Consider the following 115343-nt stretch of genomic DNA (forward strand, 5'->3'; position numbering starts at 1 on the left):
GACAACACCTACCAACTGCTCAAATCTCGGCTCGAGTTCCATGACTGCATCGCCCGCCAAGAGATTTTCAATCACCAATCCCTTTGGTGTCAGCCGGACAGTCTCCGAGCGCGTTGGAAAATAGAAGTACCAATCGGGAAATCGAGATGTTGCCTGATAGCCGTCTTGCGTTTCATCGATCTGAATTTCGACTGGTAACACGGAGCCATCCTTCAGTATCGCACCAGTCCAGAACCCACTCGGATCAAACTCATCGGCTGTCTCGGCTTGCAAAGCTGAAAGCGGCACCAAGGTCATAATCATGATGAGCAAAACGAAACGGCGCATCCGAAATCTCCTTAGTGGCCTCAACTTGAGATACGATGTTCAGTAGACCAAAGATGAAAAGCTCAAAACGGTCAGTTCTGTCACGACACACTTGAGGTGATTGGGCGCGACTGAAACCGGGTCGTTTGCCGACGGTCCGCGTCCAGCGATGCGCTTCCAATTTCAGACAGGCCGCAAACGGCCCACTCCGAGCCATCGCTCAACGTTTGAAACCGGGGGTGAAAGCGGAAGTCGCCGTAGCCTCAAACACTTACTCGCGGTCCATTCCAAGGACATCTCGCGCGGAACGAATTGAAGCTTCTTCGGCAGTTTCACAGAACTTTCCAGCCATATAGCCTTTGAGAAAACTACGCCTCGCTACGCCCGCGTATACTGCTGCCTCCCAGCGCTTCTCCTCGGCCCGTGCGCCGGAGACTTGGCGGACTAGGCCTCGAAGAGGGATGATGCCGCCCAAAACATTACCGCCAGTGCGAAGGCCTCGGTTGAGGAGGCTGGCCCGTTCTTCCGGTTGATCGGCGTCGGGTCCAAGTACATTGTCCAGCCGCGCCACTTCTCCGCGCAGCGCACCACACTCCTCCAAACCGGCCAGATCGTATGGCTCGGTTTGCGCAGCCATGAGAACCTGCGGAATCTCCTTGCTCCGAAGGTTAAGGTCGGTGAGAGGCTGAGTGACAGCGTCGACTGCATCCTCACCGATGCTGTCCTGCTGCATACCGCTTTGAGCTGTCGCCGGACTGGCAACTGCAAACAGAATGAGTGAAGCGGCAAAAGCGCGGCAATATCCATATCCCAGATCTTGCTTTGCGGACGACGGCGGGGGCGTGGAAGCGGCTCAATCGTGATTTGGGTGAAAGTACACTTGACATGATCATGGTTCACGACCCCGTCTTTCGACGCGGGATCAGCGCAGAGCCAATTTTCAATGACAAGCTTATACTCGTTGGAGCCTGCGAACCTGCCGAATGGCGAGAGCGTTATGTGCGCATAGAATGGGGAGAGGCGCTCGGCGCAGAAATAGGAACACGGCTTTCTTTAGTGCCACAGGAGGGCTTGATCCTCGACCTTGGCCTTCGTTCTGCGTTGTGGCTTGTTCAGAAGAGAATGGCTGGTTTTCTCCCTGAGAAAGCAGTGGCCAAGTTTCTTGCCGAAGGTGCGTTAACAAGGATTGATGACACGCCGACTTTTGATTTTCCCGCCTATGCATGTTGGCGATCGGACATGGACGAAGAGCTGGCAGGACAGGTGATCGGCAGCCTGAAATCGCACTTTGATTCGAAATATCCCAATTGAAAATTCAGTTATTTCGGTTTCACTAAATCTGAACGCGCCATTAATCGCCTTATCACTTTTGAAAAGGGGATTAGTATGAATTTCGAGACAGCAGGAATCGAGGCGGCGCTTGAACGCGTTGGCGCCACACTCATTCTTTGGGGACCACGCATTGCAGCTGCAATTGCCATTTTGGTGATTACGCATTTTGTCGCCAAGTTGATCGAGCGCGGCGTGCAGAAGATCGGATCGAAAGCACCTTGGCAAAAGTCCAATGAGCGCAAAGAGGCAAACACAGAAATCTGGAATCAGGCGGGAAAGCTCACATATTGGGTAGTCTGGCTTTTTGGTTTTTTGATCGCGCTTCGACCGCTCGAACTGGGCGAGGTCGTAGCCCCGCTGAACGCGCTTCTCAATGAAGTCGGTTCATTCTTGCCAAACCTCATCGGCGCGCTCGCAATTTTCATTGTTGGTCTTGCGCTTTCGAAGATTGTCAGGGGCATCGCGGAAAACAGTGTCGGGATGCTCAACGTTGACCGCTTCTTTCACGACGAAGAGACAAGCGAAGTTGAGCAGAAGAAGGCACGCACCTCGGTGGCATCAGCTGCCGGTATTGCCGTGCAATTGCTCGTTTTGCTGCCGATCTCTCTGGCCGCAATCGATGTGCTGGGCATCACCGCAGTAACGGTGCCTTTACGCGAGCTGCTGGCAACCATTCTTGTCGCGGTTCCTCACGTCATTGCCGCTGCTCTGGTGCTGACGCTCGCATTCGTGATCGGACGCTGGGTCGCAGCCGCTGCTCAAGGCTTCCTTGCTGGGCTTGGCGTTGATCGCGCGGGTTCGGCCATCGGGCTATCCGGTGATAAGTTCACAATCTCGAAAGTCAGCTATCACGTCGTTCTTATCGCGATCATGCTTTTCGCGCTGACCGAGGCAGCCCGATTGCTCGACTTTGCTGTGGTCTCTCAGATCGCGGATGAAGCCGTTCGGCTCGGCGGACGCATTCTCTTCGGTGCAGCGGTGATTGCCGCAGGCTTTCTGCTCGCCCGGATTGCGAACACGCTCATCGCTGAAAACGGCGATGCGAAAGTGGCGCGGACCGCGGGCTACGGCATCGTCGCCCTCTCAATTGCTATGGGTCTCAGCTTCATGGGTATCGCGACAGAAATCGTGACGATTGCGTTTGGGGCGATCCTTGGAGCGGTCGCAATCGCCGCTGCCATCGCCTTTGGCATCGGTGGGCGCGATACGGCGCACGAAGTTTTGCAAGACTGGAGGAAAGGGGCAGACGTGAACTAGGGCAACCGAGCCCGTCTAAGCGAGCGCCGACTTCACCAAGGTAAGGTCGGCGTTTTGCGTATCGAAGAACACAAATACTATCAAACCCCAGTCATGGCCCAGTATGTCAACTATTGGGCCGGTTACTGACGGTCCGGTTTGGGCAATCAAAAAATGAAGGGGACGTACTCTTTTTCGGTTTGGGTGCGTTTGCCTCTCCGTCTGTTCCGTCTTCTTCTATGCGCTTTCTCGACCAATCAGGTGAGGAGGCAGAACCAGGCTCTCTGTATCATCCCCACCAAGTCGTCGCAGCAACAGGTCCACGAGTCCCTTCGCACCAGCAGCGATATCTTGCCTCACTGTGGTGAGGGGCGGTACCGTTTGACCCGAAATTGGTAGATCGTCGAAGCCGACTACCTTTATCTGACGCGGCACATCGGTGCCGCGCTCCCGAAGTTTTTTGAGGCATGCGACGGCGATTGTGTCGGTTGCCGCAAAGATGCCGTCTACTTTGCCTTCGATTTCCTGCAAATGCTGAGCGATTTCTTCGCCGGTTCGCTCAGGTGAAAGGTGTGCTGGAAGGGCTCTGATGGGTACACCCAACTTTTCGGCTACCTCTATTGCGCCAGCGAAACGGGCGGCAAATTCTATAGGTTGAGTATCACCTAAGAATGCGAGCTTCTTGGCACCCGATGCAATTAGCCTCTCGGCGGCGAGCTTGCCGCCCAAACGGTTGTCCGTACCGACAACGCAGTGCCTCTGGCCTTCCTGATGGTTCCCCCAAACCACCATCGGGAGATAGCCGTCTGCGACATCCTCGATCCGTTCAAATTGATCGGATTGGCCGATCACAATCACCCCGTCGACCATTCCTGAGCCGATTAGACGGTCGAGCCAATCCTCATCCTGAGCAGGAATGACACGCCTTAACATTAGATCATACCCTTTCTCGGTGAGTTCGTCGGCGAGGTGGCCGAGAAGAGTCATGAAGAATGTATCGGAAATGCGCTGTCTTTCATCGTGGCCCAGCGGAATCGCGACCCCGATTACCCCGGTCTTTTGCCTGCGCAGTTTGCTCGCCATCTGGTTGGGACGGAAGCCGTGCTCGCGCGCAATCGCCTCGATCTTCTCGCGCGTCTTTGTGTTGACGAGACTGTTGCCGGCCAGCGCCCGCGACACAGTACCAGGCGAGACACCCGCAATCTTTGCGAGGTCAGCGAGGGTGCGGACTCGGGTCACGCTTGTTTCATCATCTTGGGCGTCGGTGTCAGTCATTAAGACCTCTTAGCTCGCCAGCGCTTTTTGTTCACGCGGAACCCGATGGCCGGCATCAACAAAGAGCGTTGCGACCGCACCGACAATCATAAGCGCTCCGCCCAGCATCAACACATTGCGTGGGTCGCCGCCCAGCACCGGATTGTAGATCAGCGGCATCGTCAGTGTCTGAAACAGCATCGGGATAACGATGAACATGTTGAAGATGCCCATATAGATCCCGTTGCGTTCCGCTGGGATGGAGTCCGCCAGCATCACATAGGTGTTGCCCATCATCCCAGCCCAGCCGATGCCGATGCCAATCATCAGGATAAACAGGGCCATTGGCGTCTCGACACCCGGGATAAGCAGCATGGCTACACCGGATGCAGTCAGACAGAATGTATGGACCATGCGCGCACCTAGCCGAGCGACGATTGGGATCAGCATTAACGCTCCGATGAAAGCGATGAAATTATACAGCGCGCCCGCCTGTTGAGTGGTCAGCGTCGCTTCGCGAAATGCGGCAGTAGAGGGGTCGGATGTGTTGTAAAGAGAGCGGCCAACCGCAAAGGTAATGTACTGCCAGTAGGCAAACATCGCATACCACTGACACAGCATCGCAAGCGCGAGTTGGCGCATCGGCTTGGGCATGTCGCGGATGGCGTCAACAATCTCTGCAAACGTGTCTTTCACAGTAAGAGGCTTCGTTTCCAAAACTGCCTTCTCGTCCTCGGTCATCGGCAATTCTGGCACGCGCCACACAGACCAGACGATGGTAGAGATCGAGAGGATCGCGCCAATGATAAAAGCAATCCGGACGATCACCGGTATCCCGTTGCCGTCGAGTACGTCTTGCGCGACAAAAGCAGTCAGCAACGTTGGGGCAAGATAGGATAAAGTCTGCGCAAGTCCGGTGAATGCGCTTTGCGTCAGGAACCCGATTGATCGCTGCTCGGGCACGAGGCGATCAGCGACATAGGCGCGGTATGGTTCCATCGTGATATTGTTACCAGCATCAAGGATCCACAAGAGCGATGCCGCCATCCACAACGTGCTGGAATATGGCATAAAGAAAAGGCTGATTGTGCAGATGATTGCGCCGATCAGGAAATAGGGTGTGCGGCGTCCGTAGCGGGTGTTGGTGCGGTCGCTCATCGCGCCAACAATCGGCTGGATGATAAGGCCCGTCATCGGCCCGGCGAGCCATAAAAGCGGCATTGTCGCCTCATCTGCGCCGAGGAAGCCGTAGATCGGTCCCATATTGGCTTGCTGCAGTCCGAAACTGAACTGCAGGCCGAAAAAGCCGATGTTCATTTCAATGATTCGCAGCAGCGAAAGCCGTGGTTTTCCCGCGGTTTGCATGTTTCAACATCCTCTCACGTGCCGTTATCTTGTCGGCGTTATGGCATTTTCGTGACATAAATTGCGTGCGATTGCAAACGATTGCAACTTTACTATTGCAATCGTTTGCAGCCAAATTATCACTTTATGCGAATCGCACAAAAATGGTGCGAGCATAAAGGAGAGTTTTGCCATGAAGTTTCGTCACGCTTTGGCTTTTGGCGTCGCGCTAAGTGCCTTTTCGACCCCTGCTTTCGCGCAGGACCAGGAGGCTCCCTCTGATGAGGGTGCGGAAACAGGCAACGAGATAATCGTTACCGCCGTTGCACGCGGACAGAACCGGCTGGAAAGCTCAGTTTCGGTCAGCTCCGTAAGCGCGCAGCAAATCGCTGATCTTGCGCCGCCGTCTTCGGCCGACCTCATACGCCAGATCCCTGGTATTCGCTCGGAAGCATCGGGTGGTGAAGGCAACGCCAACATCGCTGTGCGCGGCCTGCCTGTCTCGACTGGCGGTGCGCGCTATATCCAACTTCAAGAAGATGGTCTGCCTATTCTCGAATTTGGTGATATCATCTTCGGCAACGCCGATAACTTCCTTCGCGCTGACCGCAATGTTGCGCGCGTTGAGGCGGTTCGCGGTGGCTCTGCTTCCACGTTTGCTTCAAACGCCCCGGGCGGTGTGATCAATTTCATCTCGAAGACTGGTCAGCGCGAAGGCGGCGCGATCCAGGGCACTGTCGGTTTAGACTTTGAAACTTACCGGGTCGATTTTGACTATGGCGCCCCACTCGCTGATGACCTCTATTTCCACGTCGGCGGTTTCTATCGCACCGGCGAAGGTCCGCGCGATATCGGCTATAACGGATTCGATGGCGGCCAAGTAAAAGCCAACATCACCAAGGAATTCGACGGGGGCTATGTGCGTTTCCACGCCAAGTTCCTTGACGACAGCACGCCCACCATCCTGCCCCAGCCGGTGGCTGTTGGCGGCACAGATGGCAATCCGGACTACACTGCTATTGCCGGCTTCGACCCGCGCTCAGACTCGCTTTACAGTCCATTCATTTCAACCATCACAACTCTGGATGGCGGCAACAATCCGACCACCTATAATTTCCGCGATGGTCTTTCGGTCGAATCTCAGGCATTCGGCGTTGAAGCGGAAGTGGATGTTGGCTCTGGCTGGACGCTGACCAACCGCTTCCGTTATGCCAACAATTCAGGCAGTTTCGTTTCCCCTTTCCCGGCAAGCGCGGGCGCTGCTCAGGATATTGCTGATGGGATCGGCGGCGCAGGTTCAACCCTAGTGTTGGCAAGTGGACCAAACACGGGGTCAGTGGCCGACGCCTCAACTATCGGCGGCAATGGCCTTCTGACTAATATCGTAAATTTCAATGTCCGCCTGAATAGTCTCGACAATGTCACCAACGATTTCCGCGTCAGCAAAGACTTCGACTTTGGCAGCGGTTCGGCAACCTTCACTTCGGGCTTCTATCTGTCGCGTCAGGATGTCGATACGGACTGGCTCTGGACCTCGCATGTCCAAACCGTTCAGGGAGATGGGCAATCCGTGCTTGTCGACATCGTTGATGCAGGTGGAGACACGGTAACTCAAAACGGGATCGTCGGTTTCGGTGCAAACTTCTTCGGCAATTGCTGCCGACGCAATTACGACGTCGCCTACAGCACCTATGCGCCGTTTGCCTCGCTAGCGGTGGAACTCGATCGCCTGACACTTGATGCCAGCATCCGCTACGATTACGGCGATGCCAGCGGCACGGTGACCGGCGATGGTCCGATCACGAGCTTTGATTTTGACAATGACGGCAATATTAGCCCCGCAGAAGCGCAAACCAGCGTTCTGCCGCTGGGCAGCCCTGCTCCGGTCAATTACGACTTTGACTATTTCTCATGGTCGATTGGCGCAAATTACCTTGTGACCGACGATCTGGGCATTTTCGCGCGTTACAGCCAAGGTGGCCGTCATACCGCTGACCGCAGCTTGCTCTCGCCAGCTGTCAGCACGGTTGATGGCGGCTTGCCTGGCGGCGATGATGGCGTAATTGCTAACGTCAATCAGCTTGAAATGGGCCTGAAGTACCAGGGCAGCGGACTGTCGATCTATGCCACCGGCTTCTATGCAGAAACCAGCGAGACGAACGTGGAAATTGCTCCACTTCTGCTGACAGACACTGACTACGAAGCCTACGGTATAGAGCTGGAAGGTTCGTATTCAACCGGACCGTTCACTCTGAGCGCGGGCGCCACGTGGACCGATGCCGAAATCAAGGACTCGCTCAACGCAGCAGTCGTCGGCAACACGCCGCGCCGTCAAGCGGACTTCGTCTATCAGGCAACCGCGGCGTACGATGACGGCTTCTTCAAAGCTGGAGCCAACCTGATCGGCACCACAGACAGCTTTACGCAGGACAGTAACCAGCTCAAGCTGCCAGCATATGCGCAGGTTAATGCGTACCTAGCTGTTCGCCCTGTTGACCGGGTGGAAGTGGCACTCAATGCCACCAACCTGTTCAACAGCGAAGGATACACCGAGGCGGAAGAAGGATCGATCCCAGCTAATGGTATTGTACGGGCACGTTCCATCGCGGGCCGCACGGTCGCCGCGTCGGTACGTTTCGAATTCTGATGCAACTGATAAGGGCCGACCAACCGCCTCCTTTCTGGTCGGCCCTTATTTTTTCCAACCTTTTGTTTAGGGTACTGGCATGACGACCGCCTGGACCGCTGACTGCGTGCGTAAGCTCGACGTTGCACGCATTCCGCGTATTCCAATCATCGAGGAGAAGGCACCCACGACCCTTGAGGCTGGACGCGTCTATTGGGATATGTGGCCGATCCAAGACCAAGACGGATTTATCGCATCAATCCAAGAGCGCGAATTGTGGATGGCTTTGACTGCGCCCGATCGCGGCGACCCGGGTCTGCGCCACTTCGAGGCGAAAATCCGCCTCATCGAGCGCAAAGCGGGGAACTGGTTCGATCTTGGCGACGTGCTTCCTGATTTCCGGGTGGACTATGAACGCGAATGGGCAGGGTCTGCGGTCACCGATGGTGAAGGCGTTAGCCTTTACTTCACCGCAGCCGGGACCGATCAGCGTTCCGGAGGCTATCAACAGCGCCTAGTGGAAGCCCATGCTATTATCGGTTCCAACGGACTGCCGGAAGCGTGGACCGCGCCCAGAGCCTCGATCAGCGAATTCACGCCCGAATATATGCTCGCAAATGCACATGAAGGAGAAGCCGGCAAGATAAAAGCTTTCCGCGACCCTGCCTATTTCCGCGATCCTGCTGACGGCCATGAATACCTGATCTTCACAGCGTCTCTTGCCGGTTCAGGAAGCGACTACAACGGCGCAGTTGGTATCGCGAGGCGGACCGACATTGGATGGAAGCTGTTGCCACCTCTGATCCACGCCGACGGTGTCAACAATGAGCTGGAACGTGCGCACGTCGTATATCACAAGGGTTCTTACTACGCTTTCTGGGTGACCCAGCGTTCGACTTTCGCACCCGACCTGAACCACGCGCCGAACGGCCTGTATGGCATGGTTTCCGACGGCTTATTCGGTGAGTATCGTCCACTCAATGGATCGGGCCTGGTAGTCGCCAATCCCGAAGAGGAACCCCTTCAAAGCTACAGCTGGTTTGTGACGCGCGAGTTAGTCGTTTCAAGCTTCGTCGATTTCTGCGGCCTGAAGGGCAAGCCTCTTCCCACAAATCCCGACGAAGCCAACAAACGGTTCGGCGGTGTTCCCGCTCCACTCTTGAATCTGACCATCGATGGTGATCGCTGCGAACTTGCCGAAACGGTTGAGGCATGAGTTCGTCCGATAAGCCGTTGCTGGGTGGTATCGAGGCTGGCGGAACCAAGTTCGTGCTCGCTGTCGGACACTCACCGACCGAGATTATCGCGCGGCATGAAATTCCCACTCGCGACCCTTCGACCACCTTGGCTGAGGCTGGCGAGTGGTTCGAGGGTCAGCAGGCGATCAGCGCGCTTGGAATTGCGAGCTTCGGACCAGTCGAACTCGACAGATCGTCGCCCCACTGGGGACACATTACCAACACTCCCAAACCGGGCTGGGCCAATTGCGACATAGCAGGATACTTTGCAGAGCGATTGGCCGTGCCCATTGGCTTCGACACAGATGTGAACGGGGCTGCGCTCGCTGAATACGAACATGGCGCGGGTAAGGCCGCTGCATCGCTGGCCTACATCACCGTGGGTACCGGTATCGGCGGTGGCCTGGTGCTCGACGGAACGGCTGTTCATGGAGCCGCACATCCGGAGACGGGTCACATTCTCCCGCGCCGCCATGCGGATGATCGGGAGTTTGAAGGGGTATGCCCTCACCACGGCGACTGCTTAGAAGGGTTGGCAAGCGGTCCGGCCATAAAAGCGCGTTGGGGATCGTCGCTTTCCGAGTTGCCGGCAGATCACCTTGCTCACGAAATCATCGCCTATTACCTGGCTCAGCTTGCGCACTCCCTCATCGCTATGACGGCAGCCGAGATCATCGTTCTGGGCGGGGGCGTGATGAGGACGGGTGGCTTGCTCGGGCGTGTGAATGAGAGGGCATCGCAAATCGGTGCAGCATATTTTCCAGGCGGATCTAAGCACAAGATCGTCTCGCCAGGGCTAGGCAACAACGCTGGTCTTGCAGGAGCGCTACTGCTCGCGCCCAGCCATTGATATCCGCTTTTGGGGTTCCTGTGTCTTATATCCATCGGCTGAAACTGGGGCGCAAAGCGGACGCTAGTGCCGAGACAAATGGCAGTGCGACTGCCCCCACCGCCATTCACACATGAACTCTCTGAAAATCAGCCGCGGGTATGCCAGAGCAGCGGTGGTCTGTTAAGGCTGCAAAATAATTCGGTCTTCGATTGGATCGTAACGCAGGTCTATGCCTGTCTCCCTTAATCGCTGGAATGAAACGAGGTCGTTCGACGCGATTTGCGGGGGCGGCTGCACGTTGGATGCGGGGCTTGCAAGAATCCTTGCAAGTTCAGTTCCGCGCACAAACAGGCGCGCGTTGCGATCGACTGTCACAGTAAGCGTCCCGATATCCGTACCGCCGGCAAAAACAGCTTTCGCAACCTCTATACTGCTCCCGCCTGCGGGCCTGATGTCAGACGACGCGGTGGTTTGTTCTCCAAGGTCGAACTCCAGCTGCGCCAGATCAATGCTGCCAGTCGCTGCCGTCTGACCGATTTGTGCTGCCACCTCTTCCGCCGCTTGAAGAAGTTCTTCTGGCGGCTGCGTCGCCGCATCCAATGGCGGCGCGGTGCTCGTGCTCGCCTCGGCCATCTGCTCGCCGGGTGCTGCGCTGACATTGTTATTGCCGGATGAATCGATTGACGGGCTTGATAAGAGGCTGCGATCTAGTTCGGCGGTGTAAACGCCAGCTGCATCCGGGCGAGCGATCCAGTGTGACCACGTTGCTCCAGTCACAAGCAGGCAAACAATGACGGCCAGATACCCGCTACCCAGCGTGTTCATCATCTTCAGTCTGAATGAGGCCGGATCGCCGTTCAAATTTGCCCCCAATATTTGGCCAGCCATCAAACTAGCGGGCCGATTAGTTAGAGGCCAGAGACGCAACCGGTTAACCACGCGGCGATGTGTAATGACGACGCGAGCCAACTGGGTCGCCTACGTAAGAACACGTAATTCCCTCATAATATCAGGGGTTTATGTATCTTCCACAGGCGCTGCATCTCCCAAGATGTTTCGCGGATATTCAAAGAGCGGCGCTGCCGACACTTATCGATATCATTTCAAAATCACTGAAATATGTTTTAAAAACAGTAGTTTGATCGTGGTTTACCGATTTGGTAAACACGCTTGAAAGGAGTTGGAAAAGCTGGTCACATGCTCGGCAACATGCGGGGAGTTGTGCTTTTTCAGCGCCGAACCGCCAATAACACAAGAAATCGGGGCTGCGAGAACAACGGTGCAGAGTGTTTAAAACGCCCACGATTTCCTGCTCGAGCCTCTCATGCCGGACCTATCCGGCACATAAGGACGGCAGAGCGATGAAAATTGAAAACGAAACCAGTCAGGACCGCGCAGACGGCTTTGGAGCAAGTTCGAGCGACGAAGCTGCTGCGGTCAATGATGTCGTTGTGCCTGCCGATGGCGACGTAATCACGCTGCCGCCCGGCGCATCGCTGGAAGACCTCTCCGTCGAGGGGCGCGACCTTGTCATCACGCTCGCCGATGGATCGCGGATTGTCATTCCCGATGGCGCGGTGTTCGTGCCCCAGATTGTGGTCGAGGGCGTGGCTGTTCCGCCGCAGACAATTGCGCAATTGCTGACCGGTAATGAACCAGAGCCCGCCGCTGGCACGCCGCAGAGCTCCGGCGGAAACTTCGCCGGTGACGAAGGCGAGATACAGGCAGCTTTCGATATTGGCGACCTGCTGCCGTTTACGCAGCTTGCTTTTCCAGAGGATCAGGAAGAAGAAATCATCCCGTTCAGCGATGACGAACCTGAAGTGGTCATCGAAACACCCGACAATCCGGCCGGCGTCGAAAACGCGATTGCAACCGTGGCCGAGGACGGCCTGCCAGCGCGCGGGAATGAACCAGAGGGCACGCAGTCCGAAAGCGATAGCGAAACGACCAGCGGAACGATCGTGTTCGAGGCGACCGACGGCCTTTCGGCAATCCTGGTTAATGGCGAGGAATTGACCGGTCCGGGTCAGGTTTTCGTTACTCCGCTGGGTGAATTGACCATCACGGACGTTGATCTTGATGCGGGCGAGGTCGGCTTCACATACACGCTGATCGACAATTCGATCGGCGCAGAAACAGATTCGTTCTCGGTCACGGTGATCGATGCAGACGGCGATGAAGCCGATGCGACGTTGAATATCATCATCACCGATGATGGACCGATTGCCGCAGACGATCTTGGCGTGGTGGCATCCGGCAGTCTCGATCCGATCACTGGCGACGTGCTAGTCAATGATGAGCCGGGCGCCGATGGATATGCAGCCGAAGGAGCGGTGCAAGGCTTTGGTCAGGGCGATCAGACAGCGGCGCCGGGTGAAACAATCCAGGGAGACTATGGCACCCTGACGATCAATGCCGACGGCACATACACCTATGACCGCGATGCGGAAACGCCGGGCGGTGTCGAGGAATCGTTTGAATACACTATAGTGGATCAGGACGGCAGCACGTCGAGCGCGGTGCTCGTCATCCAGATCGAAGACGCACCCGCCATCGTGACCAATGTGCCGCGGATTGGCGAAGGAACCGTCGTCAGCGAAGGCGCGCTTGGGCCTCGACCGTCAGAACCCGTCGGCTCTGGCGAAATTGCCGATGGTGATGCGAACAACAACAGCGATCCGACCGAGGCGACCGGCGCTGTCATTGAATTCAATTCGCCCGATGGGGTCGATACCGTCACCTTGGGCGGCGTCGTTCTGACGCCGGGCAACCTGCCGCAGACTGTGATCGACGTTGCAACAGGCACCCTCGTGGTGACCGGCTTCACGTATGATCCGGTGACCGGGCAGGGCACGATCACATACGAATACACGCTGGCAGACAATACCAGCGGTGACGATACGGCGGTCGAAGTTGCCATCACCGTAACCGATCTTGATGGCGATCAGGCGGATGACACGCTGGTCATCAACATCATCGATGATGCTCCCGAAGCTTTCGATGACAGCGCCCTGCAGGCGGAAGAGGGCGAGCCGGTAACGATCAACGTCCTCGCCAACGATATCGTCGGCGCTGACGATGTGCAGCCGGGCGATATTGCTGTCGTGGACGGCAGCCTTAGCGGGACGGGAACGCTCGTCTACAATGGTGATGGCACTTTCACCTACACCCCTGCACCGGGCGAAGAAGGCGAAGTTACCTTCGACTATTCGATCACTGACGGCGACGGCGATGTATCCTCCGCGACAGTCACGCTTGAATTGCAAGGCGAATCCATCCCAGAAATCTTCGCTGAGGGCGATGATGTCGCAGACGAAGCCGGGCTTGGCGTGCGCAGTAGCGAGCCTGCCGGTTCCGATGAACCTTCGAATTCTGAATTTGCTTCGGGCGATATCTTCATCGACACCGGAAACGACACGATTGGTTCGCTTGTCATCAATGGTATCGATGTGACCAGCGGCGGAACCGTGACCACGGCGAAAGGTGAGCTTACCGTCACGCTCGCCAATGGTTCGTATTCCTACACCTATGAACTGACCGACAACAGCCTGACAGAACCTGATAGCGATACATTCAGCGTGGTCGTGACCGATAGTGACGGCGACACTGCAAGCACCACGATTGCGATTGCAATTCTGGATGATGCTCCCTCGGCAGAAGACGATGCGGCCTCGCTGGCACCGGGCCAGTTTGGTCCGATTGGCGGAAATGTCCTCGGCAACGATACGCAGGGCGCGGATGGTGCCAGTGTCACTTCGTATACAGGCGCAGGCGGAACGGGCAGTGTCGGACAAAGCGTTCAGGGTGAATATGGTGTCCTTACAATAGGTGCAGGCGGCACATACAGCTATGTCCGCGATCCGGGCACCCCTGCCGGAGTGATCGACACATTCAATTACACGATCACCGATGGCGATGGCGACACCGCCAGCGCGAACCTGGTTATCGCGATTGGCGACGGTGTGACCACGCTGGACCTGCCAGTGGCGGGCGAGGACGGCACCCTTGTCGATGAGGCCGGTCTGGCCGGTCCGCCAGCCGGTTCGAACGCGGTTTCGGATGTCGAAACGACAGACGGCACATTCACCTTCTCCGCCGAAGACGGTCCTGCGACCGTGCTGATCGACGGCATGGTGGTCAGCTCCGTCGGGCAGACCTTCAGCGGCGCGTTCGGCGTTCTGGAAATCACTGCAATCAATGCCGGATCGATCGATTACAGCTACACGCTTGGCACGGCGACATCGGGCGACAACACGTCGGACAGCTTCGTCGTCCGCGTCGAAGATCAGGACGATGATTTCAGCCAGAGCACGCTGGAAATCGCAATTCGCGATGATGTGCCGCAAGCGCTCGCCGATTCGGACAGCGTAACCGAAGACGGTCCGGTTGTGGCCAATGGCAACGTCCTTACCGCAATTGGCGGAGTGGATGCGAATGCCAGCGACGGTGTGGCCGATGTGGCCGGTGCAGACGGCGCCAGCGTCACTGGGGTCGCGTTCGGCGCAGCGCCAGGTGATGTCAGCGGGCAGCTCGATACGAATGTCGCAGGCGCATACGGATCTCTCTCGCTATCGGCTGGCGGCAGCTACATTTACATGCTCAACAATGCGAGCGCAGCCGTGCAGGGGCTGGACGAAACCGAAAGCCTGACAGAAGTGTTTACCTACACCATCACCGATGGCGACGGCGACACAGCGACGACAACCATTACCATCACGATTAATGGCGCTGATGATCCGGTTGTGATCAACGGTCTTGACGCTCAAGGTCCTGAGGTGGTCCTTGACGAAGACGATCTTGCGGACGGATCATCCCCTGATGCCGGCGCGCTTACACAAAGCGGATCGTTCACGGTCGATAGCGGAGACGGTCTGTCGCTGCTTATGGTTGGCGGCGTCCCGGTGTTCGATGAAAGCGCGGCGACGACATATCCAGTTACCATCGACGATCCCGTTTACGGCCTGCTGACTATCACCGGCGTTGCGCCTGTGACCGACGCGGCTGGCGACGTCGTCAGCGCGGTAATCAGTTACAGTTATGTGCTCGAAGACAACTCGCTGCTGCATTCCGGCGGCAATGACGGTTCATTCACAGACAGCTTTGCAGTCGTTGCGACTGATAGCGACGGTTCAACCGATGTCGCCAGCCTCGATATCCTGATCATTGATGACGCTCCTGAAGCGTCCGACAACGCGGCTGACGTGGACGAGGGCGGGATTGTCGGCGGAAACGTGCTTTCCGACGATGATGGAGATGGAGCCGACATTGCGGGTGCCGACGGGCTTGCTGCGCAGGCCGTGATCCAGATCTCCAGCGCAAGTGCAGGGAGCAGCCAGGCCGTTGTTGACGGATCAGGCAACCTGGTCCTCACGACCGCTCTTGGAACGCTGACCGTAGACGCGGCAAGCGGTATCTATTCATACGCATCCGCTGCAAACTCGACCAATACCGACACAGCAGATGTGTTCACCTACACAATTGTGGACGCCGATGGAGACACTTCGACCGCAAAGCTGACGATCAATATCGACAACGCTGCGGGACAGGTTTCGGACAATGGCGTGCTGGTCAACGAGGCTGGCCTGCCATTTGGCAGCGATCCGGCCTCGACCAGTGAAACGGATATGACCGGCCAGATCACAGTCGTCGGCGCGAGCGGCACGCTGGTTTACAACCTGCTGTCACCTGCGGACGGCACGTTTGGAACGCTTACGCTGAACGGCGACGGATCTTACAGTTACACGCTCGACACCCCGTTCACCGATACGGTCGCGGAAAACGGCGCGAATGTGATCAACGGGGCGGAAAGCTTCGATTACGAAGTGCGCGACAGCAGTGGCAATCTGATTGGCACCGGGGCAATCCAGGTGAGCATCATCGATGATGTCCCGACCGCCACAGACCAAAGCACCATCTCGATTGCAGAGGATGCAGCCGGATTGATCGGCGGCAATGTCCTTTCCGATGGAACGGCGGACATATTGGGCGCAGACGGCGCGAGTGTGACGGCAATCACCATCGGCGGCACGACCACCGCCGTGGCGCAAACGGGCACGCCAACCAGCGTCTCGACCGCCAATGGCACCTACACGATCCTGCCGACCGGTGTCTGGACATTTGATCCTGCGGCCAATCTTGATCAATCGGCCGGCCCGATTGATGCAGGCTTCACCTACACCCTGATCGATGGTGACGGCGATTTCGATACGGCGGACCAGCCGATCCTGATCACTGACGGCGCCGATCCGCTGGCTGGGCCAGATATCAGCCTGACGCTGGACGATGCCAATCTGGCAGATGGTTCCGCGCCTGCAAATCCTGATTTTGCAAGCGAAACCATCGCTTTCACGCAAGGCGCAGATGACATTGTCTCGATTGTTTTTGGAGCCTCAAGCGGCCTCGGTGGCGGGCTGGATTGGGTGCGCGTCAGCGATACGGAGATTACAGGCTCTGATAGCGGGCGACTTGTCGTCACGCTCGAATTGTCAGTCACTGGCACCACGGCGACCGTCACCGCTACTCTGAATGGCAATTTCGATGATCACCCGCTCGTCAATGCTGATGACCTGGTCGATTTGGGAGATGTCGATGTCATTGCATCCGACAGCGACGGCGATACGGCCGCGGCAAGTGTGAGCGTTGGCGTTTCGGATGATCTTCCGACCATCACGGCAGGCACTCCGGCAACGGGAGCGTTGACGGTCGACGAAACGAATTTCGCAGTTGATGCGGTGGCCGATTTTTCAGGCCTGTTTACGGCAGACGTGAATGCGGATGGACCCGGCTTGGCTGGTTCTTATGCGCTTGGCATCAATGCTGGCGCGACCGGTCTGGCAGATACGCTAACCGGTGAAGCGGTCGTTCTTTCGGTCAATGGCGGGGTGGTCGAAGGGCGCACCTCTGGCACCGGCGAACTGGTGTTTACCGTGTCAGTGGATGCGACCAGCGGAGAGGTCACTCTCGATCAGCTTCGCGCTGTCGAACATGCCGACATGACCGATCCGAATGACGAGACCAGTTTTGCTGCTGCAAACCTGATCACACTCAGCGCGTCGATCACCGACAGTGACGGGGATACAGCATCGGCCACCGCGAACATCGCAGGCGCGATCACCTTCCTCGACGATGGTCCCAGCCTTGGCACCGCGTCGCAGGGCGCGGGCGTATCGGTCGATGAAACTGATGGCTTCCCTGTCTCTGCCACCAGCACAGCCCCCGTTATCGTGGCGGCTTCCGATTTCGGAGCGGATGGTGCGGGTTCCACAAGCTATGGTCTGGTCATCGATGATACAGCGAGCGGTCTTTCGACGGCAAATGGCGATTTCCCGATCACCCTCGTCCAGACAAGCGCGGCGGTGATCACAGGCCAGTTCAATGATGGCAACGGCCCGCAAACCGCGTTCACTGCAACGATCAATTCAAATGGCACGGTCACGCTCACACAAAACGTTGCGCTCGAACACCAGATTGATGGCGACGACAGCGCGGGTGAGCATAACGACACGCTCGACCTTTCGGGCAAGATCAGTGCCACGATCCAGATTACCGATGGTGATGGCGACACGGCCCAAACAAGCGTTTCCATCGGTGATGCGCTGACATTCTTTGACGACGGCCCTTCCGTCTCGCTCACTTCGGCAAGCAATTCGCTGTCTGTTTCGGACAGTGCGCTGAGTTCGGATGCGACCGCAGATTTCTCCGATGCCTTCAGTTTTGATGGCGGCAAAGATGGTCTTGCATCGTCAGCATATGCGCTAGCCGTAACGAACGGATCGGATTCCGGCGTGGTGGATGTCGCGACCGGGAACAGCGTATTCCTCTTCCTTGAAAGCGGCGTGGTTGTTGGACGCGAAGGCGCTGATGCAGCATCAGCTGTTAGCGGAGCAATCGTGTTCACGGCAACCTCGGATCCCGATGGTGTCGTCGAACTGGATCAGGTGCGCGCGGTCGATCATTCGGCCAGTGGCACCGGGACAAGCGTGACGCTTGCCGCCGATGACCTGGTGCAGCTGATTGCAACAGCGACCGACAATGACGGCGATACAGCGTCGCAGGCTCTGAACATCGGAAGCGATCTGGCATTCGGTGACGATGTCCCGGACGCAGGCTCCAACGCCGCTGTTAAGCTGGACGATGACGCGCTGACTGGCGGCAACGCTGGCGGTGCGGGCGATGATGCCGACGCTGTAAATGTAACCGGCACGCTGGATGCAGCTTTTGGCGCAGATGGCGGCTTGATCGCATTCGATCTTGGCAGCTCGGCACCTGCCGGTTTCCAGTTTGTCACCAATGGCAGCAACGGCGTCCTGATCCAGCAGGAACAGGGCGGTTCGTTTGTGACTGTGGTTACCGTTACACTCGACCCGGCGACGGGCGATTATACTGTTACGCAGAACGCCAATGTCCTGCATCCCGCCGCCAATGACGAAAATAATACCGATTTCACAATCGGCTACACCGTTACAGATGGTGACGGCGATACTGCAGCCAGTTCGCTTACGATCAATGTCGATGATGACACGCCGACAGCGGTGGCTGCCAATTCGACCGGAACGGTGGATGAAGACGGTCTTTCCGGCGGCATTTCGGACAATGGCAGCAATGACGTGCCGGGTGCCGATACCAGCATAAACGGATCGGTTGCCGGGCTGTTCAGCGCCGGAGCCGATGCTCCGCTGACATACGCACTGGACCCATCCGCTTCTGGCACTCTGCCTGCGCTGACATCGGGCGGGGTCACCGTAAGTTACGCGGTCACTGCGACCTCTGTCACGGCAACCGCCGGTGGCTCGCCTGTTTTCACATTCACGCTTGATCCCGATACCGGGGCATGGACCTTCGATCTCGAAGGGGCGCTCGACCATGCGCCTGGCGACAGCGAAAATGCGGCGGATATCGTGGTCGATTTCGGCGGACTGCTGAGCGCGACCGATGCCGACGGCGACAGCGTCGCCGCGACCGGGCAGGTCGCGATCACGATCGATGATGATACACCGCGCGCCAACAATGACACCGACGCCGCAATCGAAGGGCAGTCGGTCACCGGCAATGTGCTCGATGGAACGGGTAACACATCGGGCGCGAGCGGCGTCGATGAAGGCGGCGCAGACGGCCTTGCTGCACTGGTTGTCACATCTATTTCCAGCAACAATCTGACGACCAGCGACATGGCGGCTGATGGCAGCGGCAATTTCGTCATCGCAGGCGAATTTGGCCTTCTGACGCTGAACCAGAACGGCAATTACACCTATTCGGTGGGCGCCAATACCATCGCTGCCGACGGCACCGACACCTTTACCTACACCATCATCGATAATGACGGTGATGAGGTTAGCGCGACGATCACCTTCAGCGTCGACAACGTTGATCTGACAGGCAACAATCCCAACGTAACTGTCGCTGAAGAGGGACTGGATACCTCGGTCACAGGTGATGATGTCGCCGCTGGATCGGTAACCGGATCGGCTCCGGCACAAACCACCGAAACGGCTAGCGGCCAGGTGACTGTAAACGGAGCGGTCAGCTATGCGATTGCAGGCGGCACGTCCGCTGGCGGGTTCACCACAGTCACCGGGACATTCGGAACCATCGTTATTGACGAGGCTACGGGCGAATTTACCTATACGCTCACTTCGCCGGTCACGACGACACCGGCCGCGGATGATGGCGCCACGACCGAAGCGGGCGATACGTTCAGCTACACCGCGCTCGATATCAACGGCAACGCCACTGCGGGCACGATCACAGTCAACGTGATCGACGATGTGCCAACCGCGTCGATCAGCGCGGCGGGCCTCAGCGTTTCGCACGACGAAACCTTTGGCATTGATGCCGACGCACAGGATGTGGCCGGACCAATTGCCGCATTGGCTGGCGTGACCAACACCGGCGATGATCCCGATGTTTCCGGAACAGTGATCGGATACGCTCTCGACGCGAGCGGGCTCGTATTGACTGGCACCGTATTCGGAGCAGACGGCGCCGGATCGGCTGTATTCGCCCTTAACGTGGCGGCAAACGGCGTGGATTCTGGCCTCGATACGACCGAAGGCGCTGATATCCTGCTCTATGAAGAGGGCGGAATTGTTGTCGGCCGGGTCGGCAGCCAATCGGGCGAGGCAGCATTTGCCATCGCAGTTGATGCGGCAACCGGCGCGATCAGCATGGTTCAGTACCTTTCAATCGCGCACCCTGTGGGCGGGCTCACCAGCCCGGATGAAGCTGTCTCGATTGCCAGCGGCGCGCTTGTCGCCTCGGTTACCGTCACAGACGGAGACGGGGACAGCGATACTGCGACCGCTACGATAGGGGATTTGATCTCGTTCCAGGATGACGCCGGAACACTCGGCGGCTTCACGCCTATAACGCAAACCATTGCCAATGTTGCCGATGCCACCGCGGGAGGCACATTCAATTACAATACAGGGTCCGACGGACACGCGCAGTTCGACATTAGCGGACCGGCGTTGACAGGCGTTGTGTATCAGCCGCTGTTCCACGGCCTTGTCGATGCGACGGATGACGGGATCGACAATGCCGCCGTTCAGGGCACATTGCTCACCGCAACCAGCACGGACGGCAGTGAAGTCCTGTTCACCATCGCAGCGGACGTGAACGGCAATTACAAATACACGCTTGTGACCCCGGATGCCGGTGAAACGCAGACAGTTTCGCTTCTGGGACTGACGGCTGGCGGCCCGCAGCCCTTTGTCGAAACACCGGACATGCTGATTGAATTCACCGGCAGCGGGAAAGGGGTCAATTCATCGACGCAGGGCTTTGGCATCGACAACCAGTTCGTCGGCAACGGGGAAAGCTTCACGATTGAATTCCACAGCGTCGGCCAGGCGGGCGATCAGGCTCCTTTGACCAATGCGGATTTTGTCAGCTCGTTCTCGCTTGGCAATGACAACATCAACGGCTCGCTGGAAATCACGGTGACGGTCTATAACGACCTGCTCGGCACGTCCGAAGTTATCGGTCCGATCAACGTCACCGGCACCAGCACGTTGATTGATCCTGTTTCGCTGGACACGTTCAACCGCGTCGAAGTCGTCGGAACCGGCGGCAGCGGTCAGGGCGTGCGTTTCACTTCGCTCGATTTTACCAAGAATATCCTGCCCAACGATCTTGATCTGGATTTCGACATCAGCGCGATTGACGGCGATGGCGATGTAACCAGCACGTCGACAATCAACGTGATGGTTGACGCTTCACTGGCGTCTTCGGCATCCAGCGGGGGCACTGTCTCCCCGGCGGCTTTCAGCACGATGCAAGTCCTGCTTGAAGAGCCGATCTCTGTTGAGAGCGCCAGTGCCATCAATCCCGTCGGCACGTTCAGTTTGCAGAACACGCTCAATTCCAATGTGCGCGTCGGTGAACTGACGATGGTCGCCGCTATTTCAGGCGCGGTGATGGTAAATTCCGGGTTTAGCGCCGTCACTCCGTTTGACGGTGCATCGGTGAGCCCGGCCGCGTATGAGGCGCTCGCGATTGATAGCGGGCTGGTGATGCCGGTTGCCGATATCGCGGAAGGCATGATTGGAATTGCCCCGCTCGAACTGATCGAAAGTGGGCAGGATTTCAGCACCGGCTTTGCCGATTATTCCGGTCTTTCGGGACAAAACGCCCTCGCGTCGTCGCCCGTAACGGGCATCGGGTTACAGGCCGAACCTGCATCGCTGGAGGTCTATCAGCCCGAGGGGTTCGATTTTGCCGGCCTCGAACCGTCCGCTTTCTTTGGCAGCGGTTCTGCGGGCAATGTCGATCAGGCAATGGAGGCATTGCTGGCGATTGAGCCGGGCGCGCCAACCGCAGCCGAGGCGGGCGACTTGTCGGCCGAAGCCGGGGCGGTGTTTGCCGATCTGGCTATCGAAACGGCTCTCGAAACGCTGTTTGACGGGTTGGCCGATGGAGCGGATAGCGGCAACTACCTAATGGCTGGGGCCGGCGCCTTCGATATAGGGCTGCTCAATCAGACGGTTGAAAGCTCGATGATTTCTGCCACACCGCTGGCCATGTTGGAATCGCAGGCCGATGAGGTCGCTGCGAATTCCGTGGCGGCTTGATAAGATAAGAATAGTCCGGGGGGGGACAAGCAAATGCGAACGAAAACGACCGTGATGAGCGCGTTAACCATAATTGGCATGGCGGTTCATGCTCCCGCATTGGCACAGGATCTCAGCGCCGATCTGGCGGTTAGCGACACCGATGACCTGCACAGCGCGCTTCAGACACGGTACGACGCGGCGCTGACGGCGACACGGGACAACGGCACGATTGCGGCGAACGATCCGCGCTATATGTGGGCGTCCGAGGCGAAGGTTCAGTGCGCGATCGCGCTCGGTTACCTGAAATCGGATACTCGCGATGAACCAAGCATTTCGAAATGCGATTATGCATATGGCCAGATGACCGTGGTGCCGCAAATGCCGGTGGCGGTCATCCCGCCGCCGCCCCGTACAGTTGCCGCCCCGTACAGTTGCCGCCCCGCCGCCGCCGGAAATTTGCACTGACCAGCAGCCGGACATCGTATTCTTCGACTTCGATTCCGATTTGCCAACGGGCGGCGCGTCGCAGACGATAGATTTTGTGGCTGGAAATGCCGAACGATGCGGCTGGAATTCCTATCGCGTGGTGGGCCATACAGACCGCGCGGGCAGCAACCTTTATAACGGAGGGCTGTCGATGCGTCGGGCTCAGGCAATCGCAGATTTGATGGTCGGCAAAGGTATCGAATGCGGCGCGATGACGATCACCGCCGAGGGTGAAACAAACCCGCGCGTCCCGACCGCAGACGGTATTCGCAGCCCGGAAAATCGCCGGGTCGAAATTACCGTTTCAAAATGAGATTGGGGGAAATCCAATGAAAAAATTCTTAGTTCCAGCCGCCATGGCGACCCTGATCGCCAGCACCGCACCAGTCGCGCACGCCCAGTCTCAAACGGCGCAGGATGTGATTTCATTGCAGGCGGCGATCGATGCTGCCATGCGCGCCAATCCCGAAATCCTGCAAGCGCAGTTTAACAAAGAGGCAATTCAGTTCGAGCGTAAGCAAGCGCAAGGTCTGTTCGGCCCGCGCGTCGATGTCGAAGCGTCGGCAGGCATGCGCCGCCTTGAAAACAACACGCGCCGTAATCTCGGCATTGCCAATAACGAACTTTTCCGCTTGAGGCTTCGATAACAGGCGAATGGACAATGCTCGATTTCGGTCGCCGCCGCGGTGAATTGCTGCGTCAGGCGGCGCGGGTAGATGGCGCATCGCTGCGCGTGCTTGAGCGTTCCGAATTCATCGCTTTGCAGGTTTCACGCCAATATCTCGACATGCTTTTGCAAGAGCGCGTGCAGGCCGCGGCCAGTGACAACCGGCGTTTTCACGAATTGCTCGTCGGTGACCTCACTCAGGGCGTAGATCAAGGTTCCATCAGTATCGCGGACCAGCAGCAGGCAGAGGAGCGTTTGCAGGCTGCGATCGTTCGCGAGGAAGAGGCGAAACGTTCACTGCTAGATGCGCAAATCTCGCTGCGCGCCCTGACAGGTCTGGATCTCTACGCCGCGACCATGCCACCTGATTTTAGCGCGCAATTGCCGCGCGCTCTCGATCAGGCAGTGGGCGAGGCCCGCATTCGCAATCCGTTGGTCCGCGAAGCGCAGGCCGATGTCGATGCCGCCAATGCCCTTGTCGAATCGGCTGAGGGCGATCTTTACCCGACCGTGGGGCTTGAGCTGCGCGGCCGCGTGGGTGAGGATATCGATGGCTTCGCCGGTGAAACAAACGACGTTCAAGGCAGAGTGGTTTTCCGCTGGAATGTCTTTGACAGCGGTATTCGCCGGGCCCGCGTTCAAGAGGAAGTTCGTAAAGCGTCGATCGCCCGCTACGCGCTGCATCAACGCCAACGCGAAGCCGAAGAGGATGTGCGTTCCGCCTGGAACGCGCTGGAAACGCAGGGCCGAGTCCTGACAGCGCTGGAACGCTAATCGACCGTATCGGACGATCTGCTGCTGTCTTATCGCAGCCAGTTCAATATCGGGCGGCGGTCCCTGCTCGACGTGCTGGATGCGCAAAATACGCGGTTCAACATGCAGGTGCGGGTCGAAACAGCGCGGTTTTCCGAAGTGTTCGCGCGCTATCAGATCCTGGCAGCGACCAACATTTTCCTGGAGACACTCGGTGTGTCGTCGGGCACTGGATCGGGCGAAGCCGAGCGTGAACAGTTCGACTACGGCCCGCCGGTAGAGGCCGAATTGCAGCGGCGCGTATACCCCGAATAAAGGGGGTATCCGCTACGCCTTGAACCATGAACACCATCGCAACTCCACCGCAAGGCGTTGAAGCCGACAGCCTGTCGCTTTGTATTTCAGAGATCGCGTCGCGTTATGCGACCGGCCTGTCACCGTCGGCCCTATCGCAGCTGCCCAAAAAAGCAGACGGCCGGTTGCCATGGCATCAGGCCGATGCGGCTTTGGAACTGGCGGGCGTCAATTACGAGGCTGAACGGCCGAAAAAACTGCCGAAAGAGGACGCGCCGTATCCCGCGCTGGTCGAGTGTGATGATGAGCGGTTCGTTGTGGTCTTGGAAGCGCGCGACGGGGACCTGCTGGTATGGTTCGCTGAGACGGGACGGGAAAGCTGGGTGGCGCACAGCGATATCTCCCAAAATTTTGCGGGCCGTATCTATTCGGTTTTTGCCAACCCCGACATCCAGCGCGAAGGCGAAGCGCCATGGCACGCCAAAGCGCGCGGCCACTGGTTCTGGAGCGAGCTTAGGCGCGAGCGCAGGGCTTTCTGGCCGGTAATCCTCGCCTCGCTGGTGATCAACCTGCTCGCGGTTGCGCTGCCGCTGTTCACGATGAACGTCTATGACCGGGTCATCCCCAATCGTGCGACCGAGACGCTGTGGGTTCTGGGTGTTGGGGTCCTGCTGGTCTTCGCGCTCGAATTTGCGCTCAGGCGCGGGCGCACGGCAGTGCTCGATCAGATTTCGCGGCGGCTGGACCTGAAATTGTCGCAGAAGATTTTCGGCCGGCTGCTCGCCACCCCGCTGCAGGAACGGCAGGGGCATACAGGGGCATTGGCGGCGCGCGTTTCAGAATATGCGATCGTGCGCGATTTCTTTGCCTCGACCACGGTCGTGCTTATCATCGACCTGCTGTTCCTGTTTGTGTTTGTTGGTGTGATCGCTATTATTGGCGGCTGGCTGGCGCTTATCCCGCTGGTCATCATTCTCGCCATGATGGTCGCCGGGTTCATACTTCAACGCAAGGTTACCGAAGCGGCGCAGGATGCGCAGGCGGATTACGGTTTGCAGCAAACCTTGCTGGTGGAATCGCTGGCGGGCATAGAGACGCTGAAAAGCAACGGGGGAGAGGGCGGCACGCTTGGCCGGTGGCATCGTCTTGCGGATGCGGGTGCGAATTCTCAGGAAAAGCTGCGCAATATCAACTCCATCGCAGTGGGGCTGGCGCAGACATTTCAGCAGCTTTCCACCGTGTCCCTGATTATCGGCGGATATTACCTGTTTGCCGCAGGGACCATTTCGATGGGCGCGATCATCGCCATCGTCATGCTCGCTTCCCGATCGCTCGCACCGGCAGGGCAAATTGCGTTCCTGCTGACACGGGGCGTCAGGCCACCGAAATGCTCGGCAGCATTGAACGCCTGTTCGATGCCAGCGATGAACGGCAAAAAGGCGGATCGCTGGCCCCGGCGGTAATCACGCGTCCGTTTATTCAGTTTAAGGACGTGCGTTTCTCCTACCCGGAAAGCGGCCAACCTGCACTCGACCGGATCAACCTTGAGATCAAGCCGGGAGAAAGAGTGGCCGTCGTTGGCCGGGTTGCTTCGGGCAAATCGACTTTTGGCAGGGTGCTGTGCGGTCTGTACGAGCCGACTGAGGGCACGATGTTGATCAATGGACTAGATTCCGCCCAGCACCGCCCCGACCAGCTGCGTGAAACGCTGCGTTTTGTCGGGCAGGATGCGGATCTTTTTTCCGGTTCGATCCGTGAGAACATGGCCCTCGGCCGGCGGGAGGCCACAGATGAGCGTATTCTGGAGGCTTTGCGCGAAACCGGCGCGGATCAGTTCCTCGCCCGTGACAGCGGAGGGTTTGACCGTCCGGTGGGCGAGGGCGGCCGCCGCCTGTCTGGCGGGCAGCGTTCTTTCCTGTCACTGGCAAGAGCGCTGGTCACGCCGTGCGAGCTGCTTTTTCTGGACGAACCAACCGGCTCAATGGACAGCCAGACCGAGAAGCAGTTTGTGGAACGTTTGCAGTCTTCGATGTCCGATAATCAGACACTGGTGATCGCAACGCACCGGCCCGCATTGTTTGCCCTGTGCGAGCGTATTATCGTTTTCAGCAATGGCCGCGTGGCGGCAGATGGCCCGATCAGGGATGTCATCAAGTCCACCGGGGCCAATCTGGATGATCTGACACCATGAAAAAACGCACCAAGCTGGCAATCCGATTGACGTGTCTTGGCGCGGTCGCCGCTCTGGCCGCGTCGCCTAGTTTGCCGGTTGAACAGGCGGCCAAACCTACGATCCAGCAGGATATTGCCTCCAGCATCGGCAATCCGCTGAATGAAATGTCGACGGGGGAAGGGCAGGCCGTATTGATGGCGGGCGGCGATGCTCAATCGCGTAATTCCCGCATTCCGATCATGTCGGGGAAGACCCGTTTGCTAGCTGCCTATGCGCCCATTGCAGCACAATCGGCCTCGTATCCGGCTGCGCTCAAATGCTTGACGCAGGCAGTCTATTACGAAGCCGCGAATGAACCGCGCGATGGCAAACGGGCGGTGGCGCAGGTCGTGCTGAACCGGATGCGGCATCCCGCCTATCCGAACTCTGTTTGCGGTGTGGTGTATCAGGGCGTGAATGCACGGGTCTGCCAATTCAGCTTTACCTGCGACGGGGCGCTTACCCGTTCGCCGCTACGCGCTCAGTGGCTGGCATCGGAGGAGGTCGCGCGCGATGCTCTTTCGGGCAAACAGATGAAAAATGTGGGAACGGCGACCCATTATCATGCCGATTACGTGGTGCCGAAATGGGCTTACACCCTATCGAAACTGGACGTGATTGGCCGCCATATCTTCTATCGCTTTCCGGGCCGCGCGGGGGAGCCGCGCGCCTTCGCGGCGAACTGGTCGCAGACCGAGCGTATTCCGCAGATCAACTGGGCGCGCTTTTCAAGTGCGCTTCCGCCCGAAGAAACAGTGATCCCGGTCGAGGAGACATGGGTGCCCGGTCTGACCGTTGCCCCCGATACCGCGGACCGGCACGCGAAAACAGATGTTGGCGGCCGTATCGACACGACCAAGGAATGGCGTCTGTCGATCCCTGATCCGGTAACCACTGAAAGCCGGTATAAAGCGGCACAGAACGCGCAGAAAGCGGCTGAACCCACCACAATCGTCCTTGATGAAGCTGTGCAAACAGATCCTGCCAATGCAGAGACGGTGCAATGAATATTCTTTCATCGTGGTCAAAACTGGACGCGCCGCGCCGACTGATTGTGGTGTCGGCAATCGGGCTGGCCGTTTTGCTGATCTGGGCTTCCTTCGCCCAAGTTGACAGTATTACGCGCGGCACCGGCAGTGTTATCCCGTCGAGCAAGACGCAATTGGTCCAGCCATCGGAACCTGCGGTGATCGAGGAAATTCTCGTTCGCGGCGGTCAGTCGGTGAAAAAAGGACAATTGCTCGTCCGGCTCGACGATGCGCAATCAGCGTCGGAGCTTGGCCAGCTGCAGACCGAAAATCAGCGGCTTACCGTGCGGGCTGCGCGGCTTGCCGGTGAAGCGGCCGGCGGCGATCTTGGCTGCCAGGATGGCACCATCTGCGCCGATGAGCGCAATTTGCAGCAGGCCCGCGTTGCTGCGGCAAATGCCCGGGAAAGATCGCTTGCCGCAGCGGTGGACCAGCGCCGCCGCGATCTTCGCGAAGCGCAGGCAACTGCCGCATCCTTGCGTGAAAGTGTTAGTTTGGCGAGCGAGCAGGTCGGCATGCTCGAACCGCTTGCCGCGCAGGGCATCGTGCCCCGCACAGAATTGCTAACAGCGCAGCGCGAACTCACCGATCTTCGCGGGCGGCTTTCAGCGGCGCAGCAGGCCGCCGGGCGGTCCTCGGCTGCGATCCGGCAGGCCCAGGCCGATCTCAATTCCGCCCGGCTCGATTTCCGCCAGCAGGCTCTTAACGAACGCAGCGAAGTGAACACGCGCATTGCCGTGAATGAGGAAACCATTCGCGGTGCCGAGGCGCGTCAGCAGCGCAACGAACTGCGCGCTCCGGCAGATGGCATCGTTAACGATGTGCAGATCACGACCGAGGGCGGCTTCGTCAATGCGGGCGAGAAAATCATGCAGATCGTGCCGGTAGGCGAAAAACTGCTTGTAGAGGCGCGCGTTGCCCCCAGCGACATCGCGTTTATCAAGGTTGGCGACAGGGCCAATGTCAAAGTCACCGCCTATGACTTTTCGGTCTATGGCGGTCTTCAGGGCGTGGTTCAGCAGGTGTCGGCCGACAGCATTTTCGACGAAGTAGAGCGGGAGGCGTATTATACTGTCTTGGTCGAAACGGACGAAGCTGCGATTGAACGGGCAGGGCAAATGCTTCCCATCGTCCCCGGCATGATCTGCGATGTTGAAATCCTGACCGGTCGCCGGACAATCCTGAGCTATCTGCTGAAGCCTGTATCAAAAGCATTCGACCGCGCATTGACCGAACGCTGATACGCAGCCCTTGCGGCTACGCAGTCAATATCCGTGGAGCCACGCGCTCTTTTCATTGAAGCTGATGACCGGCGCGTAATCGTGCGAATATGCTCCGTCCAGAACCGTGTCGGTGGCATTGTCGAGGACAACAAATCCGTCCCCGATCCTGACCACCAGTAAAGCGTGATCGGCATTGCGGACTGTGTCGCGCACGATGCTGAGATACATGTCATCCCGGCTGAAACCGGCGGCGGCCAGCAATTGCATCTTTGTCAGCGCGATATCTTCGCAGTCGCCTTTTTTAAGCGACATGGTGAGCCGCGCCCCGGCCCAGTAATCTGCGCGTCCGAACAGATCGCGGTCCTCGACATAGCGGACCTCGCGGTTCACCCAGCGATTGACCTGCGCGATCGTGCTCCGCGATCGTTTGAGATTGCCGCCGAAAGCGCGCTGGAAATTGGCGGATAGCCCTTCATTGCCGACCCGGCGCCATTCGCGGTCGAAATTGGTTTTTCCGATGCGCACTCTTTTGGAGGCGAGAAAGTGTTCGGGGTTTTGCGCTTTGCCCAAAATGTTTGAAACCCCGCACGCCGCCAGCATTTGCCTGACGCCAGAGGCGGAGGGCGCGAGCCGGATTGCCCCAGAAAAACCCGCAGCAGTGGCGCTGAGCGCGGCATTTTTCGGCGCACCTTGGGCAGACTGCTGGCTTTTTGTCCGCTCCAGGGCGCTCATCTCTCCGCCAAGGATTGCCGCGCTCTTGCTTTGCGGGGAATAAGCGAGCGCCCGACGTGCAGCGCAATCAGGGCGCAATCCAGTCAGGTTGGAGTTAACAAGCACCGCCAGCGGGTTTGCCATCACATGCATCCCGGCAGAAGGCGCGGGGACTGCTGGTGATCCAGCGCAAAGCGCCAGCGCGGCAAGTGCGCCTTTGAATACAGTGTTCGATGCTTTCGCCTGCGACATAGCGCGAGGACTGCATGATCACCTGTAAAATCTGGTGATCGAGAAAGGTAAACCGCATTTAACCATAGGGACCGAAAACCGGTAATCTGTGACCGCAAAAGCGGACCCGGCTTATGCTCGCGCTTGCAAGCGCCGAGTAATTTGTACACCTTTGGCTGATGCACCTGTTCGAGGTTCTTATCTGGCTTCACGTCGCGTTTGGCGCGGCAGGACTGATCGCATTTTGGGTCCCTATTGCGTCACGCAAAGGGGCATCTAACCACCGCCGCTGGGGCCGCATCGCCTGTTACGGATTTCTTGGGGCTGGCGTGCTGGCGATAGCGATGGCCTTGCTATCGTTATACGGGCCGGAAGAGCGAATCCCCTCCATCACCGACCGGGAATTGTTCGCAGGCCTGTTTGGCTGGATGATGCTGTATCTCGGTATATTGACCATCGGATTTGTCGATTACGGCCTGGCGGTCATCCGGCATTCGCGAAACCGCGCTGCGCTGCGGTCAGCACGGTATCAATCGGTCATCCTCGCAGTGGTGCTTTCGGCGCTTTGGTGCGGGTATTTCGGCATGAAAGTCGGCCACCCCCTGATGCAATTGGTCGCCGGGGTGGGGTTGGTCGCGATGGCTCTGCAGCAAGTGTATATTTGGCGCAGAGAAACACATGGTCAAAGCTATGTCGGTGAACATTTCCGTGCGCTGCTGGGCATGGGCATATCCGCTTATACAGCGTTTCTTTCGGTGGGTTTGATCCGAATTGTCCCGGATCAGGTGTTCAACCCGCTGATCTGGGCCGGTCCCAGCATCATTGGTGTCAGTCTGATCGTGTATTTCACGATCCGAACCAAGCCGAAGGCCGAGCGAAAAATAGCGCCCAGCGCCTAATTACGCAGCTTTCTGCCAATCCACATGACCGGGCGCAGCGGAATGTAAAGCCAGTCCAGAGCGCGGGGCAGGGGCGCTGCCAGCACATCGGGAAGCGCGCGCAGGTGGTGGCGCATTTCTGCCGCCGCCTTCACCTTGTCGTTATAAAGGGCGCCCCGGACACGGGCCTGCCGGATGATACGATCCAGCACCTTGACGGGGGATTTCAGCCGGTAAGGCTCAATCATCCGGTCGATCGGAAAAGACAGGAAATCGGCATATGCGATATCGTCCACCTTGTCTTGCAGGACGGCAGGCATCGCGCGGTCCCAGATGAGCCTGCGAAGGCCCAATGCTTGCAACGTGCTAACGCCCGCGCCCAAGGTTTCGGCATGGTTGTAAAGCGCAATGATTTCGGCCTCTGATCGCCCTGCAAGCATGGCGTTCACATCGCAAAGCCATTTCAAGCGGCTCCAGTCCGACATCGCGCCGTGGGCGCACAGATACGCAAAGCCATCTGCTTCGCCAAGGACGTGAATTTCCCCAAGATTGTCGATTGTCACACGGCGTGCGTTCGCAAACGCATCCAGCTGCGCGAACATGACGTTGCCATCGACCAGCTTCCAGTGAAGATCGACGACGATACCGGCGCGATTGCGCAGCGTGACCTCTTTGTAATGGCGCACCATCACGGCGGCCTGACGCGGGGATAGCGAGCCATCGCCGACGACCGGTTGGAAACCGATGCGAGAGAGAGTTTGAATGGCAGGCCATGCGTCCTTTTCATCGACAAGAAAATCAATATCGCCGCTGCGTTTGATACCCAGTGATCCGTACAGCTCATGCGTCAGGGGAAGCCCTTTCAGGATAAGGTTGTCCGTCCCGTGATCGCGCAGCAAAGCGTGCAGATCTTTCGTCGCCTTACCCTGGCCCAGGTTCAGCATCGCGCGGTTCTTCGCCTCCCGCCTCCATCGTGCCTTCAGACTGTCTGGAACGGTCGGCGCAGTTTCCAGCCGGTCCAATGCAAATCCATCGAGTTGGTGGCGCCGGGCGGCCTCGGCAAAGCTGTCCCAGTCGTCCATCCGATCAGCCAGCATATGAACCTTAGCGGAAGTTGCGGCTGTTACCGGATGGTCACAGCACGCGGCCAGAAGGCGCAGTTCAGTGGGTAGAAGGTCGTCAGTCGAGGCAGTAGAATTGTGCATGTTCAAGAATCGGGCTAGGCGCGCAGCGCGCTTGTCGCAATCAAAACAGGCTGAAGATCGCTTGCTAAATCGAACTGGCAGTGCAGTTTTCGCCTAATCGCAATCAGGAGAGCGGGTCATCCCTTCGGACAGCACTGCTTCTACTAGCCAAATGCCGTTTCCCTTCACCGTTTCTGCCGACCTCGATCTGGGCGCGCGGGTTACCGCCGCCAGCGTCGATCGGGATGCCGACGTGACTGTGCGTGAGGGGGAAGTGCCGGCGACTCTCGGCGCAGAAAGCGGCGAGCTTCGTTATCAGCTGAAACCGGGCGAATTCCTGCTGAACGCGCCGGATGGAAGCAGGCATTATGTCAAAGATGGCCGGACCATTATCTACAGCCGGGGCGAAAACAGCGACGACAGCGATCTGACGCTGTTCCTGCTTGGATCGGCGTGGGGCGCGCTTTGTTATCAGCGCGGGCTGATCCCGATTCACGCCAGCGGCAATGTTGTGGGCGGCAGAGTTTTTGCATTCACCGGGCATTCTGGCGCGGGAAAATCCACGTTGGCGGCGAACCTTGCGAAGCGGGGGCACGACTTTTTCACAGACGACACCCTGATCTTCGATCCTTCGGCGAGCGGGCCGGACGCTTTATGTTATGCTGGGCAGAAACAGCTCAAGCTGTGGGGTGATGCCGTGCGCAAGACCGGAGCCGAAGCCTTGCAGCCCGTCCGCGCAAACGCGGATATGGACAAACATTACGCCGCGCCGCCAAGCCCGAGCGCCGTGACGGTGGCTCCCTTCTCCCGGCTTTATGTGCTGCGCCGGACTCAGCCTGACGCGGCGGCACCCAACACTGCCGAAAAGCTCAGCGGCAGCGAGGCTTTGCAGGCATTTCGCCGCAACCTTTTCCGGCCGCAATATGCGGAAATCCTGATGGGGCGAAAACCTCTATTTATTGGGCTTAAGGCTTTGTTCGAGTCGGTGGAGGTTTATGATTTCACGCGTGAATTCGGACCTGAAAACTACGACCCGGCAGTCGATTTTATCGAAGACCATATCGCTGGGGCGGGAAAAGGAATTGCGTGAGCGGTTCCGGCAACATTGTCTGGCTGGCAAGCTATCCGAAATCCGGCAACACCTGGGTCAGGCTGCTGCTGGGCAATCTGCTCAATCTGAAAGACGACAGTTCACCGCAGGACGAATTTACTCCGGTGTCAGGCATTTCCAGCGCGCGCTGGCAGTTTGAACAGGTCGGCGGGCTTAACACTTACGACCTGACCCCTGCCGAAATCGATAGCCTCCGGCCCAGTGTATACCGCGAAATAGCAAACGCTGACCCCGCACCCACTTTCATCAAGGTGCATGACGCCTACCAGCTGACCGAGACGGGAGAGGCGATGTTCCCAGCCGACTGTTCGCGGGCTGTAATATATATCGTGCGCAACCCGCTGGACGTTGCGGTTTCGTATTCTCATCATCTTGGCGAGCTGGACCTTTATCGGACAGTGGCCATGATGCAGGATAATCAGCGCTCTATCGGCGGGACGAACACCGATCAGTTGCACCAATTGCTTGGCAGTTGGTCTGGACATTATCGCAGCTGGACGAACCAGGATGCCATCCCAGTGCTGGTGATCCGGTACGAGGATCTGCGCGAGGATACAGCGGCGCAGCTCAAACGGATTGCTGGGTTCGCAGGGCTTTCTCCGTCGAGCTTTGCCATGACTTACGCCGATGCCGTCGAAGCTTCGCGGTTTGATAAGCTACAGCAGATCGAGGCGCAGAAAGGTTTTGTCGAAAAGCCCCAGAACGCTGCGCGGTTTTTCCGGTCAGGCCGGTCAGGCGAGGGTAAAGAAAAGCTGGGCGCTGACCTGCAATCAGTATTGATCGCCGAGCACGCCGAGGTCATGGAAAAGCTCGGTTATATTTAAAGGGTGAGCGATGACTAACAGCAGTTCTATCAGTTTGGACGATACCGTTGGCAAGTCAGAGAATTTTGTTGAAAGCTCTGTCGATCAGGAAACAATTTTGATGAACTTGAACGAAGGAAATTTCTCTTCGCTAAAGTCGACCGGTCGCAGAATCTGGGAAATGCTGGATACACCGACTAAGGTTTCGGCGATATGTTCGTCGCTCCAAGATGAATTCGACGTCGAAAAAGACGTCTGTGAGGCTCAGACGGTAAGTTTTCTCAACGGATTGCATTCCGAGGGTTTCATCGAGGTTGAAGCCTGACATTTTCGGCAAGCACGAAAAAGCGGGCGATCCAAAACCGAATCGCCCGCTTTTTGAATTTTACAACCCGGTAACTCCGGATGTTCCAAGGCGGGATTATCTTTCCGCCCGAGCTTTAGCTCATCGACCGTGTTCCGCCCGGGATAAGGCCGTCAGTGCCGGCGGAAAATGTGCTTTTGATGTCTGCCAGGTCCATTTCTGCGGTCACAACAACAGGCGCTTCCCATTTTGCTTTAGGTGCGGTGTTCGAAGTGTTCTTGGTAGTCATAGAAAAAGCCCTCATTAAGTAATGCACACTGTTGGAATACGCGGTAATACCATTGAGTTTGGACTGCAAGCTGAAACTCGTGGTTTCATATGGATAATGCTGCAAATTCAGGACGAGCGCGTGCGTTTGAGCTGAATTCGCACAGGTTAATCGGCTGCATCGGCTGTGACAAAGGAAATTCCTGCGGTGCAGAGCACCTTTGATCGGACAGTCAGCCAGGCGCGTTGACATATTGCCCCAATCTTTAACCGATGGATTTGCGTTCAAAGTCTGCTTATTGGCGCAATCATGAGCGGTATTGGCATTGAATTCTGGCACGATGGACGCGCTGCATCCATCGAAAGCGCCAATCGGATGACGGGCGCTCTTCGCATCTTGGGCAGCGACAAGCAGTCGTCGATTTGCACAGGTCCGTTTGCGATAAGCTGGACCCAAAGTGCCGGTTTCACCCCGCAGGACAAATTTGACCGGCAACCGGCCATCGCATCGGATCGCTGGCATGTGCTGTTCATCGGCAGGCTCAATCATCGCGAAGAACTCGCCGGGAAGCTTGATCTGCCGACAAGCGAACTTGATCGCGCGCCTGACAGCGTGTTGGCATTGAAAGCCTGGATCAAATGGGGCGAGGGCTGCATCGATCACCTTTACGGCAGCGTGTCGATGATCGTTTGCGATACGGAGGTAAACCGGCTCGTCGCGCTGCGCGGACATGAACTGTCGCAGCAGATATATTATCATCGCAGCGGTGAGAGGACCATCGTCAGCTCCAGCACGAAAGGGATATTCAGCGATCCCGAAATCACGCGCGAAATCGACGAGATCAAGGTTGCCGATGCATTAGTGCTTAATCATCAGGATGTTGAGAGGTCTTTCTTCAAAGATGTCTCAATTGTCGGCAGCGGTCAAATCCTCAGCGTTACGGGCAGCAGCGATCCGGTTGTGACAACGCATGATTGTTTTGCCACGGTGGAGCCTGTCCGTTTCGCCCGCGATGACGATTACGTGGACCGTGCCCGCGAATTACTCGACGCGGCTCTCGAAAGCGCGTTTCGTAGTCCTCGTGCGCCGGCTCTCAGCCTGAGTTCCGGGCTGGATTCGACTTGTCTTGCCGTCGCCATGATCGAGCGGATGCGCGGCACGGGGGAAGCCCGTGCTGGCTCACTGCGCGCCTATACCGGCGTGCCTGAAAAAGGGTGGGATGCCCAAGCACGCGACGGCTGGCTGGGAGATGAAAGCGGGCCAGTACGCGCTCTTGCCGAGATGTATCCCGAACTCGATGTACATTTCGAAAGCGGTGAGCATCTCCCCTTTGACCATGGCCATGACATGACCCAGTCCTATGCCGACATGCCGCTGCGCGGTGTGGGCGCAAGTGCGTGGGGCAGCGCAATCGTGCAGCAGGCCCGCATGGACGGACGCAGCGTGATCGTCACCGGCTCTGATGGTAACGGCACGATCAGCTTTGCAGCGGCACATATTCTGTTCGCAGTCTGGGCAAGGTCTGGCCGTTTTGGCCAGCTTGCCAAGGAAATCCGCGCTTTTGCAAAACGCCGTCCCGGCACTCGCCAGACTAGTGTCGCGTTTCAGGCCTTTCTGACCAACGCGCCCGACTGGTTTTACGATTATTATATGCAGGCGCGCGGTCATGCGCACGGCAAGGGTTTCCGGTACTTTTCTCCAATCCACCCCGACTATGCCAATGACATGAAAGTCGGCGAGCGGCTGGAACAGTTTGGCTGGGATGACCGGTTTCGGCGAAAACCGGATCGCCGCGAAATGATGCGGATCATGATGCAGCGCGGCGCTCACAATGATACCAGCGGCTTGCTTGAAGCGGCGAAGGTCAACACCGGTGTAGAGGGCGTGCATCCGCTGCGTGATCTGAAACTGGCGCGTTATTGCTATGCGATCCCCGATGACCAGTTTTACAAAGACGGCGTGGATCGCCGCCTTATCCGCCGCATGATGGCGGGCAAGCTGCCGCAGCAAGTTCTCGCGGCTAAACGCGGAGAGCAATCATCGGACTGGCACGCGCGGCGCAAACGTGATCTTGACCGTATTGCCGCAGAGCTGGACCGCCTTCGCGATATTCCTTCGGTGGCCAATCGGCTGGATATCGAACGGATGCAGCGCGTGATCGCCGAATGGCCTGACGAGACACCGACATCGGCTGATGATTATCCCGAATATGCTATTGCGCGGTATGGCATCGGGCGCGCGCTTTCCGTCGCGCGGTTCATCAACCAAGTCGAAGGCCGCAACTAGCTGCCCATTACCGGCGCGCCGCGCCCTTGTAATCGCCTGTTTCCCGCGCACATAAGGCGGATGGACAGCCGTGTTTCCCACGACAACGCAACACCCGGAGTGACCGTCTGGTATGATGGTGCATGCCCGCTATGCCAGCGCGAGATCGCTTTCATGAAGCGGCTCGACCGCAAAGAAGCCATTCGGTTTATCGATGTGGCCGCAGGCGCCGATCCGTCCTGCCCGATTGACCAGAGCACACTTCTGGAAAGATTTCACGCTCGCGAGAATGGCAAAATCGTAAGCGGGGCCGCCGCCTTTGCCGCCATGTGGCGCGCTATTCCCGCTATGCGCACACTCGGCCTGATAGCGCGCAACAAGACAGTGCTCCGCATTTTGGAGCGGCTTTATGTCTGGCACCTTCGCATCCGGCCGCAATTGCAGGCAATCGCACGGCGGTTTGAATGACGCGCCGATAAACCGCTTGCCCCTTATGCGCATCATGGTTCACTCTTTGTCAAAACAGACAACAGGAGTGGACGCCCGATGCAAAATTACGGCGGGATGCAGAACGAGATTTACAATGCTGGGCTTCAGGGGACGTTGCCCAGCTTTCCCGTCGATTTTGCGACCTTGGAAAAACGCGCTCACGAAGCGCTTGGCCCGATGCTCACCAATTACGTCGCGGGCGGATGCGGGGACGAACACACGCAGGATACCAATGCATCGGCGTTTCATCACTGGGGCATGATCCCGCGCATGATGGTCGATTGTACCGAGCGCGACCTGTCGATCGAATTGTTCGGGCACACGCTGCCTTCGCCCCTGTTCATGGCCCCGATCGGACTGAATGGGGAGGCGACGCAGGACCGGCACGGCGACATGGCGGCGGCAAAGGCGTCTGCGATGACAGGTGTGCCGTTTTGTGCCTCGACACTGTCGAATGATCCACTGGAAGATGTGAAGGAAGCGTGCGGCGATACGCCTGCGTTTTTCCAGCTTTACACCCCGCGCAACCGCGAATTTGCCGAAAGCCTGATCGCGCGCGCGGAAAAGGCGGGGTATTCCGCGCTGGTCGTGACGCTGGATACGTGGGTCACAGGCTGGCGGCCGCGTGATCTCAACGCGTCCAACTTTCCGCAATTGCGCGGCAAGGTTTTGCAAAACTACTTCACCGACCCGGTCTTCCGCTCACTGCTGGAAATGCCGCCGGAAGAAGATCCTGCCGCGGCGATCATGATGTTTGCGCAGGTGTTTGGCCAAGTGCTGACGTGGGAGGATATGAAGTGGTTCAAATCCGTCACGGAAATGCCGATTGTCCTGAAAGGTATTTGTCACGCCGATGATGCCCGGCGCGCGGTCGATTGCGGAGCGGACGCGATCTATTGTTCGAACCATGGCGGGCGGCAGGCAAATGGCGGCATCGCGACCATCGACCTGCTCGAAGACATTGTGAAAGCCGCAGGCGACGTGCCGGTCCTGTTCGACAGCGGCATCCGTTCAGGCTCCGACGCTGTGAAGGCCATCGCGCTCGGGGCGAGGGCGGTTGGCGTGGGCCGGCCTTACACTTATGGACTTGCCATTGGCGGGGCAGAGGGCGCTGCGTGGGTGCTTAAATCCATGCTGGCGGAGGCCGATTTGCTGATGGCAGTCAATGGGTATCCGACGCTGGACGAGGTCCGCACGCAGGGCGCGCAGCGGACCGGCCGGGAACGCGCGATGTCTTAACCGCCAGATTTGGCGACCGTGACCAGCTTGGTCTCGGTATAGCCAAGATACCCCTCGACACCGCTTTCGGAGCCGAACCCGCTGTCACCGACGCCGCCAAATGGCGTTTCCGGCGATCCGACACCGAAATGGTTGATCGCCACCATGCCCGCCCGCAGCGCGCCGCCCAGATAATGGCTTTCATCAAGGTCGGCGGTGAAAGCATAAGCGGCGAGGCCATAGCGGAGCGAGTTGGCGATCCGAACGGCTTCCTCGATATCGTCATAGGGCACAATGCCGGCCACTGGGCCAAATGGTTCCTCGGTCATCAACCGGCTATCGGCTGAAGGTCCAGCAATCACGGTCGGCTGGAAGAAATGGCCTGCGCCGTCGATGGCCGATCCGCCCGCGACGATCTCTCCCTCAGCTCCGCCCATCGCGCCCATTAGGTCCCGCATGGCGGCGACGCGCCCTGCATGGGCCAGCGGCCCCATCTCAACACTGTCATCGGCGCTGGCATCGCCAACTTTGAGCGCCTGCGAACGGCTCGCGAATTCGGCCACGAACTTGTCGTAAATGCCTCGCGCGACAAGGAAGCGGGTGGGGGACACACAGACCTGCCCGGCATTGCGAAACTTCGTACCCGCACATGCGGCGACAGTGCGTTCAAAATCGGCGCTTTCCCCGATCACGACAGGTGCATGGCCGCCCAGCTCTGCGGTGAAGCGTTTGAGCCCCTGGGCCGCTAGCGCGCCCAGCTGTTTCCCAACCGCGGTCGATCCGGTGAAGCTGACTTTGCGCACCGCAGGCGCGGTGATCAGGTGCTCGGAAATCATCGCCGGGTCGCCATAGACTAGGTTGATTACACCGTCCGGCATTCCTGCATCGGTAAAGCATTCCACCAGCAATTGTGCAGAAGCTGGCGTGGTTTCAGCCGGTTTGAGAATGCACGAACAGCCCGCAGCCAATGCGCCGGCCAGCTTTTTGGCAGGCAGATTTACCGGGAAATTCCACGGCGTGAACAATGCAGCGGGACCAATCGGTTCCTGCGTCACGCGCTGCTGCAGCAGGTTGGGACCGCGCACAGGCACGAGCCTTCCGCCTTGCCGCTTTGCTTCCTCACCCAGAAAATCGATGAGGTCCGCAGCGCCTTTCGTTTCGGCCAGCGCCTGTGCGTGCGGCTTTCCAACTTCCAACGTGACGACGCGCGCAATTTCCGGCGCGCGTTCGCGGAGCAGATCGGCTGCACGGCTCAGGATTTTGTGGCGCTCGGCTCCGGGTGTGCCCGCCCATTTGGGAAAAGCAGCGTCTGCGGCGGCGACCGCAGCGTCCAGTTGCTGCGCGGACACTTTCGGGCAATCAGCAATCTTCGCCTCGGTCGCCGGATTGGTGACTGGCATTGTCCCTTCGCCGCCATCCGCGACCCATTCGCCGCCGATCAGCATCTTGATTGTGGGGTACTGTGTCATCTGATGGCTCCGTATTCGTCTCGCACGCCGCTGCTGTTTGTAGGGGAGTCGGCTTTGGCTGGACGTTAGGGGGAAAGGGGACAGCGCAGAACCCCTGCTTTTCCCGATTGAGTAATTATGCGCAGGATTGTAACATAATTGCGCACTCAGATTGGCCCTAGCGCCCGATTCCCCCAGGAGACAACAATGCTCATCGGCGTTCCTAAAGAGATCAAGAACCACGAATACCGTGTGGGCCTTACCCCAGAAGCTGCCCGTGAATACGTGACCAAGGGGCACGAGGTTATCGTTGAGACAGGCGCAGGTTTGGGAATCAGCAAGACCGACGAGGATTACGAGAAAATCGGCGCTTCCATCGTGGGCACCGCTGAGGAAGTCTTCGCTCGCGCTGACATGGTAGTGAAGGTGAAAGAGCCGCAGCCGAGCGAGTGGGTCCAATTGCGCGAGGGGCAAATCCTGTTCACTTACCTGCACCTTGCTCCAGATCCTGATCAGGCACGCGGATTGATGGAATCTGGTGTTTCTGCGGTCGCATATGAGACAGTTACGGGCCCCGGCGGCGGCCTGCCCCTGCTGGCCCCGATGAGCGAAGTGGCCGGGCGGCTCTCCATCGAAGCCGGTGCGCATGCGCTGCGAGCGAGCAATGGCGGGCGCGGCACTTTGATGGGCGGTGTGCCAGGCGTTCTCCCTGCAAAGGTCGTTGTTCTGGGCGGCGGTGTGGTTGGCACCCAGGCGGCGCGAATGGCGGTTGGCCTTGGCGCGAATGTCGAGATTTTCGATCGGTCGCTGCCCCGCCTGCGCGAGCTTGATGAGATGTTTCAGGGCCGCGCAAGCACCCGTTATTCCACTGCCGGCACTATCGAACAGGCACTTGCCGAAGCCGATGTGGTCATCGGCGCGGTTCTGATACCCGGAGCGAGCGCGCCGCATCTTGTCCCGCGTGAAGATCTTAAGCTTATGAAAAGCCGGGCTGTTCTGGTCGATGTCGCGATTGATCAGGGAGGCTGTTTTGAAACGTCGAAGCCGACCACTCATGAAAACCCCACATATGAGGTGGACGGCATCATTCACTACTGCGTAGCTAACATGCCGGGCGCTGTGCCGCTCACGTCAAGCTACGCGCTGAATAACGCGACGCTGCCGTTTGGACTCGCACTGGCAGAGAAAGGTATCGCGGCTTGTAACGATGATCCCTACCTCGCGCCCGGCCTTAACGTGCACCAGGGCAAGATTGTGAATTCTGCAGTCGCGGAGAGCCTTGGCTTCTAATTGTTGCATAAAATCGAACAAATGATGTGACCGTTTCGCGGGAATTTCGCGCCTGCGAACGCTATTTATGGGGCAGCCAACGGAGAGCCTCGTAATGCAACATCTCGATACCCGTCCGCTTGTTCGGCAGGTCAATTTTGATGCCGATGTCGCCGTCCATGTCGCACCGCAATCGGTCAGCGACCGGATCGCCTTTGCTTTCGTAAAACTGCTGCGTTTCTTCGCCGATACCTTCTTTGCGAAGCGTTACGGCCACCGTGCGGTTGTGCTGGAAACGGTCGCTGCCGTGCCGGGTATGGTGGGCGGCCTGTGGCAGCATTTGCGCGCGCTTCGCATGATGCGCGATGACGAGGGCTGGATTCGCACCCTGCTCGACGAGGCCGAGAATGAGCGGATGCACCTGATGACCTTTATCGAGATCGCGCAGCCAAACTGGCTGGAGCGGGCGCTGATCGTCGCGGTGCAGATGGTGTTCTACAACTTCTACTTCTTCCTCTACCTTTTGGCGCCGCGCACCGCACACCGTGTGGTCGGGTATTTCGAGGAAGAGGCTGTGTTCAGCTACACCCAGTATCTGGAAGAGGTGGATGCAGGCCGGCATGAGAACGTCCCCGCGCCGCAGATCGCGATCGATTACTGGCAGATGCCGTCCGACGCGACCTTGCGCGATGTCATCATCGCAGTGCGAGCCGACGAGGCCGAGCACCGCGATGTGAACCACCACTTCGCTGCCGAGATTGATCGCAAACGGGGCAAGCAGCCGGCTGCCGCAGTCGGACCGGACGATTTGGTGCAGACGAAAGTGTCAGGTATCTAGGGGGCCGATCAAACCTCGACCACGGTCTGTTCGATGCTGCCGAAGATCGAGTGATTGTCGCTATCGCGCATTTCGACTTTTACGGTGTCGCCTGCGCGCATGAAGCGGGTTGATGGCTCTCCGTCTCGGATCGTCTCGATCATGCGGATCTCGGCGATGCACGAATACCCTAATCCGCCATCAGCGACAGGCTTGCCCGCGCCGCCATCTGCGCCCTTGTTGGACACGGTGCCCGATCCGATGATCGTTCCTGCGGCGAGAGAGCGCGTCTTGGCCGCGTGGGCAACAAGCTGGGCGAGGTTGAATGTCGCATCGACGCCTGCTTCGGCGCGGCCAAAGGGCTCTCCATTGTAGTCCACCATAAGCGGCAAGTGGACGAGGCTGTCCTTCCACGCGTCGCCCAGTTCCTCCGGCGTGACCGCCACGGGCGTGAACGCGCTGGCAGGTTTCGACTGGAAGAAGCCAAAGCCCTTGGCCAGTTCACCGGGGATCAGGCCGCGTAGCGACACGTCGTTGACCAGCATGATGAGCTTGATGTGGCCCGCAGCGTCATCGGCGCTTACGCCCATCGGCACATCATCTACGACAACCGCGATCTCGCCTTCCATATCGCAGCCCCAAGCCGGATCGCCGAGCGGGATGTCCGCGCGCGGCGGCAGGAAACCGTCGCTGCCGCCCTGATACATCAGCGGATCGTGATAGAAGCTGTCTGGCACCTCGGCATCGCGCGCTTTGCGCACCAGTTCGACATGGTTGATGTAGGCAGAGCCGTCGGCCCATTGGTATGCGCGCGGCAGAGGCGAATGCGCCTGGCGTTCGTGAAACCGCTCGCACGGGACTGTCTCATGCTCCACATCGCGGGCCAGCACTTCCAACTCGGGCGAGACACGGTCCCAGTTGTCGAGTGCAAATTGCATGGTTGGTGCGATGTAGCCTGCGGCGCAGCAGCGCGTGAGGTCCTTTGACACGACGACCAGTTTGCCGTCGCGGGTTCCGTCGTTGAGCGTTGCGAGTTTCATGAGGCTTTTGCCTTTCTGGCGGGTGGTTAGGCGGGGTTATCAGGTTGATTGTTTGGATGCGCGCGCTGGAAAGCGGGCAGGGCAAGGCACGCGGTCTCTATCCGGCAGATATGCGGGCTTTCCGACAGGTCGTAATGGAACCGGCGCGCATTGTAGATTTGCGGGATCAGGACTGTTTCGAACATGCCCGGCTTGTCTAACAGGGAATCTCCCGCACCCAGCTGGGCAAGTCGCTGCTCAACTGGATCAAGCGTGCGTTTCAGCCAGTGACGATACCAGTGGTCCACGACCCGCTGCGAATGGCCCAGCGGCTCTTTCAGGTATTTCAGCACTGGCAGGTTTAGCGGCGCGTGCAGCTCTGTCGCGATGGCGTAGGTCAATTCGCGCGCGGTGTAGCGATCTTCGATATCGGCAGGCAGCAGCGGGTTGTCGGGATAGGCCTCGTCCAGCCATTCCAGCAGCGCCATAGACTGCGCGCGGTCGCGGCCCTTGGCTCGCAGCATCGGCACGGACGCGAACGGGTTGCGGCTGGTATACGCGTCGTCCCGTTGCGCGCTCTCCAGCAGGTTCACCGGGTCCTGATCGTATTCCAGCCCCTTTAGCTCAAGTGCGATACGCAGGCGGTAGGATGTCGATGATCGGTAATATCCGTAAAGCGTCATCTTCATCGTGCAGGCCCCTCAACCCAGAGACATGGACCGCATGTTACACGGTCCTGAAGATGAATTTTCCAGCCAGTGACGGCGAGCGACTTCATGGTGTCCCAATGGGCGGAAAGGGCGAGTGTGCCGGTCATGGTTTTCCCATACCGCACCCGCCCGATGTAGGACAGCGGCCGCAATTATCCGAACGCCGCGATGCCGGTGATCGCCCGGCCCAGGATCAGCGCGTGGACATCATGAGTGCCCTCGTACGTGTTCACCGTTTCAAGGTTCACCGCGTGCCGGATCACCTGATATTCTTCCGAGATACCGTTGCCGCCATGCATGTCGCGCGCCTGCCGGGCGATATCCAAAGCCTTGCCCACATTGTTCCGCTTTACGATGGAGATCATGTCCGGCGCGAACCGGCCTTCATCCATCAATCGGCCCACGCGCAAAGATGCCTGCAGGCTGAGCGCAATGTCGCTCATCATGTCGGCGAGCTTTTTCTGATACAGCTGCGTCGCGGCGAGCGGGCGGCCAAATTGCTTGCGATCCAGACCGTATTGGCGCGCGGCGTGCATACAGAATTCCGCCGCACCCATCGCGCCCCAGCTGATGCCGTACCGCGCACGATTGAGACAGCCAAACGGGCCTTTCAGCCCCTGCACATCCGGCAGCAGCGCGTCGGCTGGCAATTTTACATCTTCCATGACGATGCCGCCCGTGGTGGAGGCGCGCAGCGAAATCTTGCCTTCAATCTTGGGTGCGGACAGCCCCTTCATCCCTTTTTCAAGCACAAAGCCGCGAATGCCGCCGCCATGCTCTTCGGATTTGGCCCAGACCACGAACACATCGGCAAAAGGTGAGTTGGAAATCCACGTTTTCGCGCCGTTGATAACGTAACCATCGCCGTCTTTCTTGGCGATTGTCTTCATTCCGGCAGGATCGCTCCCGGCATCGGGCTCGGTCAGACCGAAACAGCCGATCAGCTCGCCAGAGCTAAGTCCCGGTAGGTATTTGCGCCGCTGTTCTTCTGATCCGTATGCGTGAATCGGATGCATGACGAGGCTGGACTGTACGGACGCCATCGAACGGTATCCGCTGTCTACCCGCTCAATCTCGCGCGCGATCAATCCGTATGCGACATAGCTTGCGCCGACGCCGCCATATTCTTCGGGAATGGTCGCGCCCAGCAATCCGGCCTGGCCCATAAGCGGGAACAGTTCGGGCGCGGAAACCTCGTTCCGGTATGCCTCTATCACGCGCGGCTGCAGTTCGCTTTGCGCAAACGCGTGGGCAGTGTCGCGGATCATCCGCTCGTCTTCGGTAAGCTGGGTTTCCAGATCGAAGGGATCTTCCCAGTTAAACGGCACCATTCCGGCCACAAGTTACTCCTGAAAGTGAATTCCTGCCGCGTTTCGCAGGTGTGAAGCGCGGGTTCAACCCCTCAAACCGAAGGGCGGTTGGCGAGCAGATCATCGACGACGCCCGGATCGGCGAGCGTCGATGTATCGCCCAGATTTCCTGTGTCATTCTCGGCAATTTTGCGCAGGATGCGGCGCATGATCTTGCCGCTGCGTGTTTTGGGTAGGCCCGGCGCGAATTGCACCACATCCGGCGTGGCGATGGGGCCGATTTCCTTGCGCACCCATTGCACCAGTTCGCGGCGTAAATCCTCGCTATCCTCAACCCCTGCATTGGTGGTCACGTAGGCGTAAATGCCCTGTCCTTTCACATCGTGCGGCATCCCCACGACAGCGGCTTCTGCGACCATGTCGTGTTCAACCAACGCGCTTTCGACTTCGGCTGTTCCCATACGGTGACCGGAGACGTTGATGACATCATCGATCCGTCCGGTGATCCAGTAATACCCGTCTTCATCGCGGCGGCAGCCATCTCCGGTGAAATAATATCCGGGATACTGGCTGAAATAGGTTTGGAAAAACCGGTCGTGATCGCCGTAAACGGTCCGCATCTGGCCCGGCCAGCTATCGGTGATAACCAGCGCGCCCGATGCCGCACCATCCAGCAGCGTGCCTTTTTCCGGATCAACCAAAGCAGGCTGCACGCCGAACATCGGGCGCGATGCACTTCCCGGTTTCAGCGGGGTCGCGCCGGGCAGCGGCGTGATCATCGCGCCGCCCGTTTCGGTTTGCCACCACGTGTCGACAATCGGACAGCGCCGCTCGCCAACCACGCGGTGGTACCATTCCCATGCTTCGGGATTGATCGGCTCACCCACGCTGCCCAGCAGGCGGAGAGAGGACCGGTCGGTCTTTGTTACCCAGTCATCGCCTTCGCGCATCAGGGCGCGCAGGGCAGTCGGCGCGGCGTAGAAAATCTCGACCTTGTGTTTGTCGATTATCTGCCAGAACCGGCTGAAATCGGGGTAATTGGGCACGCCTTCGAACATGACCTGCGTCGCGCCGTTGATCAGCGGGCCATAGGTGACATAGCTGTGGCCCGTGACCCAGCCGACATCTGCCGCGCACCAGTAAATCTGGCCCGGCTGGTAATCGAAAACATATTCGTGCGTCATGCTGGCCCAGACGGCATAGCCGCCGGTGGTGTGCAGCACGCCTTTCGGCTTTCCGGTGGAGCCTGAGGTATAGAGAATGAACAGCGGGTCTTCCGCATCCATCACTTCTGGTTCGCAATCGGCAGAGGCATCGGCGACGGCGTCATGCCACCAGATATCGCGCCCATCGTGCATAGCGATATCGCCGCCTGTGTGGCGGTAGACGATGACGGTGCTAGCCTTGGTCTTTGCAAGCGCCGCATCGACATTGGCTTTCAGCGGGACTTTCTTGCCCCCGCGAAGCCCTTCGTCAGCGGTGATAACGATGTCGGACTGGCAATCCTCGATCCGCCCCGCAAGCGCGTCGGGACTGAAGCCTGCAAACACGACCGAATGGACCGCACCGATGCGCGCGCAGGCGAGCATGGCGATGGCGGCCTCTGGCACCATGGGAAGATAAATCGTCACGCGGTCGCCAAGCTTTACACCGCTGGCTTTCAGCGCGTTTGCAAATTTGCAGACCTGTGTGTGAAGGTCGCGGTAGGTTAGGGTGCGGCCCGCATCGGCGGGGTCATCCGGCTCCCAGATGATTGCGGGCGTATCGCCGCGCTCATGCAGATGCCGGTCCAGCGCGTTGGCGCAGATGTTCAGCTTTCCGCCCAGAAACCAGCCAATGCGGAAGTCTGCCTCGGCAAAACTGACGTCTTTCAGGCTTTCATACGGGGCGATCCAGTCGATCCGCGCACTTTCCGCGCGCCAGAACCCTTCAGGATCGGTTAGCGAACGGGCGTAGCGTTCGTGATATTCCGGTTCGGTAATCTTGGCTGACCGCGCCCACTCTTCGGGCACGGGGTAAAGTGCGTCGCTCACGCCGTCTCTCCCACTGTTTTGTGGGCGAGCCTAGGCGTTTGCGCGTGTGAGTGAAAGCATGATCCGCAGCTTATGCAGAGCAGCAGTTTGATCAGGCCGCTTCGAGCACCTGATTGACCGCGGCGAGCATTTGCGTCGGCGGGCATGGTTTGGCGAGGGTCTGTGCCTTTGGGAAGCGCGCCTTGACCTCATCCCTGGTGTAACGGCCCGAATGAAAGATGATCGGGACGTTTTCGTCTGTCAGTTTCTGGGCGAGGGGAAAGACGATGCCATCATCGAGTTCAATGTCGAGGATCGCGAGCGCGGGTTTTTCTTTTTGAAATGCCAGCATCGCATCGGAAATACCGGCATGCGGCCCTTCGACTTGAAAGCCTGCTTCAGCGACAGTGTCGCACAGATCGTATGCGACGATCATTTCATTTTCGGCAACCAGAATCTTTTGAGTCATGGAATTCCCCTGCGCTATTTTTATCTGATCCCCCAATCAATCCCAACACAGGGGAAGTAATTATGTTCCCGCCAAGTCACTTGTTCTGGCCAAATCTGTCCGAGAAACCGGCCTGATCGCCTGCTGCGAGCAGTTTCGCCTGTTCGACCCATTGATCGCGGGTAATGCGGCCCTTGAACCGGCCCAGCTGCGCATCTACCCTTTCGATATCCGCATCCGACCATGCCGCAATCTGGTCAAACCGCGTCACGCCCAGTTCCGCAAGCAGGGTGACGAGTTTCGGTCCGATGCCCTTGATCTGGCGAAGGTCGTCCGCCGCCGCAGTTGCAGCCGGTGCCGGCGTTGAAACTGGCGCCGGGGCGGGAGTCGGTGCGGAAGTTGGTGCTGGTGCTGGGGTTGGTGCTGGGCTTGGCGTCGGCGCGGGAATGGGCTCCGGCACTGGATCGCCCACGGTCGGCGCGACGGAAACGCCCGCTTCTGCATCGGCAGAGGCACCCGCTGCGGCGATCTTGTCTGAATTGGCGTTGGCAGATAGCTGCCCGACATCTTGCTCAACTGAGGCAGGCGCGTCGATAAGCGCCTGATTGCGCGCTGCACGTTCTGCGCCATCGTCGAGGACATCGCCCTTGTCCTCGCCCACGACATTGGTCGTCTTGTTAAGGCGAAACAGCAGCCAGATGGCAAAGATCAGAACGATCACGCCGATCAGTATCAGCGGAAGAGCTTCGGTAAATTGAGGTGACATGCGTTTGCTACCTTCTTGCTGGAATCAGAATGATTGCCTGCCCCCTAGCAGTGCGAGGCGCTGGCGTAAAAACGAAACGCGCAAGAAAAAGCCGGGATGCGGTTTTTGCGCATCCCGGCGTGATCATCATCCGTTACCGCAGGCGATTAGCCGCCGTTTTCCATCGCTCCTGCCAAGGCGTTGAGCTGGAGAAATTCTTGCCGCCAGTAATTGTCCTGTTTGCCCGCCAGTGCGCCGATATCTTCGTGGCCAAAGCCATTCATCAGATCATCACCGCGCAGCAGCTGGCCGAACGCCGCGACCGATGCGGCAAAGGCGAAATCGCCGGTCGGAGCCTTGGCGCGGCGCACATCGGCATAGCTGACGACATAATCGATCAGCCTGGACGTATCGCCATCGGGCAATTTGTAGCGCAGTTTGACATGCGCGGCCTCGGCCATCGATTTGGTCGCGGCGCTCTGGATCGGATTTTCGTATCGGCGCGGCGCGATCCAGCCGCGCACGCCATTTGGCACGATTTCATAAATCGCCGTGACCTGATGGCCCGCCCCGATATCGCCTGCATCCACGGCATCGTTGTCAAAATCCTGTTCGCGCAGGATCCGGTTCTCATACCCGACTAGGCGGTATTGGCTGACCACTGCCGGATTAAACTCGACCTGGATCTTCACATCCTTGGCAATGGTGAACAGCGTACTGCTCATTTCCTCGCCGAGCACCTTTTTCGCCTCCAGCGCGCTGTCGATATAGGCGTAATTGCCGTTACCGTGATTGGCGATCTGCTCCATCAGGGCTTCGTTGTAATTGCCCGTTCCAAAGCCGAGCGTGGTGAGCGTGATGCCGCTCTCACGCTTTTTCTCGATCATTTCCACCAGCGCATCGCGGTCGGACAGGCCGACATTGAAATCGCCGTCAGTCGCCAGGATGACGCGGTTTACGCCGCCTTCGATGAAGTTGTCCTGCGCGATGTTATAGGCAAGTTCGATGCCTGCACCGCCAGCAGTCGATCCGCCTGCCGAAAGTTGATCCAGAGCGCGCCGGATTTTCCCGATATCGCTGGTCGGTTCCAGCACCAGCCCCGCTGCGCCTGCGTAAACCACAATTGAAACGCGGTCGTCGTCGGTGAGCTGTCCTGCCAGCCCTGACAAAGCGGTTTTGACGAGTGGTAATTTGTCGGGGCTGTTCATCGATCCCGATACATCCATCAGGAAGACGAGGTTTGCCGCGGGGCGCTCATCGGCTTGAATGTCATATCCGCGAAGCCCGATGCGCATCAGGTAGGTGTCTTCGTTCCACGGTGTCTTGGCGACATCTGTGCTCACGGTGAAAGGCTGCGAACGGTCTGTTGGCCGGTCGTAGTCATAGCGGAAATAATTGATCATTTCCTCGGTCCGCACCGCATCGCGCGGCGGCGTTGAACCCTGCGTCAGGAAACGACGCGTATTGGCATAGGCGCCGGTGTCCACATCGACAGAAAAGGTCGAAACGGGCTCTGCACTGACAAGTTTGACGGGCGACACTTGCTCGCCATCATACCGCTCGCGTCCCGGATCGCCCGCGACAACGACCGGAGCGATATACGCGCTGTCATTGGAATATCCGGCGACCCGGGAACCAGTGACTACGATTGATTGAGTTTCTGCCACCGGTGCGCCTGGCGATGGAAGCGGCGGCGGGGGAGGGGGAGGAGGGGGCGATGCTTTGGCAAGATCATCCGACGGCGCATTTCCGGTGCTTGCCACGTCGCCTGTTTGCGCCGCGCACCCGGCGATGAGAACACCCAGAACAAATACGCTGGTGAGTTGAAGTTTACGCATTTCGTACCTCCCGATTTACCCTGCGTAAAAAGTCGGTCTCGCGGCGTGAATAGCGACTGAACGCCCCGTAAGGGCGATGAAATGTGAGCGCGAAAATTCGGGAAAACCGCCGGGAAAGGTCCGTTTCAGGCAGGCGTTTCGGCATCCTCAACCGGCACAGGGACCGGGCTTTTCTTGCTGAACAGCAGCCGTTCGTCCCGGCCTAGGCCGCGTTTCCAGATCACTGCGAGATACGTGCCAAGGATCGCCGGAACGCCGAATGCCAGCTCCATCCATTCCGGCAATAGCGTCGCGAGAAACCCGACGACCACCGCCGGTCCTGTGGCCCAGACCAGTGCCCAGCGCCAATTGCTCACCGGCGCTTTCAGCAAGGTTTTGAGCACCAGCGCCTTGATCAGGCTGGACACGAGCAAGGCGATAAACAGCGCCAGCGCCGCGCCTGCGGCCATGAAACCTTCGTCCATCCCCAGATGGTTGGCGAGCAATATGAAGCCGACGGTCAGCACGCCTTGCAGCGTGATGATGCCGACCGAAATCGCCAGATTGCGTTTGCGCGCGATGTACACCAGCACGCTTTCCGAAACGACGGCCATCGACGCGACGACTTCTGCTGCCAGCAGAATCGCAAGCGCGCCCGTCCCGCCGACGATTGCTGGCCCGCCAAGTCCCATCACCGCCTCTCCCGGTATTGCGAGCGCGAGGGCAATGCCCAGTTGCAGGGCGATGATCCAGAAACCCACCTGCTGCACCTGATTGGCGATGGCGGTGAAGTTACCGATTTTCAGGTTCTTCGTGATGACGGGCGACAGAATCGGTTCAAAACTGGTTTTCAGTTTCTGCGGAACGCTCACGACTTCCTTGGCAAAGAAATAGATGCCGACCGCGCCCGCCGATGCGGATTGGCCCAGCAGGAACACATCAAGCAGCCGGGTTCCCCGCTCAATCACGTCAGCCCCGATCAGTGGCAGCGCGCGCGCAGTCATTTTACCGAGATAGCGCGGGCGCGGGCGCCACTCTTTTGGCAGGCCATATGTGCGCAGGAACGTCCACAGGGCGACAGCCAGCGCGGCATAGATCGAAGTGACATAAGCCAGCGCAAGGCCGCCCGCGCTGAATGTCGGAATGAAGAACAAAGCGCCCACCGCGAGTGATTTTGTCCACGGCTCCACAATCGCGCGGGCGCGCACTGTGGTTGCAATGTCATAGCGGTACGCCTGCGCGGCGAGCAGTATCTCCGTCAATGCGAAGGCGGGGATCGCGGCGATCATCCAGGTATCGAATTCGCTGTTCGTCCCGCTTGGGAAGATGATGACTGGAAACACCAGCAGCAATGCACACGCCGTGAAGGAGAACAGCAACGATGTTAGCATCCCGTCAAACACTAGGTTGGCCGGTGAACCCACATTATCCTCCGCGCCCTCTGCCAGGCGCTGCGCCAGCCCGCGCTTTTCTCCGAGCGCGCATACCAGGGCGAGTATTTCGATGATGACAAATGCTGCGGCAAACCGGCCCATCTCATCAACGCCGTAAAGCCGGTATCCGATGAACAGAAACGGGATGCCGCCGAGCGCGCGGATGATGAAGCCCAGCGTGTTCGTTCGCCCGCCTTTGGCAAGCGTGGCCATATCGTCGCCGCCCTTTTGCGGGTCCAGCGGCGGAACCAGCGGATCGGCAGGCGGCTGCGTGGTCAAGCGCGCTTTTCCTGTTCGTCCTTCAGCGGACGGGCTAGCAGTGCTTTTACGACTTCACGCGGATTATCACCGGAAAGGATTGCATCGACAGCGGCAGTGATCGGCATGGCGATGCCGCGCTCCAACGCCAGTTCGGCAAGCACGGGCGCGGTGTGCGCACCCTCTGCTACGGTCCGGCGGTCGGCCATCAGATCGGCCGCAGGCTTTCCTTCCCCCAGCGCCTTGCCCAGCGAGAAATTGCGGCTGGAGGTGGACGAACAGGTCAGAACCAAATCGCCAAGCCCGCACATTCCGGCGAGCGTCTCTGTCCGTGCGCCCAGCGTTTCGCCAAACCGCAGCATCTCGGCATATCCGCGCGCGATCAGGGCGGCGCGCGCGTTCTGGCCCAGCTCAAGCCCGTCAACCAGACCGCACGCAATGGCGAGCACATTCTTGATCGCGCCGCCAATCTCCGCGCCGGTCACGTCATCTGTGAAATAGGGGCGGAATGCAGGGCGCGCGACCGCCGGTGCGATCCGGTCCCACTGGGTGCGGCCACCACTGCATGCAAGCGTGACGGCGGTGGGCAAGCCGGCGGCAACTTCATGTGCGAAGGTCGGGCCGGAAAGCACGGCAACCTCGCTATCAGGCGAAGCAGCGCGGGCGACATCGTTCATCAGCCGCTTCGTCCCGGCTTCGATCCCCTTCGAACACAGGATAAGATCGCGCGGGGCAGCGGGCAGGTCTGTCAGGACCGCGCCCAGCACCTGCGCCGGGGTCACGCACAGAACCGTATCCAGCGCGGAAAGCTGGGACAGGTCGCCGGTCGCGCGGATCGTCTTGGAAAGCTCCGCGCTGGGCAGGTAAAGCGGGTTGCGCTGTGAGGTGTTGATCGCATCCACCACCTCGTTTTCATACGCCCAGATCATCACATCGCGTCCATCGCTTGCGAGCATCTGGGCCAGCGCGGTTCCCCATGCGCCCGCGCCAATCACGCCAATGGTCTGCAAATCGCTCATGCTTTCACTCCCGCCCCGCGCGCGCTTTCGGCATCCGGATCTAGCGGCCAGCGCGGCCGCGCCTTGATATCCAGCGGATCGCTTTCGCCCAAATGCAGCCGTTCACAGCCCGCCCACGCGATCATCGCGGCATTGTCTGTACACAGTTCCAGTGGCGGCGCGGTAAAGCGCATCGCATGTTTTGCCGCCAGCGTCTCCAAAGCGGCGCGCACGGTCCGATTGGCCGCCACACCGCCCGCCACCACCAGCGCAGGCATCGGGCCGGTTTCGCCCAGCGCCTTTTCCAGCCGGTCAATGAGGCAATCGACGGCGGCCTGCTGGAAACTCGCGGCGATATCAGCAGCGCTGTGATCGCCGCTATCGGCAGCGCGCATCACGGCGCTTTTCAAACCTGCGAAGGAGAAATGCGGTTCCGCGCTGCCTTTGAGCGGGCGCGGCAGGGGCACAGCTTTCGGATCGCCACCGAGCGCGAGTTTCTCAACAGCCGGCCCGCCGGGATAGCCAAGGCCGAGAATTTTCGCCGACTTATCGAATGCCTCACCCAGCGCATCATCAATCGTGGTGGCAAGGCGGCGGTATTTGCCGACCGCCTCGACGCTCAAAATCTGGCAGTGCCCGCCCGATACCAGCAGCAGAAGATAGGGAAATTCGAGCGCGTCATCGGCAAGGCGCGGCGACAGCGCGTGCCCTTCCAGATGATTGATTGCCAGCAGCGGCTTGCCCGCCGCCATCGCCAGCGCCTTTCCGCTGACCAGCCCCACCATCACTCCGCCGATAAGGCCGGGTCCGGCTGTCGCGGCAATCGCATCGACATCGTTGAGGGCAATGCCTGCATCATCCAGCACGCTTTCGATCATCGGGGCGAGCCGTTCGGCATGGGCGCGCGCCGCAATTTCGGGCACTACACCGCCATAGGGCGCGTGCTCGGCTTCCTGACTGGCGATGCGCTGCGCGATGATCGTGCGGTCGCCCTTTACCAGCGCAACCGCGGTTTCATCGCAGCTCGATTCGATCCCCAGAACGAGGCTGTCGGCCAAGAGGTTGTGCGCAGCGGGTCCCATCGCGCTTCCACTTAATGCGTGTGTTGGCTAGGGCAAGCACAGCGATGAATAGTAATACACAATCAGATGCCGCCGCGACGCGGCCAAAGATGCGATTGGGGACGCGCAATTCGCCTTTGGCGATGGCGCAGGCAATCGAGACGAAAGCCCGGCTATGTAAAGCGCACGGCTGGGCGCAGGACGAGGTTGAACTGGTCCCTGTCATGGCAAGCGGGGACAAGGTTCTGGACCGCCCGCTGTCCGAAATCGGCGGAAAGGCGCTGTGGACGAAAGAGTTGGACGTGTGGCTGGCCGATGGTTCGATTGATGCTTCAGTCCACTCGGCAAAGGATGTCGAGACGATCCGCCCGGACGTGTTCCACTTCGCCGCGTTTCTGCCCCGTGCCGACCGCCGCGATGCGCTGATCGGCGCGCCGAGCATTGCTGCCATCCCGCATGGCGCAGTTGTGGGGACAAGCGCGCCGCGCCGTGCCTCTCAGCTGCTGAACCTGAGGCCCGATTGCAAGGTGGTGACGTTTCGCGGCAATGTTGCAACGCGCCTTAGCAAGCTGGAGGCGGGCGAGGCGGATGTGACTTTCCTCGCGGCGGCAGGGCTGTTGCGGCTGAACCAGACCGAGGTCGGCAATCCGCTGGAAACAGGCGATTGGATCCCCGCCGCCGCTCAGGGTGTCATCGCGCTGGAATGCCGCGCCGATGACGATGCTGCCACAGCCGCGCTCGCGGCCATTGATCACCAGCGCACGCGCAGCGAACTGACGGCGGAGCGGGCGCTGCTCGCGCATCTTGGCGGCACATGCCACAGCCCGGTCGCCGTGCTGTGCGAGGAAGATGGCGGTTCGCTGACGATGCGCGCAGCAATTTTCAGCCCGGATGGCACGCAAAGGGTCGAAGGAACCGCCAGTTTTGGTGCAGGCGACCATGATCCGGTGCGCGAACTTGCCGCCGACCTGCTGGGCCGCGCGGGACCGGATATTACCGAGCATTTTTCAGGCAGCGCATGACCCGCATCCTCGCCATCCGGCCCGAGCCGGGGCTGTCTTCGACGCTGGAGACAGCGCGGGCGATGGACTTGCCGATATGCGGGACACCGTTGTTTGAAATCCGGCCGCTGCGATGGACGCTGCCTGACACTGCGAGCTTTGACGCGCTGCTGATCGGGAGCGCGAATGCCATGTTGCATGGCGGCAATCAGCTGGAAAAGATCCGAGAAAAGCCGGTCTATGCGGTAGGAAAAGCCACTGCGCGCGCCGCGGAGGCGGCAGGGTTTATCGTCGCATCGCGCGGCTCGGGCGGTTTGCAGAATGTGCTCGATACCATTGATACGCCGAATCGCCTGCTCAGGATTGCGGGCGTACAGCACGTCGCGCTGGTTCCGCCGCCCGGCGTAAGCATTCAGACTGTCATCGCGTATGAAAGCGCCCCGCTGCCGCTGGACCCGGCGATGCTATCCGATAAACCGGAGAGCATGATCGTCCTGCTGCATTCAGCATCTGCGGCGGAGCATTTCGCGGATGAATGCAGCCGCTTGAAATTGGATCGGTCACGCATTGAAATCGCCGCGCTTGGCCCGCGCATCGCTTCAGCAGCGGGCAAGAATTGGCGGGCTATCCACGTTTGTGAACGCCCTGACGATGCCGCTTTGCTGGAAATGGCCAAGGCATTGTGCCAACAGGGATGACGGCTCGCCCGATTGCTGGGGAGCCGGTAGGACACAGGCGCCGCAAACGGCGCGATACGGGTCAAAGACTGGGAAGCAATGGAATCGAAATACGGTAGCCGGCGAAAACCATCCTCTGGGAAAGGTATCTGGCTGGCTGGGATTGCATCCTTTGCCATTGGCGGCCTGCTGGTCGGATACGTGGTCTGGTATAATGAGAACCAGGACGACCCGCCCGCAATCGCAGCGCAAGCGGACCGAGTGGAAATCGCGGCCAGCCCGTCCTCTTCGCCAAGTCCGCTGCTAACCCCGACACCGACCCCGCTTTCCGAGCCGATAGAGCCGGAAAATGCCGAGGAAGCGGTTGAGGCTGTCACCGGTCTTGCCGAACAGCAGGGCGGTCTGGATCAGCGCCTGGCCGCTGCCGAACAGCGTCTTGCACGGCTCGATCTACAAGCGCAGGCCGCTGCGGGCAATGCCGCCCGCGCCGAAGGGCTGCTGATCGCATTTGCCGCCCGCCGCGCGGTCGAACGCGGGGCAGAGCTAGGCTATCTCGCCGACCAATTGCGCCTGAGATTTGGTGATGAGCGCCCCAATGCGGTCAACACGATCATCAATTTTTCGCGCACCGATCCGCCGATCCGGCTCGACACGCTGCTCGCCCGGCTCGAAGGGTTGGGGCCGCAACTGGCGGAAACCGATGAAGGGCCGTCATGGGCAGCATTCAAACGCGAACTGGGCGAATTGTTCGTGATCCGGCGCGAAAGCACGCCGTCTCCTCAGCCAGAACGCCGGCTGGAGCGCGCGCGCTTCGCCTTGGAACAGGGCCGCTACCAAAACGCGATTGATGAAATCAGCGCAATGCCCGGCGCCGAACGAGCCGACGCATGGATCGCAGATGCGGAGAAATTCCGCGATGCGATGGCTGCGCTTGAGAATATCGAGACGGCAGCTGTGCTCGATCAGGGCGGATTGCGCGACGGGGCTGGCAACCTGATCGGACAGTTAAGCCCGATTGGCAGCGAAGAAGAATAACCCGCCGCTTCAGGCTTTAAGCAGTTCGGGCAGATCGCCAGATACGCCGCGCGCTTCGTTCATGAAAAACGTTTTGAGCGCGCCGGTGCGCTGAACGCCCGCCATGCCCAGACGGCGCGCGGCAGAAGCTGCCTTGCCCGGCACACCGAACAGGCGCGTCAGCCCGTCCGTGGCAAGCGCGACCATGAAGCTGTCGAGCCCGCGCCAGTTTTCGTACCGTTTCAGCAATTGCGCATCGCCGGGGTCAAGGCCGATACGCGCGCCATCGGTCAGCACTTCGACCAAAGCAGCAGCATCGCGCAGGCCGAGGTTCAGACCCTGTCCTGCAATCGGGTGAATGCCGTGCGCCGCATCGCCGATCAGCGCGAGGCGCTCTCCGGTGATTTTGGCGGTGTGGTGGAAGCCGAGCGGCCATGAAGACCGCGAACCGACGCTCGTCACATCGCCCAGCACGTCGCCCATGCGTTTTTGCACTTCAGCCAGAAATGCGCGGTCGCCCAGCTTGGTAACAGCTTTCCCGTCCTCTTCCGAAACGGTCCAGACCAGCGATGACCGGTGCGTGCCATCGGCATCGTCGTTCATCGGCAGCAGTGCGAACGGTCCTGCGGGATAAAAGATTTCCCACGCGACGTTGTCATGCGGTTTGGAGTGGGTCAGTCCGGCGATGATCGCGCGGTGTTTGTAATCCCATTTGGCGATGGTGATCCCCGCGCCGTCGCGCGTCGGCGATCCGCGCCCCTCCGCGCCAACCATCAGGCGGCCTTTGACCTTTTGCGGCTCTCCGCCTTCGCGCGAGATTACCGCCGCTGCGCCGAATTCGCTGCGCTGGCGTTCAATCACTTCGGCTTTCGACACCCAGTTGATCAGCGGCTCGGCGGCGGCGGCTTCAAACATAGCGAGGCGAAGGCGGCGATTGGGGAACATGCGGCCCAGCGTGCCTTCGTGAGGTTCGGGCTGGAAATCGAGCCTGCCGGGCAGGTTCTGGTCGGTCACCGCGATGCTGGCGATATCGCAGGCGAATTCCTCAAGTCCGTCGGCAATCCCGATATTTCGGAACAGATGCCAGCTGGCAGTCGAAATAGCGGTGGCGCGGTCATCAAAACCCTCTGCCGTCAGTTCGGCTGGATCGGCGCGGTCGATTACGTGGCTGGACATGCCCTGCCGCGCCGCTGCCAGTGCCAGCGTCATGCCGACAAGTCCGCCGCCGAGGATCAGGAGATCGCGTGTGTCATTCATGGCCGTGTTGCCGCCTTGCTAGTGTTCGTTGCGATTACGATATGGAGTGCCTAGAGGGTCGAGTGTGTCCGAGGCAAGAATGTTCCCATACCCCGCGCGTCAATTGCTTGCATGGCTGATTGCGTGCGCTGCAATAGTGGCAGCGATTGCCCCCGCTGCGGCGCAGGAAATTCCGGCAGAGGCGCGCTACGGCGATGAGAATATGTCGGCGGAATTGCTGGCCGATGGAATGCCGGTCGCGGGTGAGGAATGGATGCTGGCGCTGCGGTTCACGCCCAGCGCACCGGAATGGCACGGATACTGGTCCAATCCCGGTGACGCCGGACAAGGCATGACCGTTACCCTCGATCTGCCCGACGGATGGGAGGCAGGCGAGGCGCTATATCCCGTGCCAGAGCGGCTGGTGATCAGCGGCCTGATGAACCATATCTACGAAGGCACTTACGCGGTCCTGATCCCTATCGATGTGCCAGCCGATGCGGAGATAAACGGTTTTCCGCCTGTGCGCGGCTTCGCTGAATATCTCGCCTGCACGGACCGGATCTGCGTGCCGCAGGATGCAGTGCTGAACGCGCGTTCGGGCGGCGATTTTGCGCGTTGGCGAGCCGAGATTGCCCCGCTGATCGATTCGACCGGGACGTTTGAAATCACGGGCGACCGGCTTCGGCTGGCCATTCCGCTGCCCGAAAGCGTGGGCCTGTCACAGCCGCATGTCTTTGCGGCGAACACCCGCCTTGTCGATTATGCCGCAGTGCAAACTTTCATGCGGCCCGGCGGCGATATGTCTGACACGCTCGTCGCAGAAATCCCGCTCGACGAATACGGCACCGGAGAGGCGGACGCGTTCGCTGGCATTCTCGCTTTCGGAGACGGGGCCGGGGTGCGGTTTGAGGCTGTGCCCGGCGCGGTTCCGGCGGGCGGCGAAATCATTGCTGGGCCGGTGGGCATGGGCACTCCGCCGCTCTGGACGCTGATTTTCGGCGCGCTTGTCGGCGGGTTGATCCTCAACATCATGCCCTGTGTATTCCCGATCCTGTCACTGAAGGCCTTGTCATTGGCGCGCGCTGGCGAAAGCGAGGCGCAGGCGCGGTCGGAGGGGCTGGCTTACACCGCAGGGGTGGTGCTGGCCTGCGTAGGCCTGGGCGCGCTGATGCTGGCATTGCGCGCGGCGGGCGAGCAGGTGGGCTGGGCGTTCCAGCTGCAGGAGCCGGGCGTGGTCATTGCTCTGCTGGTCGTCGCAGTCATCATCACCGTCAATTTCGCCGGCCTGTTCGAACTGCCATCCCTGCCGTTCACTCGGAGCGGGAAACCAGGCGGCGCGTTCGCCACCGGATTGCTCGCCGCATTCGCCGCGACGCCCTGCACCGGACCTTTCATGGCGGCGGCGCTGGGGGCGGCATTGCTGTTGCCGACCACACAAGCATTGCTGCTTTTCGCGATGCTGGGGCTGGGGCTAGCGCTGCCGTTCCTGCTGATCGGATTTGTCCCCGCGCTGCGTAACGCCCTGCCAAAGCCGGGACCGTGGATGGACACTTTCCGCAAGGTTATGGCGATCCCGATGGGCCTGACCGCGCTCGCGCTGATCTGGCTGACGGTTCAGCTGGGCGGGCGGGGATTTGCGATGTTTGCGCTGGTGATGGTGTTTGGCATTGTGCTTGCGCTGGCTGTGGTCGGACGGCTTCAGACGGCGGGCAAGATGGCGTGGCCTGCATTCGGGTTGGTCGCCGCGCCCTTTGTGATATTCGGGGCGTTCGCTCTTCCGTCGAGCTATGAAACTCCGGGCGCGAGGCTTTCGGAATCGATCCATTCTCCGGTCGCATTCAGCCGCGAAGCCTTGTCGGAGGCGCGCGCAAGCGGTCAGCCGGTCTTCCTGTGGTTCACGGCCGATTGGTGCGTCACCTGCAAAGTGAACGAAAGCGTTGCGATTGAACGGGAAAATGTGCGCGACGCTTTCGAAGAAGCGGGCGTGATCGCGATGGTCGGTGACTGGACCGTGCGCGACGAGGAAATCACCGCTTTCCTGACAGAGCAGGGCGCTGCCGGAGTGCCGCTATACCTCTGGTATGATCCTGCCTCTGAGGCGGAGCAATTGCCGCAGGTGCTTACCCCTGATTTGCTGGCGGATCGGGCTCGTCAGAGCGCACAGACGATCGGCAGCGACTGAGGAATTGTTCGGGCAGCGGGCTTGGGTTCAGCTGCACGATACCGGCTCCAGGCACTGTAATTGTCATCTGGCGCGGTCCGGCCAGCGGCTCCCACGCATCGTCGTCTGCGGCCAGATCGCCCTGCCAGATTATCCTGCCGGATACCTCGACTGCCTCAACCTCGATCCGGCCGATCGCGCCGTTACCGATCAGCGCCAGCAATGCGCTCGCCCCCTCATCAGCAGGAGCCAGCCGGGAAATGCGCATCACGCCCGTTTCGCGGCAGGCCAATGCGGCAAGAGCAGGTTCCCCCGGTATGCCGTAAATGATCCGCCCCTCTTCCGCAGAAGGTGTCCACAGCGCGCCTTCTGTGTCGGGTGAGGGCAGCGGCTTTGACGCGGTGCTGACCTCGGCATCCGGCGCATCGCGGGTCAGCGCGTCATCAGTGGGCGGCGGCTTGCACGCGGTTACGTTGGCGAGCGCCAATACCGCGAGGCCGGAGAAAGTGCGCTTCATCGGGCGCGGATAAATTCGCGCAAATCCGCGCTCAGCTTCGCGCGGTCCTCGTCGCGGATATACATCATGTGCCCCGCATCGTAATATTCATAGGTCACGCGGTCCTGCGGGATACCCATGCGGTTGAGCGAATATTCTGCGCCGAAAAACGGGGTGGCAAAATCGTACCAGCCCTGCGCATTGAACACGCGAAGCTGCGAGTTTTGCCGCATCGCCCGCCCGATATACGGCGCGACGTTCAGGTAGGCGTTGCGCCCCTGCGATGGCAGCGTCCAGTCCCAGTTGCGCCCCGGTTCGCGCCCGATGGAATTGTATTCGCGCGTCGTTTCAAAACCCAGTCCGGCGCGCGCCCATTCATTGATCGTGGCGGTGTAGCCGGCATCGATCCCGTAAAAGCTGGGGTCGCTATCCGGCGTTTCGCCCGCATTGTCGTAATCTGTGCCGGTGTATCGCGCATCCAGCCGCCCGATGGTCAGCCCGCGATCACGCAGCAGCTCTTTATAAAATCGCTGGGATGTGACGCGCAGGTTCGCCTGCTCCAGATATGCCGGAGACAGCCCGGTCAGCCGCGCCATTTCATCGCGAACGGCGGCGCGTTCGGCGGCGGGCAGGTCTTGCCCTTTCAGCAGCGCAGCGGCGAAGGGCCCGATGGCGAATTGGCGCGCTTCCTCGGCAATCGCCTCAACCGACGGGGCCTGCACCTTGCCGTGATAAAAGGCCGCAGCGGCCATATTGGGCAGGGTGACGATATAGGCCATCTCATTGCCCGGTGTCGGCTCACGTGCGGCGAAATCGAGGATGGTCGAGACGAGGATCAGGCCGTTCAGCCCGACATCGTTGTAAGTGCCGCCTTCCAGTTCATCCACGACCATCGCAGTTCGGGTCGTCCCATAGCTTTCCCCGCCGAGATATTTGGGACTGTTCCAGCGGCCATTATCATTGATCCAGCGCCGGATGACTTCCGCAACGGCGCGCGCATCCTGCCGCAGGCCGTAATATTTCTTGGGATCGGTGCCCTTGGTCAGATAGCTGAAACCGGTGCCCGGCGGATCGATAAATACAAGGTCCGCCACGTCCAGCAGGCTTTCAGGGTTGTCGACCAGCGGATAGGGCGGCGCACCATCGTCGCGCGCATCGGAGGGGATCGCGACCCGTTTCGGACCCCATGCACCCATCTGGAGCCACACCGAGCCAGAGCCGGGACCGCCATTGTAAATGAAGAACACCGGGCGCGAGGTGTCGCGCGGTGATTTGACGTAGGATGTGGTGACAATGACCGCTTCCTGTTTGCCATCATCGTCCGTCAGGATCGTCTCACCAATCGTCGCTGTATACGGCACGCGAACCCCGCCATACGTGCCCGAAAGCTCGCGGGATTTTACCTGCGGGGTGATTTCGGCGGAGGGTGCGGCGGCTGGCGTCTCATTGTGGTCATCGGCGAGGACCGGAGCAGCGGCAAGACACAGGGCGGCGGCGCTGATCGCGCTGAAGGTTTTCAAATTCATGGCCGCGATGATTGGCAGGGAAGCGCCGCGCCTTCAAGAGGTGAACGCTTACGGTTTACCGCCCATCTTCTTGTACCGCGTCTTGCCATACCGCGTCTTGCGCGTGCCGGGCCTGCCTGCGTCGGATCGTCCGACCTTTGGCGCTTTCTTCTCGCTGTCAGGCAGGCCGAGTTCATCGTTTTCGAGGCGGCGGATTTCGTCGCGCAGCCTACCGGCTTCCTCGAATTCGAGATTGGCGGCGGCATCGCGCATGCGTTTTTCGAGGTCTTCGATATATCCGCGCAGATTGTGCCCGACGAGATTGTTGACCTCATCATCGCCAATATCGACCACCACGCCGTCTTTCGATGCGGTGTCGGCGACGATGTCGGCAATGTCGCGTTTGATCGTCGTCGGCGTAATGCCGTGCTCTTCGTTATACGCCTTTTGTTTTTCGCGGCGGCGGTCGGTTTCGGCCATTGCGCGCTCCATGCTGCCGGTGATCCGGTCGGCATACAGGATGACTTTCCCATCGACGTTTCGCGCGGCGCGGCCAATCGTCTGCACCAATGATGTTTCGGACCGCAGGAAGCCCTCCTTGTCCGCGTCCAGGATCGCAACCAGCCCGCATTCGGGAATGTCGAGCCCTTCGCGCAGCAGGTTGATCCCGATCAGCACGTCGTAAACGCCCATGCGCAGATCGCGGATCAGCTCGATCCGCTCCAGCGTTTCAACATCGGAATGCATGTAGCGAACGCGCACGCCCGCCTCGTGCATGAATTCGGTGAGGTCTTCGGCCATCCGCTTCGTCAAAGTGGTGACGAGCGTGCGATACCCTTTCTTGGCAGTGGCTAGGCATTCCTGGATGCAGTCCTGCACCTGATCTTCGACCGGGCGGATTTCGACAGGCGGATCGATCAGGCCGGTGGGGCGGATAACCTGTTCGGCAAAGACACCGCCGGTCTGCTCCATTTCCCAATTGCCGGGTGTCGCGCTGACGGCGAAGGTTTGCGGGCGCATCGCGTCCCATTCGTTGAAGCGCAGCGGGCGGTTGTCGATGCACGACGGCAGTCGGAAGCCGTATTCCGCCAGCGTTATTTTGCGGCGGTGATCGCCTTTTGACATCGCGCCGATCTGCGGCACGGTCTGGTGGCTTTCATCGACGAACAGCAGCGCGTTTTCGGGCAGGTATTCAAACAGCGTGGGCGGTGGTTCGCCGGGCAGGCGGCCCGTCAGGAAGCGGGAATAGTTCTCGATCCCCGCGCAGCTGCCTGTCGCGGCAATCATCTCAAGGTCGAAATTGGTGCGCTGTTCCAGGCGCTGATGCTCGAGCAGCTTGCCCTCTGCCTCCAGCTCTTTCAGCCGCTCTTCCAACTCAAACTTGATCGCGGCGGTCGCCTGTTTCATCGTCGGGCCGGGGGTGACGTAGTGCGAATTGGCATAGACGCGCACGGTTTCCAACGAGGCGCCTTTCTTGCCGGTAAGCGGGTCGAACTCGCTGATTTCCTCGATCTCGTCGCCGAAGAAACTGATGCGCCACGCCATGTCTTCGTAATGCGACGGGAAAATCTCCAGATTGTCGCCGCGCACCCGGAAATTGCCCCGCGCAAAGGCGGCATCGTTGCGCTTGTATTGCAGCGCGACCAGTTTGCGAATCAGCTCGCGCTGGTCGACTTGCGTATCCTTCTTGATATCGAAGATCATCGCCGAATACGTCTCGACCGATCCGATACCGTAAAGGCACGAAACAGATGCCACGATGATCACATCGTCGCGTTCCAGTAGCGCGCGCGTGGCGGAATGGCGCATCCGGTCGATGGCCTCGTTGACGCTCGATTCCTTCTCGATATAGGTGTCGGAGCGCGGGACGTAGGCTTCGGGCTGGTAATAGTCGTAATAGCTGACGAAATATTCGACCGCGTTGTTCGGGAAAAAGCTTTTGAACTCCCCATAGAGCTGCGCGGCGAGAATTTTATTCGGGGCCAGGATCAGGGCAGGGCGCTGTGTTTCCTCGATCACCTTGGCCATGGTGAAGGTTTTGCCCGAGCCCGTCACGCCCAGCAGCGTCTGCGTCGCTTCGCCATCCTTTGTGCCTGCCACCAGTTCGGCAATCGCGGTCGGCTGGTCGCCTGCCGGCTCGTAATCCGACACCAGCTCGAATTTTTTGCCCGGCATGCTCTTTTCCGGGCGGTCGGGGCGGTGAGGGGTGAAATCGCCGGTGGTGTCGGGCTCTTCCAACCCGCGTCTGATGATCAATTCGGCCATGGCAGGCTATATGGGAACAGATGAAGGCTTGCTCAAGCGTTCAGAACGCTTCAGCATGCTGCGCGAACCTCGGAGGGAAAATTATGCGTATTCAAATGGCTCTGATCGCCGCATCCGCTTTGGCTCTTACCGCCTGCGGCAGCCCTGGCGGCGATGCCGATTCTGATGGAGACGGCGTGGTCACCGCCGAAGAAGCGCAGGCGCTCAACGCGTCGGCCGCGGACGAGATCAAGCCTTTGCCCGGCAAATACAAAGTCGACATGCAATTCGTGAAAGCCGAAGGTCTGCCCGAAGAAATGCAGTCGATGATGGGGTCTTCGATGACCAACAGCACAGAATTCTGCCTGACGCCTGAAATGGCAGACAGCGGTTTTGGCCAGATGGCGCAGCAGGACGACGACAGCTGCACGATTGATCGGTATGTGATCGACGGCAATGATATGGACATGGCCATGTCATGCTCACCAGCAGGCACTCCGACGCCGATGGAAATGACCATGAGCGGGACGGTATCGCCGACAAAATCGGATATGACCATGGTGTCCAAAGGCATGTTCCCCGGCATGGCCGAGGCCAGCGTGGAAATGCGCGTGACGCAGGAACGCATCGGCGATTGCGACGGATAAGGGGCTATGCGCTGGCGCAGCGTGCCTCTCGTGATGCAGCCCGCGCTTACCCGACTGACCCCCGCCAACCGGGCCGCATTAGGCAAGTATTAGGCAGTATTTGTTAAGCGTCTTTCGCAAGGAGGACGTCATGCGCATTCAATTATTCTCACTCACCGCACTTGTCGCGGTCTCTGGATGCAGTGAACTTGACATCACCGCCGGTGAAGCTGCAGGCTATGCTGCGGCGGCACAGATGGTTTCGGGTTGCTACGAAGAGCGCACTGAAATCACCGATTTCTATGCACCGGACGCGCCTGATTATCACTACCACGCAATTAGCGAGCAACTGGAAAAGCAGGGCCGTCAGACGAGCAAAATCTGCTTCAAAAAAGGCGATCAGGTCCGCATGCTGAACCAGATGATCGAGCAGACGAAGCAGGGCAAATGTGCCGGCAGCGAGCTGTCTTTTTCCGGTGCGGGTTTTTCCGGCGATTTTTCCTGCACCGACAGGTCGGGCAAGGATTTCGACATGAAGATGGAAGGCGAGATGACGAAGGATTCGATGAAAATCGATATGGTCCTTGCCGGTGATCTTTACAGCATTGGCCCGGTCGAGCGCACCAGCACCACGACATGGAAATGCATCGAGAAGTGCGGGACGTATTAAATTCTGCTGGTCTGCAAACAGTCTTCACTGGTCATTCAGCGCCATTGGATAGTATTGCAGGCTCATGACTTCTCGTACGCCTCGTCCCGGTCTGCCAAATCTGCCAAAGTTTCAGCTTGGCGATAGCGAGCTTGCGCGCCGGATAGAGCTGGCGAGTGAACCGGAGGATGAACCGGCTGACCGCCCTGCATTACGCCGCGCCATCGGTGAATTCGGGCACCTGTTTGAACTGGTGCGCAGGCCTTTTCGCAAGGTTGCGGTCGAACCTTGCGACAAACCCGAAATTGTCCTGATCCTGCCCGGTTTTGGCGCCAGCCCTACCAAAATGCGCTACATGGCGCGCCAGATCGAGCGCGCCGGGCACAAAACGAAGAATTGGGGACTGGGCCGCAACTGGGGCCCCAACGACAACACGCTGGATGAACTCACTGCGCGGCTGGATGAGGTGTGCGACCGCTATGACCAGAAAGTCGTGCTGCTGGGCTGGAGCCTTGGCGGGCTGTACGCGCGCGAGTTGGCGAAAAAGCGGCCCGGCTGCGTGAAAAAGGTCATCACGATGGGCACGCCGTTCTCAGGCTCTCCGCGCGCAAACAATGTCTGGCGCGCTTATCAGTTCATCACTGGACACCGCGTGGACAAGCCCCCGATCAAGGCGGATGTGGCCGAGAAACCGCCGGTGGAAACGGTCGCATTGTGGAGCCCGAATGACGGCGCCATCGCCCCGCGCAGCGCCGCAGGATACCCCGGCGAACGCGACCGGGCGATTGCCCTGCGCTGCACGCATATGGGTTTTTCGTGCGAGGCTGAGCCGATCCAGGCTGTTTTATCGGAACTTAGCTGCGACTGATCCTTTAGTTCCTTGTGCCTCCATTCGACGCGGAGGTGGCAATTTGCGCAAAGGTGGATAGTCTGCCGGTGATGCATTCAACCAGCCGGGGGATTGATGGCCGCGCCATCCGATAATTTCGACGAGATGTTCGATGCGCAAGGAAACACGCGTCCGGCCTATACCGATTATTGCAATTGGTACGACGAACAGGAAACATCCTGGATGCGTCAGAAAAGCGCAGACGCCGATGACAGTTTCCGCCGGACCGGTATTACCTTCAACGTTTATGGAGAAGATGAGGCGGAAGAACGCCTGATCCCGTTCGACATGGTCCCGCGCATTATAGGTGCGGGCGAATGGCGGCGTCTGACGCGCGGTATCGAACAGCGTGTTCGGGCGCTCAACAGCTTTCTGTATGATCTGTATCACCGCCAGGAGATCATCCGCGCAGGCCGAGTGCCCGAACGGCTGTTCCGCCAGAACGAGGCATGGCTGACCAACATGGTCGGATTTACCCCGCCAGGCGGAATTTACACACATATTGTCGGCATCGATCTGGTTCGCACGGGCCCCGACGAATGGTTTGTGCTCGAAGACAATGCCCGCACACCTTCGGGCGTTTCATACATGCTGGAAAACCGGGAGACGATGATGTCGATGTTCCCGGACCTGTTCAGCAAGGTGCCGGTTGAAAGCGTTTCCAATTACCCTCGCCGCCTCGCCCGCTCGCTGGCCGCTTGCGCGCCGCCGGCTTTCGCCGAAAGCGGCCGGGCCACGCCTACTGTCGCAGTGCTGACGCCGGGCATCTACAATTCCGCCTATTTCGAACACGCCTTTCTTGCCGACCAGATGGGCGCAGAGCTGGTTGAGGGCAGCGATCTTCGCGTGGTCAATGGCAAGGTCCAGATGCGCACCACCAGCGGGTATAAACCGGTGGATGTGATCTATCGCCGCGTGGACGATGAATATCTCGATCCGCTGACGTTCGAACCATCCAGCATGCTCGGTGTGCCGGGCATCATGGACGTTTACAGGGCAGGCGGCGTCACCATTGCAAACGCGCCGGGCACTGGTATTTGCGATGACAAGGCGATCTATTCCTTCATGCCTGAAATCGTCGAATTCTACACCGGCGAGAAACCCTTGCTGCCCAATGTCGAAACGTGGCGCTGCGCCGATGAGGACAGCCTCGCCCATGTGCTCGACAATCTGGAAGAGCTGGTGGTGAAAGAGGTTCACGGTTCAGGCGGCTACGGCATGTTGATCGGCCCGACTGCGACCAAGAAAGACATAAAGGAGTTTCGCGCCAAGCTGGAGGCGAACCCGGAAAATTATATCGCGCAGCCGACCCTGTCGCTTTCGACCTGTCCGATTTTCACGAAAAAAGGGCTGGCCCCGCGCCACGTTGACTTGCGACCCTTTGTCCTCGTGTCGCCCAGCGGCATTGACATCACGCCCGGCGGCCTGACGCGGGTCGCATTGAAAGAGGGATCGCTGGTGGTCAATTCAAGCCAGGGCGGCGGCACCAAGGATACATGGGTGCTGAAAGACTGATGGGCGGACACACATCATGCTAGGTAGAACCGCCAACGGATTGTTCTGGATGTTCCGCTATCTAGAGCGGGCAGAGAATACAGCTCGTCTGCTTGATACCGGGCTGCGGATGGCTTTGACCAAAGGCACATTGACGGCCGAGGAAGAGTGGCGATCTGTCATTGCAACAACCGGGCAGCGTGCCGCTTTTGAAGAAAAGCACGACAATTACGACGGCCATGCCGCCTGGAATTTCATCCTGCGTGACAAGGCAAACCCTGCCAATGTGCGCGAAATGTTCGGCGCGGTTCGCACCAATGCGCGGCTCGCGAGGACCACGATTTCCAGCGATGTCTGGGAAGCGGTCAATGAAAGCTGGATGACGCTCGACAAACAATTGTCGCGGCCCGTCAGTCAGGGTTCGGTCGGCGATGTGGTTCGGACGATCCGCCGCGCTGGGATGCGCGTTCACGGCGCGCTCGATGGATCAATGCTGCGTTCGGAAGGCTTCCACTTTGCCCGCGCTGGGACCTATGTGGAGCGTGCGGACAGCACCTCGCGCATCCTCGACATGAAATATTTCCTGCTGCTACCGTCGCTTTCCTATGTCGGGTCCAGCCTCGACAGTTCGCAATGGGATCAGGTGCTGCGATCGGTCGCGGGGGCGCAGTCTTACAGCTGGCTTAATGCCGGACAGATCGACGCGCGCGGGATCGTGCAATTCCTCGTGCTGGATGACCGTTTTCCTCGCAGTCTCGCTTTTTGCCGGGCTGCGCTGCGCGACAATCTTGCCGCGCTCGCCCGCCTGCACGGCCGTGAGGGCACCAGCAACAAACTAATGCGCGCTGCCGACATGCACATCACCGACATCACCATTGAGGAAATATTCGAACAGGGGCTGCACGAATTCCTCGTCGATTTCATGGCGCGCAATGCATCCATCGGCGCGGCGATTGCAGAGGATTACCGCTTCCAGTCATGAAACTCTCCATCCGCCACACCACCCGCTACAGTTTTAACCAGCCCGTCGTCCACGCGCTTCAGCGACTTCGCCTGACGCCAAAGGCGACGCAGGGTCAGAAAATCCTCGACTGGACGATGACCTATGACAACGCCCAGCTGGAACTGGAATATGACGACGAACACTTTAACAAGGTGACACTTGTCGCGGTCGATCCCGGCGCGAGCGAGGTGACGATCACGTGCAGCGGCATTGTCATGACCGAGGATGAGGGCGGGATTATCGGCCGTCATTCGGGCCATTTGCCGCTGTGGAGTTTCCTCAGTCAGACCAAGCTGACAAAACCTGGCGTAAAATTGCGCGCGCTCGTGCGCGAACTGGGTGAGCCGCAGGACGGGGCGCGGCTGGATTTCCTCCACGCGCTTTCGGCCCGCATCCGCGAAGATGTAGCCTACGAAACCGGCACCACCGAAGTGACAACCACTGCGGAAGAGGCGCTCGCTGAGCAGCACGGCGTGTGCCAAGATCATGCTCACATCTTTATCGGAGCCGCGCGCGCAGCGGGCATACCGGCGCGTTATGTCAGCGGATACCTGATGATGAACGACCGGATCGACCAAGAGGCATCGCACGCATGGGCAGAGGCGCATGTCGACGGGCTAGGCTGGGTTGGCTTCGATATTTCCAACGGAATCAGCCCCGATCCGCGCTATGTGCGGGTGGCGACGGGCCGCGATTACCGCGATTCCGCGCCGGTCACAGGGATCAGTTTCGGATCGACAACCGATGACCGCCTGACGGTCGATATCTCGGTCGAACAGCAGCACGACACCGACACGCAGCAGGAACAATCGCAGCAATGATCGCTTGTCTCTTGTACCGCATCCGCTAGCGGATCAGCACATTTTTCACGCGCACCGCTGGGCAGCGCCGTCACCGGCCACCAGCAGGATAGTGCGCTCAATTTTCGGAGTTATTACATGACATATTGCGTTGGCATGATCGTCGACAAGGGCCTCGTCCTGATGAGCGACACGCGCACCAATTCGGGCGTCGACAACATTTCGGTGTTTCGCAAGATGTTCCACTGGCAAGTGCCGGGCGAACGCATGATCGCCGTCATGACGGCTGGCAACCTCGCGACGACACAGGCGGTCATCAGCCAGCTTGAAGAGCGCACAAAATCCCCCGACGAGCGTGAGACGACGCTGCTGAATGGTCCGACGATGTTCAGTGTCGTCAGCGAAATCGGCAAGTTGCTGCGCACGACGATCGAACAGCGCCAGAAAGCCAATGGCGACCGGGGCAAGGGGCGCTTCACCGCCTCGATCATTGTTGCAGGGCAGATCGCCGGCATGGAGCCGCGCCTGTTCATGATCTATCCCGAAGGCAACTTTATCGAAGCGAGCTGGGATACGCCGTTTTTCCAGATCGGAGAGACAAAGTATGGCCGCCCCATCATCATCCGCGGATATGACCGCGACATGAGTTTCGAAGACGCGGTCAAGCTGGTGATGGTTTCGTTCGACTCTACGCTGAAAGCCAATCTGTCGGTCGGCCTCCCGCTCGACCTGCTGGTGATCGGCAAGGACGAATTCGGACCCACTCATCAGCACCGCGTTACGGCCAGCGATCCCTATTTCGAAACGATATCATCGAACTGGGGCGATGCGTTGAAAACGGCATTCCATTCGCTGCCTGATTACAGCTTTGACACTGAAAAATAGCGAATATTTTCTTTGTAGATGCATATTGGCGCACGTGAAATCGTGTCGGGTAGTCGGAATTAGTTTCAGATCGGAGGCAATTATCGACGGATTTGGGCGCTTAGCCGATTGTGCGGCGCGCAATAGGTCCAGATCGGGGCATGTCCGGCGTGTATGGACGTGGCATACGTGGTTTTACGCTTGCCATGACACGCAAAGCCTCTCTCCACTTCATCGATTCCTCCACCCGGCATCGCGCTGAACTAGCAAGGGTCGGCTTCTCTCTCGGGCATCATTCCGAGGTGTATGGCGACCTTTCGGAATTGTCCGTTCATCCTCCGCGCGAGGGCATTATCATCGCCCGCGACAATGCGGGGGAGGGCGGCGTTGCCATGACGCTTGAACGGCTCAGCAGGCTTGGCATCTGGCTGCCTTTGATCGCGGTCGATGTCGATCCGCGCCCCGGACGCATTGTTGAGGCGATCAAGGCGGGCGCGCTTGATTACCTGTCCATGCCGCTTGAACCCGAACGTGTAGGCCGCTGTCTTGCCCGGATAGAAGCGGAGGCAGAGACCTTCGGTGCTGCGCGCAGACGCATGATCGAGGCGCGCAACCGCATAGCCAACCTGTCGGCGCGCGAACGCGAAGTTCTGGAATGGCTGACACAGGGCAGTAGCAACAAAGTGATAGCGCGCGAGCTGGAAATCAGCCCGCGTACCGTTGAAATCCACCGCGCCAACATGATGAACAAACTCGGCGCAAAACACGCAGCAGAGGCAGTCCGGTTAAAATTGGAGGCCGCGCTGGAACCGCGCATCACCGTTTAGGAAGGCTCAGCCTTTCGGTACCCCCGAAGCCCCCGGCGCTCGTTTGAGTGTCGGGGGCTCTTCGTTTTGCGGGGGGGGGGGGGGGGGGGGAGTTGCGGCACGCATGAACCGTGTAACCACTCTGCTTAGCGGCAAAAACTTCCACGCTCGATCTCCGCATCGCCCCCTTCGAGATGAAAGTGATCTTCGTGCGCGCGGTTGTAATCCGGGCCGAGCACCGTGGCGAAGCGTTTGCAGGCGCTGGATTGGATCACGCGCAGAAATTCCCGCTCTTCATCGCTGCCGCCATCCCAGTCTTGCGCAAGAGTGATGCGGCGCCCGTCTTCCAAGATAAAGCCAGACACATCGATGGCCCCTGCCGTAGCATGGGCAGAGCGCCTGTTCGATCCGGCAATATTGCGGCACGAATAACTTCCCATGGTCTCGATCCGCACGAGCGGACTGCCAAGGATCTGGCGTGCAGCCCGGTCAACGCCGAACCGTGCCCAGGCATTGAACGCGTTCGCTGTGCGGCATTGCACCGGCCCGATATTGCTGACCGAAAGTGCCCGCATATCGCCAGAAAGCGCGGACAGCTGCACCGTGCCAAGCCGGCTGCATCCGGAGCCGTCATAGGCATCAGGCAAAGCGGAAAAGCGCGCGCCCGCCGCGCTAAGGTTGGCGATGCAGCGCGCCTCTTCGGGCCGGGATACGGCGGTCTGCGGGACAGAACTGACGCGCGGCTGCGACGACTGGCCAGATGCAGTGCCGGAGCTCGCGCCGCTGCCCTGCGGCACAAGGCTGCCGCACGCGCCAAGAGCGAGTCCGCTGGCCACAAGTATCGCTGATCGGATGGGGTGCGTGCAAAGCATGGCGGGGAGTATCACGCGGATATGGTTAACCGCGCCCTAATGACCAAGTCTGTGCTGCCAGGTCATGGCAATTCTTCGGCGACCTGTTCCCACAGTTCTATTTTTACGCCGTTGGGGTCGAGGATCCATGCGAATTTGCCGTATCCTTCGTCCGCGCTGTCCAGCACTTTCACGCCTTTTTTCTGCAACGCGGCGCAAAATCCGTCGAGGTCATGAACCCGCAAATTGATCATGAATCCGCCTGATCCCGGCTTGATATAGGTATCATCCTTGAAATGGCTGATCAGCGAATAGGGGTTGGCCTTTGGTTCTTCGGACCACGCCAGTTGCGGGCCATATTCGCCGTCGATGCCCAGTTTTTCGCGATACCATTCGCGCGTCGCATCAGGATCGGCTGCGACATAGAATACGCCGCCAAGTCCGGTTACACGCGGTTCGCCCAATTCGCTCATGGTAATTCTCCTCCTGCCAATATGGCGGAGGATGGCTTAAAACCGCTGTGTTTGAAAGGGCTGGCCAGCCCTGCGAATACCTGCCTGCAAATTACCGCGCGGGAGCGGCCTCGGCAGATCGCTGCGTCGCCTTGCTCACCGCGAATATGGCGATTGTCGCGGCGATGAAGCCGGGGACAATTTCGTAAAGTCCCTGTCCGCCAGCAAAATCAGCGTTGAGCCCGGCGGCGATCCACAATCCGACCACAGCTGCCCCGGTCACGAGGCCAGCCACTGCGCCAGCTCCCGTCATGCCGCGCCATGTCAGCGCCAGCACAATGAGCGGACCGAACGCCGCGCCGAACCCGGCCCATGCGTTTGAGACGAGGCCAAGAACCTGGCTGTCGGGGTTTGCGGCGATCACCATGGCCGCAATCGCGACCAGCGCCACACAAATGCGCCCCACATTGACCGCCTCTTTCTCGCTCGCCTGCTTGCGCAGGAACAACCGATAAAAATCTTCGGTCAGGGAACTGGAACTAACCAGCAATTGCGATGAAATGGTGCTCATGATCGCGGCCAGCAGCGCGGCGAGGAGGAAGCCTGTGATGAGCGGATGGAACAGCAATGTGGCAAGCACAATGAAGATCGTTTCAGGGTCTTCGACGGTGACCCCATTGGCCTGGGCATAGGCGCGCCCGGCCATGCCGACCCCAATCGCCCCGATCAGCGACACCAGCATCCAGCCAAGCCCGATATTACGCGCTTTCGCCACATCGGCGACGCTGCGAATGGCCATGAAGCGCACGATGATATGGGGCTGTCCGAAATAGCCAAGGCCCCATGTCACCGCGCTGAGCCAGCCGATTGCCGTTAAACCGCCGGTGAGGCTGAGCAGCGCGGGGTCAACTTCGTTCAGCACGTCGGTAACGGCGGAAAATTCGCCCAGACCGCCCACATCCTTGCCGCCCCAGATAACCACAGCGGGCATCAGGATGAGCGCAACGACCATGATCACACCCTGGACGAAATCGGTGAGGCTCACGGCCAGAAACCCGCCAACCATCGTGTAAGCCAAAACAATACCGGCAGTGATGATGATGCCGAGCATGTAATCGCTCAACCCAACGCCGGGCAGCAGGCCTGCGAAAGCGGTCTCAAACAGCTTGCCTCCACCGACCAGTCCGGCTGCGGTGTAGACTGTAAAGAACATCACGATCACGATTGCCGAGATCACCCGTAGCGCGATGGCTTTGTCGGGAAAACGGTTGGCTAGGAATTGCGGGATCGTCAGCGCGTTGCCGTATCTCTCCGTCTGTTCGCGCAGGCGCGGGGCCACGATATACCAGTTTGCCACCGCGCCGGCGAACAGCCCGATGCCGATCCACGCCTCTACCAATCCAGCCGCATACAGCGCGCCCGGCAGGCCAAGCAGCAGCCAGCCCGACATGTCGGAGGCTCCTGCAGAAAGCGCCGCGACCGAAGGGGGCAGGTTGCGTCCGGCAAGAAGGTATCCCTCGCTATCCGCAGTGGATTTGCGCCATGCGTACAGGCCGATGCCGATCATCAGGACAAAGTATGCGGCGAGCGAGACGAGGGTTCCGGTATTCATATTGCGCAGGGGCGTAACAAATGAATTTGCCGCTGGCCACCGAAGTGCGCCGCGCAGCGGGACATAAAACCCCTCTGGCGAGTTGGGTCAGGCACAAACTTCGCGAATTTTCAGGAGAACAACAATGACCTCACTAAACCGCTTTGCGGGCAAGACCGTTATCGTGACCGGCTCGTCCGGCGGCATCGGGGAGGGCATTGCGCGCCGATTTGCCAGCGAAGGCGCAAATGTCGTCATCAATTCGCGCAGCCGCGAAGACTGCGAAAAGGTGGCGGGCACTCTTGATGAGGCGCGCACGCTTGTCGTTTCAGGCGATGTCAGCAAGCCGGAATTCGCCGAAGAGATTATCAGCAAAGCGACGGAGAAATTCGGTCAGCTTGATACGCTGGTCAACAATGCGGGCGTCGCCGTTTCAGGGATGCTGCACAAGGCAAGCGATGACGACATCGACAAGGTGATCGACATCAATGTGAAAGGCGTCCTGTATCTTTGCCGCGCTGCCATTCCGGCGCTCAAGAAAACGGGCGGTAGCATTGTAAACATTTCGAGCGTTTCGGGCACAGGCGGGGATTCGACCCTGCCGATTTACAATGCCTCAAAAGGAGCGGTTACGAACCTGACGCGCGGTCTGGCGCAGCAATTGGGTATGCTCGGCATCCGCATAAACGCGATCAATCCGTCGCTCACGCGGTCCGACATGGTCGAAGGGATCACCGGGAATGATGATCTGATGAAGGCTTTCATGCGCCATATCCCAATGGGCCGCATGGGAGAGCCTGAGGATATCGCCGCAGCCGCCGCGTTCCTCGCCAGCGAAGACGCAAGCTTCATCACCGGTGTCAATCTGGCGGTCGATGGCGGCGTGTCGTCGTCCAGCGGCCAGCCAAATTTCATGGCCTATCAATGATATGAAAAGGGCGGCGAGTTTGCGCTCGCCGCCCTTTCAAATGTCTCGGGTATCACCGGCGCCGGATCAATCCTTTTTGCGCTTCGCTTTCTTACGCTCGTGCGGGCACAGCAGCGTCTTGCGCAGACGGATCGATTGAGGGGTCACTTCGACCATTTCATCATCGTCGATATACGCGATGGACTGCTCCAGGCTCATCCGGCGCGGCGGGGTTAGGCGGATGGCATCATCCTTGCCCGATGAACGCACGTTGGAAAGCTGTTTCGCCTTCATCGGGTTTACTTCCAGATCATCCGGCTTGGCATTCTCGCCAATAACCATGCCTTCGTAGACTTTCATCTGCGGGCCGACGAACATTTCGCCGCGATCTTCAAGCATGTTGAGCGCATAAGCATTTGATTCGCCGTCGCCGTTGGAGATCAGCACGCCGTTGTTCCGGCCACCCACAGCGCCTTTATAGGGGCCGTACTTTTCGAACAGTCGGTTCATGATGCCGGTGCCGCGCGTGTCGGACAGGAATTCACCGTGATACCCGATCAGGCCGCGTGACGGCGCCGAGAACGTGATGCGGGTCTTGCCTTGGCCAGACGGACGCATTTCGTTGAGATCGGCTTTACGCTTCTGCATTTTCTCGACGACAGTGCCGGAATGTTCATCGTCCACGTCGATCACGACGGTTTCATATGGCTCCATGCGCTGGCCGTCTTCTTCGCGGAAGAGCACTTTCGGGCGCGAGATGCCCAATTCAAACCCTTCGCGGCGCATCGTTTCGATCAGTACGCCCAGCTGCAATTCGCCGCGTCCTGCGACTTCGAATGCGTCCTTGTCATCGGCCTCGGTCACGCGGATGGCGACGTTGGTTTCTGCTTCGCGCAGCAACCGGTCGCGGATCATGCGGCTGGTAACCTTGTCACCTTCACGGCCCGCAAGCGGGGAATCGTTGACCGAAAAACGCATCGCAAGCGTTGGCGGATCAATTGGCTGGGCAGCAATCGGCTCTTTTACAGATGGGTCGCAGATCGTGTTCGACACGGTCGCTTTTTCAAGGCCTGCCATCGCAATGATGTCACCTGCCTGCGCGCTTTCGACCGGCACGCGGTCCAGCCCGTCAAAGCTCATCAGCTTGGTCGCGCGGCCCACTTCCACGACGTTTCCGTCCATGTCGATGGCGTGGATCGGATCGTTCACGTTGATGGTGCCCGATTGCACGCGGCCCGTCAGCACGCGGCCCATGAAATTGTCCCGGTCAAGCAAGGTGGCGAGAAAGCTGAACTTGCCTTCGGTATCCAGGCCGGGGGATGGCACGTGCTCGGTGATGAGCTTGAAGAGCGGGTCGAGCGTCCCTTCGCGGGCGGTTTCGTCATTGCTGGCATAGCCATCGCGGCCAGACGCCCAAAGCGATGGGAAATCCAGCTGCTCGTCTGTGGCATCGAGGCTCGCGAAAAGGTCGAACACTTCGTCGAGCACTTCCTGCGGGCGGCCATCGGGACGGTCGATTTTGTTGACGACAACAATCGGTTTCAGGCCGAGCGCCAGCGCCTTGCCTGTTACGAATTTGGTCTGCGGCATCGCGCCTTCGGCGCTGTCCACCAGCAGGATGACGCCGTCGACCATCGACAGAATGCGCTCCACCTCGGCGCCGAAATCGGCGTGGCCCGGCGTGTCGACGATGTTGATGCGCGTGGTTTCGCCGTCATGCTCCCATTCGACACTGGTGCATTTGGCGAGGATGGTAATGCCGCGCTCTTTTTCCAGATCCCCCGAATCCATCGCGCGTTCTTCAACGCGCTGGTTTTCGCGAAACGTCCCGGACTGGCGGAAGAGTTGGTCGACCAGCGTGGTTTTTCCGTGGTCAACGTGGGCGATGATCGCGATATTTCTCAGCGAAGAGGACATGAGCGTAATTTTTCCAAATTTGGTGCCGATCGCATGGCTGGATCGGCGCATTCAGGCGCGGTGCGCGGTTAAGACGAATATGTGGCAGCTATGCGACAACCTGAGTGACGCTACGGAATGCTCCGACGACCACATATGCTGTTGCAATGCAGCATTCGCCGCGCGCCTAGCGCAGGTGATATCTTTCGGCAAGCTTTGGCGGGAAAGAAGCGGGATTTGAGGCACAATCGGGTGTGTCAGTGTTGCAACAAAAGCGCGTTTGCCACGCAATTCAGCGGCTTCCGGCTTGTCCGTTCATTAACGCTCACCTAGTAGATTAGTTAATCGTAGCCGGTGGAGTGGGCCGTTTCTGGTCCGCGAGACAATCGGTCTCGATGGGATATTGGAGAGGAGCTTCCATGCGTTCGAATTCAACCGGCACTGCCGGAACTTACCGTATTGCCCTGCTCGCAGGAGCAGCGGCCTTCGCTTTCACCGCACCTTCAGTCGCACTGGCACAGCAGGTCGATTCCGACGATGCTGACGAGCTGGCGCTCGAACTGGAAGACGAAGATAGCAGCAACCAGATCATCGTCACCGCTTCCAAGCGCGAACAGACGCTGCAGGAAGTGCCGATTTCGGTCTCCGTGACCAGTGGTGAGACGCTGGAGCAGGCGCAAATCCGCGACGTGCTCGATCTGCAGACCGTGACCCCGTCGCTGCGCGTCAGCCAGCTTCAGACGTCGTCTGCATCGACTTTCATCATTCGCGGTTTCGGTAACGGCGATAACAATTTCGGCATCGAGCCATCGGTCGGTGTGTTCATCGACGGTGTGTTTCGTTCGCGTTCGGCAGCGGCCCTGTCCGACCTTCCCAATGTACAGCGGATTGAGGTCCTGAACGGCCCGCAATCGACCCTGTTCGGCAAAAACGCATCGGCGGGTGTCATCTCGGTTATCACGCGTGAGCCGCAGTTCGAATTTGGCGGCGCGGTGGAAGCTGTTTATGGCAACTTCAACACCGTCATTCTGAAAGGCGATATTACCGGACCGATTTCGGACAATATCGCATTCTCCATCGACGGCAGCTATCAGACCCGCGACGGATACGCCGAAATCGTCAATCTCGGTGAAGACCAGAACGACCGCAATCGCTGGGCCGCTCGCGGTCAGCTGCTGATCGAGCCAACACCGGACTTCAAAATCCGCGCCATCGCCGATTATTCGAAGATCGACGAAGTCTGCTGCCAGGTCAGCACGCTGGTATCCGGCCCGGTAACAGGTGCCATCAATGCGGTCGGCGGACAGCTATCCACCGACTTCTTCGGTTACGACGCATTTCTGAACATCGTGCCGAACAACGAAGTCGACAATTATGGCGGATCCATCCAGATGGATTATTCCGCCGGACCGCTGTCCTTCACGTCGATCACATCATATCGTGAACTGCAGAACTTCTTCGCTTCGGACATCGATTATTCGAGCGCGGATATTGCCAATCAGACGCAGGATCAGGACGTAGAGACGTTCACTCAGGAGCTTCGGATTACGTCCGACTTCGACGGTCCGTTCAACTTCCTGCTTGGCGCGTTCTATTTCGATGAAAGCATCTCGCAGGATAGCGCCATTCAAAACGGTGCGGACATCCGTGATGTGTTTGAATTGCTCGCAGGCGGCAACCCGGTCGATGTTCTGACCGGCGCACCCAGCGTATTTAACGGCGTAGAGCTGGCTCTTGACCTACCGCAGGAAAGCATTTTCAACACTCCGCTGCTTACGGCCGAACAGTTTGCGATGGACAACACGGCCTATTCGATTTTCGGCACAGTCGATTTCGAACCATTCGATGGCCTCGTGCTGACCGCCGGTTTCAACTACACCGACGACAAGAAGGATTTTGCCCTTTCGCAGCAGAGCTTCGATCCGCTGGGTCAGGTCAACCTTGTTGATGCGTTCATTACTTTGGCGACCGCTGGCGGGGTCACGACCCGCGATCAGTTCCAGGCTCTTCCGCAGGCCAATCAGGATGCGCTGCTGGCCGCGGCCACTGATCCGACCGTGAACGAGCTGCTGGGACTTTCCGCGTTCCAGTTCCAGCCGCCTTTCCTCGACATTCCAAACGCTGTCGAAGATGGCCGGACGAATGATGACAAGTTCACCTATCTGCTGCGCGCCGCGTATCAGGTATCGAATGAGGTCAACCTATACGCCAGTTACGCCACCGGCTTTAAAGCCAGCTCGATCAACCTTTCGCGCGATAGCCGTCCTAACGGTGCCGATTTTGTCGCCGGACCGGGCAATTCCACTTTCGCTGCGCCGTCTTCGCCAATCATCGATGCTGGCCTAGCGACCGCCAACCTTGTTTCGGGCACCCGCTTTGCCGGCCCCGAAGAGGCAGAAGTCTATGAAATCGGCATGAAGGCGCAGTGGGAAGGATTCGGCTTTAACCTTGCCCTGTTTGACCAGACGATTGACGGTTTCCAAAGCTTTGCCTTCACCGGCACCGGCTTTGCCCTGCGCAACGCAGGCCAGCAATCGGTCAAGGGCTTTGAATTCGACAGCACGATCAACCCGGCAGATGGCCTGGTGCTGACGTTTGCCATGACCTATCTCGATCCGCTGTTTGACAGCTTCCCGGGAAGCGTGGTTGGCGATCTGACGGGTGAGACCCCGGCCGGTATCCCTGAGATCACGATTGCGACCTCCGCAACCTACACGCACGAATGGGACAGCGGTACGCGCCTTATCAGCCGCATCGATTACAACCATGAAAGCAACACGCCGATCAACAACGGCCTGCCGACTTTCAATGCCGCTTTGGGTGAAACGCTGATCTTCAACCGCGAAGTCAACCTGGTGAACACCTCGATCACGCTGGCGCTGAACAACGGGTTTGAAATCGGCGCTTATGCCCGCAACCTGCTCGATGATCAGTACATTCTGACAGTGTTCGACGGTGTGGCGCAGGCCGGGACCGTGTCCGGTTACCCAAGCGCGCCGCGCACCTATGGCGGTGTCGTGCGCTTCAAGTTCTGATCTTAACGGATCACTAACTCTAAAAAGGGGGCCTCGCCGGTTTACGGCGGGGCCTTTTTTGTTATGCTTTGCGATGGCACCGCGCGAAACAAGGGGTTCACCGCGCGGGATAACAGGGGACCAGATATGTATTGGATGCTTTTGCCGTTCAGGCGCTACTTCGACTTCGAAGGCGGGTCGCGCCGGATGGAATACTGGATGTTCGCGCTGCTCAATCTGATCGTGAGCGCCGTGCTGGCAGGGCCGTTCGTCGTTTCCATGCTCACGATGGAGACCGCGATGGGCGGTTCTGATGAAGCTGTCGCGGAGGCGCTCATGGGCGGGGTCGGGACGCTCGGCACGATCGGTCTGGGTCTTTATGGTATCTTCGCCCTTGCGATCATCATTCCAAGCATCGCTGTCACCGTGCGGCGGTTCCATGACCGCGATATGTCGGGTTGGTGGTATCTGGGCTTTATCGTCGCGTCTTTCATTCCTCTGCTGGGCTTTGTCGCATCGATTGCGCTGATAGTGATCATGTTCCTGCCGGGCACCCCGGGGCCAAACCGCTTTGGACCAGATCCGAAAGACCCGTCGAACGCGGAAGTTTTTGCCTGATTAAGGCGTTTCGCAATTTGTGATGGAGAAGGGCGGGGCCGCACTGGCCTCGCCCTTTTGCATGGCGGCTACAATTCTCTGAGAGCCTGTGCAGGTTTGGCCCGCAGCAGCGGCAACGATCCGCCCAGCGCGAACGCCAACACAATAAACAGGCCAAGGCCAAGGACGGCTAGCACCTCGCCCCAATTCGGAAGCCAGTCAAATTCGAACAGCTGGGTGATGATCACCCAGGCAAGCCCCGATCCCAAGGCCAGCGCCACTCCGGCTAGTGCGAGAGCAATCAGGCCGTACTCTGCCAGCTGCATCATCAGCACCTGACGGCGGCTCGCGCCCAGAACGCGCAGCACGACGGTATCGTACATCCGGGCGGCCCTGGCAGCGGCAATCGCGCCCATCAGCACGGCAAGACCCGCCAGGACGGCGACAGCCGCTGCGGCAAGCGTGGCGAGGCTGACCTGTTGCAGGATAGTACGCGCCTCGGTCAGCACTTCGCCTACCTCGACCACAGAGCTGGACGGGAATTGCCGGACCAGATCGCGCAGCAACGCGCCCTGCTGCGACGGGTCCGCTCCGTCGGCTATGTCGATAGTCGCGGAAAGATTATGCGGCGCGTCGGAGATAGCATTGCGGGAGAAAACGAGAGTGAAGTTGAAGCCCATGTTCTCCCAGTCAATCTCGCGGATGTTCGCAATCCGCACGTCCCGTTCGGTGCCTAGAATGCCGACTGTCAGGTAATCGCCAATTTCCAGATCGACCGCTTCGGCAAAATCGGTGTCGATCGACACGAGACCTTCGCCGTCATGCGCTGCGTCCCACCATTCGCCCTCTGACACGCTGTTGCCCGGAGGAACGTCATCCGAATAGGTGATGCCCCGTTCGCCGCGCAGCACCCACGCGCCCTCGGGTAGCTCTTCGAGATCGGCCACGCGGACCATGTCGTCTTTCGGTCCGTACGCCAGCACCGATCCGCGCATTGTCGGGACGGTGCGGATCATCGCGTCGGGGAAACGGTCAGTGATAAGCGTGCTGAACTGCTCTTCACCCTCGACCGGCACGTCGAGCACGAAATAGTCTGGCGCCTCGCGCGGAACGCGGCTCTGGATATTGCCGTCGATGGCTGACTGGATCGCGGCCAAAAGCACGAATGCGGCTAGGCCGAAGCCCAGCGCGGTGACCAGCGCACCGGTCGGCGCGCCGGGACGGTGGATGTTCGACAGGGCAGAACGAAGCAGCGGGTTGCCAGGGCGCGGAAGCTTGCGCGCAATATACTGGATCAGCAGGCCAAGCCCCGCGAGCACGATCAAAGCGCCGCCGGCCCCGATCAGGAATCCGCCTGAAAGCAGCGGCTGGTCCGTCGTGATAAGCGCGAGGATGCAGATCGCAGCAATGCCAAGGCCGGTTGCAACCAAGGCGCGCTTGTCCCGCGAGAGGGGCACGATCCGCGACCGCATCAGCGCCATCGCAGGATAAGAACGCGCGCGCAGCAACGGCGCAGCGGCGAATGCGAATGCGACCAGCAGGCCATATGCTCCGGCGAGGAGCAGCGGTGCAGGCTCAATCACAAAGCCTCCTTCGACCGGAAGCAATCCTTCAAGCGCAGACCCGAGGAGCGGTGTGATAAGAACGCCGGTCGCGAGTCCTGCCGCGCTACCGATCAGCGCCGCGACACCAATTTGCAGTGAATATATGCGGACAATATCGCGCGACGAAGCGCCGAGCACTTTCAGCGTGGCGATACTGGTGCGGCGCGCATCGAGGTATGACGATACGCCGCCTGCGATGCCAATGCCGGCAATGACCAGCGCAGCCAGACCCACGAGAGTTAGAAAGTCGCTCATCTGCCGCACAAACCGGTCAGCGCCGGGAGAGGCTCGGTCGCGGGAGCGAAAATCGAAACCCGCATTCGGGAACGCTTCGGTTAGCGCCTCTTCGACCGCTTCGGGGTCTTCGGAAACGTCATTGAAGGCGATCCGATATTTGCTTTGGTAAAGGGAGCCGGGTTGCAGCAATCCGCCATCCAGCGGCACACTTTCGGCGACAAGGACGGTCGGGCCAAGCTGGAACCCTTCGGAAAGGCGGTCAGGCTCATTCTCGATTACTCCGGCGGCTCTGAGGCTTGCGGTGCCGACCGTGAATGTATCGCCCACTTTGATTTCGAGCCGGTCGAGAGCGCCTTGCGCCAGATAGGCTTCGGTGCCGGTGGGGGCGCCCGTTTCGGTGCCATCTGCCAGCGTCAGGCTGCCATAAAGCGGCCAGCGATCATCGACTGCCTTAAGCTCAATCGGCGCGGCGCGGCTATCATCGCCGTCTCCGGCGGTGGCCATCGCTTGCAGCCGGGTGCCGCCTGACATCGTGCCATATTCTGCCAGCGCGTCCTGTTCTTCGGGCGAAAGGTCGCGCTGCCATACCTCTACCTCAAGATCGCCGCCCAGCAGCACCTGCCCACTGGATGCGAGTTCACGTTCGATCGCGGCGGTTAGCGATCCGATTGCCGCGAGCGCCCCTGTGCCAAGGAAGATGCACACCAGCAGCAGCCGCAGCCCGCGAAAACGCGCGTTGAGGTCGCGGCGGGCAATGCGCCATGCCGCGCTCCATGAAAGACCGCCTGCTGCGCTCATGCCGGGACTTTAAGGTCCGTTTTGGTGTCCGAGACGATAACGCCGTCTGCCATCGTCAGCACGCGTTCGCATTTGTCGGCAAGGCTGGCGTCATGGGTGATTACCAGCAACGTGGCGCCTGTTTCCGCGCGGCGATCAAACAGCAGCTTGACGATTTCCTCGCCTGTGCTCACGTCTAGATTGCCAGTCGGCTCATCGGCAAAGATCAGTTCGGGGCGAGGGGCGGTGGCCCGCGCGATGGCGACCCGCTGTTGCTCTCCGCCTGATAGCTGTGTGGGATAATGTTCGATCCGGTGGCCCAGACCGACCGCTTCCAGTTCCGCCTTCGCACGCGGTTGCGCATCGTCAGCGCCCGACAATTCCATCGGCGTTGCGACGTTTTCCGCCGCAGTCATGGTCGGAAGCAGGTGAAACGCCTGAAGCACTATGCCGATGCGCCCGCGCCGTGCCTGCGCGAGGCCATCTTCGTCCATGCCAGAAAAATCGGCTCCGGCAACATGCAGGGTGCCGCCGGTGGCTCGCTCCAGCCCGGACAGCACCGCCATAAGCGAGCTTTTGCCCGAACCCGACGGGCCGAGCAGGGCGACCACTTCACCCTTGGCGATATCAAGGTCGATACCGCGCAGGATTTTGACCGGCGCATCCTTGCTGCCAAGCGTCAGGGTAAGATTGCGGGCGGAGATTGCGTTTGATGATTGTGTCACAGGAACCAGATGGCATTAGGGTGGGTTTCAGACAAGATACCCAACCGAAAGATTGATAGATGCAGGAACGCACTTGGTCGAAAACAAAGATTTTCGCTGCCGCTCTGGCTGCGATGGCAATGCCGGTGGCATTGGCAGGATGCAGCGAGAACGCCGATAGTGCCGCGCCGGTTCCCAGTGATCGCGCTGCGGCACGGGATGATGCCGGGCTGCCTGCTATCCCGGTGATGGGACCGCAGGTGAATATCCTTGCTTTTGGAAACAGCCTGTTTGCCGGATACGGCGTGGACAAGGCCGATAGCTACCCTGCAAAGCTAGAGGCGGCATTGCGTGCAAAAGGCATCAATGCAGCGATGGTCAATGCCGGCGTTTCGGGCGATACGACCTCTGCGGGGCTGCAACGGCTGGAATTCACGCTGGATGCGCAAGAGGAAAAGCCGGACTTTTTCATTCTTGAGCTGGGCGGAAACGATCTGCTGCGCGGGCTTTCCCCGGCGGAGACGAAGGCCAATCTGGCCGCGATGCTGGATGAGCTCTCTGCGCGGGATATTCCGGTGCTGCTGATGGGAATGCGCGCGCCGCCCAATTACGGGCCGGAATATCAGGCTAATTTCGATGCGCTCTATGGCGAACTGGCCGCACAATATGATGCGGAGCTGATCCCGTTCTGGCTTGAGGAAATCTATCAGGACCCCTCGCTATTCCAGTCAGACCGGATACATCCAACAGAAGAGGGTATCGAGCAATTGGTCGCTGCAACAGTGGATGATGTTGCGCAGGCTTTACCCGCAACCGAGGCCGAAACGGCTCCGGCCTAAAGCCGCTGTAAAGAGCCGTCGCTCACCCGCCAGATCGCCGCTTCACTTTCTATGTCTGTGAAAGGCGACATTTCGGTGCCCGTCATCCAGACCTGTGCTTTACCCTGCCTCAGCCTGCGGAAAAGTTCCGTGCGGCGCACCGGATCAAGGTGCGCGGCCACTTCGTCCAGCAATAGTGCGCTGGGCCTGCCGGTCGAAGCCAGCACGCCGTGCGCCAGCGTGATGGCGATCAGCATCGCCTTTTGCTCTCCGGTCGAACATGACGCCGCCGGAACACCGCTCGATGCCATCGACACCTCCAATTCATCGCGGTGCGGGCCGACAAGGGCGCGTCCCGCCGCGCGATCACGCGGTCGGGCGCGGGCCAGTTCGGCGAGCAACTCCGCAGGATCGCTCGGCCCGCCCGGCCTGTAAACCAGGAATGGACGCGCGAAAGGTTCGGGGGGAAGGGCAGACAGCTCGTCCGCCAGTTCGCTGATAAGACGCGCACGGTTCCGTGATACAAGCGCGCCGTGCTGCGCGACCTGCGCCTCTATCGCGTCGAGCCAGCGCGCCTCTCCGCCAACCTCCAGCAGCCGATTGCGTTCGCGCAGCGCGTTGTCGAGTGCAGAGACGTTCTTGGCATGGCCCGGCTCAACAGCCAGCGTCATGCGGTCGATGAACCGCCGCCGAGCGCCTGCGCTGTCGGTGAACAATCCGTCCATTGCGGGCGTCAGCCAAGATATTGCGTGCCATTCCGATAGCGCGCTTGCCGTCGCCTCGGCGCCGTTGATACGCACCAGCCGGCGGGTGGGGCGGTCCGGTTCTGTGAAGGTGCCAATGCGGGCGGAAACCTGCCCCTGCTCAATCAGGCTGGCGCCGATTGCAAAAGCGCCCGTGTGCGCATCGGGAGAGGGTTTCAAGGCGAGATCAGCCAAATTGGCACGCCGCAACCCGCGCCCCGGGCTCAGAAGTGACAGCGCCTCCAATATGTTGGTCTTGCCCGCCCCATTCTCTCCGACCAGCAAATTGAAATGTGCGGTCTCTGCCAGTTCGGTGGCAGCGTGATTGCGAAAATTCTGGAGAGTGATCTTGGTCAGCGCCATCAGGCGAAAAGCGGTAGCATGGCGCGCGGCAAAGGCCAGTGCGCAAGGCGGGGAAAATCGCAATCCCAACAGGTGGGGAAAAATCCCAATAGCTGGGATTTGTTAACCTAGTGTTCATATTGCTGAGCCGCCGAAACGGCAGAAATCTGCGGTTTTTCGAGTTTGGCACACCTCCTGCAATGTATCGGGTGTCCACCGGGACGGTCCCGGAAGACAGCAAAACGATCAAACAGGAGACTTAAACATGTACGCCCAGAACCTCTCAAGCCGCTTCGCAGCCGCCGCTTTCTCTATCGCAATCTCGGCCGCTTTCTTCGCTTACGCAATCATCCCCGCCAGCCCTTCGCTGATGGCCTGATCGCGCCGCATTCTCACAAAAGGAAATCCCCCATGCCTGCCAATGAAACCTCTGTCCGCCTTTTCGCCGCCGCTTTTTCGGTGCTCGTTTCGGCCTCCTTCTTTGCCTACGCAATCATTCCTGCCAGCCCGAACCTGATGGCCTGATTGCAGCTTTAACCCACTACGAAAGGAATATTTGAAATGTACTCGTTCTTCGACCTTGGCAACGCAGCAAGCGCCCGGTTCGCAGCTGGAGCCGGTGCGATGATCGTCACGATAATCTTGATGGCCACAGCAATCATCCCTGCCAGCCCGTCCAGCCCTCTTATTCTTGGAGCCCTCGCATGAGCAATCTGACCAATCGCAATGACGGACCGCCCAGTGCTGGCTTCCGCCTTGATAAATCCAACGCAAAGATCTTCGGCGTGTGCTCAGGTCTTGCCAATGCCACTGATATTGATGCCACGATCTGGCGCATCGGACTGGTCGTAGCGACCCTGCTGGGTGTCGGCCTGACAATTCCGATTTACATCGCAGTCGCCCTAATCGCCGACTGAGCGCAGCTTACGAAAAGCGAGAACCCGGTTTTCGGACCGCTGCGCAACCGATCTGATCAAACCGGGAGGGGCCAAACGGCCCCTCTTTTGTTTTTACATCGCGGAAATGCCGCCATCCAGCTTGATCTCGGCGCCGGTCATGAATCGGCTTTCATCGCTGGCCAGATACACCACAGCATTGGCAATATCGTTCGGCTCCCCAACGAAACGGAGCGGGATCTGCCGCGCGAGCTTGCTAAGCAGCACGTCCTTATCAAGGCTGTGGGCTTTCGCCGTGCCGTCCAGGATCGGGGTGTCGACAAAGGTCGGGTGCACCGAATTGCAGCGGATTTGCATATTGTTCTTCGCGCAGTGCAGGGCGATGGATTTCGACAGCATCCAAACACTCGCCTTCGATGCGTTATAGGCTGGCATGGTATCGCTGGCGATCAGTCCGGCGATGGAGCTGATGTTGATGATCGAACCCGGCGCATGGTCACGCATCAGCGGAAGCGCCTTTTGACAGCCGTGAAAGATCGAATCCACATTTATCGAGAAACACCGCTGCCAGTCTTCGAACTTGCAGGTTTCGATATTGCCCGCGACGCCGATCCCGGCATTGTTCACCAGCACGTTCAGGCCGCCCAGATGCTCGCGCGCGGCATCGACTGCAGCCTCCCAATCGGCGGGGTCGGTCACATCGTGGGCGATGCTGAACGCGGTCCCGGCGCCCATTTCCGCATTGACGATTTCGGCCGTTTCAGCCGCACCTTCGCCGTTGATGTCGGTGGCAAGCACGCGCGCGCCCTCTTGCGCGAGCCGGATGCAATGCGCCCGGCCAAGCCCTTGCGCGCCGCCGGTGACGAGCGCGAGTTTTCCTTCGCAGCGGGCGGTTTTTGTCGTTGTCATCGTAGTTTCTCTCCCAAGTATTCCGGTGTCAGCAGCATCCCGATGCGCACATCGACAGCATGGCCCGCTGCCCGCCAGTCGGCGACGAAATCAGCCAGATCGCGAAGCGCAACGCGGTGCACATTGATCGTTTCGTCTTCCAGCCCGCCGCCTTTGCCAACCTTCGTCAGGCCGGTCGCGCGCAGCAGAGTGAAACATTCGGACACCATGCCGGGTGACGAGTAAAATTCGCCCAGCACTTCCAGTGTATCGGCGCGGTATCCGGTTTCTTCCTCCAGCTCGCGCGCGGCGGCCTCTGCGGCCTGTTCGCCTTCGCCGCCATCATCGTCGCCGACTAATCCGGCGGGTATTTCCAGACTGAAGCGAGATAGCGGCACGCGGTATTGGCTGACCAGGATGACGTGGCGTGTGCCATCTGCATCTTCGTCAATTGCAATGATAGCAGCGGCGCGGATGCCGCGCGCGCGGCCCACATATTCCCAGCGTCCCCGCGTTTTGGCGGTGATAAAGCGGCCTTCCCAGCGGGTTTCCTCTGGTTGGTCTGCGTCTTTATCTTTGGTGAGATTTGAAAAATCGCGAGTCATGGTCGCGCGCAGGCTTAGACTTCGATCAGCCGGTCGGGAAGCTCATTCTCGTCATCTTCGGCGCGGGGAAAGTGCTGCGACAGGATAAAGCCGACATCGCGCACGCCGACCGCCATTCCTTCAGCGATATTGCCCGATTTGATCTCGGCCAGCATGTCGCCCATCGCCTCTCCCCAAACCTCCGCAGAAACCTGCGCAGCGATGGGTTCGTCCGCAACGATTTCAGCGCGGTGTTCGCTCATGGAAAGGTAAATGAGCACGCCTGTGCGCCCATGCGTTCGCCGCTCTGCGCCGACTTTGAAATGCTTGATCGCCTGTTCGTGGACGCGGGCGGTTTTGACAGGATTGGGGATCATCCGAAATTTGAGCGGTTCCCACATCTGGACCAGCGACACGGCGAGGAATGTGATCAGGCCGAGCGCGATAGTCATGCTGACTAGCTCGCCAATCGACCATTCATTGCCCCAGCCGCCGCTCAACATCTCCCAGAAATTGAGGAACGGCTCCGGCAGGAAGGCGAAGATGCTCATCACGGTAAAGCTGGCTGCAACCGACCACCATAACGAGACATCGCTGTACCCGTCGCTGCGATCTGCAAGGACGGTCACGATCTCACCCGAGGTCGTCAATTCCGCTTCGCGCACCGCTTCGGAAACGATCAGGTGCTGCTGTTCGCTAAGATAACCCATTGCTTACCAGCCCCCCGAGGCGCCGCCGCCCCCAAACGATCCGCCGCCGCCGGAAAAACCGCCGCCGAACCCGCCGCCGCCGCCAAATCCGCCTCCGCCGCCCCAGTCATCGCCGCCGGACAACGCGCCGCGCACGATGGCACTGCCCACTTCCCAAAGGATGATGTCGCTGGCGGTGTCGGTCCAGTCGCGGCCCCGACCGTGTTTTCCGCCACGCTCACCCCACGGACCTTTGCCGGTGGAGCGATATTTGCGGCGGCGCTTACGCCCCCGCAGCAGTGGAAGGACAAAGAAGAAGAAAAAGAATGCGAGCGCCATGATCGCGCCGAACGGAAATCCGCCTTCACGAGACGCGCTTTCGCGCTGCTGGCTGGCCGCTTGTGCGATCCGCTGCGCTTCGTCAGGGGGCAATTGCAGCTGGGTGACAATGGCATCGGTCCCTGCGACAATGCCTCCCGGATAATCATTATTACGGAACCGGGGCAGGATTTCGTTCTGGATAATTACCGAAGAAAGCGCGTCGGTCAGATATCCTTCGACGCCGTATCCCGTCGCTATGTGAACGCGCCGCTCATTAGGGGCGACAAGCAGCAGCGCCCCGTCATTGCGCTCCGCATCGCCAAGCCCCCATTCGCGGCCAAGCTGGTATCCGTAATCTGCGATATCATAACCATCGAGAGTGGGCACCGTTGCCACGACAAGCTGCCGCTGTGACTGCGTTTCCAGCGCCTCAAGCTTGGCAACCAGCTGAGCCTCGACATCGGCAGGGATAATGTCGGCATTATCGACCACTCGCCCCGTCAGCTCGGGAAATTCCGGCTGCGCGGCGAGCGGTGCGGCGATAAGCGCCGCGAATGCAGCTAGCAGGGCAATTACGTAACGCATCGGGCGAGGGCGTATCACCCCGATCAGTTCGACGTCAGGTCGAGCTCGGGCGCGGCTTCTGCGCCTTCGGTTACGGCCGAATATGGCACCAGTGGGTCTGCGCCGTGGATGATATTCGCGCCGATCGTGTCGGGGAAGGTGCGGATAGTGGTGTTATATTTGCGCACCGCCTCGTTGTAATCGCGGATTGCGACTGCAATGCGGTTCTCGGTCCCTTCGAGCTGGCTTTGCAGCGTAAGAAAGTTCTGATTCGACTGGATGGTCGGATAGGCTTCAAAACTGGCGAGCAGCCGGCCAAGACCCTGACTTAGCTGGCCTTGCGCTGCGGCGAGCTCTTCCATTTTTGCTGGATCGCCCAGATCATCGCCGGAGATATTGATCGCGGTTGCGCGGGCGCGCGCTTCAGTCACTTCGGTCAGGATGCCGCGTTCGTTCTCCGCAGCGCCTTGGGCAACTTCAGCGAGGTTGGGGATGAGGTTGGCGCGGCGTTGAAACTGTGCCTCAACATCGGCCCATTTCGCTTTGGCTTCCTCTTCGGCAGCAGGGACCGAGTTGATCCCGCACGCGGCGAGTGTCAGCGAAGCGGCGATAACCATCACGCCGCGGGTTACGGTTTTTAGAAACATGCAATCCCTCCAGAAAGGTGCGCGGCAGCAGAACGGGCCGCGCGGTAAACCTGTATTGCAGATATAGCACACCTGTTGCCGCTTTCAAGAAGTCCACAGGGCCGCATCCACGCTTGGCAAATATCACCTTAACTGCAAGTCTCAGGATCCTTCATCTGCGCAAGGGGATCACGATGTTTTCAGAATTCAAAGAGTTTATTGCCAAGGGCAACGTCATGCAATTGGCCGTCGCCGTTATTATCGGCGGCGCATTTGCGACCATCGTAAAATCGCTGACGGATGAGGTCATCATGCCGCTGGTGGGTGCGGTGTTTGGCGATGTCGATTTCTCGGACAAATATATCATCCTGTCTGGCGAAGACGCGATTGAAACCGGCATGTCACTGGAAGCAGCACGAGAGGCTGGGGCTAATGTATTGGCCTGGGGCAGCTTTATCTCCGCAGTGATCAATTTCCTGATCCTGGCGTTCATCATCTTCCTGCTGGTCCGCTACACAATGAAAATTATGGCCCAGTTCGAGAAGAAGGAAGAGGCGGCGCCGGAAGAACCTGCTGCCCCGACCGAAATCGAGCTGCTGACCGACATTCGGGACGCGCTCAAGAAGTAAGGTCTCGCGCGCGCACGATTAAAATCGTGCGCGCGCAGCCACTTCGGTCACTTTCAATTAAGGTGAAACCGCTTATATAGGGGCTGTCGGGCAACCGACTATGGCGATAAATTGCTGCGTGCAATAGGTACAACGGACCCGGGGGCAGTACCCGGCGTCTCCACCATAACCCTCTGTTCCAAGAGGTTTTTGACGGGGACGAACCAGGATCGACGTGGACTGAAAAGCGTAGTTTTTGCCCGGGCTGAGTATCCCGCAAAAATGTTCACAACTCATAAGTGCAAACGATAACGAAGCACTCGCAATCGCTGCGTAATCTGACGGCCTAAGGGCCTGATCTTACAAAGCTAAAGCGCGGTTGGACCGACCGGGCAACAGAACGGATTCCGGGGCTCCGGGGGTAGCTAGCAACAGAAACCCCCACTTAAATCTATGCGGGAAAGGCAGAACGTCTGCAAAGGCGCAGCGGTACTCCCACCGGATAGAAAAGGCGCGGGGTAGCTAGCAACAGAAACCCCCATCGTTTTTGGCTATGTCTGAGGCTCATTTGAAGCACTTGCGTATTCCTCTGGCCGTTATTGCTGCGTCGCTGATGGCCGCGCTTGCGCCCGCTCAGGCATCGAGCGAGACCCGCGAGCAATATCTCGACCGGCTGCGCGCTGTGTGCGAGGCCGATTGCCTCCAGCCCAAACAGTTTCAAAGAGCTGCGCGAAAGCGGGCCAAGAGCGATGACAGCGACATGGCCCTCATTATGGACGTCGCGTATCTGAGGCGAGAAGGCTCCAAGATCGAGCTTTACAATTTGAACCTCGAACGTTCGATCCTTGAAGAGCGTGCAATACTGGAATCGGCCGGGATCAATACATCATCGCGCAGCGGAGTAGGCGGACTGCCGCGTGGCCGCGGACCGGTGGCCGATCCCAATGTGATCGTGATCGAAATGGATCAGCAGTCTGTGTTCGATCTGCTCAACCCGCCCGATACTGCGCGCAATACGGCGTCTGCTTCCGCCCCGCCGATTGGCGAGCAGGGGGAGATTGTGGTTGAGGAACAGCTGGGGCAGGATTTGAACAAGCCGACACTAGCTGCCTTGCGTGCCGCGCTCCTGAACCGGCGCATTGTCGTTCGCGGAAAACCGCGCCTTGAAGTCGGGATCGTCGGCGCGCGCCGCGATTTTCGCCGGAAACAGGTTATTCTGGAACTTGGCAATGCCGATGATCTGGTCATGCTTCCGCGGTATGACGAAGAAGGCAATCCGATCCTCGACGGGCAGCTTGCCGGTTTAAAACAGACCTCGGCCGCGCAGGGCGAATAACGCCTTAATTGCGGCTTTTTTCAGCCGCTGTTTTCAATTCCGCCAGCTCTTTTTCCGCTTTCAGGCCGTCGAGTATCTTCGCGCCGCCCAAAAAGACCGCTCCGCTCGTCGCCGCGAACAGCGCCCAGCCCCAGCCGCCGGGATATTCTTCAAGATAAATCACGCCGCGCGTCATCGCGCCCAGAGCCAGCGCATAAATGATCACGAAGGCTTCGAACCTGTTCTTGATGACAAACAGCCTTGCGATCTTTTTCAGCATGCGCGCTCCTTCGCTAACCGTTTGTTTTCGAAACCTTATGCCGCTTCCCTCTTGGCTGCGGCCGGATCGGTTAACATTTCAGTAACTGTAAACGCACGCGGCACAAGCGCGCAAACGCGTTAACCAAGCTGCGTGATACCAAGTGCGGCGAGCAGTTGTTTCCTTGCGGTGACTACCGTGCGGGCCAGCGTTTCGGAGCCAATGTCCGCCGGATCAATCTGTTCGGGATAATGCGCCGCAATTGTTTGCTCCAGCAGGTCGGCTTTGGCGTCATCCAGCATAAAGCGCGGATCGACGCTGCGCGGATCGCACACGACGCGCAGGCGCAGGCAGGCGGGGCCGCCGCCATTGGCCATCGACTGGCGCACATCAACCGGGATCACGTGCTTGATCGGGCCGTTCCCGGCGAGCATACCTTCGCAATAGGCCCATACGCTCGCGCTTTCGCGGCATTCCTCCGGCACGATCAGCGCCATCGTTCCGTCGGGCTGCGTCACCAGCTGCGCGTTGAACAGATAGGTGCGGATCGCTTCCTCGATCGTGACGATATCCGAGGGAACTTCGACAATTTCCAGGGCGGGAAAAACTGCGCGGATCGCTTCGTAAGCGCTTGCCTGGTCGGCGAAGGCTTCTGCATGGGTGAACAGCACCCGTTCGTTCGCGACCGCGACGACATCATTGTGAAACGCGCCCGCTTCGATGGCGGCGGGGTTTTGCTCGATGAATACACAGCGCGCTGGGTCCAGACCGTGGCGGCGGGCGACGAGGCGGCTGGCCTGTTCGTGCTGGCGCGCGGGGAATCTGCCTCCGGGACGGCCATAGACGAACACCTCGACCCCGGCGCTGCCGTGCCCTTCGCAAAAGCGCATGTGATTGGCCGCGCCCTCGTCTCCGAACGTCATCGGCGCGATGTCGTGCACGGTGAAATGATCACGGTCCCCGAAAGCGACCTCCAGCATACGCTTTGTATCCGGCCATTCCTGCGCGCGGTGCAACATGGTCACGAGGTTGGCGGGCGTGAGGTGGCATTTGCCATCAGCAGTATCGGGAGCGGGCGAAACGGTCGCGGCATTGGCGGTCCACATGCTCGATGCAGACCACGGCGCAGCGCGCAGCCCGGCTGGCTCTGTCCCATCGTAGGCAAGAGCATCGGCCAAAGAATTGTTGGGGCGGGGCAGAGGCAGCAGAAACCCCTGCACGCCAAGCCGGTCAAGGTTGCCGCGCATCTTTGCCACGCCCTGAAGCGCGGCAGCACGCGGGTAAGAGGGATCGCCCTTGTGAGAGGCGCTGGCGATATTTCCGAGGCTGAGGCCGGCATAATTGTGGCTGGGACCGACAATGCCGTCAAAATTGATTTCGGTGAGGGATGCGTTCGTTTCAGACATGCCGTCAGCCTTAACCTCATTGCAAATCCTGTAAACTATGGACCGCGCACATGGATTTGCGCACCCTGGCCTGCACTGCCCTGAGCAAGCGTCTGATGATTGCTCCCGATGCGCGCATGGCGCAGGGCGATGCCTATGCCGATTGGCGCGACGCATCGCTGGTGCGCAGCTGGCGGCATTTCAGCGACGACGAACTGGATGGCAAGGACGTGCTCGATTTCGGTTGCGGGGCAGGGCAGTTGGCATTCTTCCTCGCTTCAAAAGGGCGCGCGAAATCCGTCACTGGCGTTGATATCGACCTTGCAGCGCTGGACCGGGCGCACGACGCTTTGCGTAGACGAGCCGACCTTGCCGATAGCCTACATTTCATTGAGGGCGATACAATCGGGCTTCCGCTGGACGATGCGAGCATTGACCTGATCACCGCATTCGATTGCCTGGAACATGTGATGGAGCCTGGGGCGATCCTGAGAGGCTGGGCGCGCGTCTTGCGACCGGGCGGGCGCGTGCTGATCGAATGGTTCCCGTTCAAGGGGCCGTGGGGGCCGCATATGGAGGCGCTGGTGCCAGTGCCGTGGGCTCATGTCATCTTTGGTGAAAAGGCTATGTTCCGCGCAGCTGCTGCGATCTATGACGATCCCGATTTCACGCCGCGCCATTGGGATATGGGCTCAGAGGGACGTAAGAAACCAAACAAGTGGACGCAGTGGGATAGCTTTGAAGAGCAGGGATACGTCAACCAGCTCGACATTGCGGGATTTCGCGATTGCGTCGCCGAAGCGGGTTTGCGGATCAAGCGGTTGTCGCGTTCCGGCTTCGGGCGCTCGGGCGCCGCGAAGGCGATTGGCGATGCCTTCATGGCGCTGCCGGTGCTGGGCGAATATGCAACAAGTTATACTGTAATCGCGTTGGAAAAGCCGCGCGCTTAATCCGGTCAGTCGATCAGCGCGCGACGCTCCACACCATGTCGCCTTCGCCCACATCCAGCGCGTCCGCCGCCGCCGAATCGATCGCGATACCGCCATCATCGTCAAGCATTCGTGCGCCGTAACAGGCGCGAAACATCTGCAGCCTTCCGGTGGCCAGGATGGCGCGTTCCCCTTCGGCTAGATCGACGTTCACGACCTTTGCCTCTGTGCTGTTTTTGACGCTGGTGACCTGATCGGTCGGGGCGACCATGCTTGGCCCGCCGTCGAAAATGTCGACATACCCCTCATATCGAAAGCCCTCGTTTTCGAGCATCCGCATCGCCGCCCGCCCGGTTGGATGGGGCACGCCGATCACGCTGCGGGCGTCCTCTGACAGCATCGAGACATAGACGGGGTGTTTGGGCATCAGGTCGGCGATGAACTGGTTGCCGTTGATGGCGTTGAAATAGTCCGCATCCTGAAAGCTCATGCCAAAAAATCGGCCTGCCACCCCGTCCCAGAACGGCGATCCGCCGCGTTCATCGATGATCCCGCGCAATTCGGCGAGGATGCGGTCGGCAAAGCGTTTGCGGTGCATCCCGACGAACAGATACCGGCTGCGCGCGAGCAGCAGGCCAAGCCCGCCTGCGCGTTCATTCGGGTGGAGGAACAGGCCGCCCACTTCGCTTGCCCCTTCCAGGTCGGTGGTCAGGCTAAGCAGTTCGGCGCGCACCGTGCGGTCAAGTTCTTGGCTATACTGCGTCAGCGTATTGAGTCTGTAGGAATAGAACGGCCATTGCTGGCCCACCTTCGTCATCAGCTGACAGGTGCCGGTTACTTTGCGCGTCTGGAGGTTTTCGAGAACCAAGACGAATTGTTCATCTACTAACTCGTCCTTGGTGTTGGCGAACGCTTCCGCTGCCCGGTCAAGCTTTGAGCCAAGCGCCTTCCTGTCGGCAGGCAAATTGGTAAATCCGCCGCCGGTTAACTTCGCCATCTCGTAGAGGTGCTCAAGATCGGCGGGTCGCGCGGCGCGTAGGCGAAAAGTCAATTCATGTCTCCGGCAAGAGCGCCTTCGGCAAGGCGCGATATGACGAGAGCGGACAGCGCGGCGCGCTCTTTCAGGCTGGGCACGATCAGGAATTCGTCAGCGGAATGAATCGATCCTCCGCGTACACCCATCGTGTCGACAACCGGCACTCCGCACGCGGCAATGTTGTTGCCATCGCACACGCCGCCGGTTGATTTCCAGCCAATCTCTTGCCCCAGCTGCGCGCCGCATTCTTTGACGAGGTCGAACAACGCCTGCGCCTTGTCATCGACGGGTTTGGGCGGGCGCGTCACACCGCCGTGGCGATGCGCAGTGATTTCATGCGCAGCCTCTATATCGCGCAGCAGGGTGCCAAGAGCGCTGTCGAAACCCTCCATCGCTTCGGTGGATTTCGGGCGAATGTTGAACCGCAGGATGGCGTGATCGGGCACCACGTTGTTAGGGCCGCCGCCCTCCAGCTTTGCCGGGTTGATGGTGATGTCTTCGCGCTCCATCGATTTAAGCCGCAGGATAAGGTCCGCTGCCGCGACCAGCGCATTGCGCCCCTCCTCAGGGTTGCGGCCAGCATGGGCGGATTTCCCCTTTAGCGTGATCGAGTAATTGCCAGTGCCGCCGCGCGCATGGGCCAGCGTGCCGTCAGGCAAGGCGGCTGGTTCATAAGTCAGCGCGGCCATTTTCCCGCGTGCCATCTCTGCGATAAGAGCGGAGCTTGCCAGTGAGCCTGTTTCCTCATCGGCATTGATCAGGATATCGTATCCGAGCGACGATGACTTGCCCGATGCCTCAAACGCCATCAGTGCGTGAAGGATAACGGCAATGCCGCCCTTCATGTCGGCAACGCCGGGGCCGTTCAACACTTCGTCGTCGAGCCATGATAGCAGCTTGAAGGGGTAATCTTTCGGAAAAACAGTGTCCATGTGTCCGGTGAACAGCACGCGGCGGTTCGCTGTTGGACGGACGCGGACAATCAGGTGCTGGCCATTTGCAATCTCGAATTCGCTGCCATCGGCGGCGATTCCCGTGACCGGTGCCGGATCAACCAGCTCCACCTCTCCTGGTAGGACGCTGAATGCATCGGCAAGCGCGCTCGCCTGTTTTTTCAGCCCTTCGATATTGCCGGTTCCGGTGTTGATCGCGCACCAGTTTTTGACGTTGTCCAGCATCGCCCCTGCGTCAATTCGGGCGCCAATTTGAGATTGTATTTCCGGTTTCATTGGAAACCACCTCTAGCTGGCTAATCCCGCTTGTCCAAGCCGTTGCAATACACGCCGGATTTCGCCATATCGCGCTCCGTCCTCCTCCCCAGGACCCTTTTCAAGGAGTCACGAGGACCACTATGACTACGCATATCAATCGCGCCGGGCTTTCCGTCGACGAAAGCATCGCCCAGTTCCTCGAAACCAGGGTGCTTGCCCGCCTTGGCCGTGACCCCAGTGCATTCTGGGAGGGCTTTGCAGCGCTGCTGGCAGATTTCGCTCCTCGCAACGCCGCGCTGCTTACCAAACGCGAGGATTTGCAGGCGCAGATCGATGCATGGCACGAAGCGCGCCGAGGCAAGCCGCATGAGGCTGACGAATACCGCGCGTTTCTTGAGGAGATCGGATATCTGGTCCCCGAACCGGGCGATTTCACCATTGGTACGCAGAATGTCGATCCCGAAATCGCGACAATGGCGGGTCCGCAGCTGGTCGTGCCGATCCTCAACGCCCGCTTCCTGCTAAACGCTGCCAATGCGCGCTGGGGCAGTCTGTACGATGCGTTTTACGGCACCGATGTGCTGGACGCGCCGCCTGCAAAGCCGGGCGGCTATGACGAAGCGCGCGGGGCCGCGGTGATCGCGCGTGGACGCGAATTCCTCGATAGCGCGCTGCCGCTTGTGGACCAGAGCTGGGCCGATCTGGCAGACGAGAATGATGGCAAGCTTCAGGATGAAAGCCAGTATGTCGGCAAGACCGAAAAAGGCCTGCTGTTCGTCAACAACGGCTTGCATATCGAAGTCGTATTCGACCGCGATACGCCCGTAGGAAAGACGGATAAGGCAGGCATTGCCGATATCATCGTCGAATCCGCACTTACCACGATCGCCGATTGCGAGGATTCGGTCGCAGCCGTCGATGCAGAGGACAAGCTGCTGGCCTACACAAATTGGCTCGGCATTATCGGCGGCGAACTGGAGGAAAGCTTTGAAAAGGGCGGGCGCACGCTGACCCGGAAACTCAATGCGGACAAGGATTACACCGCTCGCGATGGCTCCGCGAAGTCGCTGCCGGGGCGCAGCCTGATGTTTGTGCGAAATGTCGGCCATCTGATGACCAATCCGGCGATCCTGCTGGCTGACGGCAGCGAAATTCCCGAAGGCATCATGGACGCGGTTTTCACCAGCGCGATCAGCGCGCTCGACGTGGAAGGCCATGCGAAGTTCGGCAATTCCAGGCATGGCAGCATCTACATCGTGAAACCCAAGATGCACGGGCCGGAAGAATGCGCCTTCAACAACGACCTGTTCGATGCGGTGGAGGACATGCTTGGCCTGCCGCGCTACACGATCAAGGTCGGCGTCATGGACGAAGAACGCCGCACCAGCGCCAATCTGGGCGCGTGCATCCATGCCGTGAAAGACCGCATCGTCTTCATCAACACAGGCTTCCTTGACCGCACAGGTGATGAAATACACACTTCGATGAAGGCGGGGCCGATGATGCGCAAAGGCGCGATGAAAGGCTCTGCGTGGCTCAAGGCGTATGAGGCGCGCAATGTCGCTATCGGCCTGAAACATGGCCTTTCGGGCAAGGCGCAAATCGGCAAAGGTATGTGGGCCGCGCCGGACCTGATGGGCCAGATGATGGAAGAGAAAATCGGCCATCTGCGCGCCGGTGCCAACACCGCATGGGTGCCATCGCCGACCGCCGCAACGCTCCATGCGCTGCATTATCACCGCGAAAACGTGTTCGATATCCAGAAGTCTTTGCCCGAAGCTCCCGGGCTGGACGCGCTGCTCACGATCCCGCTGGCCGAAAACACGAATTGGCCTGAAGAGGAGCTGCGCGATGAACTGGATAACAACGCGCAGGGACTGCTCGGCTACGTCGTGCGCTGGGTCGATGCCGGTGTCGGGTGCTCCAAGGTGCCGGATATCAACGATGTCGGCCTGATGGAGGACCGCGCGACGCTGCGCATATCATCCCAGCATATCGCGAACTGGCTGTATCACGGCATTGTGAACGAAGATCAGGTGATGGACAGTCTGATCCGGATGGCGGCAAAGGTTGACGCGCAGAACGCGGCAGACCCCGATTATACGCCGCTGATCGGCAATGAGGATGGCGCAGCATTTCGCGCTGCCAAAGACTTGATTTTCAAAGGGGTGGAGCAGCCATCAGGCTATACCGAACCGCTTCTGCATCAATGGCGGCAGGTCGCAAAATCGGACTGAGCAGCTCGGCGCTAAAGATATTTCCAACATTTTCGTGCTAAAACACATCGCAATCAGCGCGAGGGCGAAGGAAAATGGGCGAAATTGCCGAGACGATTTACATGTCTTTTGTTGGCGCGATCAGTCTCGGCTTCTTCATGTTTGTCGGGGGCTACATCATCTACGCCTCGAATTCGCGCTGGCGCGAGTTTGAAAGCGTCTATCCAGCCCGCGACACTGCAAAGCCGATGGATCACAAGATAACCGGAATGGTTCGGATCAGCCAACCGGGCTTTCGCTGGGGGCACCTGTCGGGCGATCTCAAATCGCACCGCCACCCGCCCGTTAATGTCAGTGTCGATGAAAAGGGCCTGACCCTATCGATTGTCCAGCCGTTCAAATATGGCAGCGGGGATCTGTTTCTGCCGTTCGATGAAATGACGATCGAGCCTGCCGAATGGGACTTGCTTAAAAAAGCATACGGCGTGCAGATGGAGCGCGTTGAGGGGGTCGAAATCCTGATGTTCGACAACATCCTGGAGTGGGCGGCCGAGCGGTCCGAAGTGCTTACCCTGATGCTGAAGCGGGCCGAATTAATCCGCTCGCTCGAGGCGGAAAAAGCCTAGTCCAGACGATTGAGCGCCTGCTCCATATCCGGCCACAGCGCATCTAGCGGCTCGCACCCGACCGACAGCCTCAGGAACCCCGGAGCGACCGCATCGCCCCAGCGCGCACGGCGTTCCGCGGTGGTGTGCACCCCGCCAAAGCTGGTGGACGGCACGATATAGCGGGCGTTCTCGATAAAGCCGTCGGCTGCCTCGGCATCTGTAAATTCCATGCTGACCACTGATCCGAAACGCCGCATCTGCCGTGCTGCAATTTTGTGTCCGGGATGGCTCGGGAGGCCGGGATAGGAGACATTGCTGATTGCCGGATGCGCGCTCAAACGCTCGGCGAGGGCCAGCGCGCTGTTGCACATCCTTTCAAACCGGACATCGAAGGTCTTGAGCCCGCGATAGGCGAGCCATGCCTCGAAATGTCCGGGTATCGCACCAACCAGTTTTCGCCACGTGCGCACCTGTTCCGCAATAGCCTCATCGCGCGTCGCGACATGGCCCATCAGCACGTCAGAATGCCCGTTCAGCGCCTTTGAATCGGCGGCGACAACCACATCTGCACCCAGATCGAGCGGTCGCTGGACCAGGCATGTCGCGGTGGTGTTATCGACCACAAGCAGCGCCCCTGCCGCCTTTGCCCGGCTGGCGATCGCGGCGATATCGACCACGTGCAATTCTGGATTTGTCGGTGTCTCGACAAAGAGCATCGCGATCCCGTCAAAATTACGGCCTTCAAAATCGCGTTGCGGGCAAAATTCCACATTTACCCCGCGCGGCGCCAGATAAGTGTCGGCCAGCACGCGGGTGGCCATATATCCGTCAGACGGCAGCAACACCGTATCGCCGGTCTTAACCGTGCCCATTACTACAGCGGCAATGGCCGCCATCCCCGAAGGAAATGCGATGCACGGCGCATCCTCCAGCGTTGCCAGCGCATCTTCAAACGCGCTCCATGTCGGGTTGGTCCAGCGGCCATACTGATGCTCCGCCTGCGGTTCGCCGGGCAGGTAGTACAGGCTGGCGGGCGCAATTGGCGGCATTAACGGATCGCCCGGCTCCAGCGTTTCAGCGCGGTGGTGCAGCATGCGGGCGAATGTTTCGTCAATCGGGTCGGTCATTGGAACGGCTCTTTATATGCAATCATGAACCCTTTCCAGCGACATCGCGGGTGCCGGGTGTCGCTGCCTAATCCTCGGCTAGGCACGTGTCCGCAATCCATGCGGGTGGTCCGATTGGTCAGCTAAGTTCGGCAGCTATCGCGACGAATTCGGTGACGCTGACAGTTTCTGCGCGGCGTGTTTCGTCGATCCCGAGTTTGGCCAAGGCATCCAGCGCACCGGGCACACCTTTCAGGCTTTGACGCAGCATCTTACGGCGCTGGCCAAACGCGGCTTCGGTCAGGCGCTCCAGTGTCCGCGCTGACACGCCGGATGGAGCCGATGCGGGCGTAACGTGGACAATCGCGCTCATCACCTTGGGCGGAGGGGTAAATGCGCTGCGGTGGACCTTCATCGCCAGTTTGGCCGATGCGCGCCACTGCGCCAGCACAGCGAGCCGACCGTATGCGCCGCTGCCTTCTTTCGAGACGATGCGCTCGGCAACTTCGCGTTGGAACATCAGGGTGAGCGATTGCCATTGCGGCGGCCAATCCTGACCTGATAACCATTTAACGAACAGCGCGGTGCCCACATTATAAGGCAGGTTAGAGAGGACGTGAAATGGCTCACCCCCCATGATCTCGCCGTGGTTAAGCTTCATTGCGTCGCCGTGCAGAACGGTTAGCTGGCCGGGGAAAGCCTCATCCAGTTCGGCAAGCGCCGGGAGGCATCTTTCGTCCATTTCGATCGCGGTGACTTGGGCGCCTGCGCGCAGCAAAGCGCGCGTCAGACCGCCGGGACCGGGGCCAACTTCGAGGACTTTCGCTCCGCGCAAATCGCCGGGCAGGGCGGCAATGCGGCCCAGCAATTGCTCATCGAGCAGGAAATTCTGGCCAAGCGCCTTTGACGCGGAAAGGCCGTGGCGCGCGATGGTTTCACGGATCGGGGGGAGATCAGCCAACGGACGCAGCTGCCCGCGCGCGCGCCATGTCCCCGGCCATGCGGATCGCCGCGCACATCGCGCCGGCATCCGCCTTACCCTGACCGGCAATGTCGAAGGCCGTGCCATGGTCAGGGGAAGTGCGAATGATCGGCAGGCCCAAGGTGACGTTCACGCCTTCATCGAACTCAAGCGCTTTCAGCGGGATCAGCGCCTGATCATGATACATGCACAGCGCCGCATCGTAGGCGCCGCGCATGATCGGTGTGAACAGCGCGTCTCCTGGAACCGGGCCAATGACATCGAAACCCTCCGCCTTGAGTGCCGCAATCGCAGGTTCGATTATGCGCGCTTCTTCATCGCCGAACTGCCCGCGTTCGCCCGCATGCGGATTAAGCCCGGCAATGGCGAGGCGCGGCTGCTGGAGGCCAAAATCGCGCCGCAGCGCCTTGGCCACGATGCGCGCCTTGTGCGTTATGAGTTCCTCGGAGAGCCGCGCTGGCACCTGCGACAGCGCAAGATGCACCGTAAGCGGCACGGTGCGCAGTGACGGCCCGGCCAGCATCATGACGGCGTCGTCGGGGCCCAGATTGCAGGCTGCGGCAAGGAATTCAGTCTGGCCGGGAAAGTCGAATCCGGTTTCCATCAACCCTGCCTTTGCCACCGGCGCGGTCACCACCGCCGCCGCGTCGCCTTGCAAAGTAAGCAGCGTTGCCCATTCAAGCGATGCGCGTGACAGCTGCGCGCCGGTCAGGTCGGGCTGGCCGGGAGTGTAGGGCGCGTCCAGGCCTGCCAGAACGGGCAATCCTGCCGCGAAAGCCTCGGTTGCCTCATGTGGCTGCGCAATCGGAATTATGGTGCACCGGGCGCCGCAGGCGAGCGACGCAGCCCGCAAAACCTCTAAGCCGCCGGCGACGAAGAATGGCGCACAATCGCCCTCGGCACCGCGCAACCTGTCATAGCTGGCGGCGATGATCTCCGGCCCGATACCCGCCGGATCGCCGAGCGACACGGCCAAGGGGAACCGGGGAGAACTCACGCGCGGATGGCTCAGTTATACTCGATAAATGCGTCGTTGCGCAGGTCGCGCAGGTAACGCTGGGCACGCTTGTTGATCCGCTCTTCCTCGATCTGGCTCATCACCGCGTCGAACGTTGGTGCGCCTGCATCTTCGGGATCGTCGCGCCCGCACAGCATCAGAACGCGCACGCCTTCTTCGGGGCTGCCAAACGGCGGGGTGATCTGGCCGATCTGCAATTGCAGCAGGATATTGCGAAGCTGATCGGGCAGCGAACCTGCAGTGATCTGGTCATTGGCAACCACGGTCGCGCCAAGTTCAGTTCGCGCACGCTCTGCATCGGCGCACCCGCGAAGGGTCTGGACGAAGGCGGCGAATTCGTTAACGCGCGCCTCGGCCGCTTCCTGCGTTACATCGGGCGCAAAGCTGATCGAAATCTGGCGCAGGCTTAATAGCGCATCATTGGGATTGGCCATGAGAACCTGGCGTTTCTCAATAAGATAGAGGATCGAAAACCCGCCGGGAATTTCGATCGGACCATTCAGCTGTCCGGGCTGCATCTGGCTGGCCGCACTGCCAAGGGCAGGGGGAAGCTGGCCGAGACGGATCCAACCAAGATCGCCGCCGACAACCGCCGTAGTCGCTTCGGAAAACTGGCGTGCATAGGCGACAAAGCTGCCACCCTGACGCAGCTGCTCTACGATCTGGTTCGCGTTTTGCAGCACTGCGGCGCGGTTTTCATCTGTAGCGGAAAGGTAAATTTCGCCGAGGCGGTATTCATCGGTTCCGCGCGATTCTTCCATCCGCGCGAGGACATCGTTCACTTCCTCTGCGGATACGTTGACGAACGGTGTGATGTTGCGGCGGAGCAGGTTTTCCCAAGCCAATTCGCCTTCGATCTGGCGTTTGAGCGCGGCGGGCGATGATCCGATCGATTCCAGATATTCCGCCATCCGTTCGGGGTTCTGACCGAAATTCTGCGCCGCCAACTGGTTATAAGTCTGCTCGACCCGGGCGCGCTCTGCGGGGAGGTCCAGCGCCTGCGCGGCCTGAATTTTCAGCGTCTCGTCTATCAGGTTGCGCAGAACCTGCACGCGCAGCCGCTCCAGTTCTTCCGGTGTGACATTCGCCTCCGATGCGGAGGTGACCAGTGCGACGCGCTGCGAAATGTCGGTGCCTGTAATGACGTAGCCATTGACGACAGCAGTGGCGGATCGTTCGCCAGTTTCTTCATTGCCGAAGATCGAGAAATCTTCCGGGATGCCGAACGGATTGTCGGACGTCGGCGTGGCCTGCGATTGGGCGCCGGCAACCATCGGAACAGCAGCCATGCCGATCAGGCCGGCAGCCATGAAAGCGGCGCAGCTCTTGGAGAAAAACTTCTTCGTCACGTAATCAATCCCAATTCATTCTGCCGCGCCATCAGGGCGCAAAACTATGGTGAATATTCAAGTTTGCGCGGCCCCTCTCGCGCTGTTTGGCAGGTCATGTCACCGCTCTGCTTAACGAAGGCTGAGCGCCGGTCTGCACCTGTTGCAGCGCCTTTAACCCGTTTTTTGGCGCATGCCAATTCGTGAGGGTGCGTGTTTGCCGGAAAGGCGCGCGACGCGCCCTAGCGGAAGCCGAGATTTCTGAGGGCGAAGAACAATTGGAACGTGTTGCCGCGTTCGGCATCGCCCGCCGTAATGAAATCGCGCCGCCATGTCAGGCCAAACTCGATGCAGTCATCGCTGTACGCGACGCCCAGACGGGTGCGGATAGGCTCGAACCCGTCGGGTGCGAAAGTCGGGTCTTCGTCTGCGCCGGTCAGGTTGAATACGCCCGAGCCGAATGCCGACCAATGCGGACCGATAGCCACACGCGCCGCAGCGCGAAATTCTTCGCGGTCCTGCAGATCCTCGACTTCCTGTATGTCGCGGTTGAGGCGCAGGTAACCCACTTCGAGATAGGTGCGCTGCGAACCGATGGTCGCGTCGATTTCATTACGGCGCACGGCAATGTTGTCCTTGTCCAGCCGGAACCGGTGGGTAAACTGGACATAATCGCGCCAGCGCACTTCTGTCCGCCCGACAAAATCGGAGAACTTGTCCGACAGGCCGGTGCCGTCGGGAAAAATCGTGCGCTCGTTATCGAGGCGGTATGACTGGCCGATATTCGTTTTGATCCGCCAATCCGGCTTGGTCAGCGACCAATCCAAGCCGTAGGTCATGCGAACGCCGTCCTCTACCCGGTCATATCCGGGGAAACGGTTGAGCGCGAAGAGGTTCGAATCCTCAAGGTCGATGGCGCGCGCATCTTCGTTCGGCACGTCGAGATTTTTGATCGACGGGCTCGCGACGAACTGCACGCGCGGCGTCAGAACCTGAGTCCCGCCGAACGTTTCGCCGACAAATGGCCATTCGATATCCAGCGCAGCCGTCGCAATGCCGCGCGTGGTCCAGCCTTCATTTCCGCGATAGATATCGGTCTGCGTCGCAAGGGTGTTGTCGGTGTGATAGACATCGCCGCGCACCAGGCCAGTCAGCGTGACGACCTGGCCAAGCCCGGTCAGCCGCCGCAAATCCCATTTCGCCCCGGCAAACGCGCGCTGTGTATCCTGACCGTCATTGCGGATCAGGGCGAGCGTGTTCGCCTGAAGCTGTATCTGCCCGCCCAGCAGCGGATCATCGATATTGTGCCGGTAATCGAATGCGGGAAGCGCAACCGGGATCTGTCCTTGCTCGGCATTGATCCTCAGTGTCTGGGTCGCCCATCCGGCCAGCGAAAGGTAGGAATCGTCGTCAATCCGCTCAAGATTGATGGTCGAGCGCAGGCGGTCATCGCGGCTAAGATCATACCGCCTGAGGAAAGTGCGGTCGCTTGCCAGCCGAACCGATCCGGTGAGGCTCCATTCGGGGGTGAACTGGAATGTGCCATTTGCAAACAGATAGCCGCGCGGGTCGGTTTCGCTTGTCGGGACACCGGTGAAATCGGAAACACGGGCCGATGCGGTCGCATAGCCAGTGATCTGGTATGCGCCTTTATCGGTAAGGTGGCGCCACTGCGCGTTCACCATCGGCGCGACCTCGGTGAAGACGGTTGCCCCAAGCGTCAGGTCTTTGTTGTCGGCCAGCCGCCAGTAATATTCGCCTGACAGCTCAAGCCCGTTGACCTCCGATATGCGGACATTGGGCACCAGAAAACCGGAAACTGCACTGCCATCTGTGCGTAGCGACAGGCCGGGCAGGGGCAGGATGCGCGCGCCAAACAATTCGAGCATCGCGCCTTTGAAACGGACCTGATTGGCTTCCGGATCAAATGTCACGCGGTTGGCGGTGATGCGCCAGCTTGGGTCTTTTGCGCAGCCTTCTTCGTCGCTGACCGCGCAGGCCGTATACGCTGCATCCGTAAGCACGATCGTGCCATCATCTCCGCGCGCACCGGACCGCGCCGCCAACCTTCCGCCTGCCCTCAATGCAAGCAGCAGGTCATTCATCGCGCCCGCTTCGAACTCGTCGGTCAGTTCCAGCGTTTCGGTGTAAAGCTGGTTGCCGCCGTCATCGACGAAACGAATGTTGCCGCTCGCCATGATTTGCCCGGTGCCTCGGTCCCACACGACTTCGTCCGCGCGGACGGAATTGTCGGCGCTGCGAAGAATGACATTCCCGCGCGCTGTGACGGTATCGGCTTCGCTGTCATAGCTGAGCTGGTCCGCCTCGAAGTCGATGGCATCGCCGAGCGCCGCTTCGTCCGTTAAAGCCAGCGGCGATTGCAGCTGTTGATCGGCGCCTTCCGCCTGCGGATCGGCATCGCGCGATTCTTGCGCGGCGGCAGTCGCACCCACTGTCAAAGCAGGCACAGCAAGCAGCGCAAGGCCTGCCGGCCTTGTCATACAGCGCACCAATGTGCCGATTGCGACCAACCTGCCGACCTTTCAAGCTCGTGACGTGGCTTGCCTATTGCATCGCTCGCGCTTAATCGCAATCGCCATTCAGGGCCGGATACCTTGGTGCTGTTCGCACGCCTCGCGCGTTCGGTAGAGCGAGGCAGATTAATCCGGCCAAAACGCAGAACTTTCCGCGGGAGCTCCCATGCAAATCCATTTCGTCGACACACCCCCAGCCAATGTCCGGCTGACCGCTCGCATCGTGAACCAGGGCGATAGCCTGACAGACCTTGACGCGGCCATTGCCGACGGGGCGAAGGCCGCCCGTTTCAAAGGTCGCGCCGGACAAGTGTTTGATGGTTTTGCGATGGTCGACGGGACGTTGTCACGCATCGCCCTGTCAGGTGCGGGCGAAAGCGCCGATGACAATCGCCAGCTGAATGTCGAGCGTGCCGGTGCGGCCCTGACGGCGAAATTCCTGACTTCGGGCGAAACCGATATGGTCATTGATCTGGGCCATGCGAATCTTTCGGGCAAAGAAGCCGCTGCGGCGCTGCTAGGCCTGCGTCTTCGCAGTTGGCGGTATGACACCTACCGGACAAAACTTGCCAAGGAAAAACGGCCCTCGCTGACCAAGGTTCACGTAATCGGCGCGCCATCGGGCACCGAAACCGCGTGGGAAGAGGCTTCAGCGATTGCCAAGGGCGTTGAATTCACCCGCACGCTCGTCGCGGAGCCTGCCAACATCCTTTATCCAATCAGCTTCGTCGAACGCTGTGAAAAAGCATTCGCAGGGACTGGCGCCGAAATCACCGTGCTAGGCATCGAAGAGATGGAAAAGCTGGGCATGGGCGCATTGCTGGGCGTGGGCATGGGTTCGGAACAGCCATCCCGGATGCTTGCGATCCGCTGGAATGGCGGCAATCCGGGTGACAAGCCGACTGTGTTTGTAGGCAAGGGCGTTACCTTCGACACGGGCGGCATTTCGCTGAAACCGCCTCCCGGCATGGAAGATATGAAGTGGGATATGGGCGGCGCTGGTGCAGTGGCGGGCGGTATGCTCGCACTGGTATCGCGCAAGGCAAAAGCCAATGTCGTCGCGGTGATGGGCCTGGTTGAAAACATGCCCGATGGTAAAGCGCAGCGCCCCGGCGATGTCGTTACCACGATGAGCGGGCAGACCGTCGAAGTGCTCAACACCGATGCTGAAGGGCGTCTGGTCCTTTGCGACGCGCTGCATTGGGCGCAGGAAGAATACGACCCTGCGCGCATCATCGATCTGGCAACGCTTACAGGCGCGATGATCATTGCGCTGGGCCACGAACATGGCGGGCTTTTCTCTAACAACGATGCGCTTTCGGAGCAGTTGCTCGGCGCTGGCAAAACCGTCGGAGACAAGTTGTGGCGACTGCCGATTGGCCCTGCCTATGACAAGTTGATCGACAGCCCGATCGCTGACATCAAGAACGTCGGCCCGCGTCCCGCTGGATCGATCACCGCGGCCCAGTTTCTGCACCGTTTCATCCGCAAGGATACGCCGTGGGCGCACCTCGATATTGCGGGCATGGTATGGTCGGACAAGCCCGGTCATACATGGGACAAGGGTGCAACCGGATACGGTGCGCGCCTGATCGACCAGCTTGTCAAAGACGTCGCGGAGTAAGTTTTCGTGGGGCGGATGCGCAAGAAATCGGATCTGCCCTCGAAAATCTGCGAGACCTGCGGGCTGCCGTTTACGTGGCGCAAGAAGTGGGAGCGGGACTGGGACAATGTCCGCTACTGCTCAGAACGCTGCAAGCGAAACAAGAATGGTTAGAACCCGGGCATGAAAGTCGATTTCTGGCAGCTGTCCCGCGATCCGGCGGAAAAGGTGTGCGCCCTGATCGCCGAGCGTGTGCTCGGATCGGGAGAGCGCATGCTCGTCGTAAGCGCGGATGCAGAGCAGCGCGAGGCGATCAGCAAATCGCTTTGGAAATCCGGCCCGACCAGCTTTCTTGCCAATGAAGAGGCTGGCACCGCCGATGACACCCGCCAGCCAGTGTTGATTGCTGCTGATCTCCAAAACGCAAATGGTGCAACGCATGTCATCTATGCTGATGGACATTGGCGCGATGCGGATGGTTTTGCGCGCAGTTTCCTGCTCTTCGATGACACCACGGTGGAGCAGGCACGGGCCACCTGGCGCTCGCTAGACGGCAAGGATGGTCTGGAGCGAGCATTCTTCCGACAGGAAGACGGGCGCTGGATAAAAGTCGCATAGTGGAACGTGGGGGCAAAATGATCAGGGCGGCAGTCGCGGTCGGCGGCTGCTTTATCCTGAGCGCGTGCGACGCAGAGCGAGCAGGCGATGAGGCGGATCAGGCCGAGCAAACCTTGCGCTATTCCATCGACCCAGAAACGGGCGAAACCGCAGCCTCGATTGAAACTGAAAGCGGCACTGCCACAGTCCGTTCAGGGGCCGATGTGCCGGTCGAACTGCCAGCCGGATTTGCTCTGTTTCCAGGGGCGGAAATCATGTCGAATACTCGTTTCGACGAAGACGGCGGAAACCGGATTGTGCTCTTGACCTTCGCAAGCGATGCGGCCCCGTTAGAGATCGCAGCATTCTACCGCGAGGCGGCTGAGGCGGCGGGCTTTGCCATCATGATCGACACCGCGCTAAACGACGGCGCGCTGATGACCGGGGAGAACGAACAAGGCGCTGTATTCACGCTCAGCACGTCGCGCCGGGACGACCGGACGATCGGCCAACTGACAACCGGGCTGGGCAGTGCCGCCCGATGACGCGCCATCAAACACTTGAATTGCCGCGTCCACACAGCTAAGCGCGCGCCGGAATTCGATACGCCCTGTGATAGGGCAACCCCCGGCGCAAAGACGCGCACATTTTCAAGGATAGATACCATGGCGGTCACCCGCACCTTTTCGATCATCAAGCCCGACGCAACCCGCCGCAACCTGACCGGCGCCGTCACCAAAATGCTGGAAGAAGCCGGCCTGCGCGTCGTCGCGTCCAAGCGTATTCACATGAGCCAGGAACAGGCCGAAGGCTTCTACGCCGTGCACAAAGAACGCCCGTTTTTCGGCGAGCTGGTCGAGTTCATGATGAGCGAGCCAGTGGTCGTTCAGGTTCTCGAAGGGGAAGACGCGGTCAAGCGCAACCGCGACATCATGGGCGCGACCAACCCGGCTGATGCTGAAGCAGGCACAATCCGCAAGGAACACGCCCTGTCGATCGGTGAAAACACTGTCCACGGTTCGGACAGCGAAGAAAACGCGAAGATCGAAATCGACTACTTCTTCAACGAAGACGAGATCGTCGGCTGAGCGGCACGTTCGACAAGCACACGAAAAGGGCCGTCCGGTGGGGCGGCCCTTTTTGTTTGTGATCAACCAGACAGATTTGCGCTGCGGGCGAAATGCGCCAGCTGCTGTGAGTGCGCGCGGTGGTGGCCATCTTCGCTTCCAGCCATTTCGCGGCTCATCAATGCCAGTGCCTCGCCAGACAATTCCATGCCCAGATCGCTGTAAGTCCTGCGAATTTCGCTTTCCCAATCGGCGTTGAGAGCATCGAAGTTCAGGCGCGCGACCGGACCATTCCAGCCTTTTAGCGCAGCACCCATCCGGGCCTCGCGCAGGGCAAGCTTGCGCCGCCATTCATTCTCGATCCAGCCAAGGTCGCAGCTGTCGCACTGGATTGCCATCTGATTGGCGACGAGGGAAACCGCGCTTCGAAGCACTGCATCGTTTTCGCGCTCTGCCAACACCAGCCGGGCGTCGGGGAAAAGCGCCAGCAGCGCAGCAAGATCTTCGGAGAAAGCGGGCACTTTCATCACGCGGGGACGGTCCGCCAGACCACGGTGCGCCGCATCGGTTTTGAGCATGCGTGCAAATTCGCGGTAAACAGGGGCCGGGTCGCGCGCCTCGCTAAAGGCGGAATAGCTCGGGATGCGCCACTGCGATTCGTAAATCGAATGGTTGAGAGCCGCAGCGATCCAGCCAAGCTCTTCCTCGACCTCGCCGCTCGCCATGGGATGAATGGTGTCGATCCACGGGTTGATCCGGCGCATCATCATAAGGTCGATTGCGCCTTTTAACCGGCGCATATCGGGAAAGCTCGGCACCGGGTGCGAGGCATCGCAGTACCGTGTTGCCGAATGCGCGGGGTCTGCGGCCAGCAATTTGTGAATGCGGGTCGTCCCGCTGCGCATATGGCCGATTACGATGATCGGCGGGGCAAGTTTTGTTGCGAGCAGCTCCGGGCGACCGGACCAAAGCGCACCAAATCGCAGGCGGTTGCGGATGACCCGCACCAGCTGGCCCCAAGCCATCGCGCGGCCAATCGGATTCAGGTCCGCCTCTGCCATGATCGCCCGCGTCAATTCCGAAAGCCGAAGACGAAAATCGGCAACATCGCCCGGATTACGCCCGGCAATCTCTGCTTCACCAGCCTGCGCGCCAAGGCTTTTCGCAGCCGCTGCCCAAAGCTCCTCCGGGTCAAGCGATGGAGGAGGCAACCACCCCCTGCTCCACGCCTGTTTCAGCCAGCCGTTGGATTTATCGACAATTGGCGCGCGCGCCAGCGGGTGGGACCGTTGGGGCAGGGAAGGGGCCGCGCGCGTCGCCATCAGAACATGTCCGCCGCATCGCGCAGCTTTGTCAGGCGGGCAGGCGCGACGCTGCGCCAGCTTCGTTCAAGCCAATCAGCCACGTGATCCCAATCGACGCCGGGGCGATTCAGGATCAGCCCGACCCAACCGCTCGCCCCGTAATAGGCGGGTTTGAAGTAGGTTTCGGGATGCGCCTCGACCAGGTTCAGCAGTTCATCGATTCCGCCGGTTTTGACGAGCACCGCGATATGTTCGCTGCCGTGGTGGTTTTCGCTGAAATGGGCGAAGAATTTTCCCGATTTCTCGGTCCCGACCCGAAAGGCGGGCAAGCCGTGGCTGTCGCGCGAGTGCGACTCGGGCAGCGCCAGTGCCATCTCGCTGACCCGGTCGTAAAGATATCCGGCATCGTAGCTGCGCGAGACGTAATCGGCGACAGCGCGGGGATATAGCTGGTGCTCGGCATATTTTACGCGGTCTGCCAGGGTTTCCGGCGTTTCGCCGCTGCGGACGGCGACGCGCGCCTGCGCCAGCACTTCGCCTGCATCCAGCTCAGGCGTGACGATATGCACGCTGGCCCCGGCATGGCTATCCCCCGCCGCGATGGCGCGAGCAAAGGTGTCCAGCCCCTTATATTTGGGCAAAAGCGAAGGGTGGATATTGAGGATGCGGCCCTCCCAGCGGCGCACGAAATCATCGGACAAGATTCGCATATACCCGGCAAGAACCAAATATTCCGTTTCCGCGCTGACCAGTGCCTTTTCCATCGCCGCATCATGTTCGGCGCGGCTGTGACCTTTATGCGAGTGCACGAAGGTCGGCACGCCTTCTGCAGAGGCAATTTCGAGCCCTGCAGCATCCTCGCGATTGCTGGCGACCAGCACGATTTCGTAAGGGCTGGCGTCAAGCAGGCTGGCATAGAGCAGGGCGGCCATATTGGTGCCCGTGCCCGAGATAAAGATCGCGACTTTAGCTTTTCGGCGGAGCGCCTTGTCAGCCAAGATGCGTGGCCTCCCAATCGCTGGTTGTTGACCACGTGCCCCGCGATCCGCGAACAGTGCAGCCTTTTTCGCCTGCTTCGATTGATCCAACGCGGACCACTGTTTCGCCTGCTTCGCCCAGACGGGCTGCGACCTTGTCTGCCTTGTCCGCGTCAACGGCTAGAACCATGCCCACGCCGCAATTGAAAGTGCGCGCCATTTCGGCAGGCTCGATATTCCCTTGCGCCTGAAGGAACGCCATCAGCCGGGACTGGTCCCACGCATCGGCATCGACCCGCGCGTGTGCACCGTCCGGCAAGATACGGGGGATGTTCTCAAGCAGACCGCCGCCAGTGATATGCGCGAGCGCATTGATCTGCCCGTCACGCACCACCGGCATCAGGCTTGCGACGTAAATACGGGTCGGTTCGATCAGCGTATCGATCAGCAGCCGCTCCTGATCGAACACCGCTGGGCGCTCCAGTTTCCAGCCAAAATCCGCAGCAAGTTTGCGTACCAGCGAATAGCCGTTCGAATGCACACCGGACGATGCAAGGCCCAGCAGGACGTTGCCGGGCGCGACCTTCTCTCCGGTAAGCTGCTCCCCGCGTTCAACCGCGCCGACGCAAAACCCGGCAAGGTCGTAATCGCCGTCGCTGTACATGCCCGGCATTTCAGCAGTCTCTCCGCCGATCAGTGCGCAACCGGCCTGTTTGCACCCCTCTGCAATGCCCGCGACGACCCGTTCTGCGACACCGTTTTCGAGGTGGCCGGTTGCGAAATAATCGAGGAAGAACAATGGCTCTGCCCCCTGAACTATCAGATCGTTCACGCACATTGCCACCAGATCGATGCCGACCGTGTCATGGCGGTCATAATCAATCGCCAGTTTCAGCTTGGTCCCGACACCGTCATTGGCCGCGACCAGCAGCGGATCGGTGTAGCCCGCCGCTTTGGGATCGAAAAATCCGCCGAAACCGCCCAGTTCGCTCGTCGCCCCAGGGCGGGCGGTGGCTTTCGCCAAGGGAGCGATGGCTTTGATAAGCGCGTTTCCGGCATCGATGGAAACGCCTGCACCGGCATAGGTGTAGCCGTTCTTTTCATGCGCTTGGCCCGATTTGTCGCTTGAACCCGTCTCAGAAGTCATACAATCCTCAAAATCATGCCCATGCGTTTAGCCTTTCCCGCTTGGAATTCCACTCGCCTTTGGGCAAAAGGCGCGTGATTTCCCCGATGGTTACGCCAAACACCCTTTCAGGCCCCTCAGCGGAGGCCCTTTTGCCGAGGATCGCGGCTGCGATGCCGCGCCTTTCCGCGCCGGTCACACCCGCCGCCCGGTATGGCTTAGCCGCGCTGATCGCGCTTGTCCTGTTGGGCGGAACATACGCGATCGTGCTGGCTCAGGTCGCAGGCGAGCGCGGGATTGCGGCCACAGCGTCCTCTGCCGATTTCGAGGTGCGCGGGATCGAGGTCGATGAACGGAGCGACAGCGGCGAGGAGGCCCGGCAGGAGGCGTGGAAACGTGCACAGCGGCTTGCATGGCAGCAACTCGACGGTCCTCCCGTATCCGACAGCCAGCTTTCCAGCATGGTGTCATCCATTGTAATTCAGCGCGAGCGGATCGGGCCGAAACGGTACATTGCAACGCTGGGTGTAATTTTCGACCGTCAACGCGCTTCGCGATATCTGGGCGGAGTGACGACAGCGCGTTCGTCGGCGCCGATGCTGCTGGTACCGGTGATGGCGAACGCGGGCACTTACACGGCATTCGAACGCCGCAACGACTGGCAACGCGCCTGGGCGGAATTCAATCCGGGCCGCAGCCGGATCGATTATGTCCGGCCCACAGGCGCTGGCGGCGATTCGCTGCTCCTCAATTACGGACAGGCGGGACGCCGCAGCCGCGCATGGTGGCGCACGACGTTGGACCAATACGGTGCTGCCGATGCTCTGGTGCCTATCGCGCGGCTGGATTACCAATATCCCGGCGGCCCAGTGACAGGAACGTTCACGGCGCGTTACGGACCGGATAGCCGTGTTCTAGAATCGTTCAAGCTGACTGCCGCCGGCCCCGGTGCTGTGCCCGACATGCTGGGCGATGCAGTCGACCGGATAGATGCCATTTACGAATCCGCCTTGGTTGAGGGCAAATTGCAGCCCGATCCGACTTTGCGATTGGGAGCATCGGGCGAGGTTGATCCGGCTCTGCAGCGCCTGATTGAAATTGGCCGCGCCATCCGCGCCCGCGAAGCAGCTGCCGCGAACGCTGCAGAGACTGCCGCCACTGCGGAGGCAAATATCGCCTCGACCGGCACGGAAACGCCCGCACCAATCGCTGCCAGCAATTATGTGGTGCAATTCGCCTCTCCCGATGCGGCTGCGTTTGGGGAGGCGCTGTCCGCTGTGCGCGGCTCTACCGGGGTGCGCGGCGTTGCAGTTACCAGCACCGCGATGGGCGGCACCTCGGTCATGCGCGTTACCTATGCCGGCAGTCTTGATGAACTGGCTGCGTCGCTGCGATCGCGCGGGTTCACTGTGCGTCAGGGCGCAAACGCTCTCGCCATCAGCCGTTAAGCCCTGCGGTCTGCGCGATGGCAAAAACGGCTTCTCCAACCCGGCAGATCGCCCTCCCTCTCGTCACCCGCGCAGCAGGAGAGGCGCAGCGCATCGTGGTGGGCAATGCCAACGCGCATGTTATCGACGCGCTTCGCGACCCGGCTGGCTGGCCGTTCAACAGCGCGGTCCTGACCGGGCCTGCGCGCTCGGGAAAAACCTTGATCGGGCGCTGGGCCGCAGCGCAGGGCATCGACGTGATCGACGGAGCAGACCGGCAGGATGAAACCCGCCTGTTTCACCGCTGGAACGCCTCGCAACAGGGCGGATCAAAGGCGGGTGAGCCGCTGCTGATGATTGCAGATGAACAGCCTTGGGAAATCGCTCTGCCCGACCTTGCCTCGCGCCTAGGCGGTTCGCTCCAGCTGGAGATTGGAGAGCCGGACG

The 115343-nt window shown here is 59.6% G+C and carries 102 protein-coding genes and 1 other RNA gene (1 of these 103 running past the window's edge); 56 read left to right on the top strand and 47 right to left on the bottom strand.

The window, feature by feature from the left end; genetic code table 11:
- Positions 1 to 327 (bottom strand): hypothetical protein (locus ACGHU1_RS13400; protein WP_390587735.1); only part of this gene is annotated, 327 nt, incomplete at its 3' end.
- Between the two features lie 250 nt (positions 328 to 577).
- The gene (locus ACGHU1_RS13405; protein WP_390587737.1) at positions 578 to 1039 is read right to left on the bottom strand and encodes a hypothetical protein; all 462 of its coding nucleotides are present in this window, start codon (positions 1037 to 1039) and stop codon (positions 578 to 580) included.
- 44 nt (positions 1040 to 1083) lie between these two features.
- On the opposite strand from ACGHU1_RS13405, the gene ACGHU1_RS13410 reads away from it, so the two are divergent.
- The gene (locus ACGHU1_RS13410; protein WP_390587738.1) at positions 1084 to 1617 is read left to right on the top strand and encodes a LysR substrate-binding domain-containing protein; all 534 of its coding nucleotides are present in this window, start codon (positions 1084 to 1086) and stop codon (positions 1615 to 1617) included.
- A 75-nt stretch (positions 1618 to 1692) separates the two neighbouring features.
- On the top strand, positions 1693 to 2895 hold the full coding sequence (locus ACGHU1_RS13415) for a mechanosensitive ion channel (RefSeq protein ID WP_390587739.1): 1203 nt from the start codon (positions 1693 to 1695) through the stop codon (positions 2893 to 2895).
- A gap of 216 nt (positions 2896 to 3111) precedes the next feature.
- Here ACGHU1_RS13415 and ACGHU1_RS13420 read toward each other — a convergent pair whose 3' ends face one another.
- A complete protein-coding gene (locus ACGHU1_RS13420) occupies positions 3112 to 4149 on the bottom strand; it encodes a LacI family DNA-binding transcriptional regulator (RefSeq protein WP_390587741.1) in 1038 nt (345 codons plus the stop codon).
- 9 nt (positions 4150 to 4158) lie between these two features.
- Complete coding sequence (locus ACGHU1_RS13425; protein WP_390587743.1) at positions 4159 to 5493, bottom strand: MFS transporter; 1335 nt, start codon at positions 5491 to 5493, stop codon at positions 4159 to 4161.
- Between the two features lie 172 nt (positions 5494 to 5665).
- Between ACGHU1_RS13425 and ACGHU1_RS13430 the strand changes: the two genes are divergently transcribed.
- The 3 genes from ACGHU1_RS13430 (at position 5666) to ACGHU1_RS13440 (ending at position 10186) form a co-directional block, all read left to right on the top strand.
- Positions 5666 to 8119 (top strand): TonB-dependent receptor domain-containing protein, encoded by a 2454-nt coding sequence (locus tag ACGHU1_RS13430; RefSeq protein ID WP_390587745.1) that lies wholly within the window; start codon positions 5666 to 5668, stop codon positions 8117 to 8119.
- A 79-nt stretch (positions 8120 to 8198) separates the two neighbouring features.
- Entirely contained in the window at positions 8199 to 9314 is a 1116-nt protein-coding gene (locus ACGHU1_RS13435) for a glycoside hydrolase family 68 protein (RefSeq protein WP_390587747.1), read from the top strand.
- Positions 9311 to 10186: an ROK family protein gene (locus ACGHU1_RS13440; RefSeq protein WP_390587749.1), complete on the top strand. Its 876-nt coding sequence runs from the start codon at positions 9311 to 9313 to the stop codon at positions 10184 to 10186. The genes ACGHU1_RS13435 and ACGHU1_RS13440 overlap by 4 nt, the downstream gene beginning before the upstream one ends.
- A 162-nt stretch (positions 10187 to 10348) precedes the next feature.
- On the opposite strand, the gene ACGHU1_RS13445 is transcribed toward ACGHU1_RS13440, so the two are convergent.
- Positions 10349 to 11029 carry a hypothetical protein gene (locus tag ACGHU1_RS13445; protein WP_390587750.1) on the bottom strand — a complete coding sequence of 227 codons (681 nt, stop codon included), beginning with the start codon at positions 11027 to 11029 and terminating at the stop codon, positions 10349 to 10351.
- 500 nt (positions 11030 to 11529) lie between these two features.
- Here ACGHU1_RS13445 and ACGHU1_RS13450 point away from each other — a divergent pair, with 500 nt between their 5' ends.
- The 10 genes from ACGHU1_RS13450 to ACGHU1_RS13495 all read left to right on the top strand — a co-directional run bounded on the left by ACGHU1_RS13450 (position 11530) and on the right by ACGHU1_RS13495 (position 28902).
- Positions 11530 to 22239, top strand: a complete 10710-nt coding sequence (locus ACGHU1_RS13450) for a beta strand repeat-containing protein (protein ID WP_390587752.1) — start codon at positions 11530 to 11532, stop codon at positions 22237 to 22239.
- A 33-nt stretch (positions 22240 to 22272) separates the two neighbouring features.
- Complete coding sequence (locus ACGHU1_RS13455; RefSeq protein ID WP_390587754.1) at positions 22273 to 22686, top strand: hypothetical protein; 414 nt, start codon at positions 22273 to 22275, stop codon at positions 22684 to 22686.
- Positions 22637 to 23020, top strand: coding sequence for an OmpA family protein (locus ACGHU1_RS13460; RefSeq protein WP_390587755.1), 384 nt, complete (start codon positions 22637 to 22639; stop codon positions 23018 to 23020). The genes ACGHU1_RS13455 and ACGHU1_RS13460 overlap by 50 nt, the downstream gene beginning before the upstream one ends.
- Positions 23021 to 23063: 43 nt before the next feature.
- A complete protein-coding gene (locus ACGHU1_RS13465) occupies positions 23064 to 23354 on the top strand; it encodes a TolC family protein (RefSeq protein WP_390587757.1) in 291 nt (96 codons plus the stop codon).
- A gap of 14 nt (positions 23355 to 23368) precedes the next feature.
- Positions 23369 to 24148 (top strand): TolC family protein, encoded by a 780-nt coding sequence (locus ACGHU1_RS13470; protein WP_390587759.1) that lies wholly within the window; start codon positions 23369 to 23371, stop codon positions 24146 to 24148.
- A gap of 72 nt (positions 24149 to 24220) precedes the next feature.
- Positions 24221 to 24442 carry a hypothetical protein gene (locus tag ACGHU1_RS13475; protein ID WP_390587761.1) on the top strand — a complete coding sequence of 74 codons (222 nt, stop codon included), beginning with the start codon at positions 24221 to 24223 and terminating at the stop codon, positions 24440 to 24442.
- A 26-nt stretch (positions 24443 to 24468) separates the two neighbouring features.
- On the top strand, positions 24469 to 25884 hold the full coding sequence (locus tag ACGHU1_RS13480) for an ABC transporter transmembrane domain-containing protein (RefSeq protein ID WP_390587763.1): 1416 nt from the start codon (positions 24469 to 24471) through the stop codon (positions 25882 to 25884).
- Entirely contained in the window at positions 25809 to 26612 is an 804-nt protein-coding gene (locus ACGHU1_RS13485; protein WP_390587765.1) for an ATP-binding cassette domain-containing protein, read from the top strand. The genes ACGHU1_RS13480 and ACGHU1_RS13485 overlap by 76 nt, the downstream gene beginning before the upstream one ends.
- A complete protein-coding gene (locus tag ACGHU1_RS13490) occupies positions 26609 to 27640 on the top strand; it encodes a cell wall hydrolase (RefSeq protein WP_390587766.1) in 1032 nt (343 codons plus the stop codon). Before ACGHU1_RS13485 ends, ACGHU1_RS13490 begins: the two co-directional genes overlap by 4 nt.
- On the top strand, positions 27637 to 28902 hold the full coding sequence (locus tag ACGHU1_RS13495; protein ID WP_390587768.1) for an HlyD family type I secretion periplasmic adaptor subunit: 1266 nt from the start codon (positions 27637 to 27639) through the stop codon (positions 28900 to 28902). Before ACGHU1_RS13490 ends, ACGHU1_RS13495 begins: the two co-directional genes overlap by 4 nt.
- Before the next feature lie 24 nt (positions 28903 to 28926).
- On the opposite strand, the gene ACGHU1_RS13500 is transcribed toward ACGHU1_RS13495, so the two are convergent.
- Positions 28927 to 29847 carry a transglutaminase-like cysteine peptidase gene (locus ACGHU1_RS13500; protein WP_390587770.1) on the bottom strand — a complete coding sequence of 307 codons (921 nt, stop codon included), beginning with the start codon at positions 29845 to 29847 and terminating at the stop codon, positions 28927 to 28929.
- Positions 29848 to 30005: 158 nt separating this feature from the next.
- Between ACGHU1_RS13500 and ACGHU1_RS13505 the strand changes: the two genes are divergently transcribed.
- Positions 30006 to 30725 (top strand): hypothetical protein, encoded by a 720-nt coding sequence (locus ACGHU1_RS13505; RefSeq protein ID WP_390587772.1) that lies wholly within the window; start codon positions 30006 to 30008, stop codon positions 30723 to 30725.
- On the opposite strand, the gene ACGHU1_RS13510 is transcribed toward ACGHU1_RS13505, so the two are convergent.
- Positions 30722 to 31801: a nucleotidyltransferase family protein gene (locus ACGHU1_RS13510; protein WP_390587774.1), complete on the bottom strand. Its 1080-nt coding sequence runs from the start codon at positions 31799 to 31801 to the stop codon at positions 30722 to 30724. The genes ACGHU1_RS13505 and ACGHU1_RS13510 overlap by 4 nt on opposite strands.
- A gap of 259 nt (positions 31802 to 32060) precedes the next feature.
- Here ACGHU1_RS13510 and ACGHU1_RS13515 point away from each other — a divergent pair, with 259 nt between their 5' ends.
- The 3 genes from ACGHU1_RS13515 to ACGHU1_RS13525 are packed head-to-tail and all read left to right on the top strand — an operon-like array spanning position 32061 to position 34127.
- Positions 32061 to 32978 carry a hypothetical protein gene (locus ACGHU1_RS13515; protein ID WP_390587776.1) on the top strand — a complete coding sequence of 306 codons (918 nt, stop codon included), beginning with the start codon at positions 32061 to 32063 and terminating at the stop codon, positions 32976 to 32978.
- On the top strand, positions 32975 to 33823 hold the full coding sequence (locus tag ACGHU1_RS13520; protein WP_390587778.1) for a sulfotransferase domain-containing protein: 849 nt from the start codon (positions 32975 to 32977) through the stop codon (positions 33821 to 33823). The genes ACGHU1_RS13515 and ACGHU1_RS13520 overlap by 4 nt, the downstream gene beginning before the upstream one ends.
- Positions 33824 to 33833: 10 nt before the next feature.
- Positions 33834 to 34127, top strand: a complete 294-nt coding sequence (locus ACGHU1_RS13525; protein WP_390587780.1) for a PqqD family peptide modification chaperone — start codon at positions 33834 to 33836, stop codon at positions 34125 to 34127.
- 115 nt (positions 34128 to 34242) lie between these two features.
- Here ACGHU1_RS13525 and ACGHU1_RS13530 read toward each other — a convergent pair whose 3' ends face one another.
- Positions 34243 to 34395 carry a hypothetical protein gene (locus ACGHU1_RS13530; protein WP_390587782.1) on the bottom strand — a complete coding sequence of 51 codons (153 nt, stop codon included), beginning with the start codon at positions 34393 to 34395 and terminating at the stop codon, positions 34243 to 34245.
- 288 nt (positions 34396 to 34683) lie between these two features.
- On the opposite strand from ACGHU1_RS13530, the gene ACGHU1_RS13535 reads away from it, so the two are divergent.
- The 3 genes from ACGHU1_RS13535 to ACGHU1_RS13545 all read left to right on the top strand — a co-directional run bounded on the left by ACGHU1_RS13535 (position 34684) and on the right by ACGHU1_RS13545 (position 38367).
- Positions 34684 to 36660: an asparagine synthase-related protein gene (locus ACGHU1_RS13535; RefSeq protein WP_390587783.1), complete on the top strand. Its 1977-nt coding sequence runs from the start codon at positions 34684 to 34686 to the stop codon at positions 36658 to 36660.
- A 60-nt stretch (positions 36661 to 36720) separates the two neighbouring features.
- Positions 36721 to 37107: a DUF393 domain-containing protein gene (locus ACGHU1_RS13540; protein ID WP_390587785.1), complete on the top strand. Its 387-nt coding sequence runs from the start codon at positions 36721 to 36723 to the stop codon at positions 37105 to 37107.
- 78 nt (positions 37108 to 37185) lie between these two features.
- A complete protein-coding gene (locus ACGHU1_RS13545; RefSeq protein WP_390587787.1) occupies positions 37186 to 38367 on the top strand; it encodes an alpha-hydroxy-acid oxidizing protein in 1182 nt (393 codons plus the stop codon).
- On the opposite strand, the gene ACGHU1_RS13550 is transcribed toward ACGHU1_RS13545, so the two are convergent.
- Complete coding sequence (locus ACGHU1_RS13550) at positions 38364 to 39815, bottom strand: NAD-dependent succinate-semialdehyde dehydrogenase (protein WP_390587789.1); 1452 nt, start codon at positions 39813 to 39815, stop codon at positions 38364 to 38366. The two genes, ACGHU1_RS13545 and ACGHU1_RS13550, sit on opposite strands and share 4 nt — an antisense overlap.
- A gap of 186 nt (positions 39816 to 40001) precedes the next feature.
- Here ACGHU1_RS13550 and ald point away from each other — a divergent pair, with 186 nt between their 5' ends.
- Positions 40002 to 41084: an alanine dehydrogenase gene (gene ald, locus ACGHU1_RS13555; protein ID WP_390587791.1), complete on the top strand. Its 1083-nt coding sequence runs from the start codon at positions 40002 to 40004 to the stop codon at positions 41082 to 41084.
- Between the two features lie 94 nt (positions 41085 to 41178).
- The gene (locus ACGHU1_RS13560; protein WP_390587793.1) at positions 41179 to 41901 is read left to right on the top strand and encodes an alternative oxidase; all 723 of its coding nucleotides are present in this window, start codon (positions 41179 to 41181) and stop codon (positions 41899 to 41901) included.
- A gap of 8 nt (positions 41902 to 41909) precedes the next feature.
- Here the strand turns inward: ACGHU1_RS13560 and ACGHU1_RS13565 are convergent, their stop codons facing one another.
- The 10 genes from ACGHU1_RS13565 to tsaD form a co-directional block, all read right to left on the bottom strand.
- Positions 41910 to 42920, bottom strand: a complete 1011-nt coding sequence (locus ACGHU1_RS13565; RefSeq protein WP_390587795.1) for a fumarylacetoacetate hydrolase family protein — start codon at positions 42918 to 42920, stop codon at positions 41910 to 41912.
- 26 nt (positions 42921 to 42946) lie between these two features.
- On the bottom strand, positions 42947 to 43582 hold the full coding sequence (maiA, locus tag ACGHU1_RS13570) for a maleylacetoacetate isomerase (protein WP_390588031.1): 636 nt from the start codon (positions 43580 to 43582) through the stop codon (positions 42947 to 42949).
- A 179-nt stretch (positions 43583 to 43761) separates the two neighbouring features.
- On the bottom strand, positions 43762 to 44940 hold the full coding sequence (locus ACGHU1_RS13575; RefSeq protein ID WP_390588033.1) for an acyl-CoA dehydrogenase: 1179 nt from the start codon (positions 44938 to 44940) through the stop codon (positions 43762 to 43764).
- A 71-nt stretch (positions 44941 to 45011) separates the two neighbouring features.
- Positions 45012 to 46952 carry an acetate--CoA ligase gene (acs, locus tag ACGHU1_RS13580; RefSeq protein WP_390587797.1) on the bottom strand — a complete coding sequence of 647 codons (1941 nt, stop codon included), beginning with the start codon at positions 46950 to 46952 and terminating at the stop codon, positions 45012 to 45014.
- Positions 46953 to 47043: 91 nt separating this feature from the next.
- Positions 47044 to 47400: a response regulator gene (locus ACGHU1_RS13585; protein WP_390587799.1), complete on the bottom strand. Its 357-nt coding sequence runs from the start codon at positions 47398 to 47400 to the stop codon at positions 47044 to 47046.
- A gap of 76 nt (positions 47401 to 47476) precedes the next feature.
- Positions 47477 to 48145, bottom strand: a complete 669-nt coding sequence (locus tag ACGHU1_RS13590) for a hypothetical protein (RefSeq protein WP_390587801.1) — start codon at positions 48143 to 48145, stop codon at positions 47477 to 47479.
- Between the two features lie 146 nt (positions 48146 to 48291).
- Positions 48292 to 49962, bottom strand: coding sequence for a von Willebrand factor type A domain-containing protein (locus ACGHU1_RS13595; protein ID WP_390587803.1), 1671 nt, complete (start codon positions 49960 to 49962; stop codon positions 48292 to 48294).
- A 125-nt stretch (positions 49963 to 50087) separates the two neighbouring features.
- Positions 50088 to 51587 carry an oligosaccharide flippase family protein gene (locus ACGHU1_RS13600; RefSeq protein ID WP_390588034.1) on the bottom strand — a complete coding sequence of 500 codons (1500 nt, stop codon included), beginning with the start codon at positions 51585 to 51587 and terminating at the stop codon, positions 50088 to 50090.
- 62 nt (positions 51588 to 51649) lie between these two features.
- The gene (locus tag ACGHU1_RS13605) at positions 51650 to 52651 is read right to left on the bottom strand and encodes an NAD(P)H-dependent glycerol-3-phosphate dehydrogenase (protein WP_390587805.1); all 1002 of its coding nucleotides are present in this window, start codon (positions 52649 to 52651) and stop codon (positions 51650 to 51652) included.
- The gene (gene tsaD / locus ACGHU1_RS13610) at positions 52648 to 53712 is read right to left on the bottom strand and encodes a tRNA (adenosine(37)-N6)-threonylcarbamoyltransferase complex transferase subunit TsaD (protein WP_390587806.1); all 1065 of its coding nucleotides are present in this window, start codon (positions 53710 to 53712) and stop codon (positions 52648 to 52650) included. Before tsaD ends, ACGHU1_RS13605 begins: the two co-directional genes overlap by 4 nt.
- An 89-nt stretch (positions 53713 to 53801) precedes the next feature.
- On the opposite strand from tsaD, the gene hemC reads away from it, so the two are divergent.
- The 3 genes from hemC (at position 53802) to ACGHU1_RS13625 (ending at position 56404) form a co-directional block, all read left to right on the top strand.
- Entirely contained in the window at positions 53802 to 54713 is a 912-nt protein-coding gene (hemC, locus tag ACGHU1_RS13615; RefSeq protein ID WP_390588036.1) for a hydroxymethylbilane synthase, read from the top strand.
- Positions 54710 to 55390: a uroporphyrinogen-III synthase gene (locus ACGHU1_RS13620; RefSeq protein ID WP_390587808.1), complete on the top strand. Its 681-nt coding sequence runs from the start codon at positions 54710 to 54712 to the stop codon at positions 55388 to 55390. Before hemC ends, ACGHU1_RS13620 begins: the two co-directional genes overlap by 4 nt.
- A gap of 78 nt (positions 55391 to 55468) precedes the next feature.
- Positions 55469 to 56404, top strand: a complete 936-nt coding sequence (locus ACGHU1_RS13625; protein ID WP_390587810.1) for a hypothetical protein — start codon at positions 55469 to 55471, stop codon at positions 56402 to 56404.
- Between the two features lie 9 nt (positions 56405 to 56413).
- On the opposite strand, the gene ACGHU1_RS13630 is transcribed toward ACGHU1_RS13625, so the two are convergent.
- Positions 56414 to 57640 (bottom strand): FAD-dependent monooxygenase, encoded by a 1227-nt coding sequence (locus ACGHU1_RS13630; RefSeq protein ID WP_390587812.1) that lies wholly within the window; start codon positions 57638 to 57640, stop codon positions 56414 to 56416.
- A 79-nt stretch (positions 57641 to 57719) separates the two neighbouring features.
- Between ACGHU1_RS13630 and ACGHU1_RS13635 the strand changes: the two genes are divergently transcribed.
- Positions 57720 to 59804 (top strand): protein-disulfide reductase DsbD family protein, encoded by a 2085-nt coding sequence (locus ACGHU1_RS13635; protein ID WP_390587814.1) that lies wholly within the window; start codon positions 57720 to 57722, stop codon positions 59802 to 59804.
- Here the strand turns inward: ACGHU1_RS13635 and ACGHU1_RS13640 are convergent.
- From ACGHU1_RS13640 to uvrB, 3 genes are read right to left on the bottom strand one after another with little or no spacing between them, the layout of a single operon-like run.
- Entirely contained in the window at positions 59743 to 60300 is a 558-nt protein-coding gene (locus ACGHU1_RS13640; protein WP_390587816.1) for a hypothetical protein, read from the bottom strand. The genes ACGHU1_RS13635 and ACGHU1_RS13640 overlap by 62 nt on opposite strands.
- Complete coding sequence (locus ACGHU1_RS13645; RefSeq protein ID WP_390587818.1) at positions 60297 to 61805, bottom strand: S10 family peptidase; 1509 nt, start codon at positions 61803 to 61805, stop codon at positions 60297 to 60299. The genes ACGHU1_RS13640 and ACGHU1_RS13645 overlap by 4 nt, the downstream gene beginning before the upstream one ends.
- A gap of 48 nt (positions 61806 to 61853) precedes the next feature.
- Positions 61854 to 64049, bottom strand: coding sequence for an excinuclease ABC subunit UvrB (gene uvrB / locus ACGHU1_RS13650; RefSeq protein WP_390587820.1), 2196 nt, complete (start codon positions 64047 to 64049; stop codon positions 61854 to 61856).
- A gap of 83 nt (positions 64050 to 64132) precedes the next feature.
- On the opposite strand from uvrB, the gene ACGHU1_RS13655 reads away from it, so the two are divergent.
- The 8 genes from ACGHU1_RS13655 to ACGHU1_RS13690 all read left to right on the top strand — a co-directional run bounded on the left by ACGHU1_RS13655 (position 64133) and on the right by ACGHU1_RS13690 (position 71180).
- Positions 64133 to 64675 (top strand): DUF3617 domain-containing protein, encoded by a 543-nt coding sequence (locus ACGHU1_RS13655; protein ID WP_390587821.1) that lies wholly within the window; start codon positions 64133 to 64135, stop codon positions 64673 to 64675.
- A gap of 130 nt (positions 64676 to 64805) precedes the next feature.
- Positions 64806 to 65324: a DUF3617 family protein gene (locus tag ACGHU1_RS13660; protein ID WP_390587823.1), complete on the top strand. Its 519-nt coding sequence runs from the start codon at positions 64806 to 64808 to the stop codon at positions 65322 to 65324.
- Between the two features lie 64 nt (positions 65325 to 65388).
- Entirely contained in the window at positions 65389 to 66171 is a 783-nt protein-coding gene (locus ACGHU1_RS13665) for an esterase/lipase family protein (RefSeq protein ID WP_390587825.1), read from the top strand.
- 96 nt (positions 66172 to 66267) lie between these two features.
- Positions 66268 to 67707 (top strand): circularly permuted type 2 ATP-grasp protein, encoded by a 1440-nt coding sequence (locus tag ACGHU1_RS13670; protein WP_390587827.1) that lies wholly within the window; start codon positions 66268 to 66270, stop codon positions 67705 to 67707.
- Positions 67708 to 67723: 16 nt separating this feature from the next.
- Positions 67724 to 68668 carry an alpha-E domain-containing protein gene (locus ACGHU1_RS13675; RefSeq protein ID WP_390587828.1) on the top strand — a complete coding sequence of 315 codons (945 nt, stop codon included), beginning with the start codon at positions 67724 to 67726 and terminating at the stop codon, positions 68666 to 68668.
- The gene (locus ACGHU1_RS13680) at positions 68665 to 69510 is read left to right on the top strand and encodes a transglutaminase domain-containing protein (protein ID WP_390587830.1); all 846 of its coding nucleotides are present in this window, start codon (positions 68665 to 68667) and stop codon (positions 69508 to 69510) included. Before ACGHU1_RS13675 ends, ACGHU1_RS13680 begins: the two co-directional genes overlap by 4 nt.
- A gap of 117 nt (positions 69511 to 69627) precedes the next feature.
- On the top strand, positions 69628 to 70374 hold the full coding sequence (locus ACGHU1_RS13685) for a peptidase (RefSeq protein ID WP_390587831.1): 747 nt from the start codon (positions 69628 to 69630) through the stop codon (positions 70372 to 70374).
- Positions 70375 to 70559: 185 nt separating this feature from the next.
- Positions 70560 to 71180: a response regulator transcription factor gene (locus ACGHU1_RS13690; RefSeq protein WP_390587833.1), complete on the top strand. Its 621-nt coding sequence runs from the start codon at positions 70560 to 70562 to the stop codon at positions 71178 to 71180.
- A gap of 125 nt (positions 71181 to 71305) precedes the next feature.
- Here the strand turns inward: ACGHU1_RS13690 and ACGHU1_RS13695 are convergent, their stop codons facing one another.
- From ACGHU1_RS13695 to putP, 3 genes are all read right to left on the bottom strand, one after another.
- Positions 71306 to 71995, bottom strand: coding sequence for an extensin family protein (locus ACGHU1_RS13695; protein ID WP_390587834.1), 690 nt, complete (start codon positions 71993 to 71995; stop codon positions 71306 to 71308).
- A 98-nt stretch (positions 71996 to 72093) separates the two neighbouring features.
- Positions 72094 to 72483 (bottom strand): VOC family protein, encoded by a 390-nt coding sequence (locus ACGHU1_RS13700; RefSeq protein WP_390587836.1) that lies wholly within the window; start codon positions 72481 to 72483, stop codon positions 72094 to 72096.
- 91 nt (positions 72484 to 72574) lie between these two features.
- A complete protein-coding gene (putP, locus tag ACGHU1_RS13705; RefSeq protein ID WP_390587837.1) occupies positions 72575 to 74074 on the bottom strand; it encodes a sodium/proline symporter PutP in 1500 nt (499 codons plus the stop codon).
- Between the two features lie 124 nt (positions 74075 to 74198).
- Between putP and ACGHU1_RS13710 the strand changes: the two genes are divergently transcribed.
- Entirely contained in the window at positions 74199 to 74981 is a 783-nt protein-coding gene (locus ACGHU1_RS13710) for an SDR family NAD(P)-dependent oxidoreductase (protein ID WP_390587839.1), read from the top strand.
- A gap of 66 nt (positions 74982 to 75047) precedes the next feature.
- Here ACGHU1_RS13710 and typA read toward each other — a convergent pair whose 3' ends face one another.
- On the bottom strand, positions 75048 to 76877 hold the full coding sequence (typA, locus tag ACGHU1_RS13715; protein WP_390587841.1) for a translational GTPase TypA: 1830 nt from the start codon (positions 76875 to 76877) through the stop codon (positions 75048 to 75050).
- Between the two features lie 398 nt (positions 76878 to 77275).
- Between typA and ACGHU1_RS13720 the strand changes: the two genes are divergently transcribed.
- On the top strand, positions 77276 to 79891 hold the full coding sequence (locus ACGHU1_RS13720; RefSeq protein ID WP_390587843.1) for a TonB-dependent receptor: 2616 nt from the start codon (positions 77276 to 77278) through the stop codon (positions 79889 to 79891).
- A gap of 126 nt (positions 79892 to 80017) precedes the next feature.
- The gene (locus tag ACGHU1_RS13725; protein WP_390587844.1) at positions 80018 to 80488 is read left to right on the top strand and encodes a DUF805 domain-containing protein; all 471 of its coding nucleotides are present in this window, start codon (positions 80018 to 80020) and stop codon (positions 80486 to 80488) included.
- 68 nt (positions 80489 to 80556) lie between these two features.
- On the opposite strand, the gene ACGHU1_RS13730 is transcribed toward ACGHU1_RS13725, so the two are convergent.
- Both ACGHU1_RS13730 and ACGHU1_RS13735 read right to left on the bottom strand, forming a co-directional pair.
- Complete coding sequence (locus ACGHU1_RS13730) at positions 80557 to 83106, bottom strand: ABC transporter permease (RefSeq protein WP_390587846.1); 2550 nt, start codon at positions 83104 to 83106, stop codon at positions 80557 to 80559.
- The gene (locus ACGHU1_RS13735) at positions 83103 to 83810 is read right to left on the bottom strand and encodes an ABC transporter ATP-binding protein (protein WP_390587847.1); all 708 of its coding nucleotides are present in this window, start codon (positions 83808 to 83810) and stop codon (positions 83103 to 83105) included. Before ACGHU1_RS13735 ends, ACGHU1_RS13730 begins: the two co-directional genes overlap by 4 nt.
- Before the next feature lie 59 nt (positions 83811 to 83869).
- Between ACGHU1_RS13735 and ACGHU1_RS13740 the strand changes: the two genes are divergently transcribed.
- A complete protein-coding gene (locus ACGHU1_RS13740; RefSeq protein WP_390587849.1) occupies positions 83870 to 84628 on the top strand; it encodes an arylesterase in 759 nt (252 codons plus the stop codon).
- On the opposite strand, the gene recF is transcribed toward ACGHU1_RS13740, so the two are convergent.
- Positions 84625 to 85713 carry a DNA replication/repair protein RecF gene (gene recF / locus ACGHU1_RS13745; RefSeq protein ID WP_390587851.1) on the bottom strand — a complete coding sequence of 363 codons (1089 nt, stop codon included), beginning with the start codon at positions 85711 to 85713 and terminating at the stop codon, positions 84625 to 84627. The genes ACGHU1_RS13740 and recF overlap by 4 nt on opposite strands.
- A 390-nt stretch (positions 85714 to 86103) precedes the next feature.
- Here recF and ACGHU1_RS13750 point away from each other — a divergent pair, with 390 nt between their 5' ends.
- From ACGHU1_RS13750 to ACGHU1_RS13760, 3 genes are read left to right on the top strand one after another with little or no spacing between them, the layout of a single operon-like run.
- Entirely contained in the window at positions 86104 to 86217 is a 114-nt protein-coding gene (locus ACGHU1_RS13750; RefSeq protein ID WP_390587853.1) for an enoyl-CoA hydratase, read from the top strand.
- A 36-nt stretch (positions 86218 to 86253) separates the two neighbouring features.
- Complete coding sequence (locus ACGHU1_RS13755; RefSeq protein WP_390587854.1) at positions 86254 to 86400, top strand: hypothetical protein; 147 nt, start codon at positions 86254 to 86256, stop codon at positions 86398 to 86400.
- On the top strand, positions 86397 to 86609 hold the full coding sequence (locus ACGHU1_RS13760; protein WP_390587856.1) for a PspC domain-containing protein: 213 nt from the start codon (positions 86397 to 86399) through the stop codon (positions 86607 to 86609). Before ACGHU1_RS13755 ends, ACGHU1_RS13760 begins: the two co-directional genes overlap by 4 nt.
- 93 nt (positions 86610 to 86702) lie before the next feature.
- Here the strand turns inward: ACGHU1_RS13760 and ACGHU1_RS13765 are convergent, their stop codons facing one another.
- The 5 genes from ACGHU1_RS13765 to ACGHU1_RS13785 are packed head-to-tail and all read right to left on the bottom strand — an operon-like array spanning position 86703 to position 90281.
- A complete protein-coding gene (locus tag ACGHU1_RS13765; protein WP_390587858.1) occupies positions 86703 to 87497 on the bottom strand; it encodes an SDR family oxidoreductase in 795 nt (264 codons plus the stop codon).
- The gene (locus ACGHU1_RS13770) at positions 87494 to 88081 is read right to left on the bottom strand and encodes an NUDIX hydrolase (RefSeq protein ID WP_390587860.1); all 588 of its coding nucleotides are present in this window, start codon (positions 88079 to 88081) and stop codon (positions 87494 to 87496) included. Before ACGHU1_RS13770 ends, ACGHU1_RS13765 begins: the two co-directional genes overlap by 4 nt.
- A gap of 14 nt (positions 88082 to 88095) precedes the next feature.
- Positions 88096 to 88770 (bottom strand): TPM domain-containing protein, encoded by a 675-nt coding sequence (locus tag ACGHU1_RS13775; RefSeq protein WP_390587862.1) that lies wholly within the window; start codon positions 88768 to 88770, stop codon positions 88096 to 88098.
- A 3-nt stretch (positions 88771 to 88773) separates the two neighbouring features.
- Positions 88774 to 89655 (bottom strand): TPM domain-containing protein, encoded by an 882-nt coding sequence (locus ACGHU1_RS13780; RefSeq protein WP_390587864.1) that lies wholly within the window; start codon positions 89653 to 89655, stop codon positions 88774 to 88776.
- Between the two features lie 23 nt (positions 89656 to 89678).
- A complete protein-coding gene (locus tag ACGHU1_RS13785) occupies positions 89679 to 90281 on the bottom strand; it encodes a LemA family protein (RefSeq protein ID WP_390587866.1) in 603 nt (200 codons plus the stop codon).
- Between the two features lie 173 nt (positions 90282 to 90454).
- On the opposite strand from ACGHU1_RS13785, the gene mscL reads away from it, so the two are divergent.
- The 3 genes from mscL to ACGHU1_RS13800 all read left to right on the top strand — a co-directional run bounded on the left by mscL (position 90455) and on the right by ACGHU1_RS13800 (position 92204).
- On the top strand, positions 90455 to 90889 hold the full coding sequence (gene mscL, locus ACGHU1_RS13790; RefSeq protein ID WP_390587868.1) for a large conductance mechanosensitive channel protein MscL: 435 nt from the start codon (positions 90455 to 90457) through the stop codon (positions 90887 to 90889).
- Positions 90890 to 90936: 47 nt separating this feature from the next.
- Positions 90937 to 91314: a transfer-messenger RNA gene (gene ssrA / locus ACGHU1_RS13795) on the top strand.
- A 131-nt stretch (positions 91315 to 91445) separates the two neighbouring features.
- A complete protein-coding gene (locus tag ACGHU1_RS13800) occupies positions 91446 to 92204 on the top strand; it encodes a hypothetical protein (RefSeq protein ID WP_390587870.1) in 759 nt (252 codons plus the stop codon).
- A gap of 4 nt (positions 92205 to 92208) precedes the next feature.
- On the opposite strand, the gene ACGHU1_RS13805 is transcribed toward ACGHU1_RS13800, so the two are convergent.
- Together ACGHU1_RS13805 and ACGHU1_RS13810 are read right to left on the bottom strand one after the other, a co-directional pair.
- Entirely contained in the window at positions 92209 to 92463 is a 255-nt protein-coding gene (locus ACGHU1_RS13805; RefSeq protein ID WP_390587872.1) for a hypothetical protein, read from the bottom strand.
- A 119-nt stretch (positions 92464 to 92582) separates the two neighbouring features.
- Entirely contained in the window at positions 92583 to 93848 is a 1266-nt protein-coding gene (locus ACGHU1_RS13810; RefSeq protein WP_390587874.1) for an N-succinylarginine dihydrolase, read from the bottom strand.
- A 50-nt stretch (positions 93849 to 93898) separates the two neighbouring features.
- Between ACGHU1_RS13810 and ACGHU1_RS13815 the strand changes: the two genes are divergently transcribed.
- A complete protein-coding gene (locus ACGHU1_RS13815; protein WP_390587875.1) occupies positions 93899 to 94777 on the top strand; it encodes a class I SAM-dependent methyltransferase in 879 nt (292 codons plus the stop codon).
- A gap of 13 nt (positions 94778 to 94790) precedes the next feature.
- Here the strand turns inward: ACGHU1_RS13815 and ACGHU1_RS13820 are convergent, their stop codons facing one another.
- Together ACGHU1_RS13820 and ACGHU1_RS13825 are read right to left on the bottom strand one after the other, a co-directional pair.
- Positions 94791 to 95807: an arginine N-succinyltransferase gene (locus tag ACGHU1_RS13820; RefSeq protein ID WP_390587877.1), complete on the bottom strand. Its 1017-nt coding sequence runs from the start codon at positions 95805 to 95807 to the stop codon at positions 94791 to 94793.
- Positions 95804 to 97021: a hydrolase gene (locus ACGHU1_RS13825; RefSeq protein ID WP_390587879.1), complete on the bottom strand. Its 1218-nt coding sequence runs from the start codon at positions 97019 to 97021 to the stop codon at positions 95804 to 95806. The genes ACGHU1_RS13820 and ACGHU1_RS13825 overlap by 4 nt, the downstream gene beginning before the upstream one ends.
- A 122-nt stretch (positions 97022 to 97143) precedes the next feature.
- On the opposite strand from ACGHU1_RS13825, the gene ACGHU1_RS13830 reads away from it, so the two are divergent.
- Both ACGHU1_RS13830 and ACGHU1_RS13835 read left to right on the top strand, forming a co-directional pair.
- A complete protein-coding gene (locus ACGHU1_RS13830; RefSeq protein ID WP_390587881.1) occupies positions 97144 to 99240 on the top strand; it encodes a malate synthase G in 2097 nt (698 codons plus the stop codon).
- Positions 99241 to 99314: 74 nt separating this feature from the next.
- Positions 99315 to 99845: a hypothetical protein gene (locus tag ACGHU1_RS13835; RefSeq protein WP_390587883.1), complete on the top strand. Its 531-nt coding sequence runs from the start codon at positions 99315 to 99317 to the stop codon at positions 99843 to 99845.
- On the opposite strand, the gene ACGHU1_RS13840 is transcribed toward ACGHU1_RS13835, so the two are convergent.
- From ACGHU1_RS13840 to ACGHU1_RS13860, 5 genes are all read right to left on the bottom strand, one after another.
- Positions 99842 to 100954, bottom strand: coding sequence for a cystathionine gamma-lyase (locus tag ACGHU1_RS13840; protein WP_390587884.1), 1113 nt, complete (start codon positions 100952 to 100954; stop codon positions 99842 to 99844). The genes ACGHU1_RS13835 and ACGHU1_RS13840 overlap by 4 nt on opposite strands.
- Positions 100955 to 101072: 118 nt before the next feature.
- Positions 101073 to 101894 (bottom strand): 16S rRNA (adenine(1518)-N(6)/adenine(1519)-N(6))-dimethyltransferase RsmA, encoded by an 822-nt coding sequence (gene rsmA / locus ACGHU1_RS13845; RefSeq protein WP_390587886.1) that lies wholly within the window; start codon positions 101892 to 101894, stop codon positions 101073 to 101075.
- Positions 101887 to 102912, bottom strand: a complete 1026-nt coding sequence (gene pdxA / locus ACGHU1_RS13850) for a 4-hydroxythreonine-4-phosphate dehydrogenase PdxA (protein WP_390587887.1) — start codon at positions 102910 to 102912, stop codon at positions 101887 to 101889. The genes rsmA and pdxA overlap by 8 nt, the downstream gene beginning before the upstream one ends.
- An 11-nt stretch (positions 102913 to 102923) precedes the next feature.
- Positions 102924 to 104282, bottom strand: a complete 1359-nt coding sequence (locus tag ACGHU1_RS13855) for a peptidylprolyl isomerase (RefSeq protein WP_390587888.1) — start codon at positions 104280 to 104282, stop codon at positions 102924 to 102926.
- A gap of 221 nt (positions 104283 to 104503) precedes the next feature.
- Positions 104504 to 106762: an LPS-assembly protein LptD gene (locus ACGHU1_RS13860; RefSeq protein WP_390587889.1), complete on the bottom strand. Its 2259-nt coding sequence runs from the start codon at positions 106760 to 106762 to the stop codon at positions 104504 to 104506.
- Positions 106763 to 106961: 199 nt separating this feature from the next.
- Here ACGHU1_RS13860 and ACGHU1_RS13865 point away from each other — a divergent pair, with 199 nt between their 5' ends.
- From ACGHU1_RS13865 to ndk, 5 genes are all read left to right on the top strand, one after another.
- Positions 106962 to 108419, top strand: a complete 1458-nt coding sequence (locus ACGHU1_RS13865) for a leucyl aminopeptidase (RefSeq protein ID WP_390587891.1) — start codon at positions 106962 to 106964, stop codon at positions 108417 to 108419.
- A 15-nt stretch (positions 108420 to 108434) separates the two neighbouring features.
- On the top strand, positions 108435 to 108572 hold the full coding sequence (locus tag ACGHU1_RS13870; RefSeq protein WP_390587893.1) for a DUF2256 domain-containing protein: 138 nt from the start codon (positions 108435 to 108437) through the stop codon (positions 108570 to 108572).
- A 9-nt stretch (positions 108573 to 108581) separates the two neighbouring features.
- Positions 108582 to 109016, top strand: a complete 435-nt coding sequence (locus tag ACGHU1_RS13875; protein ID WP_390587895.1) for a DNA polymerase III subunit chi — start codon at positions 108582 to 108584, stop codon at positions 109014 to 109016.
- 17 nt (positions 109017 to 109033) lie between these two features.
- Positions 109034 to 109540, top strand: a complete 507-nt coding sequence (locus tag ACGHU1_RS13880) for a hypothetical protein (protein ID WP_390587897.1) — start codon at positions 109034 to 109036, stop codon at positions 109538 to 109540.
- Positions 109541 to 109660: 120 nt separating this feature from the next.
- The gene (ndk, locus tag ACGHU1_RS13885; protein WP_390587899.1) at positions 109661 to 110083 is read left to right on the top strand and encodes a nucleoside-diphosphate kinase; all 423 of its coding nucleotides are present in this window, start codon (positions 109661 to 109663) and stop codon (positions 110081 to 110083) included.
- A gap of 62 nt (positions 110084 to 110145) precedes the next feature.
- Here the strand turns inward: ndk and ACGHU1_RS13890 are convergent, their stop codons facing one another.
- Genes ACGHU1_RS13890 through purM form a run of 3 tightly spaced genes read right to left on the bottom strand, consistent with a single transcriptional unit; the run spans position 110146 to position 113490 of the window.
- A complete protein-coding gene (locus ACGHU1_RS13890) occupies positions 110146 to 111384 on the bottom strand; it encodes a sulfotransferase (RefSeq protein ID WP_390587901.1) in 1239 nt (412 codons plus the stop codon).
- Positions 111384 to 112364, bottom strand: a complete 981-nt coding sequence (purN, locus tag ACGHU1_RS13895; protein WP_390587902.1) for a phosphoribosylglycinamide formyltransferase — start codon at positions 112362 to 112364, stop codon at positions 111384 to 111386. Before purN ends, ACGHU1_RS13890 begins: the two co-directional genes overlap by 1 nt.
- The gene (purM, locus tag ACGHU1_RS13900) at positions 112357 to 113490 is read right to left on the bottom strand and encodes a phosphoribosylformylglycinamidine cyclo-ligase (protein WP_390587903.1); all 1134 of its coding nucleotides are present in this window, start codon (positions 113488 to 113490) and stop codon (positions 112357 to 112359) included. Before purM ends, purN begins: the two co-directional genes overlap by 8 nt.
- A 152-nt stretch (positions 113491 to 113642) precedes the next feature.
- Between purM and ACGHU1_RS13905 the strand changes: the two genes are divergently transcribed.
- Positions 113643 to 114917, top strand: coding sequence for a heavy-metal-associated domain-containing protein (locus ACGHU1_RS13905; protein ID WP_390587905.1), 1275 nt, complete (start codon positions 113643 to 113645; stop codon positions 114915 to 114917).
- A 17-nt stretch (positions 114918 to 114934) separates the two neighbouring features.
- Positions 114935 to 115343, top strand: partial view of an ATPase gene (locus ACGHU1_RS13910; protein ID WP_390587906.1) — the 5' portion only. The gene runs 233 nt beyond the window's last position; 409 of the gene's 642 nt are visible here — the first part of the coding sequence; the start codon lies at positions 114935 to 114937; the stop codon falls past the right edge of the window.

Origin of the sequence: Erythrobacter sp. MTPC3 (assembly GCF_042854385.1) — a bacterium.
Lineage (GTDB): Bacteria > Pseudomonadota > Alphaproteobacteria > Sphingomonadales > Sphingomonadaceae > Erythrobacter.

Excerpts from the sequence above, each read along its gene's own strand:
- ACGHU1_RS13405 (WP_390587737.1), bottom strand. The coding sequence starts at position 1,039 with ATGCAGCAGGACAGCATCGGTGAGGATGCAGTCGACGCTGTCACTCAG.
- ACGHU1_RS13415 (WP_390587739.1), top strand. The coding sequence starts at position 1,693 with ATGAATTTCGAGACAGCAGGAATCGAGGCGGCGCTTGAACGCGTTGGC.
- ACGHU1_RS13420 (WP_390587741.1), bottom strand. The coding sequence starts at position 4,149 with ATGACTGACACCGACGCCCAAGATGATGAAACAAGCGTGACCCGAGTC.
- ACGHU1_RS13425 (WP_390587743.1), bottom strand. The coding sequence starts at position 5,493 with ATGCAAACCGCGGGAAAACCACGGCTTTCGCTGCTGCGAATCATTGAA.
- ACGHU1_RS13430 (WP_390587745.1), top strand. The coding sequence starts at position 5,666 with ATGAAGTTTCGTCACGCTTTGGCTTTTGGCGTCGCGCTAAGTGCCTTT.
- ACGHU1_RS13435 (WP_390587747.1), top strand. The coding sequence starts at position 8,199 with ATGACGACCGCCTGGACCGCTGACTGCGTGCGTAAGCTCGACGTTGCA.
- ACGHU1_RS13440 (WP_390587749.1), top strand. The coding sequence starts at position 9,311 with ATGAGTTCGTCCGATAAGCCGTTGCTGGGTGGTATCGAGGCTGGCGGA.
- ACGHU1_RS13450 (WP_390587752.1), top strand. The coding sequence starts at position 11,530 with ATGAAAATTGAAAACGAAACCAGTCAGGACCGCGCAGACGGCTTTGGA.
- ACGHU1_RS13455 (WP_390587754.1), top strand. The coding sequence starts at position 22,273 with ATGCGAACGAAAACGACCGTGATGAGCGCGTTAACCATAATTGGCATG.
- ACGHU1_RS13465 (WP_390587757.1), top strand. The coding sequence starts at position 23,064 with ATGGCGACCCTGATCGCCAGCACCGCACCAGTCGCGCACGCCCAGTCT.
- ACGHU1_RS13470 (WP_390587759.1), top strand. The coding sequence starts at position 23,369 with ATGCTCGATTTCGGTCGCCGCCGCGGTGAATTGCTGCGTCAGGCGGCG.
- ACGHU1_RS13480 (WP_390587763.1), top strand. The coding sequence starts at position 24,469 with ATGAACACCATCGCAACTCCACCGCAAGGCGTTGAAGCCGACAGCCTG.
- ACGHU1_RS13485 (WP_390587765.1), top strand. The coding sequence starts at position 25,809 with ATGCTCGGCAGCATTGAACGCCTGTTCGATGCCAGCGATGAACGGCAA.
- ACGHU1_RS13490 (WP_390587766.1), top strand. The coding sequence starts at position 26,609 with ATGAAAAAACGCACCAAGCTGGCAATCCGATTGACGTGTCTTGGCGCG.
- ACGHU1_RS13495 (WP_390587768.1), top strand. The coding sequence starts at position 27,637 with ATGAATATTCTTTCATCGTGGTCAAAACTGGACGCGCCGCGCCGACTG.
- ACGHU1_RS13500 (WP_390587770.1), bottom strand. The coding sequence starts at position 29,847 with ATGTCGCAGGCGAAAGCATCGAACACTGTATTCAAAGGCGCACTTGCC.
- ACGHU1_RS13505 (WP_390587772.1), top strand. The coding sequence starts at position 30,006 with ATGCACCTGTTCGAGGTTCTTATCTGGCTTCACGTCGCGTTTGGCGCG.
- ACGHU1_RS13510 (WP_390587774.1), bottom strand. The coding sequence starts at position 31,801 with ATGCTGGCTGATCGGATGGACGACTGGGACAGCTTTGCCGAGGCCGCC.
- ACGHU1_RS13515 (WP_390587776.1), top strand. The coding sequence starts at position 32,061 with ATGCCGTTTCCCTTCACCGTTTCTGCCGACCTCGATCTGGGCGCGCGG.
- ACGHU1_RS13525 (WP_390587780.1), top strand. The coding sequence starts at position 33,834 with ATGACTAACAGCAGTTCTATCAGTTTGGACGATACCGTTGGCAAGTCA.
- ACGHU1_RS13530 (WP_390587782.1), bottom strand. The coding sequence starts at position 34,395 with ATGACTACCAAGAACACTTCGAACACCGCACCTAAAGCAAAATGGGAA.
- ACGHU1_RS13535 (WP_390587783.1), top strand. The coding sequence starts at position 34,684 with ATGAGCGGTATTGGCATTGAATTCTGGCACGATGGACGCGCTGCATCC.
- ACGHU1_RS13540 (WP_390587785.1), top strand. The coding sequence starts at position 36,721 with ATGGACAGCCGTGTTTCCCACGACAACGCAACACCCGGAGTGACCGTC.
- ACGHU1_RS13545 (WP_390587787.1), top strand. The coding sequence starts at position 37,186 with ATGCAAAATTACGGCGGGATGCAGAACGAGATTTACAATGCTGGGCTT.
- ACGHU1_RS13550 (WP_390587789.1), bottom strand. The coding sequence starts at position 39,815 with ATGACACAGTACCCCACAATCAAGATGCTGATCGGCGGCGAATGGGTC.
- ald (WP_390587791.1), top strand. The coding sequence starts at position 40,002 with ATGCTCATCGGCGTTCCTAAAGAGATCAAGAACCACGAATACCGTGTG.
- ACGHU1_RS13560 (WP_390587793.1), top strand. The coding sequence starts at position 41,179 with ATGCAACATCTCGATACCCGTCCGCTTGTTCGGCAGGTCAATTTTGAT.
- ACGHU1_RS13565 (WP_390587795.1), bottom strand. The coding sequence starts at position 42,920 with ATGAAACTCGCAACGCTCAACGACGGAACCCGCGACGGCAAACTGGTC.
- maiA (WP_390588031.1), bottom strand. The coding sequence starts at position 43,582 with ATGACGCTTTACGGATATTACCGATCATCGACATCCTACCGCCTGCGT.
- ACGHU1_RS13575 (WP_390588033.1), bottom strand. The coding sequence starts at position 44,940 with ATGGTGCCGTTTAACTGGGAAGATCCCTTCGATCTGGAAACCCAGCTT.
- ACGHU1_RS13585 (WP_390587799.1), bottom strand. The coding sequence starts at position 47,400 with ATGACTCAAAAGATTCTGGTTGCCGAAAATGAAATGATCGTCGCATAC.
- ACGHU1_RS13590 (WP_390587801.1), bottom strand. The coding sequence starts at position 48,145 with ATGTCACCTCAATTTACCGAAGCTCTTCCGCTGATACTGATCGGCGTG.
- ACGHU1_RS13595 (WP_390587803.1), bottom strand. The coding sequence starts at position 49,962 with ATGCGTAAACTTCAACTCACCAGCGTATTTGTTCTGGGTGTTCTCATC.
- ACGHU1_RS13600 (WP_390588034.1), bottom strand. The coding sequence starts at position 51,587 with ATGGCCACGCTTGCCAAAGGCGGGCGAACGAACACGCTGGGCTTCATC.
- ACGHU1_RS13605 (WP_390587805.1), bottom strand. The coding sequence starts at position 52,651 with ATGAGCGATTTGCAGACCATTGGCGTGATTGGCGCGGGCGCATGGGGA.
- tsaD (WP_390587806.1), bottom strand. The coding sequence starts at position 53,712 with ATGGGACCCGCTGCGCACAACCTCTTGGCCGACAGCCTCGTTCTGGGG.
- hemC (WP_390588036.1), top strand. The coding sequence starts at position 53,802 with ATGCGATTGGGGACGCGCAATTCGCCTTTGGCGATGGCGCAGGCAATC.
- ACGHU1_RS13620 (WP_390587808.1), top strand. The coding sequence starts at position 54,710 with ATGACCCGCATCCTCGCCATCCGGCCCGAGCCGGGGCTGTCTTCGACG.
- ACGHU1_RS13625 (WP_390587810.1), top strand. The coding sequence starts at position 55,469 with ATGGAATCGAAATACGGTAGCCGGCGAAAACCATCCTCTGGGAAAGGT.
- ACGHU1_RS13630 (WP_390587812.1), bottom strand. The coding sequence starts at position 57,640 with ATGAATGACACACGCGATCTCCTGATCCTCGGCGGCGGACTTGTCGGC.
- ACGHU1_RS13635 (WP_390587814.1), top strand. The coding sequence starts at position 57,720 with ATGTTCCCATACCCCGCGCGTCAATTGCTTGCATGGCTGATTGCGTGC.
- ACGHU1_RS13640 (WP_390587816.1), bottom strand. The coding sequence starts at position 60,300 with ATGAAGCGCACTTTCTCCGGCCTCGCGGTATTGGCGCTCGCCAACGTA.
- ACGHU1_RS13645 (WP_390587818.1), bottom strand. The coding sequence starts at position 61,805 with ATGAATTTGAAAACCTTCAGCGCGATCAGCGCCGCCGCCCTGTGTCTT.
- uvrB (WP_390587820.1), bottom strand. The coding sequence starts at position 64,049 with ATGGCCGAATTGATCATCAGACGCGGGTTGGAAGAGCCCGACACCACC.
- ACGHU1_RS13655 (WP_390587821.1), top strand. The coding sequence starts at position 64,133 with ATGCGTATTCAAATGGCTCTGATCGCCGCATCCGCTTTGGCTCTTACC.
- ACGHU1_RS13660 (WP_390587823.1), top strand. The coding sequence starts at position 64,806 with ATGCGCATTCAATTATTCTCACTCACCGCACTTGTCGCGGTCTCTGGA.
- ACGHU1_RS13665 (WP_390587825.1), top strand. The coding sequence starts at position 65,389 with ATGACTTCTCGTACGCCTCGTCCCGGTCTGCCAAATCTGCCAAAGTTT.
- ACGHU1_RS13670 (WP_390587827.1), top strand. The coding sequence starts at position 66,268 with ATGGCCGCGCCATCCGATAATTTCGACGAGATGTTCGATGCGCAAGGA.
- ACGHU1_RS13675 (WP_390587828.1), top strand. The coding sequence starts at position 67,724 with ATGCTAGGTAGAACCGCCAACGGATTGTTCTGGATGTTCCGCTATCTA.
- ACGHU1_RS13680 (WP_390587830.1), top strand. The coding sequence starts at position 68,665 with ATGAAACTCTCCATCCGCCACACCACCCGCTACAGTTTTAACCAGCCC.
- ACGHU1_RS13685 (WP_390587831.1), top strand. The coding sequence starts at position 69,628 with ATGACATATTGCGTTGGCATGATCGTCGACAAGGGCCTCGTCCTGATG.
- ACGHU1_RS13690 (WP_390587833.1), top strand. The coding sequence starts at position 70,560 with ATGACACGCAAAGCCTCTCTCCACTTCATCGATTCCTCCACCCGGCAT.
- ACGHU1_RS13700 (WP_390587836.1), bottom strand. The coding sequence starts at position 72,483 with ATGAGCGAATTGGGCGAACCGCGTGTAACCGGACTTGGCGGCGTATTC.
- putP (WP_390587837.1), bottom strand. The coding sequence starts at position 74,074 with ATGAATACCGGAACCCTCGTCTCGCTCGCCGCATACTTTGTCCTGATG.
- ACGHU1_RS13710 (WP_390587839.1), top strand. The coding sequence starts at position 74,199 with ATGACCTCACTAAACCGCTTTGCGGGCAAGACCGTTATCGTGACCGGC.
- typA (WP_390587841.1), bottom strand. The coding sequence starts at position 76,877 with ATGTCCTCTTCGCTGAGAAATATCGCGATCATCGCCCACGTTGACCAC.
- ACGHU1_RS13720 (WP_390587843.1), top strand. The coding sequence starts at position 77,276 with ATGCGTTCGAATTCAACCGGCACTGCCGGAACTTACCGTATTGCCCTG.
- ACGHU1_RS13725 (WP_390587844.1), top strand. The coding sequence starts at position 80,018 with ATGTATTGGATGCTTTTGCCGTTCAGGCGCTACTTCGACTTCGAAGGC.
- ACGHU1_RS13730 (WP_390587846.1), bottom strand. The coding sequence starts at position 83,106 with ATGAGCGCAGCAGGCGGTCTTTCATGGAGCGCGGCATGGCGCATTGCC.
- ACGHU1_RS13740 (WP_390587849.1), top strand. The coding sequence starts at position 83,870 with ATGCAGGAACGCACTTGGTCGAAAACAAAGATTTTCGCTGCCGCTCTG.
- recF (WP_390587851.1), bottom strand. The coding sequence starts at position 85,713 with ATGGCGCTGACCAAGATCACTCTCCAGAATTTTCGCAATCACGCTGCC.
- ACGHU1_RS13750 (WP_390587853.1), top strand. The coding sequence starts at position 86,104 with ATGCCTGCCAATGAAACCTCTGTCCGCCTTTTCGCCGCCGCTTTTTCG.
- ACGHU1_RS13755 (WP_390587854.1), top strand. The coding sequence starts at position 86,254 with ATGTACTCGTTCTTCGACCTTGGCAACGCAGCAAGCGCCCGGTTCGCA.
- ACGHU1_RS13760 (WP_390587856.1), top strand. The coding sequence starts at position 86,397 with ATGAGCAATCTGACCAATCGCAATGACGGACCGCCCAGTGCTGGCTTC.
- ACGHU1_RS13765 (WP_390587858.1), bottom strand. The coding sequence starts at position 87,497 with ATGACAACGACAAAAACCGCCCGCTGCGAAGGAAAACTCGCGCTCGTC.
- ACGHU1_RS13770 (WP_390587860.1), bottom strand. The coding sequence starts at position 88,081 with ATGACTCGCGATTTTTCAAATCTCACCAAAGATAAAGACGCAGACCAA.
- ACGHU1_RS13775 (WP_390587862.1), bottom strand. The coding sequence starts at position 88,770 with ATGGGTTATCTTAGCGAACAGCAGCACCTGATCGTTTCCGAAGCGGTG.
- ACGHU1_RS13780 (WP_390587864.1), bottom strand. The coding sequence starts at position 89,655 with ATGCGTTACGTAATTGCCCTGCTAGCTGCATTCGCGGCGCTTATCGCC.
- ACGHU1_RS13785 (WP_390587866.1), bottom strand. The coding sequence starts at position 90,281 with ATGTTTCTAAAAACCGTAACCCGCGGCGTGATGGTTATCGCCGCTTCG.
- mscL (WP_390587868.1), top strand. The coding sequence starts at position 90,455 with ATGTTTTCAGAATTCAAAGAGTTTATTGCCAAGGGCAACGTCATGCAA.
- ACGHU1_RS13805 (WP_390587872.1), bottom strand. The coding sequence starts at position 92,463 with ATGCTGAAAAAGATCGCAAGGCTGTTTGTCATCAAGAACAGGTTCGAA.
- ACGHU1_RS13810 (WP_390587874.1), bottom strand. The coding sequence starts at position 93,848 with ATGTCTGAAACGAACGCATCCCTCACCGAAATCAATTTTGACGGCATT.
- ACGHU1_RS13815 (WP_390587875.1), top strand. The coding sequence starts at position 93,899 with ATGGATTTGCGCACCCTGGCCTGCACTGCCCTGAGCAAGCGTCTGATG.
- ACGHU1_RS13825 (WP_390587879.1), bottom strand. The coding sequence starts at position 97,021 with ATGAAACCGGAAATACAATCTCAAATTGGCGCCCGAATTGACGCAGGG.
- ACGHU1_RS13830 (WP_390587881.1), top strand. The coding sequence starts at position 97,144 with ATGACTACGCATATCAATCGCGCCGGGCTTTCCGTCGACGAAAGCATC.
- ACGHU1_RS13835 (WP_390587883.1), top strand. The coding sequence starts at position 99,315 with ATGGGCGAAATTGCCGAGACGATTTACATGTCTTTTGTTGGCGCGATC.
- ACGHU1_RS13840 (WP_390587884.1), bottom strand. The coding sequence starts at position 100,954 with ATGACCGACCCGATTGACGAAACATTCGCCCGCATGCTGCACCACCGC.
- ACGHU1_RS13860 (WP_390587889.1), bottom strand. The coding sequence starts at position 106,762 with ATGACAAGGCCGGCAGGCCTTGCGCTGCTTGCTGTGCCTGCTTTGACA.
- ACGHU1_RS13865 (WP_390587891.1), top strand. The coding sequence starts at position 106,962 with ATGCAAATCCATTTCGTCGACACACCCCCAGCCAATGTCCGGCTGACC.
- ACGHU1_RS13870 (WP_390587893.1), top strand. The coding sequence starts at position 108,435 with ATGCGCAAGAAATCGGATCTGCCCTCGAAAATCTGCGAGACCTGCGGG.
- ACGHU1_RS13875 (WP_390587895.1), top strand. The coding sequence starts at position 108,582 with ATGAAAGTCGATTTCTGGCAGCTGTCCCGCGATCCGGCGGAAAAGGTG.
- ACGHU1_RS13880 (WP_390587897.1), top strand. The coding sequence starts at position 109,034 with ATGATCAGGGCGGCAGTCGCGGTCGGCGGCTGCTTTATCCTGAGCGCG.
- ndk (WP_390587899.1), top strand. The coding sequence starts at position 109,661 with ATGGCGGTCACCCGCACCTTTTCGATCATCAAGCCCGACGCAACCCGC.
- ACGHU1_RS13890 (WP_390587901.1), bottom strand. The coding sequence starts at position 111,384 with ATGGCGACGCGCGCGGCCCCTTCCCTGCCCCAACGGTCCCACCCGCTG.
- purM (WP_390587903.1), bottom strand. The coding sequence starts at position 113,490 with ATGACTTCTGAGACGGGTTCAAGCGACAAATCGGGCCAAGCGCATGAA.
- ACGHU1_RS13905 (WP_390587905.1), top strand. The coding sequence starts at position 113,643 with ATGCCGCGCCTTTCCGCGCCGGTCACACCCGCCGCCCGGTATGGCTTA.